This window comes from Microbacterium sp. AK031 (genome assembly GCF_024807145.1).
In the GTDB taxonomy this organism is placed as follows: Bacteria; Actinomycetota; Actinomycetes; order Actinomycetales; family Microbacteriaceae; genus Microbacterium.
The window spans coordinates 1-112,897 of sequence record NZ_JANUCA010000006.1; the positions used below are offsets into that span (position 1 = coordinate 1).

At 65.5% G+C, this 112,897-nt stretch carries 108 protein-coding genes, 2 tRNA genes, 2 pseudogenes and 1 riboswitch (1 of these 113 cut by a window edge); of the genes and pseudogenes, 47 read left to right on the top strand and 65 right to left on the bottom strand.

All coding sequences use genetic code 11. From position 1 onward, the window contains the following. From HDC95_RS11750 to HDC95_RS11775, 7 genes are all read right to left on the bottom strand, one after another. Positions 1-737, bottom strand: a 737-nt coding sequence (locus tag HDC95_RS11750; protein WP_259063701.1) for an IS256 family transposase, incomplete at its 3' end; no start/stop codon positions are given. 325 nt (positions 738-1,062) lie between these two features. Next, a complete protein-coding gene (locus HDC95_RS16905) occupies positions 1,063-1,374 on the bottom strand; it encodes an SMP-30/gluconolactonase/LRE family protein (RefSeq protein WP_396652704.1) in 312 nt (103 codons plus the stop codon). Between the two features lie 202 nt (positions 1,375-1,576). Next, positions 1,577-2,368, bottom strand: a complete 792-nt coding sequence (locus tag HDC95_RS11755) for an SDR family NAD(P)-dependent oxidoreductase (RefSeq protein ID WP_259063702.1) — start codon at positions 2,366-2,368, stop codon at positions 1,577-1,579. Positions 2,369-2,389: 21 nt separating this feature from the next. Further along, a complete protein-coding gene (gene eno / locus HDC95_RS11760; protein WP_259063703.1) occupies positions 2,390-3,676 on the bottom strand; it encodes a phosphopyruvate hydratase in 1,287 nt (428 codons plus the stop codon). Further along, entirely contained in the window at positions 3,673-4,671 is a 999-nt protein-coding gene (locus tag HDC95_RS11765) for a phosphotransferase family protein (protein WP_259063704.1), read from the bottom strand. The genes eno and HDC95_RS11765 overlap by 4 nt, the downstream gene beginning before the upstream one ends. Next, positions 4,668-5,441: an SDR family NAD(P)-dependent oxidoreductase gene (locus tag HDC95_RS11770; RefSeq protein WP_259063705.1), complete on the bottom strand. Its 774-nt coding sequence runs from the start codon at positions 5,439-5,441 to the stop codon at positions 4,668-4,670. The genes HDC95_RS11765 and HDC95_RS11770 overlap by 4 nt, the downstream gene beginning before the upstream one ends. Continuing rightward, entirely contained in the window at positions 5,438-6,301 is an 864-nt protein-coding gene (locus HDC95_RS11775) for a fumarylacetoacetate hydrolase family protein (RefSeq protein WP_259063706.1), read from the bottom strand. Before HDC95_RS11775 ends, HDC95_RS11770 begins: the two co-directional genes overlap by 4 nt. A 145-nt stretch (positions 6,302-6,446) precedes the next feature. Here HDC95_RS11775 and dgoD (HDC95_RS11780) point away from each other — a divergent pair, with 145 nt between their 5' ends. The 3 genes from dgoD (HDC95_RS11780) (at position 6,447) to HDC95_RS11790 (ending at position 11,534) form a co-directional block, all read left to right on the top strand. Then, positions 6,447-7,592: a galactonate dehydratase gene (gene dgoD / locus HDC95_RS11780; RefSeq protein WP_259063707.1), complete on the top strand. Its 1,146-nt coding sequence runs from the start codon at positions 6,447-6,449 to the stop codon at positions 7,590-7,592. Positions 7,593-7,650: 58 nt separating this feature from the next. Then, entirely contained in the window at positions 7,651-8,448 is a 798-nt protein-coding gene (locus tag HDC95_RS11785; protein WP_259063708.1) for a FadR/GntR family transcriptional regulator, read from the top strand. 68 nt (positions 8,449-8,516) lie between these two features. Next, positions 8,517-11,534 (top strand): glycoside hydrolase family 2 TIM barrel-domain containing protein, encoded by a 3,018-nt coding sequence (locus tag HDC95_RS11790; protein ID WP_396652699.1) that lies wholly within the window; start codon positions 8,517-8,519, stop codon positions 11,532-11,534. A 45-nt stretch (positions 11,535-11,579) separates the two neighbouring features. On the opposite strand, the gene HDC95_RS11795 is transcribed toward HDC95_RS11790, so the two are convergent. From HDC95_RS11795 to HDC95_RS11810, 4 genes are all read right to left on the bottom strand, one after another. Then, positions 11,580-12,479 carry an aldo/keto reductase gene (locus HDC95_RS11795; RefSeq protein ID WP_259063709.1) on the bottom strand — a complete coding sequence of 300 codons (900 nt, stop codon included), beginning with the start codon at positions 12,477-12,479 and terminating at the stop codon, positions 11,580-11,582. Positions 12,480-12,562: 83 nt separating this feature from the next. Further along, positions 12,563-13,456 carry an SMP-30/gluconolactonase/LRE family protein gene (locus HDC95_RS11800; RefSeq protein ID WP_259063710.1) on the bottom strand — a complete coding sequence of 298 codons (894 nt, stop codon included), beginning with the start codon at positions 13,454-13,456 and terminating at the stop codon, positions 12,563-12,565. Then, positions 13,428-14,225 (bottom strand): SDR family NAD(P)-dependent oxidoreductase, encoded by a 798-nt coding sequence (locus HDC95_RS11805; protein ID WP_259063712.1) that lies wholly within the window; start codon positions 14,223-14,225, stop codon positions 13,428-13,430. Before HDC95_RS11805 ends, HDC95_RS11800 begins: the two co-directional genes overlap by 29 nt. Beyond that, the gene (locus HDC95_RS11810) at positions 14,222-15,670 is read right to left on the bottom strand and encodes an arylsulfatase (RefSeq protein ID WP_259063713.1); all 1,449 of its coding nucleotides are present in this window, start codon (positions 15,668-15,670) and stop codon (positions 14,222-14,224) included. The genes HDC95_RS11805 and HDC95_RS11810 overlap by 4 nt, the downstream gene beginning before the upstream one ends. 220 nt (positions 15,671-15,890) lie before the next feature. Between HDC95_RS11810 and HDC95_RS11815 the strand changes: the two genes are divergently transcribed. From HDC95_RS11815 to HDC95_RS16830, 6 genes and pseudogenes are all read left to right on the top strand, one after another. Next, complete coding sequence (locus HDC95_RS11815) at positions 15,891-16,877, top strand: zinc-binding dehydrogenase (protein WP_259063714.1); 987 nt, start codon at positions 15,891-15,893, stop codon at positions 16,875-16,877. Continuing rightward, on the top strand, positions 16,874-17,638 hold the full coding sequence (gene kduD / locus HDC95_RS11820) for a 2-dehydro-3-deoxy-D-gluconate 5-dehydrogenase KduD (protein ID WP_259063715.1): 765 nt from the start codon (positions 16,874-16,876) through the stop codon (positions 17,636-17,638). Before HDC95_RS11815 ends, kduD begins: the two co-directional genes overlap by 4 nt. Next, on the top strand, positions 17,635-18,261 hold the full coding sequence (locus tag HDC95_RS11825) for a bifunctional 4-hydroxy-2-oxoglutarate aldolase/2-dehydro-3-deoxy-phosphogluconate aldolase (RefSeq protein ID WP_259063716.1): 627 nt from the start codon (positions 17,635-17,637) through the stop codon (positions 18,259-18,261). The genes kduD and HDC95_RS11825 overlap by 4 nt, the downstream gene beginning before the upstream one ends. Further along, positions 18,254-18,535, top strand: coding sequence for a PfkB family carbohydrate kinase (locus HDC95_RS11830; protein WP_259063717.1), 282 nt, complete (start codon positions 18,254-18,256; stop codon positions 18,533-18,535). Before HDC95_RS11825 ends, HDC95_RS11830 begins: the two co-directional genes overlap by 8 nt. After that, positions 18,535-19,107, top strand: a pseudogene (locus HDC95_RS16910) (PfkB family carbohydrate kinase); the annotation flags it as partial. The gene HDC95_RS11830 and the pseudogene HDC95_RS16910, both read left to right, overlap by 1 nt. Before the next feature lie 106 nt (positions 19,108-19,213). Continuing rightward, positions 19,214-19,564 carry a hypothetical protein gene (locus HDC95_RS16830; protein WP_310503255.1) on the top strand — a complete coding sequence of 117 codons (351 nt, stop codon included), beginning with the start codon at positions 19,214-19,216 and terminating at the stop codon, positions 19,562-19,564. On the opposite strand, the gene HDC95_RS11845 is transcribed toward HDC95_RS16830, so the two are convergent. Next, entirely contained in the window at positions 19,542-19,871 is a 330-nt protein-coding gene (locus HDC95_RS11845) for a helix-turn-helix transcriptional regulator (protein ID WP_259063719.1), read from the bottom strand. The two genes, HDC95_RS16830 and HDC95_RS11845, sit on opposite strands and share 23 nt — an antisense overlap. On the opposite strand from HDC95_RS11845, the gene HDC95_RS11850 reads away from it, so the two are divergent. Then, positions 19,830-20,411 carry a phytanoyl-CoA dioxygenase family protein gene (locus HDC95_RS11850; protein ID WP_259063720.1) on the top strand — a complete coding sequence of 194 codons (582 nt, stop codon included), beginning with the start codon at positions 19,830-19,832 and terminating at the stop codon, positions 20,409-20,411. The genes HDC95_RS11845 and HDC95_RS11850 overlap by 42 nt on opposite strands. Positions 20,412-20,441: 30 nt before the next feature. On the opposite strand, the gene HDC95_RS11855 is transcribed toward HDC95_RS11850, so the two are convergent. The 6 genes from HDC95_RS11855 to HDC95_RS11880 form a co-directional block, all read right to left on the bottom strand. Then, positions 20,442-21,773, bottom strand: coding sequence for a sulfatase-like hydrolase/transferase (locus HDC95_RS11855; RefSeq protein ID WP_259063721.1), 1,332 nt, complete (start codon positions 21,771-21,773; stop codon positions 20,442-20,444). Between the two features lie 2 nt (positions 21,774-21,775). Then, positions 21,776-24,244 (bottom strand): glycoside hydrolase family 2 TIM barrel-domain containing protein, encoded by a 2,469-nt coding sequence (locus HDC95_RS11860; RefSeq protein WP_259063723.1) that lies wholly within the window; start codon positions 24,242-24,244, stop codon positions 21,776-21,778. 94 nt (positions 24,245-24,338) lie between these two features. Beyond that, entirely contained in the window at positions 24,339-25,244 is a 906-nt protein-coding gene (locus tag HDC95_RS11865) for a carbohydrate ABC transporter permease (RefSeq protein WP_259063725.1), read from the bottom strand. Continuing rightward, entirely contained in the window at positions 25,244-26,206 is a 963-nt protein-coding gene (locus HDC95_RS11870; RefSeq protein WP_259063726.1) for a carbohydrate ABC transporter permease, read from the bottom strand. The genes HDC95_RS11865 and HDC95_RS11870 overlap by 1 nt, the downstream gene beginning before the upstream one ends. Before the next feature lie 28 nt (positions 26,207-26,234). After that, positions 26,235-27,542: an ABC transporter substrate-binding protein gene (locus HDC95_RS11875; RefSeq protein ID WP_259063728.1), complete on the bottom strand. Its 1,308-nt coding sequence runs from the start codon at positions 27,540-27,542 to the stop codon at positions 26,235-26,237. A gap of 355 nt (positions 27,543-27,897) precedes the next feature. Next, positions 27,898-30,018: an alpha-L-fucosidase gene (locus HDC95_RS11880; protein ID WP_259063729.1), complete on the bottom strand. Its 2,121-nt coding sequence runs from the start codon at positions 30,016-30,018 to the stop codon at positions 27,898-27,900. 223 nt (positions 30,019-30,241) lie between these two features. On the opposite strand from HDC95_RS11880, the gene HDC95_RS11885 reads away from it, so the two are divergent. Next, positions 30,242-30,574 (top strand): hypothetical protein, encoded by a 333-nt coding sequence (locus HDC95_RS11885; RefSeq protein WP_259063730.1) that lies wholly within the window; start codon positions 30,242-30,244, stop codon positions 30,572-30,574. A 199-nt stretch (positions 30,575-30,773) separates the two neighbouring features. Next, on the top strand, positions 30,774-31,784 hold the full coding sequence (locus tag HDC95_RS11890; protein WP_259063732.1) for a sugar-binding transcriptional regulator: 1,011 nt from the start codon (positions 30,774-30,776) through the stop codon (positions 31,782-31,784). A 136-nt stretch (positions 31,785-31,920) separates the two neighbouring features. Here the strand turns inward: HDC95_RS11890 and HDC95_RS11895 are convergent, their stop codons facing one another. Genes HDC95_RS11895 through HDC95_RS11915 form a run of 5 tightly spaced genes read right to left on the bottom strand, consistent with a single transcriptional unit; the run spans position 31,921 to position 36,650 of the window. Beyond that, on the bottom strand, positions 31,921-33,012 hold the full coding sequence (locus HDC95_RS11895) for a Gfo/Idh/MocA family protein (RefSeq protein ID WP_259063733.1): 1,092 nt from the start codon (positions 33,010-33,012) through the stop codon (positions 31,921-31,923). Then, positions 33,009-33,893 carry an amidohydrolase gene (locus HDC95_RS11900; protein ID WP_259063734.1) on the bottom strand — a complete coding sequence of 295 codons (885 nt, stop codon included), beginning with the start codon at positions 33,891-33,893 and terminating at the stop codon, positions 33,009-33,011. The genes HDC95_RS11895 and HDC95_RS11900 overlap by 4 nt, the downstream gene beginning before the upstream one ends. Beyond that, entirely contained in the window at positions 33,890-34,300 is a 411-nt protein-coding gene (locus HDC95_RS11905) for a MaoC family dehydratase (RefSeq protein WP_396652700.1), read from the bottom strand. The genes HDC95_RS11900 and HDC95_RS11905 overlap by 4 nt, the downstream gene beginning before the upstream one ends. Before the next feature lie 44 nt (positions 34,301-34,344). After that, positions 34,345-35,484: an extracellular solute-binding protein gene (locus tag HDC95_RS11910; RefSeq protein WP_259063736.1), complete on the bottom strand. Its 1,140-nt coding sequence runs from the start codon at positions 35,482-35,484 to the stop codon at positions 34,345-34,347. Continuing rightward, on the bottom strand, positions 35,481-36,650 hold the full coding sequence (locus HDC95_RS11915) for a CaiB/BaiF CoA-transferase family protein (RefSeq protein WP_259063737.1): 1,170 nt from the start codon (positions 36,648-36,650) through the stop codon (positions 35,481-35,483). The genes HDC95_RS11910 and HDC95_RS11915 overlap by 4 nt, the downstream gene beginning before the upstream one ends. A 186-nt stretch (positions 36,651-36,836) precedes the next feature. On the opposite strand from HDC95_RS11915, the pseudogene HDC95_RS16915 reads away from it, so the two are divergent. Next, positions 36,837-36,959 (top strand): annotated as a pseudogene (locus tag HDC95_RS16915) (transposase); the annotation flags it as partial. A gap of 212 nt (positions 36,960-37,171) precedes the next feature. Here HDC95_RS16915 and HDC95_RS11925 read toward each other — a convergent pair. The 5 genes from HDC95_RS11925 to HDC95_RS11945 form a co-directional block, all read right to left on the bottom strand. Continuing rightward, the gene (locus tag HDC95_RS11925) at positions 37,172-37,387 is read right to left on the bottom strand and encodes a PLD nuclease N-terminal domain-containing protein (RefSeq protein WP_259063738.1); all 216 of its coding nucleotides are present in this window, start codon (positions 37,385-37,387) and stop codon (positions 37,172-37,174) included. 183 nt (positions 37,388-37,570) lie between these two features. Continuing rightward, a complete protein-coding gene (locus HDC95_RS11930; RefSeq protein WP_259063739.1) occupies positions 37,571-38,584 on the bottom strand; it encodes a LacI family DNA-binding transcriptional regulator in 1,014 nt (337 codons plus the stop codon). Positions 38,585-38,788: 204 nt separating this feature from the next. After that, positions 38,789-39,592 carry a carbohydrate ABC transporter permease gene (locus tag HDC95_RS11935; RefSeq protein ID WP_259063740.1) on the bottom strand — a complete coding sequence of 268 codons (804 nt, stop codon included), beginning with the start codon at positions 39,590-39,592 and terminating at the stop codon, positions 38,789-38,791. 91 nt (positions 39,593-39,683) lie between these two features. Beyond that, positions 39,684-40,634: a carbohydrate ABC transporter permease gene (locus tag HDC95_RS11940; RefSeq protein WP_259063741.1), complete on the bottom strand. Its 951-nt coding sequence runs from the start codon at positions 40,632-40,634 to the stop codon at positions 39,684-39,686. A 52-nt stretch (positions 40,635-40,686) separates the two neighbouring features. Continuing rightward, positions 40,687-42,021, bottom strand: coding sequence for a sugar ABC transporter substrate-binding protein (locus tag HDC95_RS11945; RefSeq protein ID WP_259063742.1), 1,335 nt, complete (start codon positions 42,019-42,021; stop codon positions 40,687-40,689). A gap of 191 nt (positions 42,022-42,212) precedes the next feature. Between HDC95_RS11945 and HDC95_RS11950 the strand changes: the two genes are divergently transcribed. From HDC95_RS11950 to HDC95_RS11960, 3 genes are all read left to right on the top strand, one after another. Then, positions 42,213-43,649 carry a sulfatase gene (locus HDC95_RS11950; protein WP_259063743.1) on the top strand — a complete coding sequence of 479 codons (1,437 nt, stop codon included), beginning with the start codon at positions 42,213-42,215 and terminating at the stop codon, positions 43,647-43,649. Continuing rightward, positions 43,646-45,181, top strand: a complete 1,536-nt coding sequence (locus HDC95_RS11955; RefSeq protein WP_259063744.1) for an alpha-L-fucosidase — start codon at positions 43,646-43,648, stop codon at positions 45,179-45,181. The genes HDC95_RS11950 and HDC95_RS11955 overlap by 4 nt, the downstream gene beginning before the upstream one ends. Before the next feature lie 87 nt (positions 45,182-45,268). Next, complete coding sequence (locus HDC95_RS11960) at positions 45,269-46,603, top strand: L-fuconate dehydratase (RefSeq protein WP_259063745.1); 1,335 nt, start codon at positions 45,269-45,271, stop codon at positions 46,601-46,603. Here HDC95_RS11960 and HDC95_RS11965 read toward each other — a convergent pair. Further along, on the bottom strand, positions 46,567-47,307 hold the full coding sequence (locus HDC95_RS11965; protein ID WP_259063747.1) for a FadR/GntR family transcriptional regulator: 741 nt from the start codon (positions 47,305-47,307) through the stop codon (positions 46,567-46,569). The two genes, HDC95_RS11960 and HDC95_RS11965, sit on opposite strands and share 37 nt — an antisense overlap. Positions 47,308-47,356: 49 nt before the next feature. Between HDC95_RS11965 and HDC95_RS11970 the strand changes: the two genes are divergently transcribed. The 3 genes from HDC95_RS11970 to HDC95_RS11980 are packed head-to-tail and all read left to right on the top strand — an operon-like array spanning position 47,357 to position 49,541. Next, positions 47,357-48,229, top strand: a complete 873-nt coding sequence (locus HDC95_RS11970; protein ID WP_259063748.1) for an amidohydrolase — start codon at positions 47,357-47,359, stop codon at positions 48,227-48,229. Beyond that, positions 48,229-49,194 carry an aldo/keto reductase gene (locus tag HDC95_RS11975; protein ID WP_259063750.1) on the top strand — a complete coding sequence of 322 codons (966 nt, stop codon included), beginning with the start codon at positions 48,229-48,231 and terminating at the stop codon, positions 49,192-49,194. The genes HDC95_RS11970 and HDC95_RS11975 overlap by 1 nt, the downstream gene beginning before the upstream one ends. A gap of 17 nt (positions 49,195-49,211) precedes the next feature. Next, a complete protein-coding gene (locus HDC95_RS11980) occupies positions 49,212-49,541 on the top strand; it encodes an L-rhamnose mutarotase (RefSeq protein ID WP_259063751.1) in 330 nt (109 codons plus the stop codon). Positions 49,542-50,142: 601 nt separating this feature from the next. Here the strand turns inward: HDC95_RS11980 and HDC95_RS11990 are convergent. The 10 genes from HDC95_RS11990 to HDC95_RS12035 all read right to left on the bottom strand — a co-directional run bounded on the left by HDC95_RS11990 (position 50,143) and on the right by HDC95_RS12035 (position 63,165). Beyond that, the gene (locus tag HDC95_RS11990; RefSeq protein ID WP_259063752.1) at positions 50,143-51,495 is read right to left on the bottom strand and encodes an ABC transporter substrate-binding protein; all 1,353 of its coding nucleotides are present in this window, start codon (positions 51,493-51,495) and stop codon (positions 50,143-50,145) included. A gap of 70 nt (positions 51,496-51,565) precedes the next feature. Beyond that, positions 51,566-52,492: a carbohydrate ABC transporter permease gene (locus tag HDC95_RS11995; RefSeq protein ID WP_396652701.1), complete on the bottom strand. Its 927-nt coding sequence runs from the start codon at positions 52,490-52,492 to the stop codon at positions 51,566-51,568. Beyond that, positions 52,489-53,445 (bottom strand): carbohydrate ABC transporter permease, encoded by a 957-nt coding sequence (locus HDC95_RS12000; protein ID WP_396652702.1) that lies wholly within the window; start codon positions 53,443-53,445, stop codon positions 52,489-52,491. Before HDC95_RS12000 ends, HDC95_RS11995 begins: the two co-directional genes overlap by 4 nt. Before the next feature lie 102 nt (positions 53,446-53,547). Further along, on the bottom strand, positions 53,548-56,322 hold the full coding sequence (locus HDC95_RS12005) for a glycoside hydrolase family 2 TIM barrel-domain containing protein (RefSeq protein WP_259063753.1): 2,775 nt from the start codon (positions 56,320-56,322) through the stop codon (positions 53,548-53,550). A gap of 177 nt (positions 56,323-56,499) precedes the next feature. Then, positions 56,500-57,591, bottom strand: a complete 1,092-nt coding sequence (locus tag HDC95_RS12010; RefSeq protein ID WP_259063754.1) for a mandelate racemase/muconate lactonizing enzyme family protein — start codon at positions 57,589-57,591, stop codon at positions 56,500-56,502. Continuing rightward, entirely contained in the window at positions 57,591-58,709 is a 1,119-nt protein-coding gene (locus tag HDC95_RS12015) for a glycosyl hydrolase (protein ID WP_259063755.1), read from the bottom strand. The genes HDC95_RS12010 and HDC95_RS12015 overlap by 1 nt, the downstream gene beginning before the upstream one ends. 21 nt (positions 58,710-58,730) lie before the next feature. After that, a complete protein-coding gene (locus HDC95_RS12020; RefSeq protein ID WP_259063757.1) occupies positions 58,731-59,615 on the bottom strand; it encodes a carbohydrate ABC transporter permease in 885 nt (294 codons plus the stop codon). 13 nt (positions 59,616-59,628) lie between these two features. Further along, positions 59,629-60,588, bottom strand: a complete 960-nt coding sequence (locus HDC95_RS12025) for a carbohydrate ABC transporter permease (RefSeq protein ID WP_259063758.1) — start codon at positions 60,586-60,588, stop codon at positions 59,629-59,631. Positions 60,589-60,632: 44 nt separating this feature from the next. After that, complete coding sequence (locus HDC95_RS12030) at positions 60,633-61,907, bottom strand: ABC transporter substrate-binding protein (protein ID WP_259063759.1); 1,275 nt, start codon at positions 61,905-61,907, stop codon at positions 60,633-60,635. 178 nt (positions 61,908-62,085) lie between these two features. Next, positions 62,086-63,165 carry a LacI family DNA-binding transcriptional regulator gene (locus HDC95_RS12035; RefSeq protein WP_259063760.1) on the bottom strand — a complete coding sequence of 360 codons (1,080 nt, stop codon included), beginning with the start codon at positions 63,163-63,165 and terminating at the stop codon, positions 62,086-62,088. Positions 63,166-63,335: 170 nt separating this feature from the next. On the opposite strand from HDC95_RS12035, the gene HDC95_RS12040 reads away from it, so the two are divergent. The 4 genes from HDC95_RS12040 to HDC95_RS12055 all read left to right on the top strand — a co-directional run bounded on the left by HDC95_RS12040 (position 63,336) and on the right by HDC95_RS12055 (position 67,476). After that, the gene (locus HDC95_RS12040) at positions 63,336-64,829 is read left to right on the top strand and encodes an aldehyde dehydrogenase family protein (RefSeq protein ID WP_259063761.1); all 1,494 of its coding nucleotides are present in this window, start codon (positions 63,336-63,338) and stop codon (positions 64,827-64,829) included. Between the two features lie 8 nt (positions 64,830-64,837). Further along, positions 64,838-65,881, top strand: coding sequence for a zinc-binding dehydrogenase (locus HDC95_RS12045; RefSeq protein WP_259063762.1), 1,044 nt, complete (start codon positions 64,838-64,840; stop codon positions 65,879-65,881). Continuing rightward, positions 65,878-66,654: an SDR family oxidoreductase gene (locus tag HDC95_RS12050; RefSeq protein ID WP_259063763.1), complete on the top strand. Its 777-nt coding sequence runs from the start codon at positions 65,878-65,880 to the stop codon at positions 66,652-66,654. Before HDC95_RS12045 ends, HDC95_RS12050 begins: the two co-directional genes overlap by 4 nt. 138 nt (positions 66,655-66,792) lie before the next feature. After that, positions 66,793-67,476, top strand: coding sequence for a sugar kinase (locus HDC95_RS12055; protein WP_259063764.1), 684 nt, complete (start codon positions 66,793-66,795; stop codon positions 67,474-67,476). A gap of 157 nt (positions 67,477-67,633) precedes the next feature. Here the strand turns inward: HDC95_RS12055 and dgoD (HDC95_RS12060) are convergent, their stop codons facing one another. The 5 genes from dgoD (HDC95_RS12060) to HDC95_RS12080 are packed head-to-tail and all read right to left on the bottom strand — an operon-like array spanning position 67,634 to position 72,231. Then, complete coding sequence (dgoD, locus tag HDC95_RS12060; protein WP_259063765.1) at positions 67,634-68,767, bottom strand: galactonate dehydratase; 1,134 nt, start codon at positions 68,765-68,767, stop codon at positions 67,634-67,636. A 4-nt stretch (positions 68,768-68,771) separates the two neighbouring features. Then, a complete protein-coding gene (locus HDC95_RS12065; RefSeq protein WP_259063766.1) occupies positions 68,772-69,167 on the bottom strand; it encodes a bifunctional 4-hydroxy-2-oxoglutarate aldolase/2-dehydro-3-deoxy-phosphogluconate aldolase in 396 nt (131 codons plus the stop codon). Next, positions 69,164-69,931 (bottom strand): carbohydrate ABC transporter permease, encoded by a 768-nt coding sequence (locus tag HDC95_RS12070; protein WP_259063767.1) that lies wholly within the window; start codon positions 69,929-69,931, stop codon positions 69,164-69,166. Before HDC95_RS12070 ends, HDC95_RS12065 begins: the two co-directional genes overlap by 4 nt. Positions 69,932-69,986: 55 nt before the next feature. Continuing rightward, positions 69,987-70,937: a carbohydrate ABC transporter permease gene (locus tag HDC95_RS12075; protein WP_259063768.1), complete on the bottom strand. Its 951-nt coding sequence runs from the start codon at positions 70,935-70,937 to the stop codon at positions 69,987-69,989. Then, the gene (locus tag HDC95_RS12080; RefSeq protein ID WP_259063769.1) at positions 70,927-72,231 is read right to left on the bottom strand and encodes an ABC transporter substrate-binding protein; all 1,305 of its coding nucleotides are present in this window, start codon (positions 72,229-72,231) and stop codon (positions 70,927-70,929) included. Before HDC95_RS12080 ends, HDC95_RS12075 begins: the two co-directional genes overlap by 11 nt. Positions 72,232-72,477: 246 nt before the next feature. Here HDC95_RS12080 and HDC95_RS12085 point away from each other — a divergent pair, with 246 nt between their 5' ends. Next, a complete protein-coding gene (locus HDC95_RS12085; RefSeq protein ID WP_259063770.1) occupies positions 72,478-73,230 on the top strand; it encodes an IclR family transcriptional regulator in 753 nt (250 codons plus the stop codon). 1,138 nt (positions 73,231-74,368) lie between these two features. Here the strand turns inward: HDC95_RS12085 and nrdF are convergent. The 4 genes from nrdF to nrdH are packed head-to-tail and all read right to left on the bottom strand — an operon-like array spanning position 74,369 to position 78,251. Next, the gene (nrdF, locus tag HDC95_RS12090) at positions 74,369-75,349 is read right to left on the bottom strand and encodes a class 1b ribonucleoside-diphosphate reductase subunit beta (protein WP_259063771.1); all 981 of its coding nucleotides are present in this window, start codon (positions 75,347-75,349) and stop codon (positions 74,369-74,371) included. Between the two features lie 38 nt (positions 75,350-75,387). Continuing rightward, positions 75,388-77,565, bottom strand: a complete 2,178-nt coding sequence (nrdE, locus tag HDC95_RS12095) for a class 1b ribonucleoside-diphosphate reductase subunit alpha (RefSeq protein WP_396652703.1) — start codon at positions 77,563-77,565, stop codon at positions 75,388-75,390. Next, positions 77,529-77,981, bottom strand: a complete 453-nt coding sequence (nrdI, locus tag HDC95_RS12100) for a class Ib ribonucleoside-diphosphate reductase assembly flavoprotein NrdI (RefSeq protein WP_259063775.1) — start codon at positions 77,979-77,981, stop codon at positions 77,529-77,531. Before nrdI ends, nrdE begins: the two co-directional genes overlap by 37 nt. 36 nt (positions 77,982-78,017) lie before the next feature. Next, positions 78,018-78,251 (bottom strand): glutaredoxin-like protein NrdH, encoded by a 234-nt coding sequence (gene nrdH, locus HDC95_RS12105; protein WP_259063777.1) that lies wholly within the window; start codon positions 78,249-78,251, stop codon positions 78,018-78,020. A 365-nt stretch (positions 78,252-78,616) separates the two neighbouring features. Here nrdH and HDC95_RS12110 point away from each other — a divergent pair, with 365 nt between their 5' ends. Genes HDC95_RS12110 through HDC95_RS12125 form a run of 4 tightly spaced genes read left to right on the top strand, consistent with a single transcriptional unit; the run spans position 78,617 to position 82,684 of the window. Next, on the top strand, positions 78,617-79,828 hold the full coding sequence (locus HDC95_RS12110; protein ID WP_259063778.1) for an MFS transporter: 1,212 nt from the start codon (positions 78,617-78,619) through the stop codon (positions 79,826-79,828). Beyond that, positions 79,825-80,751, top strand: a complete 927-nt coding sequence (locus HDC95_RS12115; RefSeq protein WP_259063779.1) for a sugar kinase — start codon at positions 79,825-79,827, stop codon at positions 80,749-80,751. Before HDC95_RS12110 ends, HDC95_RS12115 begins: the two co-directional genes overlap by 4 nt. Before the next feature lie 20 nt (positions 80,752-80,771). Then, positions 80,772-81,530 carry an alpha/beta fold hydrolase gene (locus HDC95_RS12120; protein WP_259063780.1) on the top strand — a complete coding sequence of 253 codons (759 nt, stop codon included), beginning with the start codon at positions 80,772-80,774 and terminating at the stop codon, positions 81,528-81,530. Continuing rightward, a complete protein-coding gene (locus tag HDC95_RS12125) occupies positions 81,527-82,684 on the top strand; it encodes an acyl-CoA dehydrogenase family protein (RefSeq protein ID WP_259063781.1) in 1,158 nt (385 codons plus the stop codon). The genes HDC95_RS12120 and HDC95_RS12125 overlap by 4 nt, the downstream gene beginning before the upstream one ends. Here HDC95_RS12125 and HDC95_RS12130 read toward each other — a convergent pair whose 3' ends face one another. Then, positions 82,685-82,957: a metal-sensitive transcriptional regulator gene (locus tag HDC95_RS12130; protein ID WP_259063782.1), complete on the bottom strand. Its 273-nt coding sequence runs from the start codon at positions 82,955-82,957 to the stop codon at positions 82,685-82,687. A gap of 57 nt (positions 82,958-83,014) precedes the next feature. On the opposite strand from HDC95_RS12130, the gene HDC95_RS12135 reads away from it, so the two are divergent. The 5 genes from HDC95_RS12135 to HDC95_RS12155 all read left to right on the top strand — a co-directional run bounded on the left by HDC95_RS12135 (position 83,015) and on the right by HDC95_RS12155 (position 86,156). Continuing rightward, positions 83,015-84,292, top strand: coding sequence for a DUF445 domain-containing protein (locus tag HDC95_RS12135; RefSeq protein ID WP_259063783.1), 1,278 nt, complete (start codon positions 83,015-83,017; stop codon positions 84,290-84,292). A 1-nt stretch (position 84,293) separates the two neighbouring features. Next, positions 84,294-85,196: an agmatinase family protein gene (locus tag HDC95_RS12140; protein ID WP_259063784.1), complete on the top strand. Its 903-nt coding sequence runs from the start codon at positions 84,294-84,296 to the stop codon at positions 85,194-85,196. Between the two features lie 89 nt (positions 85,197-85,285). Next, on the top strand, positions 85,286-85,519 hold the full coding sequence (locus HDC95_RS12145) for a hypothetical protein (RefSeq protein ID WP_259063785.1): 234 nt from the start codon (positions 85,286-85,288) through the stop codon (positions 85,517-85,519). Next, complete coding sequence (locus HDC95_RS12150; RefSeq protein WP_259063786.1) at positions 85,516-85,785, top strand: hypothetical protein; 270 nt, start codon at positions 85,516-85,518, stop codon at positions 85,783-85,785. The genes HDC95_RS12145 and HDC95_RS12150 overlap by 4 nt, the downstream gene beginning before the upstream one ends. After that, on the top strand, positions 85,782-86,156 hold the full coding sequence (locus HDC95_RS12155) for a hypothetical protein (RefSeq protein WP_259063787.1): 375 nt from the start codon (positions 85,782-85,784) through the stop codon (positions 86,154-86,156). The genes HDC95_RS12150 and HDC95_RS12155 overlap by 4 nt, the downstream gene beginning before the upstream one ends. A gap of 47 nt (positions 86,157-86,203) precedes the next feature. Here the strand turns inward: HDC95_RS12155 and hutI are convergent, their stop codons facing one another. From hutI to hutH, 3 genes are read right to left on the bottom strand one after another with little or no spacing between them, the layout of a single operon-like run. Then, positions 86,204-87,364 (bottom strand): imidazolonepropionase, encoded by a 1,161-nt coding sequence (gene hutI, locus HDC95_RS12160; RefSeq protein WP_259063789.1) that lies wholly within the window; start codon positions 87,362-87,364, stop codon positions 86,204-86,206. Beyond that, positions 87,361-89,022 carry a urocanate hydratase gene (gene hutU, locus HDC95_RS12165; protein ID WP_259063791.1) on the bottom strand — a complete coding sequence of 554 codons (1,662 nt, stop codon included), beginning with the start codon at positions 89,020-89,022 and terminating at the stop codon, positions 87,361-87,363. Before hutU ends, hutI begins: the two co-directional genes overlap by 4 nt. Further along, positions 89,015-90,550, bottom strand: coding sequence for a histidine ammonia-lyase (gene hutH / locus HDC95_RS12170; RefSeq protein WP_259063793.1), 1,536 nt, complete (start codon positions 90,548-90,550; stop codon positions 89,015-89,017). The genes hutU and hutH overlap by 8 nt, the downstream gene beginning before the upstream one ends. A 52-nt stretch (positions 90,551-90,602) precedes the next feature. Between hutH and HDC95_RS12175 the strand changes: the two genes are divergently transcribed. From HDC95_RS12175 to HDC95_RS12185, 3 genes are all read left to right on the top strand, one after another. Then, complete coding sequence (locus HDC95_RS12175; protein WP_259063794.1) at positions 90,603-91,469, top strand: IclR family transcriptional regulator; 867 nt, start codon at positions 90,603-90,605, stop codon at positions 91,467-91,469. A 323-nt stretch (positions 91,470-91,792) separates the two neighbouring features. Continuing rightward, on the top strand, positions 91,793-92,713 hold the full coding sequence (locus HDC95_RS12180; RefSeq protein WP_259063796.1) for an AEC family transporter: 921 nt from the start codon (positions 91,793-91,795) through the stop codon (positions 92,711-92,713). A gap of 40 nt (positions 92,714-92,753) precedes the next feature. Further along, positions 92,754-93,641, top strand: a complete 888-nt coding sequence (locus tag HDC95_RS12185) for a metallophosphoesterase (RefSeq protein WP_259063798.1) — start codon at positions 92,754-92,756, stop codon at positions 93,639-93,641. 76 nt (positions 93,642-93,717) lie between these two features. Here the strand turns inward: HDC95_RS12185 and HDC95_RS12190 are convergent. The 4 genes from HDC95_RS12190 to galU all read right to left on the bottom strand — a co-directional run bounded on the left by HDC95_RS12190 (position 93,718) and on the right by galU (position 96,330). Beyond that, positions 93,718-93,790, bottom strand: a tRNA-Ala gene (locus HDC95_RS12190). A gap of 70 nt (positions 93,791-93,860) precedes the next feature. After that, positions 93,861-94,718, bottom strand: coding sequence for a hypothetical protein (locus HDC95_RS12195; RefSeq protein ID WP_259063799.1), 858 nt, complete (start codon positions 94,716-94,718; stop codon positions 93,861-93,863). A 74-nt stretch (positions 94,719-94,792) separates the two neighbouring features. After that, the gene (locus tag HDC95_RS12200; protein WP_259063800.1) at positions 94,793-95,422 is read right to left on the bottom strand and encodes a GNAT family N-acetyltransferase; all 630 of its coding nucleotides are present in this window, start codon (positions 95,420-95,422) and stop codon (positions 94,793-94,795) included. 20 nt (positions 95,423-95,442) lie between these two features. Then, positions 95,443-96,330 carry a UTP--glucose-1-phosphate uridylyltransferase GalU gene (gene galU / locus HDC95_RS12205; protein WP_259063801.1) on the bottom strand — a complete coding sequence of 296 codons (888 nt, stop codon included), beginning with the start codon at positions 96,328-96,330 and terminating at the stop codon, positions 95,443-95,445. Positions 96,331-96,380: 50 nt separating this feature from the next. Here galU and HDC95_RS12210 point away from each other — a divergent pair, with 50 nt between their 5' ends. From HDC95_RS12210 to mscL, 3 genes are read left to right on the top strand one after another with little or no spacing between them, the layout of a single operon-like run. Continuing rightward, on the top strand, positions 96,381-96,977 hold the full coding sequence (locus HDC95_RS12210) for a 5-formyltetrahydrofolate cyclo-ligase (protein WP_259063802.1): 597 nt from the start codon (positions 96,381-96,383) through the stop codon (positions 96,975-96,977). Positions 96,978-96,992: 15 nt separating this feature from the next. Further along, positions 96,993-97,265 carry an FmdB family zinc ribbon protein gene (locus HDC95_RS12215; RefSeq protein WP_259063803.1) on the top strand — a complete coding sequence of 91 codons (273 nt, stop codon included), beginning with the start codon at positions 96,993-96,995 and terminating at the stop codon, positions 97,263-97,265. 27 nt (positions 97,266-97,292) lie between these two features. Then, positions 97,293-97,700, top strand: a complete 408-nt coding sequence (mscL, locus tag HDC95_RS12220) for a large conductance mechanosensitive channel protein MscL (protein WP_259063804.1) — start codon at positions 97,293-97,295, stop codon at positions 97,698-97,700. Between the two features lie 64 nt (positions 97,701-97,764). On the opposite strand, the gene HDC95_RS12225 is transcribed toward mscL, so the two are convergent. Together HDC95_RS12225 and HDC95_RS12230 are read right to left on the bottom strand one after the other, a co-directional pair. After that, on the bottom strand, positions 97,765-97,962 hold the full coding sequence (locus tag HDC95_RS12225) for a hypothetical protein (protein ID WP_259063805.1): 198 nt from the start codon (positions 97,960-97,962) through the stop codon (positions 97,765-97,767). Continuing rightward, a complete protein-coding gene (locus tag HDC95_RS12230; protein WP_259063962.1) occupies positions 97,955-101,617 on the bottom strand; it encodes an AAA family ATPase in 3,663 nt (1,220 codons plus the stop codon). The genes HDC95_RS12225 and HDC95_RS12230 overlap by 8 nt, the downstream gene beginning before the upstream one ends. 210 nt (positions 101,618-101,827) lie before the next feature. On the opposite strand from HDC95_RS12230, the gene HDC95_RS12235 reads away from it, so the two are divergent. Then, a complete protein-coding gene (locus HDC95_RS12235) occupies positions 101,828-102,337 on the top strand; it encodes a methylated-DNA--[protein]-cysteine S-methyltransferase (protein WP_259063806.1) in 510 nt (169 codons plus the stop codon). Between the two features lie 66 nt (positions 102,338-102,403). On the opposite strand, the gene HDC95_RS12240 is transcribed toward HDC95_RS12235, so the two are convergent. Both HDC95_RS12240 and HDC95_RS12245 read right to left on the bottom strand, forming a co-directional pair. Then, positions 102,404-104,038, bottom strand: coding sequence for a cation acetate symporter (locus HDC95_RS12240; RefSeq protein ID WP_259063808.1), 1,635 nt, complete (start codon positions 104,036-104,038; stop codon positions 102,404-102,406). Continuing rightward, complete coding sequence (locus tag HDC95_RS12245) at positions 104,035-104,382, bottom strand: DUF485 domain-containing protein (protein WP_259063809.1); 348 nt, start codon at positions 104,380-104,382, stop codon at positions 104,035-104,037. The genes HDC95_RS12240 and HDC95_RS12245 overlap by 4 nt, the downstream gene beginning before the upstream one ends. A 110-nt stretch (positions 104,383-104,492) precedes the next feature. Here HDC95_RS12245 and HDC95_RS12250 point away from each other — a divergent pair, with 110 nt between their 5' ends. The 3 genes from HDC95_RS12250 (at position 104,493) to HDC95_RS12260 (ending at position 106,174) form a co-directional block, all read left to right on the top strand. Continuing rightward, the gene (locus HDC95_RS12250) at positions 104,493-105,350 is read left to right on the top strand and encodes a LuxR C-terminal-related transcriptional regulator (RefSeq protein ID WP_259063810.1); all 858 of its coding nucleotides are present in this window, start codon (positions 104,493-104,495) and stop codon (positions 105,348-105,350) included. A 28-nt stretch (positions 105,351-105,378) separates the two neighbouring features. After that, a riboswitch (guanidine-III (ykkC-III) riboswitch) is annotated at positions 105,379-105,445 on the top strand. An 11-nt stretch (positions 105,446-105,456) separates the two neighbouring features. After that, positions 105,457-105,783 carry a multidrug efflux SMR transporter gene (locus HDC95_RS12255; RefSeq protein WP_259063811.1) on the top strand — a complete coding sequence of 109 codons (327 nt, stop codon included), beginning with the start codon at positions 105,457-105,459 and terminating at the stop codon, positions 105,781-105,783. A gap of 46 nt (positions 105,784-105,829) precedes the next feature. Continuing rightward, entirely contained in the window at positions 105,830-106,174 is a 345-nt protein-coding gene (locus tag HDC95_RS12260) for an Lsr2 family protein (protein ID WP_259063812.1), read from the top strand. 20 nt (positions 106,175-106,194) lie between these two features. On the opposite strand, the gene HDC95_RS12265 is transcribed toward HDC95_RS12260, so the two are convergent. Then, positions 106,195-106,800, bottom strand: a complete 606-nt coding sequence (locus HDC95_RS12265; protein ID WP_259063813.1) for a MarR family winged helix-turn-helix transcriptional regulator — start codon at positions 106,798-106,800, stop codon at positions 106,195-106,197. Positions 106,801-106,875: 75 nt separating this feature from the next. Here HDC95_RS12265 and HDC95_RS12270 point away from each other — a divergent pair, with 75 nt between their 5' ends. Next, a complete protein-coding gene (locus HDC95_RS12270; RefSeq protein WP_259063814.1) occupies positions 106,876-109,047 on the top strand; it encodes an efflux RND transporter permease subunit in 2,172 nt (723 codons plus the stop codon). A 22-nt stretch (positions 109,048-109,069) separates the two neighbouring features. Here HDC95_RS12270 and HDC95_RS12275 read toward each other — a convergent pair whose 3' ends face one another. Further along, positions 109,070-109,450, bottom strand: a complete 381-nt coding sequence (locus HDC95_RS12275; RefSeq protein WP_259063815.1) for a hypothetical protein — start codon at positions 109,448-109,450, stop codon at positions 109,070-109,072. Between the two features lie 114 nt (positions 109,451-109,564). Between HDC95_RS12275 and HDC95_RS12280 the strand changes: the two genes are divergently transcribed. The 3 genes from HDC95_RS12280 to HDC95_RS12290 are packed head-to-tail and all read left to right on the top strand — an operon-like array spanning position 109,565 to position 111,263. Continuing rightward, complete coding sequence (locus HDC95_RS12280; RefSeq protein ID WP_259063816.1) at positions 109,565-109,771, top strand: hypothetical protein; 207 nt, start codon at positions 109,565-109,567, stop codon at positions 109,769-109,771. Further along, a complete protein-coding gene (locus tag HDC95_RS12285) occupies positions 109,768-110,022 on the top strand; it encodes a hypothetical protein (RefSeq protein WP_259063817.1) in 255 nt (84 codons plus the stop codon). Before HDC95_RS12280 ends, HDC95_RS12285 begins: the two co-directional genes overlap by 4 nt. A gap of 47 nt (positions 110,023-110,069) precedes the next feature. Beyond that, the gene (locus tag HDC95_RS12290) at positions 110,070-111,263 is read left to right on the top strand and encodes a serine hydrolase (protein ID WP_259063818.1); all 1,194 of its coding nucleotides are present in this window, start codon (positions 110,070-110,072) and stop codon (positions 111,261-111,263) included. A gap of 23 nt (positions 111,264-111,286) precedes the next feature. Here HDC95_RS12290 and HDC95_RS12295 read toward each other — a convergent pair. The 3 genes from HDC95_RS12295 to HDC95_RS12305 form a co-directional block, all read right to left on the bottom strand. Next, positions 111,287-111,358 (bottom strand) — tRNA-Arg (locus tag HDC95_RS12295). Positions 111,359-111,397: 39 nt separating this feature from the next. Next, entirely contained in the window at positions 111,398-111,895 is a 498-nt protein-coding gene (locus tag HDC95_RS12300) for an HNH endonuclease (protein ID WP_259063819.1), read from the bottom strand. Between the two features lie 325 nt (positions 111,896-112,220). Continuing rightward, a protein-coding gene (locus HDC95_RS12305) for a M23 family metallopeptidase (protein WP_259063820.1) crosses the window boundary here: on the bottom strand, positions 112,221-112,897 show its 3' portion. It continues 73 nt past the right edge of the window; only the last 677 of its 750 coding nucleotides appear in the window; its start codon lies off the right edge, out of view; its stop codon occupies positions 112,221-112,223.

The window sequence follows — 112,897 nt, forward strand, 5'->3', positions numbered from 1 at the left end:
TTCGCGGCGATCGCTTCCACCAAGCCTGCGTGGGCGTCGCTGGTGACGAGGCGGACACCGGTCAGGCCGCGGGCGACGAGGTCGGCGAAGAAGCTTGACCACGCCGCCCCGGTCTCGCTTGTCGCGACGCGGACGCCGAGGACTTCACGGCGCCCGTCCGCGTTCACCCCGGTCGCGACGAGGACGACGGCGTTGATGACGCGGCCGCCCTCACGGACCTTCATCGTGAGCGCGTCTGCGGCGACGAACGTGAACGGGCCCGCGTCGCCGAGAGGCCGGTGGCGGAACTGGTCGACGTTCTCGTCGAGGTCCGTGGCCATCCTGGAGACCTGCGACTTGGACAGGGAGTGGATCCCGAGGGTCTTGACGAGCTTGTCCATCCGGCGGGTGGAGACGCCGGCGAGGTAGCAGTCCGCGATCACGGTGATCATTGCCGTCTCCGCGCGTTTGCGTCGCTCCATCAGCCATTCCGGAAAATAGGTGCCCTGACGCAGCTTCGGGACAGCGATATCAATCGTCCCGACCCGGGTATCCAGATCCCGGTGACGGTAGCCGTTGCGCTGGGTCGTGCGGTCGGGACTGGACATGCCCCACTCCGCGCCGACCACGGCATCGGCGTCCGCGGACAGGAGAGCGTTGATCATGGTCTGCAGCAAGCTGCGCATCAAATCCGGCGACGCGTCCGACAGCGCTTCGCTAAGCACGCCGGCAGGGTCGACAATATGAGGAGCGGTCATCGTGATGATTCCTTTTCGAGTGAGAAGTAGAGAGCTTTCTCGAAGGATCACACGGTGACCGCGTTCACGTCGATACCGACATGCTTGATCACCGTGCGCTACACCACTATGCGGGACTCAACTCTTGCCACGCCACGTACGCGGCAGTGTGTGGGCGTCTCTCACTCCACGAAGGCTTGTCCACTCGACCCCTTGCACCGAGGGTGCGTCGTCCCCAGGATCTCCGGGCATCACGAACGTCCACTCGTCGGACGGCTCGTCACTCTCGCCTCCTCCCAACTCGAATCCAGGCGGCGGGGACTTCATCTGGCGGCGCACAAAGTCCCTATCCCAAGGTAATCCCATTCGAAAGGGAGATGCCTGAGCGAAACAGTCGCAAGCGCCCGTCAGCCTCGAGCCGAAAGAGCTCCTCGACCCCGGTGTCGCCATCACGCGTGAGCGTGCCGACCACGAGGCGACCCTGCGGGTCAATGGTGGCGTCGTTGAAGCGGCGGTTCGCACGAAGAGGGCAGTGTCGTGAATCCACGACGGCGCCCGACGGGTCGAGATGCACGAAACGATCTGCTTCGATGATAAGCGTTCCGCCGTCGTCAGCGGGAAGGGTCGCGCAGACTTCGCGATCGGACGAGTAGACCAGGTTGGGTTCGTCCTCATCGGGATCGTCGCCGAATCTTCACGCCCACGCGGAGCATCCATCGATATCCACCCACAGCGCTCGCTCTCTACGAGAGTCCCAGGTGGGCCCCTCTCGACGAGAGTCCCAGGTGGGCCCCTCCCCCAGCTCGAAGGTTCTACTGCCGAGTTGCGCGAGCTGCCGGCTCTCGTGTGATGAATCCGGCTCAGGCAAAGCGGGCTCCGAGACCCCCGTCGACCTCCCATGTCGCCCCGGTGACGAAGGCCGCGTGATCAGAGGCAATGAACGAGACCGTTGGCGCGATATCGGCAGGCGTGGCGACTCGACGCAGAGCGTGCGTGCTCTCGATGCGCTCGACGGCCTCGGGCCCGATGCGGTCGAAGAGCTCCTGAACGCGCTCGCTGCGCGTCCACCCCGGGCAGACCATGTTGACGCGCACTCCCCTGGGGCCGTAGTCCAGCGCGAGCGAACGCGTGAGCCCGCCCAGGCCTGCTTTGCCGGCGGCGTAGGGGAACGCACCCTCCTCGGTCAGCCGCGCGTGCAGCGAGCCGATGTTGACGATGTTCCCGCCACCCGCCGCGATCATCGACGGCAGCACGGCGCGAGACATGAGCCATGCCGAGGTGAGGTTGAGGCGCATGATCGCGTCCCACCGATCGATGCTCATGCTGACGGCATCCTCACTGGCATCCTCGCACGCGTTGTTGATGAGGATGTCGATCGCGCCCTCCTGAGTCACGATCTCGGCGACGGCCTCGATGACGGCACGCTCATCGGTCACATCGACGTGCCGGTAGCGGCAGGTGTCGCCGAGATGGTCGGCGACAGCCTCACCCTCCTCGTCGGCGATGTCGAAGATCCAAACCCGCGCCCCGTCAGCGACCCCCTGCTCGGCGATGGCCGCGCCGATCCCGAGCGCGCCGCCGGTGACGATCGCGGTCTTGCCCTCCCAGAGCCGCCCGGCCGGGCCCCCTCCGATGGCTTCCACTGTCGACATCCTGGTCTCCTCCTCTCCACTTCACGCAGACCGGCGGTACCCCGCCAGCGCGTCACGTCCGGCGAACGGCAGGTCGCCAATGCTCTCGAGTTCCAGCAGGCGGTTCCACTTGGCGGTGCGCTCGCTACGCATCGTGGATCCGACCTTGATCTGCCGCGCGCCCCATCCGACGGCGAGGTCCGCCAGCCACGAGTCTTCCGTATCTCCGGACCGCGCGCTGACCACCGTTTCAAAGCCTGCGCCGATCGCCTCGAACACGACCCGCTCGGCGCGCGACACCGACCCCGCCTGGTTGACCTTGACCAGCACGGCATTCGCAGATGCCTCCCCGATACCGCGCCGGACCCGCCCGAGGTTCGTCGCGAAGTGATCGTCCCCGAGCATCTGCACGTGAGGCAGGCGCGCGGTCGCCGCACGGGCCCCCGCCCAGTCATCCTCGCCGACGACGTCCTCGATCGACACGATGGGATAGCGCGTGGTCCACCCGGCGACCAGGTCGAGCCACTCGGCGACGGCGAGTCGCTCGCCCTGCCCTGCAAGCACGATCGCGTCGCCCTCGACGAGCTGCGTCGCGGCGATGTCGAGCGCGATCGCCATCTCGTCTCCGGTGAACCCCGCCGCATCGATGCCGTCGGCGAGCAGTGCGAGCACCGCCTCATTGCTCTCAAGTCGAGCAGCGAGACCCCCTTCGTCGGCGACCAGCGCCGACCACCCACCGCGTTCATCCAGCAGACGTGCGCAGGCGGCGCGGACGCGTGCGATCTGCTCGATGCCCTCGGTGAAGGATGCCGCTCCGACAGGCACGGCGAGGAAGTCCTGCACGTCGACGGCGCGACCCGCGTGCGCGCCGCCGGAGAGGATATTCACCATCGGCATCGGGATGCTCGCCGGCCGCGGGCCGGTCAGCGTCGACCAGAGCGGAGCGCGCTCGGATGCCGCGTGAGCAACGGTCGCCGCGAGCGAGATCGCGAGAGCGGCGTTCGACCCGAGCCGTCCCAGGTTGTCGGTGCCGTCGTGCTCTTCGACGGCGGCGTCGAGGCCCTCCCGGTCAGCGACCGAGCGCCCCTCGACGATTCGGGCGTACTCCTCGTTTACGGCGCGGACCGCACCGGCGACGCCCCACCCGCCGTAGCGGTCACCGCCGTCGCGCTGCTCGAGCGCCTCGTGGCGCCCCGTGGAGGCGCCAGAGGGCACCACCGCACGGCCTTCAGCGCCGTTGGCGAGCGTCAGCGTGCACGCGACCGTGGGGCGGCCACGTGAGTCGAGGGCCTCCCAGGCGTGGGTGCGGACAATGCGATCGTCGGTCATTCCGTTTCCTGTTCCATCAGTGTCCATGCAGTCTCGGGCGCGTCCGGCGCCTCGAGGAGCAACGTTCGTCCCAGTTCATGCGCGCGACGCTGCTCGGGTGCGCGCAGGTATTCTGCGGGCGACTTGCCATCGACTCGCGCCAGCAGCAGGCATCCGATCTGTCGCGACAGATGCGCGGCATCCGGAATCGGCGTGTCTCGGGTGTAGGCGTCGAGAAACGCTCGGGATGCCTCGGCGAACGCGTCGCGGCGCTCTGGTGCATGGATCGTCTTGAGAAGCAGATGGGTCTCGAGAAAGGCGACATCGAAGCTGGGATCCCCCAAGTGCGCGACCTCGAAGTCGATGATCCAAGCGCCACCGTCGCCGACGAGAATATTCTTGGGCGAGAAGTCCCCGTGGACCAAACACTGGCGGGTGTCGCGCATGCGCTCCACCACGTCGTCGATCGCCGTCGCGAGGTCAGGGTTTCGGCGGGCCGCCGTGCGGTGGTACGGCTCGATCCGGAGAACGTCGAACGTCTCGACATCCGCAACGAGCTCTGCGCTGAGACCGCTTCCCCCTCGCGTAGCCTGATGCATGCGGGAAAGCGATCCGCCGAGCTGAGCAGCGATAGCGGGGTCGACATCCCCGGCCAGGAGGCGAGTCTTCCAGTCGGTCCAGTCGTCGGGCGCCTGCTCCATCGTCATCGTGAGCGCCTCGGAGTCGAGGTCAACGACCGCCGGTGCCGCATCCGGGTCGATGCCCGACAGAACGCGCAGCCCTTCCGCCTCGCGTAGCACCCGCTCCCGTGGCGCAAACCAGGCCTCCGCGACCGCGAGCTTGGCTCGCGCCTGCTTGAGCACGAGGCGACGGGACCGGTCGGTCACGGCCAAGACGACGTTGCTCACTCCCCCACCGAGCAGCTGCGCCGTCGCGCGCGTACCGTCGACGACCCCCCGGCCGGCGAGATACGGAACGACGCTCTGCTCGTCGAGCAGCTCTTCGGCATCATTCAATATGTCGCCCGCCCGCCGCTAAGGTCAAAGGTGAAGCCAGTGGTGAATCCCGCGGCGGGCGAGATGACGAATGCGATCATCTCCGCCACCTCGTCCAGCTCGCCGGTGCGCCCCATCGGGATCTTCTCGAGCATGTAGTCGATGACCGACTGGGGCTGGCTGTCGAGGAACGGCGTGCGGATGACGGCGGGCGCGAGCGCGTTGACCGTGATCCCGGCGCGGCTGTACTCCTTGCCCTGCGCCTTGACGAGTCCGATGAGCCCTGCCTTGCTCGCGGAATAGCCGATCATGTTCGGGTTGCCCTCTTTGCCGGCGATCGACGCGACGTGTAGGATTCGCCCGTAGCCGTGCTCGAGGAAGTGCGGCACGGCGACCCGCGCAATCGTCAGGCCGGGCGTGAGGTTCACCGCGAGCGTGCGCTCGAACTCGTCGATCTCGACCTCGTGGCTGGGCCGTCCGAGCGGCCCTTGGATGCCGGCGGAGTTGACGACCGCGTGGACTCGCCCGCACCGCGCAACCGCACAGTCGAACGCGGCACGCACGTCGGCCTCGTCGGTCACGTCGCACGCGGCGGATGCCGCGATACCCCCGGCATCCCGGATCGCCGCCGCGACCGCCTCGGCGGCGTCTCCATCACGGTCAGCGACGGTGACATCGACGCCACGTGCACCGAGCAGCAGAGCGGTCGCTTCGCCGATACCAGCGCCACCACCGATCACCACGGCGGCGTAGTCGCGCGGGAACTGCTCGAGAGCGACGTGCGCGCTCATCGCGTACCACCACGCACGAACTCCGCGAACTCGTGGCGCTGCACGCCGAGACCGGTGATCTCGACCTCGACGACATCACCCGCAGAGAGGAACTTGCCGGGCGTGAAGCCCGATCCGACGCCCTGCGGGGTTCCGGTATTGATGACGTCCCCGGGGAGCAGCGTCATGAACTGACTGACGTACCAGACGAGATGATCGACGTCGAAGATCATGTCGGCCGTCGACGAGTTCTGCCGAACCTCGTTGTTCACCCGCAGTCGCAGGTCGAGTGCTTGCGGATCGGGGATCTCGTCGGTGGTCGCGATCCAGGGCCCGAGCGGGTTGAAGGTGTCGCAATTCTTGCCCTTGTCCCACTGCCCACCGCGCTCGAGTTGGAAGTGGCGCTCCGAGACATCGTCCGAGATCGCATACCCGAGGATGTGCTCGCGCGCCTCGGCGGGCGATGAGAGGTACTCGGCGCGCCGCCCGATCACGATGGCAAGCTCGACCTCGTAGTCGGTCTTCTCACTGCTCGGGGGAATGATGACCGTATCGTTCGGCCCTTGCACAGTGTAGGGCGTCTTCATGAAGAGGATCGGCTCCTCAGGGATCGGCATCTGTGCCTCCGCCGCGTGCTGACGGTAGTTCAGTCCGACGCAGACGACCTTGCCGGGCCGAGCAATCGGAGACCCGATACGCACCGTCGTCAGGTCGATATCCGCGGCATCCTCGGCGAGTGCGGCCTTGATGAGGTCCATTCCCTCGATCGTCATCGGGTCTGCACCCTCGGTGATCACGGAGCGCACGTCGAGCCCCAGAACCCCGTCGGTGCTCGCGACCTCGATCTCGTGGCCTGGGTCTCCTACGCGAAGGAACTTCATCGTCGTCCTCTCATTCGTCCGTACTGACGTCTACTGCCAGAAAGATATCAGATACGTCGACGCCGCTCAACGCGGAACTGCGGGGATTTTTCGCGAAAACCGCATGTGCATATCTGATACCTTTGCGGGAACAAGGAGGTTGAACATGAAGATCGCCCGGATCGAGACGTTCCTGGTGCCGCCACGCTGGTTGTTCGTGCGCGTGGAGACCGATGAGGGCCTGGTCGGCTGGGGAGAGCCGGTTGTCGAGGGCCGCGCACGCACGGTGAAGGCTGCTGTCGAAGAGCTCTCTGCCCCGCTCATCGGGCGAGACTCGAGCCGCATCGAGGACCTCTGGCAAGAGCTCACGCGAGCGGGCTTCTACCGAGGTGGCGCAGTGTTCTCCAGCGCCATCGCCGGACTCGACCAGGCTCTGTGGGACATCGCCGGCAAGCGCCTCGGCGTCCCGATCTACCAGCTTCTCGGCGGTGCCGTGCGCGAACGCGCACGCGTCTACGCGTGGATCGCCGGCGACCGCCCCGGCGATATCGCCGCCGAGGCGCAGATCCGCCGCGAACAGGGGTTCGACTGCGTGAAGATGAACGGATCCGCCGAGCTGACTGCGATCCCGTCCTCGGGCGACCTCCGCTCCGTCATCGCGCGCGCCGAGGCGGTGCGCGATGCAATGGGCGACGACGACTTCGCGCTCGACTTCCACGGTCGGTTCTCGCCCGCGATGTCACGTCGAACGCTCCCCCTGCTGGAGTCGTTGAATCCGCTGTTCGTCGAGGAGCCGGTTGTTCCCGAGCTCGCCGGCGCGCATCTGGCTCGGATCGTGGAATCGACGACAGTGCCGATTGCCACCGGCGAGCGCGCGTACTCACGCTGGGACTTCGTTCCCCTGTTGGCCTCTGGAATCGCCGTGGCTCAGCCGGATGTGTCCCACTGCGGCGGGATCTCAGAGATGCGACGCATCGCCGCGCAGGCCGAGACCTCTGGAGTTGCACTGGCCCCGCACTGCCCGCTCGGTCCGATTGCTTTGGCGTCGTGTCTGCAGGTTGACTTCGCAGCGCCGAACTTCCTGATCCAGGAGCAGAGCCGTGGCATCCACTACAACGACGACTGGGACGTGCTCGACTACGTGCTCGATGGCTCGGTCTTCGACGTGGTAGCTGGCTCGATCGAGCGCCCCACGCGTCCCGGGCTCGGAATCGAGATCGACGACGCAGCTGTTCGGGACGCGGCCAAGCGCGGTCACGACTGGCACGCGCCTGTGTGGCGGCATCGTGACGGAAGCCTCGCCGAGTGGTGAGCTCGTGCCTCCAACACTCGTGAACCCTGAGATCACCAGGGAGGATAAGCTCCATGCTATGGTCGCCAGCGCACCCCCGGAACCTCACGCTGATCCCCATGATCTCAGCACTGTCGCGTCAGGTGCCCGCTCGGACGAGACCGCGCTGGCCTACGCCGTGCGGGAACTGGAAGAGTTGATCGTCGGCCAAGCCGAGGCAGGCGATCAGCTGCCGGCAGAGGCGTCACTGGCGGAGTCGCTCGGCGTCAGCCGCCTCACGGTCCGCGAGGCACTCAAGGTCCTGGCCGGCCAGGGCCTCGTCGAGCTCAGCCGCGGCCGGCGCCCCACCGTCCGTCAACCCGACAGCAGCGTTATGTCGCGGTTCTTGAGCGTCGCCATCCGACGCGACTCACGTTCTGTGCTCGAGCTTCTCAACGTCCGTCGCTCACTTGAGGTGCTCTCGGCTTCCGAGGCGGCGAAGCACGCCGGCAGAGCGGCGGTGAGCGCGATGAGTTCGGCACTCGACGAGATGCAGCGCTCCGCGGACGAACTCGACGGATCACCCGCGAGCATTGCTCGATACAACATGGCTGATGTCGACTTTCACGAAGCTCTGGCTCTGGCCAGCGGCAATCGCATGCTCTCTCTGCTTCTCGAGAGCCTCGCTTCCTCGCTGCACCACAGCTTCACGCAGAGCTTCCACGGCTTTATAGCGGCAGGCGGAGATGTCCAGGATGCCGTGGAAGAGCACCGCCACATTTTCGAGCTTGTCTCTGCTGGCGATAGCGCCGGCGCGGAGAAGGCTATGAAACGGCATCTCGAACGCACCGCTCGCGACCTGCAGCTCACGCTGAACGGGTCCGGGCCCGCGAAGTAGCTTCCCACACACCTCAGCCCGCTTGACGCTGAGCCCCCTGTTCTCCGATCAGAAAGAAAACCGGTTGCATGACGAGTTCACCAGACTACCCAGCTCTCCCATCGCACATACTGGGCACGCCCCAACCCTCTTTCGGCAGAGTCGCTCCCGCACGCTCGCATCTGAGCAGCGACGCGGAGCGGGTCGATCTCAACGGAGAGTGGTGGTTCCGCCTCGCTCCACGAGCTTCGGCGCCCCTCGACTTCATCTCTCCCGACGATCCACCTCCCCCGGCAGGCCGGATCACCGTGCCTTCCCATTGGGTACTGCCAGCGGGTCGTGATCGAGGCGCGCCCATCTACACCAACATCCAGTTGCCGATCCCACTGGACCCTCCGTTCGTTCCCGATGAGAATCCGACGGGCGACTATCGTCGTGAGTTCGACATGCCATCAGGGGATTCGTCATCGCGAACGTTGCTGCGTTTCGATGGAGTGGAGTCGGCCTTCGTCGTCTGGTTGAACGGAGTCGAAGTCGGCGGGAGCACCGGGAGCCGGCTGGTACGCGAGTTCGACGTCACGGGATTGCTGCGGCCGGGACGAAACGTGCTCGCGGTGCGCGTGCATCAATGGTCTGCGGGAACCTACCTCGAAGATCAGGATCAGTGGTGGCTTCCCGGAATCTTCCGCGATGTAGCACTGCTGGCTCGCCCGACGGGCTGCCTTGACGATGTGTGGCTGCAGGCGGACTTCGACGAGACACGCGGGCGCGGCTTCCTCACCACGCGCGTCGATGCGACCGACGATGCGTTTCCGCTCACCTTGCGCATCCCCGAGCTCGACGTGGAGACAACGTTCGCGGACCGCGCCTCGCTCGACGCCGCCGCGCCGCTCGATGTCGGAACGGTGGAGCCGTGGTCGGCAGAGGAACCACGTCTGTACGAGGCATCCGTGACTGGTGTCGGCGAGACCGTGCGTCTGCGCCTCGGTTTCCGCACCGTCCGCATCGATGGCGACCGGTTTCTCGTCAATGGCCGCCCCGTGACCTTCCGCGGCGTCAATCGGCACGAGTTCCACCACCAGCTTGGTCGTGTGTTCGACGAGGAGGCAGCGCGTGCCGATCTGCTCACCATGAAGCGGCACAACATCAACGCCATCCGCACGAGCCACTACCCGCCGCATCCGCGAACACTCGACCTCTGCGACGAGTTGGGCTTCTGGGTCATCCTCGAATGCGACCTCGAAACGCACGCGTTCTTCTTCGTCGATTGGGTGGCCAACCCCAGCGACGATCCTCGCTGGCGCGACGCATACCTGGACCGCATGCATCGCACGCTCGAACGAGACAAGAACCATCCGTCGATCGTGATGTGGTCGCTTGGAAACGAGTCGGGAACCGGACAGAACCTCGCGGCAATGTCGTCCTGGGTGCACCGTCGAGATCCGGGACGACCCGTGCACTACGAGGGCGACTACACCGGTGCCTACACGGACGTCTACTCGCGGATGTACCCCACGCCCGCCGAGCTTCAGACGATCGCCTCCGACCAGGGCGACATCTTCGGCTGCACGCCGGCCGAGGCGGCACGCGTGCGCTCGAGGCCGATGGTGATGTGCGAGTACGGTGCCGCCCTGGGAACCGGCCCCGGAGGGCTGGACTGGTACGACGAGACAGTCGAATCGTCTCCCCGCCTGCATGGCGGGTTCATCTGGGAGTGGCGCGACCACGGTCTCGAGCATCGCACCGCCGACGGTACGACCTACTTCGCATACGGCGGGGACTTCGGGGAGCAGGTCCACGACGGCAACTTCGTCATCGACGGCCTCGTCCTCTCGGACGGGACGCCCACCTCGGGCCTCGTGGAGTTCGCTGCGATGTCCGCGCCGGTACGCCTCTCCCTCGCCGCTGACGCGCTCACGGTGCACAACCGGCAGCACTCGCGGGGCACGGAGTGGCTCGACATCATCGTCGAGTCGGTCGATGATGAAGGCCGCTCCCGGGTGATTTCGACCGTCCTGGAAGACGTTCCACCGGGTCGCTCGCGCGTCTTTGCCCTTCCCACGGATGCCACCCCGCCCGCTGGCGGATGGCTCTCGGCCCGCGCCGTGGTCCGCGACGCCACGGCGTGGGCATCGAGCGGCCACGTCGTCGCTCATGCCGACCACTCCGCGGATCCTGCCTCCCCGGTACCGGCTGCGCCGGCTGGAAGAACCCGCCCTACGCGGACCGACGGTTCCTACCCGGCAGCGCGATTCGACCCGCAAAGCGGTGAACTCCTCGCGCTCCTCGGTCACGAGATCACCGGCGGCAGGCTCGAGTTGTGGCGCGCTCCCACCGACAACGACCGCGGCCGCGGTGCGGGGTCGTTCGAGATCGCTGCCCCGGAGTCCACGCCGCGCGGTCTCGGAATGGTCCCGGCCGAACCCAGCGAGGAACGATGGCGAAAGCGCGGACTGGACCGCCTCCGGCACCGCGTCGTCGCGATCGAGACGGGCGCCGACACGTTCGTCGTGGACACCGTGGTGGCGCCGGCGGACAAAGCCCCGACACTACGTGTGCGGTACGAGTGGAGCGCACTGGCGAGCGACGAACCCCAGCTCGTCGTCGATGTCGCTCCGAGCAACGGATGGGACACCTCCTGGCCGCGGATCGGGGTGCACTTCACCGTACCCACGTCATGGCACACCGTGGAGTGGGTCGGTCAGGGTCCCGGCGAGTCGTATCCGGACATGCGCGACGGGGCATTCCTCGGAACGCACCGTGCGACGGTCGCGCAGATGAACACGATGCACGCACGCCCACAGGAGTCGGGACACCGTTCCGGTCTGCGGCGGCTCGATCTCTCCTCTGACGACGGCGTGCTGCGCATCACGCCTGCAGGACGTCGGTTGCCGGGGACGGGCGGATTCACACTGAGTCGGTGGAGCAGCCATGAACTCGACCGTGCGTCGCATCCCTTCGAGCTGCCCGTTCCCGAGCGCCATCATCTATACCTCGACGATGGTGTGCATGGCCTGGGCTCGCGCGCGTGCGGGCCAGATGTCGAGCCGCGCCACGCCCTGTGGCCGAGCGCTCGAAGCTTCTCCTACCGGTTCCGAAGCATGTGACAGTCGGGGCCCTGGCGCACCCGCGTCCGGGGCCCCGGGCGCACGTCAATCGTCGGGCTCGCCGTCGTCGAGGTTCGTCGGCGCGGGTCCGAGAGCATCCAGTTCGTCCCACACCGCATCCGGGATCGGCGTGGCTGCGAGCTCGTCGAGTTGGGCGAGACGCGCTGTCGATGACGCGCTCACCACGGTCGAGTCGATGAGCGGTGCGCGGAGCGAGAAGGCCAGCGCGACGGCCTTGAGGTCGACGCGATAGCTCCTGCACACGTCTTCGGCCCGTGCCACCCAGGCGCGCAGCTGCGCGGTGGTGTCGCTGTATCCGTATCGCGCACCGGAGCCGGAGCCTTTCGCCAGCAGACCCGCGCCGAAAGGAGCCGCGTTAAACACGGTCATCCCCCGGGATCTGGCGTCGGCGAACAAGGCGCGTGCGGACTGGTCGACGATCGTGTACCGGTTGTGCACGAGAACTGCGTCGAACAAGCCGGTTTCGACGAAAGGTCGAACCATGGAAATCGGCCCCGCCGCGATTCCAATCGCGTCGACCGCCCCGGCCTCGCGGAGCTCTATCATCCCCGCGATCGCTCCGTCGCGCCCCGACGCCTGGTCGAAGGTGATGGTGAAGGGATCGTGAAGGTGCAGCAGCGAGACGCGATCGACCCCCAGTCTTGCGAGGCTCTCGTCGTAGGACCTCAGCACCCGATCGCGGTCGAACACCCCGGAGTCCAGGTCACGGTCGACCTTGGTCACCACCGGTGCAGGGCCGGTCACTCCCGAATGGCGCAGTGCGATCCCGATGACTTCTTCCGAGCGGCCACCGTCGTACTCGTTCGCGGTGTCGATGAGCGCATGGGGGCTCTCGATCATGGCGACGGCGAGGTCAATCGCGACGTCGCGCTCCACGGTCCCCGCGAACGCCGCACGTCCTAGACCAGATGCCCCCAACGTCATGAGGGACGGCGAGGGGGTTGGCACCGGTCGGGCGGGGGAGGGCGTCGGCAGACGGCGCGTCGACCGCGCCGCGGGTTCCGGGCTCACAGCGTCACCGGAGCCCACGCGACCACCGGGAGGCCGCGGACGCCTGGGTCGAGGAGGAACACCCCACCGTCTTGCGCTTGCGGTTCCGCAAGGTCGACGGTTGCCGAGGTGACCAGCAGGCGGTCTCGCTCGGGTCCCACGAACGCGACCGACGACACGTGTCTCGCGGGGAGCGTGCGGGTCTCGCGGACGCTCCCGTCGGGACGGTACCGGCGCACGGCAGCGCCGCCCCAGACCGCGACCCAGATGTCGCCCCCGGCGTCGACGGCGATCCCGTCCGGGTAACCGTCTGTCACATCGAACGAGCCGCGCACGGATACACCGTGCCCGTCGTCGTCGAGGATGTCGACGCGGTTGCGCAACGTATCGACGTGGTACATCGTGCTCCCGTCCTCGGAGAAGGCTATTCCGTTGGAGAGGCTGAGACCCACGCGAAGCGTGCAAAGCCTCCCCGCCTCGTCGAGGCGGAAGAGGGACTCGTCCGCGCGGGCACCGTCGCCGCTCAGCGTACCGAGCACGAGGCGCCCACGAGGGTCGCATGTCGCGTCGTTGAAGCGACGCCCTTCCGCCAGAGGCACAACCCGCTCTCCCTGGACGACACCCCCGGCGTCGACATGGACGAGTCGATCAGACTCCACCACCAGCATCCCCCCGTCTTCGGAGGGAAGGATCGCGCACACTTTCCGGTCGGACTCCCACGCGAGCGTCGGGTTCAGGGCGGGCCATGTGGCCGCCCAGACCTGGCGGCCGTCGATATCGACCCAGAGCGCTCGGTCCCGAATCGGCTCCCAGACCGGGCCCTCGGCGAGCACGTGCGCGTGACGCCCTACGCGTCGAACATCGTGGTCATGCGAATCGTGGTCATGCAAAGCGAGCCCCCAATCCGCCATCGACGATCCAGGTTGCACCCGTCACGAACGACGCGCGGTCGCTCGCGATGAACGACACCGCGTCGGCGACCTCGGCAGGGGAGGCCGTTCGTCTCAGCGCGTGCGTCGCGTCGATACGCGCGACCTCGTCCGGTCCGATGCGTTCGAAGTGCTGCTCGACCCGCTCACTGCGCGTCCACCCCGGGATCACGGTGTTGACACGGATGCCGGCCGGACCATAGTCCAGAGCGAGGCTTCGACCCATCGCCTCCACTCCGGCTTTGCTGACGCCGTAGGGGAAAGCTCCCTCGACGGTCATCCGACCGTGCAGCGATCCGATGTTGACGATGGCGCCGTGTCCGGCCGCGGTCATCGTCGGGAGGACCTCCCGTGCAGCCAGCCACACGGACTTCACGTTGAGCCCCATGACCGCGTCCCACGTTTGTGGGGACATCTCGACCGCATCGTGGCCGGCGTCCATGCTGGCACTGGTGACGAGGATGTCCACGCGGCCGCTGTCGCGAACGGCTTCCGCGACGACAGCGGATAGGGCCGACGAATCCGTCACGTCTGCGTTGACGAATCGGATGCGATCCGGTGCGATAGCGGCGAGCGCCCGTCCGGCATCCCCGTCGATGTCCACCGCCCACACGAGGGCACCGTCGGCGACCAGTTGGCGCGCGACCGCGGCGCCGATGCCCTGAGCGGCGCCGGTGACGATCGCGGTCTTGTGCTCGTGCAACGGGGTAGCGCCGATCCGATTCGGTTGTGCCGGTGATGCGACGCTCATGTGGCAACCTCCATGATCCGGGCGAACTCGTCGACGAGGGACCGGAGTGTGTCGGGGTGTGCGGATGCGAGGTCGTGGTCCTGGTGAGGATCCTCTCGCAGGTTGTAGAGCCGGTGGCGGTCAGCGTTTCCCGTCTCTATCCCCTTCGCGGGCAACCGCTCCGGTCCGGCGTGCGGGGGGATCATCGCCCATTCGCCCCGCCGGAACGCAGTCCGATGGATGGCTTCGACCACGAGTGACTCCCGACCGATTTCGGTGTCGCCGAGGAGTGCCGCCAGATGGTTCTCGGAGTCGGCGGTCGGCACATCGGCGCCGACCAGAGCCGCAATCGACGCGAGAAGGTCCATCTGGCAGATCAGCGCATTACTCGTTCCCGGCGCCACGCGAGCCGGCCAGTGCACGATGAAGGGCACCCGTGTACCCGCGTCGAACAGGCTGTACTTGCCTCCGCGCAGGGGGCCGGCTGGACGGTGGTCGCCCACACGCTCGACGGCGTCGTCTTGGTACCCGTCGTCGAGGACCGGCCCATTGTCGCTCGAGAACACGATCAAGGTGCTGTCTAGCACCCCCGCCGTTTCGAGCTCGTCGAGGATCTCGCCGACACACCAATCCGCCTCGGCGATCGCGTCCCCGCGGGGCCCCATGTCGGTGGCACCGACAAATCGCGCACTCGGCGTGCGTGGGACGTGGGGTTGGTGGAGCGCGAGATAGAGGAAGAAGGGCTTCTGCTCCTCGCCCGACTCCCGCGAACGGCGGACGAAATCCCTCGCTCGCTCGATGAGGTGTTCAGCCATGTCCTCATCGGTCCACCGCGCCGCCTGCCCCCCGCGCATGTATCCGATGCGTCCGATCCCGTTTACGATCGCGTTATCGTGCCCGTGAGACGATGCCAGCCGAAGCAGCTCCGGATGCTCGGCGGCGACAGGCTCCCCCGGGAACGGATGCTCGTACGAGACCTCGATGGGATCCTCAGGATCGAGGCCAACGACCGAGCGGTCCTCGATGTACACCGTCGGGACGCGGTCCTGGGTCGCCGCGATGATGTAGCTCTCCTCGAAGCCGACGTCGAGGGGGCAAGGCCGGATCGGACGGTTCCAATCGACGCCGCCGTGACCGAGACCAAGGTGCCACTTGCCGACGATCCCCGTCCGGTAGCCGCGTGCGACCAGCATGCTCGGCAACGTCATCTGATCTTCTTCGATGATCATGGCGGCGTCGCCGGTAAGGATCTCCGCCCCCGACTTGCGCCACGGGTACTCCCCGGTCAGCAACGCGTATCGGCTCGGTGTACAGGTCGCAGATGTCGCGTATCCATCCGTGAAGCGCAGCCCGCCGGACGCGAGTCGGTCTATGTTCGGCGTCTCGACCGCGGAGGCGCCGTATGCCCCGACGTCGCCGTAGCCGAGGTCGTCCATGTAGATGATGACGATGTTGGGTCGAGTCATCGGTCCCCTCCTTGCGCATCCATGAGCAAATTCATCTAACCTATTTATAGCAGTCGACCGCTCGGCCACGCGCCGCAGCCCGACCCTGCACGTGCGCTGTCCTCTCGACAGCGTTGCCAATCTACTATGAAAAACCGGTTCCCTGATGGGTGCATCGGTCGGAAGGATTCGAGGACGAATGCGATCAGTAGCGTATATCGGCGACGGGAAGATGGCCGCGATGACAGTTGAGGCCCAGCCACCGGCCCCCGGCGAGGTTCAGGTCGCCGTTTCGCACGTCGGTTTGTGCGGCACGGACCTGCACATCTTGCACGGGGCGATGGATGCACGGGTGACGTTCCCCGCGATCATCGGCCACGAGATGAGTGGTCGCGTCGCGGCCGTCGGCGACGGCGTGAGCGGGTGGACGATCGGAGCCCCGGTGACCGTCATGCCTCTCGATTGGTGCTCGGAGTGCCCCGCCTGCGATGCCGGCAACCAGCACATCTGTCAGAACCTCGACTTCATCGGCATCGACTCCACTGGGGCCCTACAGGAACTGTGGAACGTGCCCGCGCGCGCACTCGTCGCGCTGCCCGAGAGCCTTCCGCTCCGAGATGCTGCGCTCGTCGAACCCGTCGCGGTGGCGGTGCACGACGTCCGGCGCTCCGAACTGGCCGCGGGAGATCGCGCGGTGGTCGTCGGCGGTGGGCCGATCGGCGTGCTCATCGCCACGGTCGCCCGAGACATCGGCGCCGAGGTCCTCCTGATCGAAGTCGATGCGTCACGACGCGCTGCGGCGGAGGCGCTCGGATTCCGCACCCTGGATCCGCTCGCCGCCGACCAGGTCGCCACCGTGGAGGCGTGGACCTCGGGTGCCGGCGCAGACGTGGTGTTCGAGGTCTCGGGCTCGGCCGCCGCTGTGCTGGGGACCACGGCATTGGCGAAGGTCCGCGGCACGATCGTCGTCGTTGCGATCCACCCGGATCCGCGCCCCATCGACCTCAAGCAGGTCTTCTGGCGCGAACTGCGTCTGCTCGGTGCGCGCGTGTACCAGCGCACCGATTTCGAGCGCGCCGTCGAACTGCTCGATGGCGGGGTCATTCCCGCCGATGCCCTCATCACCGACATCGCCGCGCTCGAGGATATCCAGGACGCGTTCGCGAAGCTGGGCTCGGGGGCGATGAAGGTCCTCGTCGATGTCGCTGCCGAAGGGGCGCCCGCATGAACGATCTGTTCGACCTCACCGGCCGTACGGCCGTCGTCACCGGTGCCAAGCGCGGAATCGGACTGGCTATGGCCGAAGCGCTCGCGGCGGCCGGCGCCGACATCGTCGGCGTCTCCGCGACGCTTTCACCTGCGGAAAGCGAGGTGCGAAGTCGGGTGGAGGCGCACGGTCAGCGGTTCCACGGCTACGCCGTCGACTTCGCCGACCGCGGCGCGGTCCTCTCCTTCGCCGAGACCGTCGTCACCGAACACGGTCCCATCGACATCCTGGTCAACAACGCCGGGACGATACGGCGCGCGCCCGCAGCGGAGCACGCCCTGGCCGACTGGGATCACGTTCTCGACGTGAACCTGTCCAGCCAGTTCGCGCTCACGCAAGCGCTGGGCCGGGGCATGCTCGAACGCGGGCTCGGCAAGGTCATCTTCACCGCGTCGCTGCTCAGCTTCCAGGGCGGCATCACCGTTCCGGGATATGCCGCGTCCAAGTCGGGGATCGCAGGTCTGACCAAAGCCCTCGCGAACGAGTGGACCGCGCGAGGAGTCAACGTAAACGCGATCGCCCCCGGCTATATCGCCACCGACAACACCCAGGCACTGCAGGATGACCCTGACCGCTCACGAAGCATCCTCGAACGGATCCCCGCCGGACGGTGGGGGCGTGCCGACGACCTCGGCGGCGCGACGGTGTTCCTGGCGTCCCGGGCGTCGGACTACGTCTCGGGTGTGACCCTTCCGGTCGACGGCGGGTGGCTCGGCCGATGAACGTCGCCCTCGACGCCTTGATCGCCGCCCGCGTCGTGCCGGTCGTCGTGCTCGACGACGCCGCCGCGGCCGAGCCGTTGGCTGACGCTCTTGTCGCGGGAGGCATCCGCGCGATCGAGATCACCATCCGAACGCCGGCCGGCCTCGATGCGCTGGCGTCGCTCGCTTCCCGGGATGACCTGATCGTCGGTGCCGGGACGGTCACTTCGCGTCGAGAGCTCGCCGATGTGCGCGCGGCGGGTGCCCGGTTCGCCGTCAGTCCGGGGTTCGACGCGGACCTTGTCTACGCCGCACGCGAAACCGACGTGCTGCCGGTGCCGGGGGTCGGAAGCGCGACGGAGGCGCAAGCGGCTCGTCGCGCCGGACTCGACCACGTGAAGGTCTTCCCAGCGGGAGCGCTCGGCGGACTGCCCTTCATTCGCGCACTGCACGGGCCGTTTCCCGAGATGCGGTTCATGCCCAGCGGCGGAGTCGACCAGACCAAGGCCGCCGAGTACCTCGCGGACCCTGCGATCTTCGCAGTCAGCGGTAGCTGGATGGTGCCGGCGGAGGCGATCCGGGACGGGGACTTCGAGATGATCACGACGTTGGCCCGCGCGACGATGGCGGCGCTCGATGCCTGAGGACGCAGAGACACCCGCCATCGTGCCCATCGGCGAGACGATGCTCCTCCTGCACAGCCAACGGGCGGAGGGGCTCGAGATGGCTGCCGCGCTCGATGTGAGCATCGGAGGCGCTGAGAGCAATGTGGCCATCGGCGCCCGACGACTCGGCGTGCCGTCCGCTTGGGTCAGTCGACTCGGCGATGACAGCGCCGGCCTGCGGATCCAGCGCGATCTGCGCGCGGAGGGCGTGACCGTGTACGCCCGTGTCGATCCCGATCTCCCACCGGCATGATGCTGAAAGAGCGACGCAGCAGCAACGCCACGCACGTGTGGTATCACCGGGCGGGTAGCGCAGCCTCCCGTCTGACACCGGCCGACGTGCCGGACGGACTCATCGAGAGCGCCCGTGTCCTGCACCTGACGGGCATCACGCCGGCGCTGTCGACCGACGCACATGCGACGGTGCGTGCTGCCGTCGGCCGCGCCAGGGCGGCCGGTGTGCTTGTGAGTTTCGATGTGAACCACCGAGGCAGGCTGTGGTCCGCGTCGTGTGCGCGGCCCGCATACCGCGATCTCGTCACCGCCTCAGGCCTTGTGTTCGCCGGGCTGGACGAGGCCCGCTTGATCCTCGACGACGATCTCCTCGACGCCGAGGCCGCCTGTGCGGAACTGCACGGGCTCGGGGCGGCCACCGTCGTCATCAAGCTCGGTGGCGATGGAGCACTGCTCTCCGACGCGGATGGAAGGATCCACCGCGCCGCGATCCCCGTCGACGTCGTGGACACCGTGGGAGCCGGCGATGCGTTCGTGTCGGGGTTCCTCGCCGCACTGGTCACCAGGGCCGACCGGGTGCAGGCGCTTGAGGCCGGAATCCGCTCGGGTGCATTGGCGTGCACGGCGGCCGGCGACTGGGAAGGACTCCCCGCCCCGCGGACGTCGAGGCACTCTCTGCCACCGAACCCGTCTCCCGGTGAAAGCTCAGCCCGCGCGTCGACGAGTCGTCCTCGAGGGACGCGGGCTGATCGACTTGGCCAAGGGCAAGCGACCGACGGCGCACAACGCCGGCCGCGCCCGTCGCGCCGCACTCGAGGCCACGGTGTCGGAGACGGAGACGATCGAGGACAGCTTCCGGCGCAGCATGAGCGGATTCCTCGCGCAGGGGCGTGACATCCGCGATGGGGCAGCCTCGCACCGAGCGCTGTACGCCGCCGTCGCCTCGGGCGATGCGCGCGACGCCGAACGGCAGGCAGCCGCGAACCTCGCCTCCTCCGAGCCGGCTCTCCGCGTCGGCGCTCCGATCACCGGGAACCCGTCGGCCTGAGCGCCGAGACGCCGACACCGACGGACTCCCCCCACGCGCCGGCGGCTCCTGCCACGGAGGCCCGCCGCACGGCCCGCGGTGGTGCGCCCAGGTAGCGTCGGCAGGCTTTGTTGAAGGATTGGACGTCGGAGAAGCCCACCGATGCCGCGATCGACGCCACGGGCTGCGTCGTCCGCTCGAGCAGGTGCTTGGCCGTCGCCATCCGTCGGTCGCGGACGAACGCCGCCACGCTCACGCCGCGGTACTCGACGAACAGACGCGCCAAGTGGGAGGCGGAGTATCGCGACCGTGCGGCGAGCGCCCTCACGCTGAGGTCGCTCCACTCTCGAACCCGGTGTACAATGTCCGGCCGAAAGTCCCCCGTGTGGCCGCCGGTGCGGTGCCGTGGCACCAGGACAAGTCGTACTGGCCCGATGCGAACTCCAACCCGGTGGTCACGGTGTGGATCTCGTTCGTCGACGCGACTCTGGAGAACGGCTGCCTCCACGTCCTGCCCCGCACGCAGACCCACAAGGTGCATGCCTTCCACCGCGAGACTTACAGCGGAACAGGCTTCACCGAGGTCGACCTCGAAGCGGCCGGGCTCGTCCGCGATCGCTCCGTGGCCCTCCCGATCCCGGCGGGTACCGCGATCCTGTTCAACGACCGACTGGTGCACTGTTCGACTCGGAACGATTCGGACCACGTGCGGTGGAGTGTCGATCTGCGATACCAGCCGACCGACCAGGACCCGATGACCTCCCACGGGGCGGGATTCCTCGCACGGAGCCGGAAGCATCCGGAGCGAGTCGCCCATCTGAACGACTGGCTGGCCGAGCGCCCCGAGCACTCCACGGTCCGGGCCTGAAGGGGTGGGTGCGGCGCCGCACCCACCCCTTCATGACGGCGCGACCGCGGGGTCGTGCAGGGCGATCTGCGTCCGGCGGAGCTGCTCGCGCATGGATTCGACGAGGTCCGCATTCGCGGGATCGGCGATGAGGTTCTGGCGTTCCCACGGGTCGTCGACGGTGTCGAACAGCTGATCGTGCGCGAGATCCGCGTAGGAGATGAGCTTGAACCGTCCGCGACGGACTGCCCGCTGGTCCATACCGTACGCGGTGAAGACCTCTACGTCGCGGGAGTCGTCGATACCATCGACGATCGGGACGAGCGAGGGGAACTGCAGGTGTTCGGGGGCGGTGACGCCGACGAGATCGCAGATGGTGGCGTAGATGCTCCCCGAGTAGACCGGGGTGGTCCGTTCCTGCGCGGCGGGGACGCCGGGCCCGGCGACCACGAGTGGCACGCGGGTGCTGTGGTCGTACAGACTCTGCTTTCCCATCAGTCCGTGCTCTCCCAGGGCGAGACCGTGATCTCCCGAGAAGACGATCACGGTCTCCCGGCCTGAGCGACGCTCCGCGTCCTCGACCGCGCGCAGCAGCCTCCCGATCTCCCGGTCTACGTGGGTGATCATCGCGAAGTACTCCCGGCGGTGCAGCTGAACCGCCGCCTCCGTGCGGGGGAACGGCGCGAGTTGTTCATCACGCAGACGCAGCGAACCGTTGTCGAACGGATGCTCCGGCAGGAAGTTCGGGGGGATGCGAATCGCATCCCCGGGGTAGCGGTCGAGGAACTCCTGGGGCGCTTGTCGCGGGTCGTGCGGTGCGTGGTAGGCGAGGTGGAGGAAGTACGGACTCGAACCGTGGTCACGCGCGACGAAGTCGACGGCGGCATCGGTCCATCGCTCCGAGGAGTGCTCGATCCGCCCATCGTCTCGCGTCATCCAGTGGCCGCCTCGTGCGGTGTCCGCGGGGTCCCAGGCGTCGGTCCCACTCGGTCGGTGATAGGCCTCGTCGGACGTGTCCGTCGTCCCGAGCATGCCACCACCCCACGGTCCGACCTCGGCGTAGTCCTCCTCGAGGGCCGACTCGCGGTTGTGCCACTTGCCCGTGAAGTACGAGTCGTATCCGGCCCCGGTCAGCGCCCGCCCCAGCCGGGTGACGTCGTCGAATCCGGGCTCGGAATCGAAGACCGTCAATCCGGTCAGAAGCATGCGACGCGCCGGCGTGCAGACAGCCGGGATGGTGGACCCCTGGTTCTCCGCGTGGGTGAACGTGATGCCCCTTGCGCGCAAGGCGTCGAGGTTCGGCGTCGAGACCTGATCGCTGCGGAGGGACCAATGCGTCATGTCGTCCATGAAGATCAGGACGACATTCGGGCGCTCCGCCATGCTCACATCCGCTCCATCGTGGCCTTCCACGCGACCCCGCCGAAGGCGGGAACGCCCGGATCGGCCACGCTCTGCAGGGTGAGGGTCGTGGTTCCGAGGTTCCAGCCGGAAGCCGACACGGTGATCTCGCCTTCCTCGTCGGTCGTGCGAACCAGAACCTCGGCGAGCCCGTGGAACGCCCGACGCTGCGGAGCACGGTCGGACTCGTGCGAGTTCGGATCCCCGTTCCCGGTTCCGAGCACCGCACCGGGGCCTGACACCTCGAAGAACAACGTTTCGTCCGATAAGGGGTGGAGCCGACCTTCGGCATCGACGACGCGCGCGACGACGACGGCAAGATCGTCACCACCGGCACGAAGACGATCGCGATCGACGGCGAGCTGAATCCGCGCAGGCGCGGAAACGGTCGAGCGGGTGTCTCGCGAGACCTCCACACCGTCGGCATCGAAACCGATGGTGACGAGTTCTCCGGGCGCATAGGTGACGCTCGCGTCGACGCGCCCGTTCACCGGCATGGCCTCGTCGGCGACGACTTCACCGTTGACCTGGATCTGCACACGGGCGGCGTTGCTGTAGCACTGCACGTCGATCTGCTGCCCCTCGCGGCCGTACCACGTCCAGTGCGGCATCACGAACGTGTACGCGTCCTCGGGGCGCCACCAGGCACGAAGGTAGTGAGCGATCTCCTTGGGGAACCCGCAGTAGTCGAGAATCCCGAAACGGGAGATCACCGAGGGCCAGTCGTACGGGAAGGTCTCGCCGCGGTAGTCGAATCCCGTCCAGATGAACGTTCCGGACAGGAACGGGCGCGCGACGCAGTCGCGCCAGGTCTCCTCGATCGTGTAACCCCATGGCGTGTGGGTCGTGCCGTAGGCGCTCGCGGTCTCGGGGAATCGTTCATCGGGGAAGTTGTTGTGGTCGTCCCAGCGATCCCCGATGGTCATCGGAAGGCTGGACCCCCGGTCGGGGTTGTAGAGCCCGCGGGTGGCGGCGCCGCCGAACGTCTCGGTGGCGACCTTCGGCCAGTCCGGGTACTTCGCGTGGACATCGTCGTAGTTCTCGCTGCGCTGACCCGACCGGTAGTTCGAGCCGAACACGTCGACGAAATGCCCATCCTCCGCGTGGAAGTCGACCAGCTCCGCCCAAGTCTGATTCATGGCATAGGTCGTCGGCCGATCGTCCAGGCGGCTGACGGCGTGGCGCATGCGCTTGAGAATGGCCTTCCCGACTCGCCGGCCATGGAGCTGCATCTCCTCATTGCCGATGCTCCACATGATCACCGAGGGGTGGTTGCGGTCGCGTCGCACGAGGTCTTCGGCCTGCCCGAGAAGCTCGTCGCCGATCCCGGGGATGCGTACCTCGTCCATCACCATGATGCCCACGCGGTCACATGCGTCGAGCAACGCCGGATCCGGCGGGTTATGACTCACGCGGATGGCGTTGCACCCCATCTCCTTCAGCTGGCGCATCCTCCATTCCTGCAGCGCTGGCGGCACCGCGATGCCGACTCCGGCGTGGTCCTGGTGGATGCACACGCCCTTCAGCTTCATGCCGACCCCGTTGAGGAAGAAGCCCCCCGACGGGTCGAACCGGATGTCCCGGAATCCCGTGACGGTGGTGACGCTGTCGACCACCTCGTCGTCAACGAGGATTTCGCTGCGCACGACATACAGCGCGGGGTCCTCGGGCCTCCACAGGCGCGGGTCGGCAACGGTCATCGACACCGTCCTCGAGGAGGTGGCGACATCGTCCACGCGTACGGCCGTGGCCGCGGACTCCGCAACGAGAGCGCCCGATCCGTCGGACACCGTGCACCGCACGACCGCGTCCACCGGGTCGAAGCTCATGTTCGCCACGGGCAGGTCGACGGCGACGGATCCATCCACCTTCGCACGCACATGCAGAGTCCGGGCGTCGATGTACACGTCGGCGGTGCGCACGAGCCGAACCTCGCGGTACACGCCGGCCCCTTCATAGCTCCAGAGCTCGTTGTCGGTCGGGTCGACGTGCACGACGACCGTGTTCGCACCGGTCTCGCACAGTTCGGTGATGTCATAGGCGAACGAGGTGTATCCGCTGAGGTGACGACCGACGAAGTGGCCGTTGACGAAGACGCGGGAGTCGCGGAACACCCCGTCGAACTCGATGTGGACCCGCTCGTGCTCGCCCACCGGGTCGAGCTCGAAGACGCGGGCGTAAACGGCCGGCTCGCGCCGCAGACCTCCAACCTTCGCATCCACCTCGACGGTGAACTCGCCATCCAGCGCATAGTCGTGGGGCACGCGCACCTCTCGCCACTCTTCGAGCGCGGGGTTCCCTGTGCGCGAGAGCCCGTGGTTGCCAGCCTTCTGCCACAGGCTGGTCTCATTGGCGATGATCTGCACGTTCCCATGGATGCGCGCTTCCGCCGGTATGTCGGCGTCGAGAGCAAAGCGCCAGTCTCCGTTGAGCGAGGTCGTGCGGCGGGTCATGTGGGTCCTTTCGAGGAACGATGGTGGAGGGGGAAGCCGGCCTCGTCGGAGGGTGGCGCCGATCGACCGCGGCTCGGGCGACCGGCGCCAGGCCTCACGACTTCACACTTCCTGCGGTCAGTCCGGCGCGCCAGAACCGCTGCAGTGCGAGGAAGGCGATCACGAGGGGGATGACCGAGAGGAAGGCGCCGGTGATGACGAGGCTGTAGACGGGTTCGTTCTGGCGTGAGAACCACTGGTACAGCCCAAGTGTCACGGGGAAGAGGTCTGTGCTCGAGAGCATCACGAGCGGGAGGAAGAAGTTGTTCCACACCGCGACGAACGTGAAGAGGAAGACCGTGACCAGCGCCGGGGACATGATCCGCAGCGCGATCGAGAAGAAGATCCGCAGCTCGCTCGCACCGTCGATGCGCGCCGCTTCGATGAGTTCATCTGACACGCTGGCTGCCGCATACACGCGGCAGAGGTACACCGCGAACGGACTGACGAATGCCGGGAGGAGGACCGCCAGATAGGTGTTGACGATTCCCATCCAGGAGAACATCAAGTACAGCGGGATGGTCAACAGCGCGGAGGGAAGGAGGACGCCGGCGATGACGAACGCGAACAGCGCTCCTCGACCCCAGAAGTCGTACTTGGCCAGTGCGTAGCCGCACGCGGCCCCGAGGAGGGTCGCGACCGCCCCACCGACGCCCGCGTAGATGACGGAGTTGAGCATCCACAGCGGGAACGCGCCGGTCTCGTAGGTGAAGACGTCGGCGATGTTCTGAAAGAGATTGAACTCGCCGAACCACAGTCCGTTCGTGGCGAAGAGGTCTCCGTCGTCTTTCGTGGCGGAAACGATCAACCACCAAACCGGGACGAGAAAGTACAACGCGCTGAGGAGAAGAACCCCGAAGGTCAGGACCGTCGACGTCTTCGAGACGTGCAGCGCGTCGGGAGAGGGAACCGGCGCCGCCGTCTTCCGTCGGTTCGCGGTAACGAGAGTCGCGGTAGCCATCACTGCGCCTTTCGCGTGGTGAGTCGGTAGTACAGCATGGAGAGCACTCCTGCGATGATCGCCACCACGACCGAGGCCGCGGCGGCATAGTTGAAGTCGTCAGACTGGAACGCTGCCTGCATCACGAACATGGTCGGAACGAACGTCGAGTTGACGTTGTCGGAGATCGTCTCGAGAACCTTCGCCTCGTTGAAGATCTGGATCGCGCCGATGATGGACAGCGTCCCCGTCAGCACGAGAGCAGGCCCTACCTGCGGGAGCTTGATCCTCAGGGCTAGCTGCCACTCGGACGCACCGTCGAGACGGGCCGCCTCGTACATCTCCCGGGGAATCGACTGCAACGCCGACAGGATGATGAGCATGTTGTACCCCATCCATCCCCACGTGATCATGTTCCCGATCGACAGGAGCACGGTTCCCTGAGCGAGGAAGTCCAGATCAACCCCGACGTTGGCCGCGGCGTCGACGATCGGGCTGAGCGTAGGCGAGTACAGATACGACCATAGGATCGCCCCGACCAGTCCCGGGATCGCGTAGGGGAGGAAGTAGATCAAGCGGAACGCTCGAACCCCCCTCGCGGCGGCGGAGTCGAGCAGGAGTGCCAACACCAGCGCCCCGCCCAGCATCACCGGCACCTGCACGATGGCGATGCCGAACATATGACCGAATGAACCCCAGAAGTCCGGGTCGGTCACCACGCGTGCATAGTTGTCCACCCCGACGAACACCGTCTCCGGAGCTGTCAGCCCCAGTCCGCTGGACTTGCGTGCGAAGAAGCTCTGCCCGATCGCGAAGAGAAGCGGTGCCACGTTCGTCAACACGAACAGCGCGAGGAAGGGGATGGTGAACAGAGCAATGGCGCGGCGGCGGTGTCCTGCCGTGGTGAGGGCGCGACGGGTGGAGTTCACGCCGCGCCCTGCACGAGAGACACCGCTGGCCGACCGCTCGGTGGCAAGCGTCATGTCTTAGTCCTTCAGTAGTCGTAGGCGGTCAGTCGGTGACGACGGAGAGCCCACGCTCTTCCATGGCATCGACGGTCGCCGTCTGTGCGTCGTCTACGATCTGCGGCAGCGTGGAACGGCCCTGCGAGACATCGGCCAGCCCGTCACGGAAGGCGGTCAGCGTCTCGTTCGCGCTGGGACCCCATGCCCAGTAGCCCTCCACGCTGCTCGCCGACTCGGCGAAGGCGTCGCCGAGAACCTGACCGCCGAAGAACTCGTTGGGCTCGTCGAAGACCGGGTACTCGAGAGCGTCGATGGCCGCGGGGTAAAGGCTACCTCCCTCATCAGGGTTCGCCATGAAGTTCCAGGACTCCTCCGACGTGTTCAGCCATGTGGCGAACTCGACGGCCTCTTCGATGTGATCGCAACCCTTCAAGACGCCGACGGCACTACCACCGTTGTTCGCAGTCACCCCGTCACCCCACGTGGGCATCTGGGCAACGGCCCAGTTGCCGGCCTGGTCGGCGACGTTCGAGGAGATCAGCCCGGCGTTCCATGCCGCACCCACATAGTTCACGAGTGTGGAATCGGTCAGCAGCTTGAAGAAGCTGGGATCGTAGCGGGGCCCGGCCGTTGCGACACCGTCATCCAAGAGGCCCTGCCAGTACTCGGCAACCTCCACTGTCTCGGGCGAGTCGACAGCGACCCGCCATGATTCACCGTCGACAGAAGTCCACTCCGTGCCCTTCTGCGCTGCAAAACTCGCGAATCCACTCGGATCGTTGGTTCCGATGAACGCGCCATACATCTCCGGATTTGCCTCGTGGATGGTGGCGGCCTGTTCGGCATACTCATCCCATGTGGCGGGCGGGGTGAGCCCGAGGTCTTCGTAGACATCGGTGCGGTAGTACATCACCATGGGGCCGGTGTCTTGGGGGATGCCGTATGACGCATCCCCGAAGGAGTAGGCGGCCCATGTCCACGGCAGGAACTGGCTTTCGATGTCCGCGGTGTACTCGCTGAGGTCCTCGAGGTAGCCGTTGGCGACGAAGCCCGCGGTGAGCGTGCCGGCAAGCTGAGCAAGGCAGGGCGCATTCCCTGCTGCGACAGACGAGCTGATCTTCACGCTCGTCTCTTCACCGTTGGGCATCCGGGTGAAGTTGACCTGGATGTCGGGATTCTGCTCGTTCCAAAGCTCGATCGGCTTCTCGATACCCGGTACCCACGCCATGAATTCCAGTTCGACCGGTTCGCCGTTGCCGGCGTCTCCGCCGCTCTGTGCAGAGCACCCCGCGACGGCGAGAGTCAACGCGGCTCCCGCGGCGACCGCGGCCCCAATGCGTCGTTGTTTCATCATTGCTGCTACTCCTTTGTATGCATGATCCAGCAGGCAGGATTGATCATATCATTTTCGCGTTGTAACGCAAGATAGGCAGTTATTCGGCATTATGGCGCGCAAATCAGCCTTCATCATATGATGACTATCCCGTCCGAGGCACCGCGTAGATAGTTTCGCATCTGCGGGCCGTCGTTAATTTGACCGCAGACCACGCCCCGCACAAGCAACCATCGCCGACCTGCGCAGCCGATTGAATCAGCTGTCAGACTCTGAGCGATCAGCCGGGGTTCGACGGGCAGGATGGGCCGGAGCCCCGCCTGGTCGTGAGGTCGTTCGATCGCAACGCAAGTGCGCGATCCACACCGGGGACCCCTTAGGCTCGGGTCGAGAATTCGACGGAGATGACCTCGTCGATGTGAACCTTGGGCACCGTGATCCGTATCGCGTCGTCAACGCGTTCCCACTCGGCCTCGATGGCAGAGCGCCGTAGTTGGACCCGAATCGGGTCGACGGCGCTTCGCACATCGACATCGACGTCCACGCGAGGCACCACGGTGTCGTAGTACTCGAGATGTTCGGGTGAGCGCCGACTGCCGCCCGCAAAGTTGACAACGTGCACATTCAAGCGTGCTGTGTCATTGTCGGCACCTCGCTGGACTGTGGCCGAGAGTTCCAGCGCGGGGCCTGCGCCTGTCCGTAGCAGGCGCGAGGGCAGCACTCGATCGAGCATCGTGTCGAACAGCCGTCGATACACGTGATAGCCGTGCCGGAAATAGCTCGAAGCCACGGGAAAGGCGACCGCTCCGACGCCCCCGTCGTGAACCGCCACCGGAAGCCCGGTTCGAACAGCCGCCGGGGACTGGGCGTGGCTGGTGAAGTGGGCCGGTGAACGCTGGAACGCGGGCTCGGCGAGGGTGGCGACAATCTCGCCCGCCCACTCACCCTGCCATCGCGCCGCCCCGTCGTACAGCGCGTATTCGAAGCTGGGATCACCCGCAGGCCGCGCGTCGTCGAACACGACGTATGCCGGCTCGAACGGGCTCGGCTCACTGCTCGTGAGCCCCAGCGCCCGCAGCCACGGATACCTTGGCGCGTCGTCGTCGGCCTGGAGCGCGTGCAGGATGCGACCGCCGCCCGCGAGGTACTCGCTGACCTCCCCGATGGTCTTGTCCGAGAGAACCGCACCTTCGGCGATGACCAGCACGGGGTATCGATCGAGCGGTGCCGTACCAGCTTCGATGACGTCGAACTGCACGTGCGCCTCCGTGAGCAGCTTCGCTGCGGCAAGCGCGGAGATCGGCAATTGTTCTCCACCGTGGCTCTCAGGCCGAGCGAGGTCGGACAGCATCAGGCCTTCCACGAGGATCGCCGCCTCGGCAACGCCGACCGACCCAACCAGGGCATCATCAATCTGCTTGAGTGCGCCGAAAGCCGCGCCTACAACGTCGTACACCTCACCGTCCAGGCGCCCCGATGGCCCGGGCTGATCACCGATCGCGACGTCGGCACCGAGTGCGGCGATCGCGGCCGTCTCGAGTCGGAGTTGCGAAGCGGACTTCAGCCCACCGAAGTCCGCCCACGCTCGATGAAACCTGCCGGTCTGGCCACAGAACGGAATTCCGGCTCCGCGCACGAGTCGAGCCGAGAGCGGGAAATAGCCGTACCCCCATCCGCCGGTGGGCAGCGCCTCGATCTCGACGTTGTACAGCCACGGAGCACGATCGGCCAGGCCCAGCCGGGTCTGGTTGTTCTGATCGACCAGACAGCCAGGCTGGATCACCTCGATGTGACGCTTGGAGGCCTCAAGCCATCCCTGCAAGAGCATCTGGGCTCGTGCGCGCTGCACGTCTATGTCGAGCGGGTCGTTGCCACTGTCTCGGATCGCGTCGAGGCAGTTCACACAGAAGCACTCGCCGTCGGGATTGGTCATCGGCATGTCGTACCAGATCCCATCGGGCTGGTAGCGCTCCAGGATCTCCGTGGTGTGGTCGAGCATGAGTTGAACGAAGTCGCCATTGCTCAGGCACAGCGCGGTCCAGGCCGGAGTCTCGTCGAATCGGGGCAGGTAGCTACGCCGCTCTCGCGTGAAGCACAGCCACTCGGGGTGCCGCTCTGCGAGGTAGTTGTCCCACGTCGTGCAGTAGTAAACGTACACAGCGATGCCCGCCGCCCGGCAGGCGGCGATCTGCTCGCCGAGCAGATCGCGACCGCTCAATCCCGGGTGCACGGGTCCGTATTGTGACGGATAGTAGAAGTAGCCGTGCATGTCCTTCGCGAACAGAACGATCGAGTCGACCTGAGCCGCCGTGAGCTGATGCGCGAAGGTCTCGGCATCGAACTCATGCGCCACTGCGCCTACATGAGGCGTGTTATGGAAGTCAAGGTGGATCTTGCGCCGCGAACGGGGGGGCGCGGCGGCCAGTGCGGGATGCGCCCAGACTCCGAGGTCGGCAGCGAGCCGGAGCGGCGTGAGATCGGCGTTGGTCAATGTCACAATCCCGACCATAACCTGGATCTCGTCTTAGGTCAATCGTTTGCTCAAGGTGCATTTCTCAATGGTGCACCGCCACGGAGGCCGGTCGGAGTTCGGACGAGTCGGTCACTGCCATGGCCTTCGGGCTCGGGGCGGCAGGTATCGCTGTCGCCTTGGCCAGCGCCCCGCTCATTGGGAAGAAACCGAAGAAGATCCAGTGCGCCCGATCAGACGACCCGGCCCGATGACGCGCGCGGCCTCGGGCACGACCATGTGCATCCTCGGCGTCGGATGGCTGCTGCTCGGCGCATGGAGCTTGTCCACCCGAAACAGCCTCGTCGGAGTCGGATTCTGCACCCTCGGATCACATGATTCGGCGTCGGCTTCACACCTCGGCGACGTCACGACGAGCGCTGACGATCCGCCGACACAGAACGCCGAGACACTCGGGCCACAAGACCCGGCCGACACCACGCGTCTGCTTCGGAACGACCCGAGAACGTCGGTCGCGATAGCGAGGGCGCCGTCGCCCCGAGCAGCAGTCGATGCCGTCATAACGACCACACCCGTTCGTTGAGCGCGCGGAGCGAGACAAAACGTCCCCCTGCGCACACACGGTCCTTGAGCGAGCGAAGCGAGACGAAACGCCCCGACTCAGAACGGCGCGACGGCCTCGCCGGGCCCCAGTCGAAAGTCAGGCGGGGATGAGGCGCTCGACTCGTGCGAGGTCAGCATCGTGCTCGTCGTGCTCGGTCTCGATGTCATAGTCGTTCTGAATGTTGAGCCAGAAGCGCTCCGAGAGTCCGAACGTCGCCAATTCGGAGCAATGGTCTGACGAGGACTTCCGGCTCGCTGTCGATGTCGCGAACCAGTACTACGTCGACAACAAGTCGAAAGTCGACATCGCCGATGCGGTCGGACTGACGCGCTTCCAGGTCGGGCGGATCCCGCAGGAGGCGGTGCGCAGCGGTGTGGTACGCATCGAGATCGGCCTCCCCGGAAAGGCGGACGACACCCTGAGTACTCAGCTGCAACAGGCACTGGGGATCGAACGGGCCGTCGTGGTCAACGCCTCGGTGGACTCCTATGCGATGGCGGTCGAGCAGGTCGGGGCAGCCCTTGCAGAAGTGTTGAGCGAGGAGGTCGTCGAGGGAAGCACCCTCGGGCTGGCATGGAGCCGAACCCTCGACAGCATGTCTCGAAAGCTCACTCAGCTTCGGCCATGCACCGTCGTTCAACTGGCCGGCCACCTCCACGTGCCGGGGGCGGACTCGGGATCGGTGGAGATCGTCCGTCAAACGGCAGCCGTCTCCGGTGGTCACGCACACCCGATCTATGCACCGATGATCGTGCACGACGCCGCCACCGCACGATCGCTGCGAACGCTCCCCGAGGTCGCCAATACACTCGCCCACGCCGCCCGCGTCGACCTCGCAGTCGCCTCGATCGGAGCCTGGCAGCCGGGCACGTCTCAGTTGTTCGACGCGGTCCCGCGGGAATCGGCGGACCAGGCTCGGGCGAGGGGCGCCGTCGGAGAGGTGGCGGGCAGGCTGTTCGACGCCGCAGGCCGACCGGTCAACTGCGACGTCGACGACCGGGTGATCGCGGTCACCCTCGACAATCTGCGAGATGCCTCCCCTGTCATCCTGTCGGGCTTCGGCGACTACCGCGCCCAGGCGACACGGGGAGCACTGCGCGCGACGGGTGCGCAGGTACTTGTTGCCGACACGACGCTGGCACGGGCATTGATCGAGGAGGCCTCCGCATCAACGCAAGCGCCTGGCTGAAGCCGGGCGACTGCGTCATCCACACCGTGCTCTTCTCAATGATCGGCTTCGCCGGCGCGGCCGGACGGAGCATCGATGAGGCCACTGCCGGCCACCACGGTCGCCCACGTTTCCGCCTGGCATCCGCGCAGACTGGTCACGTCGCGGCGGGAACCACTCCGCCGCGATCGTGTGCGTCGTGCGCGGCATCGACGACCGCCATGGTACGGATCACATCGTCGACGGCCGTGGGGAGCGATGACGCGGAACCTTCAAGATAGCGCTGTAGCGCGCCCATCGAACCGACGAACGCATCAGGAAACCACGATCCCTCGAAAGGCACATCCCGCCAGCCACGCCCGGAGTCCTCGCGCAGAGCGATCTGAAGCGCATCAGTTCCCCCGCGAGGGTAGTCCAGCAGCAGACCCATCTGTGCTCGGATCGACCCCCGCGTACCCTCCCACTTCACGAAGCTCTCCTCGTACGCGCTCCCATAGGAGTGATCGTGGTTCGTGCTGACTGTCACGCGGATCGGCCGGTCGTAGTGGAGCACAATCAGCGACCGAGTGTTCGCGATCTCGGGCCTACCCGGATTGCGCACCGTTACCGCGCTGACCGACGCGGGGTCACCCAGGAACGAACGGATGAGATCGATGTAGTGCACCGAATGCGAGTTGATCTCCAGCCGCTCCAGGCCCAGCACATTCGGGAACAGGTGCCAAGGGGTGTCCACCGACACGCGCACCTCGAAGTCGTGCAATTCGCCGATCGCTCCCGCGGCGATGAGTCGGCGCGCCTCCGCAATGTACGGGGCGAATCGGAGCTGGGTGTTGACTGCAGCAACCAGGCCCTTACGATGGCACAGCTCGCGAAGTGCGAGGCCGTCGCGCAGATTCTGGCCCAGTGGCTTCTGAATGAGCACTGCGGCGCCATCCGGAAGCTGTGCGAGCGCTTCCTCGTACTGCTCCGGCATGAGCGCGAGATCGTATACAGCATCGGCGGGGGCGGCGCGGACGGCATCGGCGACCGCGCCGAACACGCGTGGGATTCCGTACTCGTCCGCCAACGCCTGCGCCCGGGCCACCGTGCGATTCACGATGCCCCACACCGGGAAGCCCGCCTTGCGGTACGCAGGCAGGTGGGCATCACGAACGATGCCGCCCGCACCGAGGATGACGATCGGTCGAGGGACACGCGGAGGCGCGAGGTCATACGCGTCGGCGGGCGACGTTTCGGGGTAGCCGCTCACGCTTCGGCCTCTGAGTCGAGGCCGAGCCGCTCGTGCGATAGCCCATAGAATGTCGCAGCCGTGCGGCCCAGGATCCATTCCCGATCGAGTTCCGAGAGCTGAGCGAACAGTGGCCACAGCCCTCCCCACACCCTGGTGTAGCCGCCTTCGGGAATGGAGATCGGCCAGTCCCCGCCGTACATGAGCCGTTCTGCGCCGAACAGGTCGAGCGCGCGTTCAAAATACGGCTCGATCTGCGCGGTACTCCATGCGCCGGGTGTGCGCGTCGCCGAGTACAAGCCGCTCACTTTGCCATAGACATTGGTGTGGTCCGCGGCCGCGGCGATCCGCGTCCACCATGGCTCGCGGTCGGCGAGACCCACAGGGGGCTTGGAAAGGTGGTCGATCACGAAGGACAGGTTTGGGTGCCGCGCCGCGAGTATCGGCACGTGCTCGAGGTGGCGGGGCGTCACTGACACGATGTCGAATGTCAGGCCCGCCTGCGCGAGCAGGGAGAGACCTTCACCCACATCGGGACGCAGGAGCCAGTCGGGGTCGGGCTGATTGTGGATGAGGGTACGCACCCCCACCATCAGCGGATTGCCGCGCCACTGATCGATCGTCGATGCGCACGCATCCGGGCGGTCGACCGGCGCGTAGCCGACGATGCCTGCGACCTCGGGGTGCATCTCGGCCGACTCGATCATGAGTGCGGTGTCTTCCGGCACATCGCCGGATTGGACCTGCACGGTGAAATCGACGCCGACGTTGCGGAGTTCGTGGCGCAGCTCGTCGAAGTAGATCGGTCGATCGAGCTCGGCCGCCTCGTTGGGCAGCCAAGCGTAGTGCGCGCGCCGTGGGTCCCAGACATGCTGATGGGCATCGATCACCGGGAACGTCACGCTACCTCCACCACTCGTCGGTTGACCAGATACAGGTGGGTGAGCACCATCACCGTTTCCCCCCGTTGGTTGGTGACGGTGACCAGTTCGTGAAGATACCCGAACTGCTCGGGCTTGCGTGGATACTCCGTCATCTCTGTGATCTCCGCGGAGACGCTGATGGTGTCGCCGATGAAGACCGGATTGATGAAGCGGATGCGGTCATACCCGTAGCTCATCGATTGCGGATTAATGTCACCGGCAGTCATCCCGACGGCGATCGACAGCGTGAGCGTCCCGTGGGCGATGCGCTGGCCCGCCGGCTGCGTGGCCATCCACGCCGCGTCCATGTGGTGCGGAAAGAAGTCCCCCGTCTGCCCGGCGTGCAGCACGATGTCGGCCTCGGTGATCGTCCGACCGACGGTCACGCGACGCTCACCCACTCGGTGGTCTTCCCACCAACGGTCCGCCGTCAGCACGTCACACCGTCCAGCACGCGCGCGGTGAGGAGGTTGCACCGGTCAATGGTGTCGTCGATATCCCGCGTGCCTGCAACGGTCTCGGTGATCATCGCGCCGAGCTCGTTTTGAAGCTCGGGGTAGTTGCGGTGACGGGGTCGGACGTAGGCCGACTCCAAAGTCGCGCGAGTAGCGCGGAAGAAGTCCCAGGCGATCTCATTCGTGCGACCGGAGTCCCACGCGATAGCGTTCCCCGGCTGACCGCCGCCGTCGAAGTAGACGCCTTCCTGGACTGGCGCCGACGCGAGCCAGAACGCGTGGTCGATAGCGGCCTGGGCGTTCATCGTCCGCGCTGAGACCGCGACTCCGGCTCCCCCGAGCAGCGAGCCGCGCATGCCGTGTGACCCCGCGGGAATGCCGGAGTACGCGAGCCGATGCTGCCGGAAACCTCTTCTGGAGTAGTTCGTGTATCCGAACAGCAACGGGCTGTAGGCGAATCGCTCGCCGTCCGTGAGCAGGTCTGCCACCTGAATCGGGTTGAGTGAGAGGTTGTCCGGCGGCACCGCGGCGGCCAGGCGTCGCAGCAGCTCGAGGGCCGCCCGCCCGTCCTCGCGTGTCAGGAAGACGTCGGGCTCGGAGAACGCCGGCGCCCCGTGGCTGGCTGCCACCGTCAGCAGACTCGAATACGCGTCGACCGGCTTGCCCGGCCACAGCACCCGGCCTTCATCGGCCAGGGCGAACACATCATCCCAGGTGCAGGGTGGTGCGTCGATGAGGTCCGGCCGCCAGGCCGCGACCTGGGCGGCGGCGTCGCTTGCAAGACCCCACTGGCGACCGAGGTGCTGATACGAGCGGTGCGATGGGCCCACCGACAGCTCGTTCAGCACATCGAGCTCATCGTCATGTCCAGCACCGTCAAGGGGGAGGAGGAACCCGTCCTCCGCCGCGAAGGGGATGTGGGGGTGATCGATGACGAGCAGATCCACACCGTCGACCAATTGATCGAGGCCTTTGTCGCCGAAGTCCAGCAGCGACCGATACTGCCATATGACCTCCACGTCGGGGCGTACTCGTCGGTAGGCCTCCGCCGCAGCCACGACACTGCCATAGCCGCGTTCGTGTTCCCACGTGGTCCCGTGGAGCACCGTCGTCATGCGCCGACCTCCTCACGCGCGAACTCGTCGCGCACGGCGTCGTTGTCCTCACCCAACCGCGGCGCTGCCTTGCGATTGGAGAGCGGCTGGCCATTCAACCGGATCGGCGAGCGCGTCGTGAGGATCTGAGCAGAGTTGCGCTCGACCTGTTGCGTCATCTGGATCGCTGCGAAGCCCTCCGACGCGAGCAATTCCTCGAGCGTAAGCACGGGTCCGCACCACACGTCGGCGGCGTCGAGAGTCTCCAACCAGTGGTCGGTCGTATTGGTGGCGAACAGGTCTGCCAGCATCTGCTCGATCTCGGCCTGGCGCGTCCACGCCTCTTCTGGACTGTGGATGGCCCCGAGTTCGGACAGACCGAGGAGCGCCCCGATCTTCGGTAACGGATTCATCGCGAGCGCGATGTACCCGTCCTTCGTCGGGTACGTTCCGTACGGGGCGGAAAGGAAGGCGTTGGCGGAGTGTCGCCCTCCGCGACGAACCTCGACGGTCGCGTCGTTCAAGCGGGTACTCAGTAGCTCGAACTGGAGGTCGAGCATCGACTCGAGCAGGCTGGATTCGACCAGCCCTCCCTCGCCGGTGCGGAAGCGGTGGACGAGCATCGCAGTCACACCCTGTGCGATGTGACAGCTGAGCAGATGGTCGGCCACCGACAGGCCGACGGGAACCGGTCCATCTTCTCGCGAACCATTGAGCCACGGGAGCCCCGACAACGATTGCGCCAGCAGATCCTGCCCAGGGCGGTCCCTCCAGGGACCCGTCGTGCCGTAACCGGTCGCGCTGGCGTAGATTATGCGGGGGTTGATCGCTTTGACCGCTGCGTAGTCGAGTCCGATTCGCTCCATCACGCCGGGCCGGAAGTTCTGAATGAGTACGTCCGCGCGCCGCACGAGCATCTTCACGTACTCGAGGTCGACCGGGTCTTTCAAGTCAGCTGTAATCGACTGCTTGTTCCGATTCATCGCATGGAACGAGACGGTGTCTCCGTCGATCTCGCGCCCCGCGAACGCGAGCGTGCGGCCAATATCGCCAGATACCGGCCGTTCCACCTTGATCACCCGTGCGCCAAGGTCAGCCAGGCGCAAGGCAGCTACCGGGCCGGCGAGAAACTGGCTGAAGTCGAGCACGAGTAGACCGGCGAGCGGCAACTCCTTGGATTCGGTCATGGATATCCCTTACTCTCTCCTGCCAACGCCACCAATGGCGTTGAGCGGCAGCCAACGCGCACATCGCGTACATCGCGTACATCGTTGCTCAATCGTTTGCTCTAGCGTAATGCGCCATTGCTTCGACATCAAGCAACCGACCATCATCGCTGATGTCGGCGGGCATCATTTGTGGAGGTCGGCTAGCTGGCCGGACTGGTAATGCGGCGCATCGCAGACCTGCACCCGGGCGAGGCCAAGACCGACGCACGCGACGCGGCAATCATCCCGGAAACCGCCCGCCCCATGTCTGCTGCAGCGCGGGCCATCATCGGCCGAACTGCGCGTCGCGGGCGAGAAGCGGATCGCTACGCGAATGCTGAAGCGCACTCCCCGCAAGAGTCGAGAGTGGCCTGCCAGGACCGCAAGATCAGCCAAGGCAAACGTCGCAACCAGCGTTACTGGCTCTTGCCCGTCGCAGATCTGATGTCGTCCACGCCATGCTCCGCGACGGAACCCGCTACCAGCCCACCGATCACCTGTCAGTCGTCGTCGAGGCGGCCTGAAGAGCGAACTCGCTGAGGGGAAACAGACTCGTCTCTGATCATCAGTGAAGCGGTCCTACGTCCTACTGCCATCCACGCAATCGAACCGAAGACCGGCACGAACAGAACGAAAAGAACCCAAATCAACGCCTGCAGTGACGTGAGCCCCCGAGCGGAAAGGGCGAGCGAGATCACCCCGACGACGATGAGCACAACAGCGGCAACAGTGACTACCGACCACGCGACGTCATACCCCGCCGGAATCAGAGGATTCTGCTCGTCCAGGCCTTGAGCCTACAGACGCCGCGTCCAGCCGCCACCCCACGTGCTTTCTCGACTTGACGAAAAACATAGGGGCACCCCCGGATCACTGGGTGGTGCAAGACCGTGGCAAGATCATCCCGCTGCTGACGCCGTGGACTCGCGGAGGACGAGCGTCGGCGCATGGTCCGCTACGACGATGTCGTCGCCCACTCCCGAGACAATCCTTCTGTCGATCATCGATATCGCGGCCGCCCCGAGGTCTCGCAGCGGCATCCGAATAGTCGTGAGCGGCGGCCACGCTGTCTCGGCCGTCCAGCTGTCGTGGAGAGCCACGATCGAAATGTCCTCTGGCACCTTGATTCGTCGACGGCGTGCGGAGAGCAGCGCCCCCAAGGCGGCATTGACATTGGCGACCACAACGCCGGTCGGCGGATCGTTGCACTCCATGACCGCGTCCAGCGCCGAGGCACCGTCCTCTGGCCGGTAGCCGAGGCCGGTCATAATCGCCGGGTCGATCGCTAGCCCCAGAGCCTCCATGGCTGAAACAAACCCCCGCCGCCGGCGCTGGGCGGACTGCGAGCGCGGTTCGCCCCCCAGATATGCGATGCGCCGATGTCCCAGCTCGACAAGATGGCGCGTTGCAACCTCGATTCCGTGACCGTCGTCCAAGAGAACCGACCCGCGGTGACCAACGACTTGCGAGTTCACCAGCACCACCGGCAAGTCGGAGTCCGCAACGGATTCGAGCTCCGATGAGCTCGCTGCATCCCGCGGCTGAATGACGATGCCGTCGACACGACCCTCACGGAGGAGATTCGGGATCGCGTCGCGCTCCCCGGCAAGTCGCTCCGCGCTCGCCAGAAGAACCATGTAGCCGAGCCGAGCGGCTTGGTCCTCCACGCCGGCCATCAGTTCCGCGAACAACGCGTTGGTAAGATCCGGGACGATGACAGCAACCACGTTCGTGCGTGCCAGTTTGAGCGCCCGCGCAGCGAAGTTGGGCCTGTAGCCAAGCTGCCGCGCCGCGTCGACGATGCGTTGACGAGTTGCTGCGCTTACTCGCGTCTCGGGCGCGCCCGACAGGACGCGCGACACCGCGGAGGTGGAGACGCCAGCCGCCGCAGCAACGTCGCTCAATGTGGCCATGCGACCAATGCTATTGTCGCGAACCGAAGTAGCCCCAACAACGTGCATCCGCGCCGGTGAAGTGTGGGAATGAAATCGCTGCGTCGGACGCCTCACGGTCGTGGTCGCGAAGATCAAATCGGCGACAACTGTGACGGGCCGCTCGTTCATTCTTCACGTCCCCCGTGTCACGAGGTCCGGATGCGTGGTGATCGCGCGTCTGCTTTATCGACCGCCGAGTCCTGTCATGCTGATTCCCTTTACGAGGAAGCGTTGGAGCACGATGGCGAGAAGCGCGGTGGGGATCATGGAGATTGCGGATGCCGCCATGATGAGTTGCCATTGCGCGCCGCCTTGGCCGAGGAAGTAGTTGAGTCCGAGAGGAACGGTGGCGTATTCGGGACCGTTGACGATGATCAGCGGCCACAGGAAGTTGTTCCAGTAGTTGATGAAGGTGAAAACGGTAAGCACGGCCAGGGTGGGGGCGACCATCGGTGTCATGATCTGCCAGAGGATGCGGATGTGATTCGCTCCGTCCATGCGTGCGGCGTCTTCGAGCTCGGAGGGGATGGCAAGGAGTGCCTGACGGAGTAGGAACGTTCCGAAGGCGCTGAAGGCGAACGGGATGATGAGCGCTTGATAGGTGTTCACCCAGCCGAGCTGCTGCATGAACAAGTACATCGGCACGACCACGACCTCCCCGGGCACCATCAAGGTCGCGAGGAAAATGAAGAACATGCCGTCGCGGCCCCGGAATCGGAGTCGGGCAAACGCGTACGCCGACAGCAGGGAGACGGTGAGTACCAGCACCGTGCCGAGGATGGAGACGAAGAAACCGTTGAAGAGGTACTGGCCGAACGGGATGTACGTCCATACCTCGGCATAGTTGGACCAACGTACCTCCGATCCGACGAGCGTAGGCGGGGAAGCGAAGACATCGGCGGGTGGCTTCAAGGATGTGGCGATCATCCACACGAAGGGCACCATGAACACGACGGCGACTGCCCAAAGACCGATTCGCGACAGCACCCGCAGATGCGGCTTCTGGCTGCTCCCTACTGGCCGGGGGCGCGGTCGCTTTGTTGCGGGCGCGACCAGAGTCCTCGTCTCGACAGTCGTTTCATTCATAGTGGACCAGCTTTCTTTGCGACGCGAAAAGGAGTGCGCTCACAAGCAGGATCAAACCGAACAGGACGACACCGATCGCCGACGCGTACCCGAGGTCGAGGAAAGAGAAGGCCTCGTCATACATGCGCATGGCGAGGGTTGTCGTGGCGTTGTTCGGACCACCGCCGGTCAGGACGTACGGTTGCGCAAAGACCTGGAACGATGAGATCAGCGTCATCGTCGTCGCGAAAAAGATCGCCGGGGAGATCTGCGGGATGCGGATGCTGAAGAACGTTCGCACCGGGCCCGCCCCATCGATAGACGCTGCTTCGAGGAGGTTGTCCGGCACACCGTTCAAGGCGGCCGTGAAGATCATCAGGTTGTATCCGAAGCCCTGCCACAACGACATCCCGATGACCGATGCCATCGCGAACTGCGGGTCACCGAGGAAGTTCGGTGCAGCCGTGCCGAACCATTCGCGCCAGGTCGCGTCGATTAGCCCGTTGGGGATGAGCATCAGTTGCCACACAGCCGCATTGGCGACCATCGGGGTCACCACGGGGATGAAGAACAGAACCCTGAGGCCGTTTCCATATCTCACCCGCGGAGATATCCAGGTCGCCATCAACAGCGAGAGCACCAGATTCAGCGGGGTCAGGAATACCACAAACACGAGCGTGTTCCCGAGCGACTGAATAAACGCGCTGTCCTGTGTGAAAAGGCGCACGAAATTGTCGATACCGACAAACTCCGGGTCGCCCAGCAGCGGCCAGGCCATGAAAGCCAGCGCCAACCCGGCCAAGATCGGCAAAAGGGTGAAGAACCCGAAGCCGCCCAACATCGGCGCGAGGAAGCCTGCTGCGGCAAGCCCGTCGCCGCGACGCTTGCGCCGCGACGCGGAGGGTTTCGTCTGCGTGGGAGGGACCCGTGTGGGGTCGGCTTGTCGTACGTCTTGAAGAGTCATCTCATCTCCGTTTCGAAACCCGGGGGCCCACAGTCTGCGGGCCCCCGGTGGCTCAACTGCCGGCGCTGTCCTGGAAGTCGGTCAGGAACTGCTCGGCGTCAGAGTCGCCGTTGAGCACTCCAACGATTCCCTGCTGCCAGAGGACGGCGTCTTCAACCCATGTGGGCGTTGCCCGGTAGCCGATACCCGACTCGAGCGCAGCCGGGAGGGTTTCCTCAGCATCCGGCACCGCATTGCCATACCACGACGGCTGCTGCGCCGTTCGCGCAGGGAACGCACGTCCCGTCTCGCCCAGATACTCCTCAGCTTCCGCGCCGGTGATCGACGCGAGAGCCTTCAAAGCCTCGTCCGGGTTCGCGCAGGTCTTCGTGATGGCGAAGCCCGACCCCCCGACGACAGTGCCGCCGCCGCCAGGCCCGACCGGCATCGTCACCGTGCCGAGCTCGAACGGTGCATTCTCCTTCAGGTTCACCATCGCCCACGGGCCATCAACGTACATCGCCGCATTGCCGGAGAGGAAAGCCTGCTGCTCAAGGTCCTGCGTCGATGAGCTAACCGGCGAAGCGATCTGCTCATCTCCCACCAGCCCCGCATACCACTCGAGAGCCTCCACGACATCGGCGTTGTCCGCATCGAGCTCGTAGTCCTCGTTGACAAGCAGCTCACCCGTCAACGTCGGAAGCCACGCATTGAACCGCTCCGCGTTCTGCGACACCGAGAAGCCGTACACGCCGTCTCCCGTGACCGCTTTCCCCGCCTCGACAAAGTCCTCCACCGTCCAGCCGGCCTCCGGCACCGGGGCACCCGCAGACTCGAAGAGATCCTTGTTGTAGTACATGATGTACGGGCCAAGGTCATACGGAATCGCGTACAGCTCACCATCGACCTTCATCGCGTCGATGATGCTCGAATCAAACTCACTCGTATCGATGCCCGCCGTCTCCAGAGCTGCATCATCCAACGGCATCAAGCTCGGAGCGAACGGAGCCAACCGAGCCATCTGGAAATACGCGACACACGGCGCACCATTCCCCCGAATTACCGTCGGCAACTTCGTCCAATAGTCCGGCCACGCCGCCGTCGACAACGAGACCGTCAGCCCCTCATTCTCCTCCGACGCGATAGAGGCGACTTCCTCCCAGACCGCCTTCTCAGCCTCAGAGCCCGCCGTCGTGAACCAATCAACCTCGACCTCACCACCGTCACCCGGACCGTCGCCGCCTCCGCTGCAGCCAGCAAGCGCCATCGCAGTAGCAGTCGCAAAAGCAAGTGCAGCCCCACGCACGATTCGTGCCATCACGTCTCTCTTCCTCGAGAAAAGGCAAGCGACCATCGCCGCCTTTCGGTACAAATTCCGCGATCGAGCAATACCCGTGGGCTCGACCACATCGTGATGCGCCGCCCAGCTCTCCCGGCGGCCATCAGATGGATCGGCGCGACATATACTCCACCACATCAGTTGATGAAGATCATATCATTCCTGACCCAGCACGCAATGCGAGCCCCATTTTTTGTCTCTTTGCCCAGAAAGTGCGAGGTGACATATGATGAATGGGGCCTACTGAAAGAGGAGCGAAGATGACCTCGCGTCGACCGAACATCGTGCTGATCCTGACCGACGACCATGCCGCGCACGCCGTGAGCGCCTACGGATCCGTCGTGAACCGCACGCCGCATATCGACGCCATCGCCGAGCGCGGGTGGCGTTTCGACTCTTGCTTCGCCACCAACGCGCTGTGCTCCCCGTCGCGGGCGTCCATCCTCACCGGAACGCACTCGCACGTGAACGGTGTTCGCACGCTCTACACACCGATCGATGCGTCGCAGCCGACCTTCATCTCGCGACTGCGGGAGGCCGGCTACCGCACCGCCATGATCGGGAAGTGGCACATGGGAGACGGCGAAGGCCACAACCCCGAAGGATTCGACTACTGGGACGTCCTCATCGGGCAGGGCGAGTATCACAACCCTCGTTTCCTCTCACCGACCGGGGTGCGAACCGTCGAGGGGTATGCCACCGACATCATCACCGACCTCGCGATCGAGTGGGCCGACGCACAAGACGGCGACGCACCCTGGTGCATGCTCGTGTGGCACAAGGCGCCGCACCGCTCATGGGAACCGGATGAGGCCCACGCGGCGATGTACTCCGACCCGATTCCGGTGCCGGACACGTACCACGATGACTACGACACGCGCACAAGCTCGGTTCGCCGCACCGCCATGCGCGTCGCCGATCACCTCGACCGCAATGACCTGAAGGTCGACCCTCCCGAAGGCCTGACCTATGAGGAGGAGTCGCTGTGGAAGTACCAGCGCTACATGGAGGACTACCTTCGGTGCGTGGCATCGGTCGACGATAACGTCGGCCGGCTCACGTCGTGGCTTCGAGATCGCGGCGACCTGGACGACACCCTCCTGATGTACTCCTCCGACCAAGGCTTCTTCCTCGGGGATCATGGCTGGTTCGACAAGCGCCTCATGTTCGACCCCTCCATCCGAATGCCGCTGCTGGTCAGCTATCCTCGCGAGATTCCGTCCGGGCGAGTGCACGACGGCATCGTTACGAACGTCGACTTCGCACGCAGCATCCTCGAGGCCGCCGACGTCCCACCCCACCGACGCATGCAGGGACGGAGCTTCTGGCCCGACCTCGCACCGACCTCCCGCACCCGTGAACCGGATGCGCCGGCGGAGGGCATGTACTACCGCTATTGGGAGCACGGCGACGTGAGCCACAACACCCCCGGCCACTACGGCTGGCGCGATGCGCAGTACAAGCTCATCTACTACTACAACGACGGATACGACCTGCCCGGCACCACCAACTTTGTCTACAGCGGGGAGTGGGAGCTGTACGACCTCGAGCGGGACCCCGACGAACTGCGAAACGTCTACCACGATCCCGCCTATCTCGAGACGCGAGACCGACTCACTCGCGACCTGTGGAAGGCACAGGCCCGCGTGGGCGATCAGCCAGACTCCCGCCAGCCGATCCCGGCGGGTCTGTCATGACGTCGCCGCGCTTGGGCGACTTCGATACTCCCGCTCACCGCGACTACCTCGAGACCATCGCCCAGGTCATCGCAGCCGGGCCGTACGACGACACGTGGGAGAGCCTGCAGGATGTGCCCGTCCCCCGCTGGTATCGCGAGGGAAAGTTCGGAATCTTCATCCACTGGGGTGTTTTCGCCGTGCCCGCTCACTGCGATGCCAGCTTCGGAGAGATGGGCGGAGGCGACTGGTACGGCCGAAAGATGTACCTGTCGTGGACCGAGACACACCGTCACCACGTGGAGCGATATGGCCCCGTCGATGAGCACGGCTACGAGAAGTTCATCCCCGAGCTGACGGGAGAGTCCTTCGACCCCGATGAGTGGATGCGGTTGTTCCGACGAGCGGGTGCGCGATTCGTCGTGCCCGTCGCCGAGCACCACGACGGCTTCGCGATGTACGACTGCTCGTTCACGCCGTGGCGTGCTTCGACAATGGGCCCGAAGCGGGATGTGCTCGGCGAGCTGGCGACAGCGGCCGCACGGCAGTCGTTGAGCTTCGGCGCCTCGTCCCATCGTGCGGAGAACTGGTGGTTCTTCCAGGGCGGTGCCGGAATCGACAGCGACGTCCTGACCCCCGGCCCGACGCGATCGCTCTACGGCCCCGCGGCCCCGGACGCCCTCCAGCCCGACGAGGCATTTCTCGAGGATTGGCTCATCCGCACGGCGGAGATCATCGATCGATACCGCCCCCTGCTGCTCTGGTTCGACTGGTGGATCGAGCAGCCCGCTTTCGAACCGTATCTGCGCCGACTCGCCGCGTTCTACTACAACCGGGCTCATGAGTGGGGCCGGCAGGTGGCGATCAATTACAAGTTCGACGCCTTCGCCCCCGGCGCTGCCGTCCTCGACGTCGAGCGCGGACAGACAGAGGGCATTTCCGATCGCTTCTGGCAGAACGACACCGCCGTGTCGAAAAACTCGTGGGGGTTCGTCGACGGTCACGACTACAAGCGCCCGCGCGACCTGATCGCCGATCTGGCGGACGTGGTCAGCAAGAACGGGGCCCTCTTGCTCAATGTCGGGCCCGATGCCACCGGCCGCATCCCCGACGACGAGCAGCGCATCCTGACGGAAGTAGGAGATTGGCTCCACGCGAACGGCGAAGCCATCTACGGCACCACCCCGTGGCATGTTGCGGGAGAAGGGCCGACGCGGATCGTTCCGGGGACGTTCAACGATGTCTCCCGTGACCCGTACGTGCGTGAGGACATCCGTTTCACCACTGCGCGCGGCGACCTCTACGCCATTTTCCTCGGTGCGGCGGGTGGCGAGACGGTGACGATCACATCGCTGGCACTGGGCGCTCCCCACTCGTTGCCGGTGGAACGCATTCGGTCGATGGCATCCGCGCAGGACGTCGAGTGGCGACAGGACCACGAGGGAGTCCACGTAACGTTGCCCGACGATGCGGCCGCGGTTCCGGTGGTCCGCCTTCGTTTCCCCAGAGATCCGGATGCCGGCCGAATCCCACCCGTCATCGAAGGTCAGTAAAGATCTGATCTATGTATCATAGATCAGAGGCATTATGTGTTTACGCATGAAAATGCGCGCTGAAAGCCAGAATACAGGAGTAGAGATATGACGATTATTACCGGGGTACGCGTCAGCGACGTTCGATTCCCTACATCCGACGAGCTACACGGCTCCGACGCGATGAACAAAGATGGGGACTACTCCGCTGCGTATGTCGTGCTCGAGACGGACGACCCGACACTGGCCGGCTACGGCTTCACTTTTACGATCGGACGAGGCAACGATGTGTGCGTCCTCGCCGCAGAGCGCCGTGCGGCGCCGCTGATCGGGCGGTCGGTGGCCGAGGTCATCGGCGATCTCGGCGGTGTGTACCGCGAGTTCAAGACCGACTCGCAGCTTCGCTGGCTCGGGCCCGAGAAGGGCGTGATCCACCTCGCCACGGCGGCTGTGATGAATGCCGTGTGGGACCTGGCCGCACGGGCGGCCGGGAAGCCGCTGTGGCGACTGCTGGCCGATATGTCGCCCGCCGAGCTCGTCTCGATCACCGACTTCCAGTACATCACCGACGCTCTCACTCCCGACGAGGCGTTGCGCATGCTCGAGGACATGGCTCCGACGCGCGCTGCCCGCGTCGCCGAGCTGGAGCGCACCGGGTACCCGTGCTACACGACGAGCGCGGGATGGCTGGGATTCGAAGACGACCGCCTCCGGACGCTGCTGAAAGAAGCCGTCGACGACGGGTATCGGCACGTGAAGCTGAAGGTAGGAGCGGACATCGACGACGACATCCGGCGCTGCTCGATCGCGCGGGAGGTCATCGGGTGGGATGCCACGCTCATGATCGACGCGAACCAGGTGTGGGATGTGCCGGAGGCCATCGAGTGGGTGCAGCGGTTGGCGGAGTTCAAACCGCTGTGGATCGAAGAGCCCACCAGCCCCGATGACGTGCTCGGCCACGCCGCCGTACGCCGCGCCGTCGCCCCCATCGGTGTCGCCACCGGTGAGCACGGCATGAACCGAGTGCTGTTCAAGCAGATGTTCCAGGCCGAAGCGATCGATTTCTGCCAGCTCGACTCGGCCCGGCTGGCGAGCATCAACGAAATCCTCGCGGTGTACCTCATGGCCAAGAAGTTCGACGTGCCGGTCTGCCCTCACGCAGGCGGCGTCGGTCTGTGCGAACTCGTCCAGCACCTGTCAGTGTTCGACTACGTCGCCGTCTCCGGAACCCTCGAGAACCGCGTCACCGAGTTCGTCGACCACCTCCACGAACACTTCGTCGACCCCTGCATCGTGGAGAACGGTGCCTACCGGCTCCCCTCGCAGCCCGGCTACAGCGCCCAGATGCACGCCGCCTCTGTCGCGGAGTACACCTACCCCGACGGACCGCGGTGGAGCGCCAGGCTTCAGGAGAGCCGGGAGATGGCGTCGCTCTCGTCGTGATCGATCAGGAAATCCTCGACGCCGAGCAAGTGGGCCGACATCCGTATTCGTGCGGCATCCGGGTCCCGCCGCCGCATCGCGGCGAAGATCGACATGTGATCGGCGTGCGTGCGAGCTTCCGCGCCCTCTTCGCTGATCGCACGCCAGAGTCGAGCTCGGATAGTGCGCCCGGCGAGCGCGTCAATCATTCCCTCGAGTGCGGGGTTGCCGGAGGCTCTCGCGATGAGGCGGTGGAAGGCGATGTCGGCCTCCATGAACGCTTCATGGTCGGCGGCCGGCTCGTCGAGCAGAGCACCGGCATCGCGCAGAAGCTTCGACGCCTCGGCCAGCGCGCCGTCGTCGATGTGCAGCGTCGCCTGGAAGACGGCTTCGGCCTCGAGCACCCGGCGGACCGCCTGCAGGTGGCGCACCCCGTCGGGGCTCTGCAGGTCGACGAGGAAGCTCATGGGGGCCAAAAGCAACCCGGGATCGAGAGAGGTGACGTACGTCCCGTCACCCTGCCTGGTTGCCAGGACGCCCATGATGCACAGGGCACGCACCCCCTCCCGCAGGGGCCCGCGCGAGACATCGAGCCGCTCCGCCAGATCCCGTTCGATCGGAAGGCGATCCCCTGGCCGAAGGTCGCCGGCCAGGATCATGCCCTTGATGCCGTCCACGACGACATCCGTCTGCGAGCGACTCGCGCGCACCGTTTCCTCAGTCATCTGACCATTGTACGGTCGAGTCGGATCTCGACCGAGATTGGAGAACGTCATGGTCATCGACGCCCATCAGCACATCTGGGACCCCGCACAGGCGTCGTACCCGTGGCTCACCCCTGACCTCCACCTCATCGACCGCGCCTTCGCACTCGATGAGGCACTTCCCCTGCATCGCGAGGTCGGGGTAAAAGGATGCGTCCTCGTCGAGGCGTCGGACGACCCCGATGACGCCCGGCTGATGGAGCGCGCGGCGGACGCCCACCCCGAGGTGCTCGGGATCGTGACGTACTCCCCCGTGTCGGACCCGGTCCAGCTCGCCCACGACCTGGATCCCACCACGCGCCACAACCGAGTGGTCGGTGTGCGCAATCTGATCCACCACCATCCGGACCCGGACTGGATGCTGACGGAAGCCTTCGACGAGGGCCTCGGAATCCTGGAAGCCCTCGGGCTGCCGTTCGACGTCGTCGCGACCTCCTCGCGTCACCTGCGCAACCTCACGACCGTGTCCGAAAGGCATCCGGGACTCCGACTCGTCGTCGATCATCTCGGTAAGCCCCCCGTGGGAGGAGACCTCGGCGAGTGGCGCAAGGCGATTCGAACCGTCGCCGCGAACCCCCTCACCGCTGCGAAGCTGTCGGGCCTGTACAACGAATCACGCCCCGCTGCGTGGACGCCTGACGACCTGCAACCCATCGTCGACCACGCGCTGGAGGTGTTCGGCCCCGAGCGCCTGATGTACGGCGGTGACTGGCCGATCTCGGTCCGCGCAGGCGGCTACCGCCGGGTATGGAATGGCATCTCGCAGTGCCTCCTCCACCTCCGGGACGACGAGCGAGAGGCGGTGCTCTTTCAGACGGCGGCGGATGTGTACGGGCTGGCACCCCGAGCCCCACGGAATGCCGTCGGAATGGACATCGGCTGATGGGCGGCACGAACGAGACCGTCCAGCGGATCACGCGGCTCGGCCTGGGCCTGTCCCAACTCGGGAACATGGGACGCGTAACCACCGACGCCGAGGCGGAGGGGGCGGTGCGCACCTCATGGGATGCCGGCGTGCGCTACTACGACACAGCGCCCCACTACGGCCTCGGGCTTTCTGAAGCGCGCGCCGGCCGCATCCTCAGTGAGTTCCCGCGCGAGGAGTATCTTCTCTCGACGAAGGTCGGTCGGCTTCTCGAACCTTCCCCCGAGACGGCGCACCGCAGAGACGACGAAGGGTTCGCCGTCCCGGCCGGCCTTCGCCGTGTGCGGGACTACTCCCGTGACGGTATCCGTCGGAGCCTCGAGTCGAGCCTCATGCGGCTCGGCACCGATCGCGTCGACATCCTCTACCTCCACGATCCGGAGGGCCACGAGCGTGACGCCCTTGACAACGCGATCCCTGCTATGGCCGCGCTCCGCGACGAGGGCACCGTGGGAGCCATCGGCCTCGGCACCAAGGACGCGCGCACGGCGGCGGAACTGACACGTTCGGGAGCCCTCGACCTGGTGATGATCGCCGGGCGGTTCACGCTTCTGGACGACAGCGCGCGCGACCGGCTGTTCCCCGCTGCTGCCGAGACCGCGACGTCGATCGTCGCGGCCGGCGTGTACAACTCCGGTCTGCTCAGTCGAGCCCGCCCCGCCGCCGATGGGCAGTTCGAATATGGTCCGGCGCCCACGTCGATGATCGAACGAGCGAACCGGATCGCCGATGTCTGCGAGCATTTCGACGTGGACCTCCCTACCGCGGCCGTGGCGTACTGTCTGCGGGACCCGCAGGTGATCTCTGTTGTCCTGGGCGCGCGCAACGGTTCACAAGCGCAGAGCAATGTGCAGCGGTGCGCCCGGGACGTACCCGAGGCACTGTGGGACGAGCTGCGCGCCCGGCACCTCATCGACATATGACCAATGGGAGGGGACCGATGAACACCCGCCGCATCGCCGCCGTGATCCAGCTCGACCCGGACCGCATCGACGAGTACGAGCGCTACCACCGTGAGGTCTGGCCGGGTGTGCTCCGTCGACTGACCGAGAGTCACATGTCGAACTACTCGATCTTCCGCCACGGGACGACTCTCTTCAGCTACCTCGAGTACATAGGCGACGACTACGACGCCGACATGGCGGCGATTGCCGCCGACCCGGAAACGCAGCGGTGGTGGGAGATCATGAACCCCATGCAGCAGCCGTTCATCGAGCGCGCTGAGGGTGAGTGGTGGATGGCCCTCCCCGAGGTGTTCCACCTCGATTGAGCCATATCCCATGCCGAGCGGGTAGAAGCGCTCTGGAGGGAGAATCCTCCACCAACCGGTTCAGCAGCATGGCCGGAGCACCACCAGCGAGACAGCTCTCACGGATTCGCACGGTGGTCGACGGTGTTGAATCTGCGGCGATATGAGCGTCGATGCGACGTTACCGCGAGGTGAGCTCGGTCGGAGTTGCAGGCACCGGGTCGGTAGGGCCTGGCGCTCCGGCACGAGCGCGTCACCGCGATCTCGAGTCAAGTGGTGCGATATGACCGGCCCCTTCGGATCCTCCGTCGATTCGGACAGACTTCGCTGATCGTCCACGACTGGGAAAGACGCTGACAGACTGGACGGCACCGCGTTCTTCTGCATCATCGCCGCCGGGAGCGCGGGACGCAATCTGCCTGCAACCGCCCGTCGCAGATCGGAAGACGGACGAGTCGTGGACGAATCCTCCTCAAGCAGCGCTGCACGGACGATGCGTCGAGGGTCATACTGTCGTGGATCGCGAGAGCGCCAGTCGACGTCGTCGAAGTCCGATTCCAGGTTCTCTGAACAGGGCTGGCCCTGGGCACAGCGACGGGCGCCCAGGGCCAGACAGATGCGGTTACTCGTTGACGCTGAACCCCTGGTCTATGCCGTAGGCGACGTTCTCCTCCTGCCAGGCGATCAGACCATCGTTGATCTCGTCCCCGTCGAGGAAGACCTGGCCGACGGTGTCTGCGTAGATCGAGTTGGCGTACGCCTGCCACGGCAGGTACTGCCACCCGGCAGGCACGCTCTCCGCTGCCGCGGCGAGGACTTCATTCACCTTCTGGCCGCCGAAGTACTCCGATTCGGTCTCAAGGAAGGCGGGGTCCTCGAGCTGAGCCCGCGTCGTCGGGAAGCCGCCCGATTTCATCACAATCCCCACGGAGGTGTCGCTTGTGTTCAACCAGCGGAGGAAGGCCGCCGCGAGCGCCTTGTTCTCGCTCACCTCGAGGACGGCCTGCCCGCTCCCCCCTTGTTCGGCACTCACGGGGTCACCACCGTCGTATGTCGGCATGGGTGCGACTCGCCAGTCTCCCGCGCCCTCAGGCGCGGCGCCCGACAGCAGGCCGGCAAACCACCCACCGGCGACGACCGTCGCGATCGTCCCGTCACTCAGTGCTTTGCCCCACTCCTCCGTACCGCCCGGGATCATCGCAAGCTCGTCAGCCTGCAGCAGCTGTGTCCACATGTCCGCCCAGCGCTGCGAGCCCTCGTCCTGAAGGTCGATGCTCACGCTCTCGCCCTCGGCGGCGAACGGCTGCCCCCCGGCCTGCCAGATCATGCCGAGACCCAGCCCGGAATAGCCGCCATCATCATTGGTGATAAAGGAGCCGTCCTCCTTGAGCGCCGCAGCCGCCGCCAGATAGTCATCCCACGTGGCAGGCACATCCAGGCCCGCCTCGTCGAATACTCGGGCGTTGTAGAACATCGCCATCGGACCCGAATCTTGCGGCAACCCTCGCAGAACGCCGTCAGCAGAGACCTGGCTCCACGTCGATGCGGTGAAATCATCCTCGAGTTCGCCCATCCCCAGTGCGGAGAGATCTGCGAGCTGACCCGGCAGCACGAACTGCGGGAAGGACTGGTACTCGAGTTGCACCGCGTCGGGTGCGCCGTTACCCGCCGTGATCGCGTTCTGCAACTTCACATTGTGGTCCCCGGCAGAGGTGGTGTTGACGAAGTCGACCGTGACATTCGGGTATTCCGCTTCGAACGCATCGACCTGCTCCTGAGTCCACGGGGCCCACCCCCAGTAGGTGATCTTGCCGCCCTCTTCGAGCGCGGCATCGAGCTGTGACATGTCCGCCGCCTCGTCGGACGAGGATCCATTCCCACCTGCGGCGCCGTCTTCGGCCGCGCAGGCTGCGACTCCGCCCATCACCAGTGCCGCCGCCGCTACCGCGCCGAGCGTCCGCGCTGTTCGCTTCATCCTGACATACATATCGCTGTGTGTCCTTTCACTCTGAGGGGAGGGGGCTGATCGAGCAGTGTCCCCTTCGTCACTGCTTGACCCCGCCGGCGCCGAGATCGGACTGCCAGTAGCGCTGGAGGAACAGAAATGCTGCGATGATCGGTGCAATCGTCAAGAGAGAGCCAGTGATGACGAGGTTGAAGATCGGATCCGCGCCTGACCCGACACCCTGCGCATTCCACTGCTGCAACCCGATTGTCAGTGGAAACAATGCCGGATCGCTGAGCATGATCAGCGGGAGGAAGTAGTTGTTCCACGTCGCGACGACCGCGAACAGTGCGGCTGTCACGATCCCGGGGACCAGCATGCGCACCGAGATCGTGAAGAAGGTGCGCACTTCTCCCGCGCCATCCACTCGAGCCGCCTCGAGAATCTCGTTCGGGATCGCATCGGCGGCGTATACCCAGATGAGGTACAGCCCGAACGGCGCTACCAAAGAGGGGATGATGACTGCCCAGATCGTGTTGGTCAGGCCCACCGCGCTGAACATGAGGAATGTGGGGACGGCAAGCGCTGTCCCTGGGACGGCGATCGCGCCGAGAATGACGGCGAAAACCAGCTTCTTGCCCGGGAACCGGAACTTCGCGAGCCCGTAGCCTCCGAGCGTTGCCAGGATGGTGGCACCCCCTGCGCCCAGGACGACGTAGAGGACGGTGTTCCCGAACCACCTCAGGAAGATGCCGTCGTCGTAGACAAGCGTCGCCGCGATGTTGTCGAAGAAAGCGAACGGTCCGGAGAACCACAATCCGAAGGACGTGATCAGCTCGGTCTGCGTCTTCGTCGAGCTGATCAGCAACCACGCCAGCGGGAGCAAGGAGTACAGAATCGTAAGGCCCATCGCCACGCTGAGCACGAGCGAGGAGCGTCGGCGCGGCCGGTCACTCTGACGCAGTCGCGCGCGCGCTCCCCTCGTGGTGATCGCGCGCGTGGACTCGTCGATCGCTGAAGACGTCATGACCGCAGCGCCTCCTTCGCGCCGCGCAGTTGCACGACGTAGGCGATCACGGCTGTGATGATCCCCATGATGATGGCGACCGTGGCCGCGTAATTGAACTGCTGACCGACAAAGCTCAAGTTGTACGCGTACATGTTCGGCGTGAAGAAACTCGAGATCAGCGTGGGAACGAGTGTCTGGAGGATGTTCGGCTCGTTGAACAGCTGGAAGCTGCCGATGATCGAGAAGATCGTCGCGATCACCAACGCCCCCCTGAGGGCGGGGAGCTTGATGCTCCAGGCGACCCGCACCGGTCCTGCGCCGTCGATCGCGGCCGCCTCGTACAAATCGCTGGGGATCGTGCGCAGCGCGGAGTAGAAGATGAGCATGTTGTATCCCATGAACTCCCACGTCAGGATGTTCCCGATGGCCGGGAGGATCCAGGCTTGAGACAACGGATCCAGCAGCGGTGCGCCGAGCACCTCGTTGACGTTGCCGGTGAGTCCATACCGCTCGCTGTAGATGAAGCCCCACATGAGCACGGCGACCACCCCGGGAACGGCGTAGGGAAGAAAGATCCCGATGCGGTAGAAGCGCGCACCCGCCAGACGTCCACTGTCGATCGCCAGCGCCGCGAACACCGCAACCGCGAGCATGATCGGCACCTGCACCAGGAGGACGAGAAGCACCCGTCCCAATCCTCTCCAAAGCTTCTCGTCTGCGAAAGCGCGAGCGTAGTTGTCGAGCCCCACAAACGCAGTCCCGCCGATGAGCTGCGTCTTGAACAGGCTCAGGTAGACCGCGTACAGCAATGGCGCGATGAACACCAGGGCGAACACGATGAGAAACGGTGCGAGAAACCCGAGTCCGGCTCGAGCCTGGGAGCGTTCGATTCGCCCGCGTCCACGTCGCGAAGGCGGCTCACGGCGAGTCGTTGATGGCTCGCGCGGGGGCGATTGGTGAATCGTCGGCATTGACCGTCCCATCGTTAAACCGGTTTCCCTAACATATCAGATACCCTTGGAGGACGTCGCTCCACTTGAACGAGCGGCGGGGCGACGACTTCTTCGACGGTGTCAGCGCGTGATCGTGTAGGCGAGTGTGTACGTCCCCGAGCCGATCTCGTACTCCTCGTGAGGCTCGGGACCGCATGCGCCGTTGCCCAGGCCGCGGTGTGCGGCATCTAGGCTCAAGATCAGGTGAGGGTGCTCGGTGAGCTCCGCTTCGTGCGGGGAGTCATACAACTCTTCGGCGGTGTGCCGAACCGCTGAGAAAGAAAACGGCTCCCCTGAAGTCTCGATCCGCAGCCGGTCTCCGTCCGTTGGGTCGATCAGTTCGACCCAACGAACGTCTGTACGCAACCCGTACTCCTGAGGAACAAGGTACGGCTGCGCGTCGATGCCGGCCTCCCAAAGTCCGATCATGCTCCCGCGCTTGCGATCCGGGTAGTTTTCGCCCGGCCCGCGACCGAACCAGCGCATCCTGGTGAATCGAGGGTCGATCTCGTAGCGGACTCCCACGCGAGGCACTCCCGCCAGGTCGTTCGGGATCGTGAAGGTATGCGATTCATGGCCGAGCTCGACCGCACGGTCGTACTCGATCAGGCCCGTCGGGTCGACGCTGTCGATCCCCTGTTGCAGCCACTTGTGCAGCCGCTGGCTACCCTTGGATTCGGCGGCTGCCCACTCGAGCATGAGCTTGAACCCGTCGTTGTCCACGGCCGCCCGCCACAGTTGCGGCACTGGGCCCGCAACGATAACTCCTTGTGCGACGGGTGCGGCCGGCGACCGTCCGGCGATCGGGCCGTCGACGATGTGCTGGTCCCAAGCGACCAAGTGATCCGCCTCAGCGAACCAGCTCGTGCCGCGCAGGTACCAGCGGACGGTCAGCACGCCCCCGAGATCTTGCGGAAGAACGAGAGGGAGAGGGACGCTACGATGCTCACCGGGTGGGACATCGACGCACTCCAGGTCCCCCGAGATCTCAGTGTCGCCGTCGGTGAAAACCCAGCGTGCGTACAGGTCTCCCAGGGATGCGAACGACCGACGATTCTCCACGACGAGCTGGCCAGCCTCGACCGACGTCGCCACGGGGCGATAGACCCAGGAAACTTCTGCCATGGCTGGATGAGGCGTCAGGTCAGAGGACACCAGTCCATCCGCGATGAAGTTTCCGTCGTGCGGTTTTTCGCCGAACATGCCTCCGTAGTGCAGCCGACGATCGGCGGCGTCAGGATGACGAAGCCCATGGTCCTTCCACTCCCAGATGAAGCCTCCCTGCAGGCCAGGATAAGAGTGGATCACGTCCCAGTAATCGGCGAGTGAACCATTCGCGTTGCCCATCGCGTGGCTGTACTCGCACATGATGAACGGCCTGTCCGCGCGGCCGTCAGCCACAGCGCGGCCGTAGTCGGCCACTTCGGGGACAGTGGGATACATCGGGCACACCACGTCCGTCGCGTGGCGACCGCCGTCGATCCAGCCCTGAGTACGAACCGCATCCTCGTAGTGGAGCGGTCGTGTCGGATCTGACCGGCGCACCCATGCGGCCGCAGCGTCGTGATTGGCTCCATAGCCGGACTCGTTCCCGAGGCTCCACATGATGACGCTGGGGTGATTCCTGTCGCGCTGCACCATGCGCGCAACGCGTTCCACCCATGCTTCTCGATACTCCGGACGGTCACACACGTGCCAGTTATAGGCGTGAGACTCGATGTCCGCCTCGTCGACGACGTAGAAGCCCAGTTCATCGCACAGGTCCAAGAACTCCGGCCGGTTCGGATAGTGCGCGGTCCGGATCGCGGTGATGTTGTGGCGACGCATCTGCACGAGGTCCGCGCGCATGTCATCCACCGTAACCGCGGTTCCGCGATCGGGGTGGTGGTCGTGTCGGTTCACGCCGTGGATCCACACCCGCTGGCCGTTGACGAGCAGATCAGGGCCGTCAACGGTGACTCTCCGAAAGCCCACACGCTGAGTGACAGTGTCGACGACGCCGCCCTCGGGGTTGAGCAGATCGATCTCGCAGGTGTAAAGCTTAGGGCTCTCGGCACTCCAGGGCTCGACCGCGAGCGCGTCGAGACTGACGGTGCCGCCGACGTCGGTAAACTGATAGTTGGTCGTGTGATCGACATCGACGGGCGCTGTCGCGGGGTGCGCAACAGCGGCTGAGGTGGCCGCGTCGAGGATCGCCGTGCGCAGCGACCATCCCGCCTCCAGCCTCTCCAGGGCCGCGACGGCACGTACGTGGAGCGAGCCGGTGCCCGCCGCAGGATCCCAATCGGCTTCCACTTGCACGTCTTCGAGGCGATCAGCGGGCCTGATCATCAAGTGCACCGGGCGGTGGAGCCCGGCCATCCACCATGCATCCTGATCTTCGATGTAGCTGTGCGCACTGAAGCGGACCACAACGATAGCGACCTCGTTCTCACCGTCGCGAACCTGGTCGGTGACCTCATACACGCTGTCGAGGCGAGCATCCGTTCCGTACCCGATGAACTGGCCGTTGAGGTAGACGACATGCACGCTGTCGGCCCCACCCACACAGATCCGAATGCGCGAACCGGCCGACTGCCGTGGCACCTCAAACGAGCGCCGATAGACGCCCGCGGGATTGCGGGCCGGCAGGCTCGGCGGCGGCCCATCGAAGGGCATGACGATGTTCGTGTAGTGAGGGAGGTCGCCTACGCCCTGCAGAGTCCAGTTCCCCGGCACCGCGACCTCGTGCCACTCGACGGCATCAGTGTCGCCCGCCACCGCATCGGCCGGGACGTCGTCCGGTGTATCGAACAAGCGGAAGGACCACGTGCCATCCAGAGTGACGTCGCCTGCCTCAATGCGCCGGGTCGTCATGGGGAGCCGCCCGATGGCCGTCTGCGTCGGGTCTGTCCAGGGTCGGAAAGGGCCGACGACAGGAAGCATGCTTGTCCTCAATGTTGGGTGCGCCGACAAAGCCGACGCGTACGAGACGTCGGCCCTGGCAGAGCGGGTCAGGGGTCAGGGTCAGGAGTCGAAGGGTGACGCAACCGCTCAGGCGGCGTCGAGCGCAGTAAGTCCGGTGAAGTCGAGCTCGACGCCGTGACCTGGTCGGTCGGGCGCTGTCGCATACCCATCGGTGATCTGCATGGGCTGAGCGATGAACTCGTCCAACCCGAAGCCGTGGGCTTCCATGAACGTGCGATGCGGAGCAGCGGCGAGCGAGTGGATCGTCAAGTCGTGCACACCGTGCGACGTGAGGCTGAGATTATGCGCTTCGGCCAGCGCCGCGACCTTACGGAACCCGGTGTATCCGCCGATGTTACTGACGTCGGGCTCCGGCAGCGTAAGCGCGGAGCGTTCGATCGCCTGAGCGAAATCGTAGATCGTGTGCAGGTTCTCCCCCGCGGCGATCGCGTGCTGCCCGTGCGCGACGATGCGTGCATTGCCGACAACATCGTCGGGAATCGTGGGCTCCTCGATCCACGTCAGATCGAAAGGCAGGAATGCCCGCGACGCGCGGAGAGCCTCGTCGACGTTCCACTTCATGTTGGCATCCACCATGAGCGGGAATCCCTCGCCCAGGTGCTCGCGCATCGCGGCAACGCGCGCCACGTCTTCGCGCAGGTCGGCACGACCGACCTTCATCTTGATCGCTCGGAACCCCTGAGCTAGGAACTCGTCTGCTTGCTCGAGTAGCCGCGCAAGCGGGAATTCGAGATCGATACCACCGGCATACACCGGCACCCGTGGGTCGTACCCTCCGAACAGCTTCCACAGCGGCATCCGGGTCTTCACACCGATGAGATCCCACAAGGCGATGTCGACAGCCGAGATCGCAGACGTCTGGTGACCGCCGCGACCGGCGTAGTGCAAGCACCACCACATGTCCTGCCAGAGGCGCTCGATCTGATCGGCGTCCTTCCCGATGAGACAGGTAGACAGGTCCTTCTCGATCATCGTGGCGACGGCAGCACCGCCGTGATTCACGGTGTACGTGTATCCGACTCCGGTGGCGCCATCGCTGTCTTCGATCCGGACGGTGATGAGCTCGAAGTCCATCATCACGCCGTGGGTGCTGTCGGTGAGGTGGTTCGCCAGCGGCACGCGGTAGAGGTCGGTGCGCACGCGTTCGATGACCGCCATCAGCGTGCTCCGTCCGCGAGTTCGGCCAGCTTCGCCTGGAACGCCTCATTGCCCTTTTCGGGACTCACTCCGAGTTCGTACTTCAACTTCTGGGTCTCGTCCGCGCGGAACGCCTTGAGGTAGCCCCACTCCCCCGTGACGTCGTGGCAGAGGCCCCAGCGCAGCCCATCCAACGGCTCCTGGGTGGGGGCGTCGACCCGCAACGGGCCCGCAGCGATCGGGGGATTCGGTACGTATGACTGAATCTCGAAGTTCACGCCGTCAGGGGCGAACTGGATCGTGTTTCGTTCTGGCCCGTCGGTGGTGAGCATTGCAGCCACACCGCCCCCGTGCAACCACAAGCACGTCTCGTGGCCGCTGTTCGTGACCGGGTTCAGCTCGGATCGCGTGTACGGACCCTCGATGCGATCAGCGATCGCGACGCCCCACTTCGTTGAGCGTCCGCCCGAGGTGAAGCGCTCCCCCATCTGCTCACCCTTGTAGTAGAGGAAGAATTTTCCGTTCAGTGGGAGCAACAGCGGGTCGTGAACCTTGTGGCTGTCGAAGTCGCCTTGCGAGAGCACCGCGAGGCGGTCATCCTCTTCTCCCGCCCACTCTCCGTTGGGCGCCGGCTCGAGCAGCGGCGCCGAGGCCTTGGTCCACGGACCCTCTGGCCGATCGGCTGATGCCATGGCGATGGATTCGAGGCTTCGGAGCCGGTAGGGGGATTGCACGACCTGGTACACCAGGTAGTAGCGTCCTTCGTGCTCGAGCACCTCTGGAGTGAACACCGAACGGTCGTCGTACTGCCCCGGTGCGCCGACTCCGAGGGCCCTGCCTTCTTCTTTCCACTCCACGCCGTCCACGCTGGTGGCGTGCCAGATCTCGGACCAATCCCACGGGAAGACCTTGGCGAGGGGATCGCCCGTGCCGAAGCCGACCGCATCCCCGGTCGACTTGGTGTACCAGACGTGGTAGGTGCCGTCCTTCAATAGAACACTGGAGGGGTCACGGCGGTGGACGCCTGGCTCGGGAACGAGACCGGTGATGTCTTCCTCGGTGAAGTCGCAGAACCACTGCGGGTCTGATGAATACGCGGCGGCTCGCTGGCTCGCGGCGCTGAGGATGGGTTTGGGCATAGCTCGGATGGCCTTTCGGTCTTACTTGATTGCGCCGCCGACGCCGCCGATGGAGAAGTATCGGTTGAGCGCGGCGAAGATGATGACAGGTGGGAGCAGCATGACGACGGACATGGCCATGACCGGGCCCCAGTCGGTGGAGTTCTGCTGAAAGAAGTACTGCAGGCCGATCGGGAGCGTGAAGTTGTCTTCGCTGCGGAGGAATACGACAGCCACCAGATAGTCATTCCACGCAACCAGGAAGCTGAAGATGGCGGCCGACAGAATACCGGGGTACGAGTTGCGCACCACGATTCGAACGAAGGCGCCGAAGACGCTGGCGCCGTCCACCCAGGCGGCCTCTTCGAGTTCGAACGGAATGCTGTCGTAGTACGACGCCATCATCCAGCACGTGACGGCCATGCTCCCCGCGATGAAGATGATCGCGACCCCAGCCAAGCTATCGGCAAGCCCCAACGCGGCGAAGACGACGAACAGGGGGATGACGATGACGATCACCGGCAAACCCTGCACGACGAACAGAGTGAGGGAGTACCCGCGCGCGAATCGGTTCATCAGACGGGACAGGGGATACCCGGCCATCGCACCGATGATGACGCCGAACACCGTGGTCCCCAATGTCACCATAAGACTGTTCGTCAGATAGGTGAAGACCGGAGTTTCGGTGAAGATCTCGGTGAAGTTGTCGAACGTCCAGATCGTTGCGCCTGAGAGCGTCTGTCCACCTTGAAATGACAGCACGATGATATTGAGGATCGGGGTGAGGATGATGACCGTGACGATCGCCATGACGGCAGAGGTGATCCACCCGCGGATGCGACGCTTACGTTCGAATCGCGACATCGGTCGGGCAGGCACACTCTGGGAGCCGCCCCGGGCGACGACCAGGTTCTGAGTTTCGCTCATGATTGCGCTCCGATCAGTTCGCGAGAGGGGCACGATTAATGCGCCGGAAGAAGTACACCGATACCGCAACGATCACAATCGTGATCAAGAAGGCAACAGCCACGCCGTACCCGGTGCGGAAGTCCTGGAACACCAGCCGGTAGGCGAAAACCACCAGCGTGTTCGTCGCCCCGACCGGGCCTCCACCGGTGAGGAGATAGATCGTGGGGAAGTCGTTCACTGTGAAGATCGCGGCGAGAACCCAGCTGATGTAGATTGGCTTCGCGATGATCGGCAGGATGATGTACCGCAACTTCTGCCAGGCAGTGGCCCCGTCGATGCGGGCGGCTTCCTCGACACTGTGGTCGACCGATTGAAGAGCCGCGTTCATCATCAGCATCATGAACGGGAAGCTGCCCCAGATCTTGAAGACGATCACCGTGATCATCGCCCACGTCGGGTCAGAGAGGAACTGCACGTCACCGAACCCCAGCGCGCGGAAGAGAGCGGGGACAGGGCTGCTCTGCGTGGCGACAAGGAAGTTCCAACTGGTTGTGGACACGACCACCGGCACGACCCACGGCAAGAGGAGGAGGAGGCGGAATCCGGATCGCCCCGGGAAAGGGTTGCGCAGCACGAGCGCGAACGTCATCCCGATGATCCAGCTGATACCGACGGAGGCGACGGTGAATATCAAGGTGAACCAGGCCGCGTTCCAGAAAGCCGGGTCCAGCAGCGCGGTCGCGTAGTTCTCCAGCCCGACGAAGTCGCCGGCACCGGTGATGCCGCCGTCATGAAGCGACTGCCCGATGGCGAACACGAGGGGGTAGGCGTTGATCGCGACCAGGAGCAGGATGGAGGGCGCCAGCAGCGCCGCCATGGTGGTGTTCCGCCCGGGCGAGAGCGATCCACGCGTGCCCGAGGGTCCCTTCCCGCCCGGCACCAAGCTCTTGCGGCTCGGTCGCTTGGTCACCAATAGTTCCGTCGTCGTCATTTCTCCGCCAACTTGTCTGATCTCGTGTTCGCCATGGCAGGCGCCTACATGACCTTTTCGATCTCGTTCTGCAGTGTCTGCATGATCTCTTCAGCGCTCTTCTCCGCCTGGATCACTTCTTGGGCCCAGGTCGTGATCGCCTGGCCACCATCGATCGCGTTGATCTCGGGGAATGCCTGGTCTGCGTTCGAGAACAGCGGGCGACCGACGGGCAGCCACTCTTCGATCGCCTTGACGAGGTTGCGATTCTCCTGAACCTCGGGCAGGTCGACGGTGCTCTGCAGGACCGGGATCTTGTTCAGGACGCCCAGCTTCCAGTACTCCTCCATCGCGCTCAGGTAGTACACGACGAAGTCTTCGACAGCCTCGACGTCCCAATCGCCTCGGCCGGTGTACATCATCAGGTCACTGGTGTATGCCTGTGTGCCGAAGGTCCCGTTGGGGCTCGCAAGCGGGCTGCCGATGAGCGTGTCTGCCGCGAGGGCGGGATCCTCGAGCGACTGATCAAGATCGGGCGGCATGATCGTCATTGCCGCCTTGCCTGCGATGAACTGCTCATTGACGTTCGCCGTCGAGTAGCTGACGCTTCCGGGGTCGAAGATGCCGTCGATCGACAGCATCCGCGCGAACTCGACAGCCTCGAGGTTGCGGTCCGTCATCGTGTCCGGCTCGCCGGCCGCATTGAACAGTCCACCCTCGTTGTTGAACACGAGCGAGAGAAGCGTCTGGTAGGCATTTCCGCCGCCACCACCCGAGGCGATGAAGCCATATACCCCGTTCTTCTTCAGGGCGAGCCCCGCGGAGTGAAGCTCGTCCCAGCTGGTCGGAACGTCGACCCCCGCCGCTTCGAGCAACGACTTGCGGTACCAGAACATACGGGCGTCGACGTTCCACGGCAGCGCGGTGTAGACACCGTCGTACTTGAACTGGTCGATAGTGCCCGGCAGGAAATCGGCAATCTTTCCGCTGGCCTCCAGCTTCTTCAGCACACCGTCCGCGGGGTGGATGGCGTCCTGCACGTAGTACTGCAGCGATTGGAAAGCGCCGCCGGTACTGATCGCCGGACCCGTTCCCGCCGCCACTGCGGAGCTGAACGTCTGGAGCCAGTTGTTCCATGGGATCGACTGATAGGTGGCGCCGGGGAGATCTCCGCTCGGCGAGTAGCTCTTGGTGATCGATTTGCCAGCGTCAATGTACGCCTGCCCCGGCGACCCCCACGGCATGTCCCAGAACGGCAGCCGGGAGGAACTTCCGTTGCTGTTCGAACCTCCTCCGCCCGGGGAGCAGGCTGCGAGAAGGGCGAGGCTGGCCGCACTCATCCCACCAACCAGAAAACCTCGACGGGAGATCCCCCGAGGATCGAAAGATGACTTCGTCATTGCAATCCCTTTCAATGCGTCATTGCGAATGCAGGTGTGGCGCTACCGATCAGAGAACCGGTTTTTCAGAGTGTAAGCGGAAGAGTGCGCAGCGCGCAACCCCGGGCGTGAATTGGCGTCAGTTCGCGATGCGACGCGTCGCGACCGACTTGCGCTCCACCACTCGGTATCCATCCGGCAATCGGTATTCCGCGGGCTTCTGAGTGGTGAGCTGCTCAACGAGTGCGTCGACCGCAGCGACGCCGAGAGCGTCCAGGGGCATTGCAACAGTCGTCAAAGGCGGGTCAAGGTACTCGGCCACTGACAAATCGTCATACGCGATTACCGAAAGGTCCTCGGGCACCCGCAGCCCACGCTCCCTCGCAGCCTTCAGCGCACCGACTGCCTGTCCGAACGTCGACGCATAGAGGGCTGTCAAGTTCGGGTACGCAGCCAGGAGTTCGCCGGCCGCCTCGAAGCCGCCGCGCTCGCTGAACTCTCCGTGCGCGATGCGCGCGGGGTCGAGACCGAGCGATGTCATCCGGTCGACGAAGCCTTCTCGTCTCGACCGTGCCGGATGCAGGTCCGGCGGGCCGGCGGTGAGGCCGATTTCGCGATGGCCGTGCGAGTGCAGATAGTTCACGGCCAGGGCGCTGGCCCCGTGCATGTCGAGCCCGATGTTGCGGCCGGAGCCCTCGACTTCGCGGTTCACGAACACATGTGCCACTGACGTCGGATCCTGCATGAGCCGGTCCACCAGTGGGTTGCCCGGGCGCGCAGAAGCAACGAGCAGACCATCGACGCGTCCTGAGACGACGAGCTCGGCGTAGTCGTCCGGACCGGCCGGCGCATCAGGCGTGTCCTCGGCGATCAGCAGCACATAGCCATGCTCCTTCGCCCGCCGGAAGGCCCCGCGCATGATCGCGGCGTACACGGTGTTGGTCAGGTCCGGAATGAGAAGGGCGAACGCACCCGTGCGCGACACCGAGAGCGCACGGGCGCCGGCGTGCGGGCGATAGCCCAGCTCTTCGGCGACAGCCTTGACCCGCTCGCGAGTCTCGGGTCGAATCCGCAGGCTGCGGTCGTCGTTCATGATGCGCGAGACGATCGACTTCGTCACCCCGCTCCGCTCAGCGACATCCACGAGGCGCGCACGTCCCCGCAGCGTCGAAGCGGCAGCATCCGGCGATTCGCCCTTGTCCATCTGCGATTCGCTCATTCGGCCCCCTGCTTCATCGCCATTCCCAGCCGATCCGTCGGGCGGGGTTACGAATAGCATAGGGACGTTGCCCTCTGCCCACGGATCCGCTAGGGTGAAAAACCGGTTCCCTTATGAATCCGATCACGAAGACATTGGCGTCGACCTGCGGCGCCGAGGAAGGACCTCGCGTGGACGTGCGATCGATCTTCACAGTTGACAGCCTGCTCGGCGCCGAGCCTGGCCACGTCATCGGCGGTGTGCGGCGGACGGAAGGCAGTGGCGATCCGCTCCCCGTGGTCAACCCCGCCACCGGCGAGCACGTCGCGGATGTCCCGTCGGCTTCCGCCGAACTCGTCGCGGAGGCTGTCTCACTCGCCGTGCAGGCTCAGCGCGAGTGGGGGCGGCGCAGCCATACCCAGCGCGCGCGGGTGCTGCGGAGCATCCACACGCTTCTCGGCGAGCACGCGGAAGAGATCGGCCGGATCGTCGCCGTCGAACAGGGCAAGCCCTTTCGAGACGCCGTCGGCGAGATCGGTGGAGCGCAGAACTTCTTCGAGTTCGCCATCAGCCAGCAGTACCGAGAGATCGGCGAAGTGCTCGCCACCGAGTCCGGCGAACAGTTGACGGTGCGCGAGGTTCCCATCGGTGTGGTCGGTGCCATCCTTCCCTGGAACTTCCCCGCCGCGATCTTCGCACGAAAGGTAGCACCGGCGTTGATGGCCGGCAACGCCATAGTGATCAAACCGAGCGAGTTCACGCCCCTGTCGGCGATGGCCCTGGCCGAACTATGCCGACGCGCCGGCGTCCCGGACGGTCTGGTGAGCGTTGTGTGTGGCCCCGGACGGCAGACCGGAGCCGCGCTCGTGGATCACCCCGATGTCGGAATGATCACGATGACGGGCTCGACCCGCGGCGGACGCGAGATCATGCGCCAGGCTGCCGAGAAGCTCATTCCGGTGTCGCTGGAGCTCGGTGGCAAAGCTCCATTCATCGTGTTCCCGGATGCGGATCTCGATGGTGCAGCGAAGGATGCCGTGGATGCGCGTCTCTGGAACGCCGGTCAGGTGTGCACCTGCAATGAGATCACCTATGTGCACGAAGACGTGCGCGACGAGTTCCTCGAACGCGTGCGCGCTCACCTGCGTGCCGTCGAGCCCAAGGACCCCTTCGATCCGTCCTCGGCACTCGGACCTCTCGTCGCCGACCGCGAGTGGAACAAGGTCAAGTCCATGGTCGACAGGGCCGTTGAGCAGGGCGCAACCCTGGAGATGGGCGGCGGGCGTCCCGAAGGCGAAGAATTCGCCACCGGGAACTGGTTCGCGCCCACCCTGCTGACTGGTGTGACGGCCGAGATGGACATCGCACGCAGCGAGGTCTTCGGTCCGGTGCTCTCGCTGACCACATTCGCCAGCTACGACGAGGTGGTGGCACGCGCCAACGCCACACCGTACGGCCTGTCGGCGTACGTCTACAGCCGCAATCTCCACACCGTGATGCGGGCCTTGGACGACCTCGAGTTCGGTGAGATCTACGTCAACAAGGCCGGCCCCGAACGTCCCCAGGGATTCCACACGGGCTGGAAGGATTCTGGACTCGGCGGCGACGACGGCGTGCACGGCTACGAGCGCTATGTACGGCGGAAGACGGCCTACGTCGGCTACGGCCCCGAGTACGGAGAGTGAGCGCCGCAATGAACGGAACAACTGTGCCCGCGGCCGCCTATGCGGGAAACGGGCAGATGACGATCGTGGATGCCCCCACCTCGCCGCCCGCTGCGGGGGAAGTACAGGTGGAAGTGGCCTACGTCGGCCTGTGCGGCACCGACCTTCATATCCTTCACGGCAACATGGATGCGCGCGTGACGATGCCGGCCGTCATCGGACACGAGATGAGCGGCTCGATCGCTGAGGTAGGGTCCGACGTCACGGACTGGAAAGTGGGCGACCGCATCACCGTAATGCCCCTCGCCTGGGATGGCACGTGCCCCGCGTGCCGAGCAGGCAATCAGCATATCTGCCAGAACCTCGACTTCATCGGGATCGACTCCCCCGGCGCCCTTCAGAGCCGGTGGAATGTTCCGGCGGCGGCTCTCGTGCGACTGCCCGACGACCTCGACCTGCAGATTGCGGCACTTGCCGAACCTGTCGCGGTCGCCGTCCATGATGTGCGGCGCGGCGAGGTGGCGGCCGGAGACAAAGTGGTCGTCATCGGAGGAGGCCCCATCGGCCTCCTCATCGCCTCGGTCGCGCGCGTCGAAGGAGCGGACGTCCGCATCATCGAGTTGGATGCCACGCGGTCACAGGTTGCGCGGGAGCTGGGCTTCAATGTCATCGATCCTCGCGCCGAGGACCAGCAGGCGACGGTGGAGGCCTGGACCGGCGGCGCGGGTGCCGACGTCGTGTTCGAGGTATCCGGCGCGTCGGCCGCCGTGCTCGGGGCAACGTCTCTCGCGAAGGTGCGCGGAACCATCGTCGTGGTTGCCATCCATCCCGACCCGCGACCGCTGGACCTTCAGCGCGTGTTTTGGCGCGAGCTGAGAATCCTCGGCGCGCGCGTCTACCAGCGCCGGGACTTCGAGCGCGCCGTTGATCTGCTCACGGAGGGATCCATCCCTCACGAGACCATGATCACGGACGTTCTTCCTCTCGACCAGACCCAGGCGGCCTTCGAACAGCTGCAGTCGGGCGGAGCCATGAAGATTCTCGTCGATGTCCAAGCGGGAGGCGCGGCATGACGGTGTGCGACCACCTGGGCGCGTTCGACCTGACAGGCAAGCGAGCCATCGTCACGGGCGCCGCTCGTGGCATCGGGCTGGCGATCGCTCGGGGTCTGGCCGAAGCGGGAGCTGACGTCGTCGGCGTATCGGCGACCTTGGCGCCCGGCGACAGTCCCGCGCGTCGCGCGGTCGAAGCGACCGGTCGCACCTTCAGCGCGCACGCCGTCGACTTCTCCGACAGGGGTGCCGTGATCGACTTCGCTCGCCACGCGACTGCAGCGGGGCCGGTCGACATCCTTGTCAACAACGCGGGCACGATCAGACGGGCACCCGCCGCCGACCACTCTCTCGAAGACTGGGACCACGTCCTGCAGGTGAATCTCTCCAGCCAGTTCGTGCTCACGCAGGAAATCGGACGACACATGCTCGAGCGAGGGCAGGGCAAGGTGATCTTCACCGCGAGCCTTCTCAGCTTCCAGGGAGGGATCACCGTTCCCGGTTACACGGCATCCAAGTCCGCCATCGCGGGCCTCACCCGTGCCCTGGCCAATGAATGGACGGCAAGAGGCGTCACCGTCAATGCGATCGCTCCCGGGTACATCGCCACCGACAACACGCAGGCGCTCCAAGAAGACCCGAGCCGCTCGCGCAGCATCCTGGAGCGAATCCCGGCCGGTCGTTGGGGCCGTCCGGAAGACCTCAAGGGTGCCGTCGTGTTCCTCGCCTCTTCGGCAGCCGACTACGTGTCAGGGATCACCCTCCCCGTCGACGGGGGATGGCTCGGCCGATGACCATCTCCACGCACGCTCTCTTGCCCTCGTCGCCGATCGTTCCAGTCGTCACCTCAAGGACGCCACCCACGCCGCGGCACTCGCTGATACGGCAATCGGACTGGCCCGTCTCGGGGTGGCTGCAGCGCGCCCGGGCTCATGGTGAAAGAGCGCCGCTCGTCGACGCAGACGTCCGTCTCGTACTACCGCGCCGGTAGCGCCGGCAGTCGGCTCACGCCCGGGGACATCCCTGCGGGGATCATCGAGAATGCCCGCGTTCTGCACGTGACCGGCATCACGCCGGCGCTGTCAGGCGACACCATGGAGACGATCTTCGCCGCAATCCGACGTACGCGAGCAGCGGGAGTGCTCGTCTCCTTCGACGTGAATCATCGTTCTCGTCTCTGGGATGCCGGTCTCACCCGACCTGTTTACCGCGAGCTGATCGCGTCGAGCGACATCGTCTTCGCCGGTGTCGAAGAGGCTGCCCTGGCGCTCGACACTTCAGAAACGAGCGCTCTCCTTCCCACACATGACCTCGCCGCGCTCGGTCCGTCGGAGGTCATCATCAAGCGTGGCGCGGAGGGAGCTGACGCTCACATCGACGGGAGCGCGTTCCACGTCGACGCGGTGCCGGTGGACGTCATCAACACCGTGGGCGCGGGTGACGCATTCGTCGCGGGCTACCTCGCGGAGCGGGTGCGTGCGGCGAGCCCGGAGTCGTGTCTGCAGATGGGTGCATCCGCAGGAGCGTTCGCCTGCACCGCGGCCGGCGACTGGGAGTCTCTCCCGACACGCGAGGACGTGGCATCTCTTACCCGAACGAATCCCGTCGCTCGCTGATCTCCGCAAATACGGTCTCGTCGTCGACAAATGGAGATAAACGGTCAGACGAAGGACTTGTCCGACTACGCCTGGTCAGACGGTCACGCTGAACTAGCGCACCAAGAGGAGGAGGGCGTTCCGTGCTCGGGACGCCCTCCTCCTCTTTGAGCGCGAGCTACCAGTCGCCGTGCGATCCGTCGTCGTGGACGAAGACCGGGGTCCGCCAGTCGCCGGCGTATGCGCGCTCTGCAAACAGATCCTCGTCGGGTTGGACTCCCAGCCCCGGAGCCGCCGGGAGTTCAATGGAGCCGTTGATGATCTCGAAGGGCTCGACGAGCAGGCCGTGGCCGAGATCGCTGCCATCGTCCATCGACGGATGCTCTTGGATCACGAAGTTCGGAGTGCACGCGTCAAGCTGCAAGCAGGCGGCGAGCGAGATCGGTCCCAAAGGGTTGTGGGGCGCGACGCTGATGTACTGCGCCTCCGCCATCGCAGCGATCTTCCGCGACTCGAAAATGCCGCCCGCGTGACAGAGGTCGGGCTGGACAACCGAGACCGCGCGACGGTCGATGAGCTCGCGGAACTCCCATTTGGTGAATCGTCGCTCGCCGGAGGCGATTGGAACGCTCGTCGCCGCCGCGATCTCGCGGAGGGCATCGACGTTCTCCGGAAGGCACGGCTCCTCAACCCAGAGCGGGTGGAGTGGCTCGAATCCTGAAATGAGCTGCTTCGCTGTGGCGGGCGAGATGCGGCCATGCATGTCGATAGCAATGTCGAAGTCCGGGCCCACCGCCGAACGGATCGCCGCCAGCCGGCGAACCTGGCGTTCGACGTAGTCTTGGGACTCGAGCGCGCGGGCTGGGCCGTCGATCCCGATTTTGATGGCTGTGAGCCCCTGCGCCTGCGCGCGGAGGGCCGCCTGTACGAAGTCCGCATCCGTTTCTCCGCGGCCGTGACCGTACATCCTGATCCGGTCACGAACGCGCCCTCCAAGGAGTTCATACACGGGGGCGTTGTAGAACTTCCCTTTGATGTCCCACAGAGCATGCTCGAGACCACTGATCGCACTCACGCCGATGGCGCCGCCGCGATAGAACCCGCCCCGGTACATGACCTGCCAATGGTGTTCGATCATTCGCGGGTCCTTGCCGATGAGGTAATCAGCAAAATGACGGACAGCTTCGGCCACGACAAGCGACTGCCCCTCGACCACGGGCTCGCCGTAGCCCGTAATCCCGCAATCGGTATCGACGGCGACGAAAGTCCAGCGCGGTCGAACGTGGAAGATTCGAACTCCCGTGATTCTCATTGTCCTACTTTCGAGTTCGAGGCTGCCCGGAAAGAGCCCGCACATGATCTGCGGATATGGTTCGTGTAGCGCCGCTCAGCGACACCGCCGACGCTCCCGCTTCAAGAAATGCGCTCGCGTTTTCAGCATCGACCCCGCCCGTTGCCACGAAGCAAGCGTGCGGGAAGGGACCGAGCATCGCCCGAACCATCGATGGGCCGAGCACGCTCGCGGGGAAGAGTTTGAGCCAACGATGCCCCGCAGCACGGGCGGCGATGATATCTGACGGCGTCATGACGCCGGGAAGGTGCGGCATTCCCGCGCTGAGGCTTGCTGCCGCGGCCTGTGGGTCCCAGCCGGGCGCCACAATGCAAGCGGCGCCGGCTTCTCGTGCGAGGTCGACGGCATGTGCATCGGTCATTTCACTGCTCCCGCCGTCATGCCACTCACGATTCGCTTCTGCAAGAAGATGAAGATCAATGTGAGGGGCACGAGCGCATAAAGGGATGCTGCCATCAGATCATTCCACTCGATCCGGTACTGGCCGATCAGCTGGCCGATCCCCACCGGCACGGTCTTCTTGTCTTCGCTGGACGTGAGGACCAGCGCGAACAGGTACTCGTTCCAGCCGCTGATGAACGCGTAAATGGCCGTCGCTGCCAGACCGGGCATCGTCAGCGGAAGGATGATCTGAAAGAAGGTTCGGACCCTCCCGGCTCCGTCCATCTCAGCTGCGCTGTCGAGCTCAGTCGGTATGGATCGGAAGTACCCCACCATCATCCAGGTGCACAACGGAAGTTGGAACGAGACGTAGACGATGACCAGGGCGGTGCGCGTATCGATGAGCCCGAAGTTCTGGAACAGCTTGAAGTACGGGATCAGCAGCATGATCGAGGGGAACATCTGCGTCAACAGCAGGAACGTCATCAGCGAACCTCTGCCGCGGAACTCGAAGCGTGAGACACCATATCCGGCGAACGTCGCGAAAGCGATGGCGATCACTGTCGACAATGTGACCACCACGATCGAGTTCGCGAAGTAGGTGGCGAAGGGATAGTCAGTGAAGACCCGGGCGAACGCGTCGAACGTAGGACGGACCGGGAGCCATCGCACAACCTGCGAGAACAGTTCCTCTGACGGCTTCAGCGCGGTCGACAGCATCCATGCGACCGGCACCAACACCACTAGCGAAGCGAACGCAAGCAACCCATATGCGACGGCATTGCTTGTACGGACTGCGTTATTCGTCGTCACGATGAAGGACTTTCTGGTAGATCCCGCTCAAGACGAGACAGATGAGGAGAACGATCACGGCCGTGGCGGCGGCATCTCCCCACTGGAAGCTCTTGAAGGCGCGCTGATAGATGTCAATGCTCACGACGTTCGTCGCGCCAGCAGGACCACCGTTCGTCAGCAGCCACACGATGGTGAAGTGTTTGAACCACCACGCCGTCTCCAAGACGATCACGGCCAGGAGGACAGGACGGATCGAGGGGAGCGTCACATGCCAGAACTGCCGAGCGGCGCTGGCGCGATCGAGCGAGGCTGCTTCGTAAAGCTCGCGCGGAACGGTCTGCAACCCCGCGAGCACGAGGATCATGACCAGCGGATAGCCCTTCCAGATCGCGGCCACAGCGACGGCGAAGAGCGCGAGGTTCGGGTCGTCGAGCCACGCAACAGGCTGGTCGATGATCCCCAGCGCTTCAAGATTCGCATTGAAAAGCCCGTAAATCGGGTTGTACATCCACTTCCAGATCAGCGCTACGACGACCTCGGGGAACAACCACGGCAGGATCAGCACCACGCGGAAGAACGTGGTGAACCGCAGCCCGCGGTTCAAGAGCAACGCAAGGCCGGTGCCCACCACCAGGTTTCCCGCCACGACGAGAAATGCGAACGCGAACGTGATCCCGATGGACTCGTAGAAGCTCTGGTCCTGCGCGAGCCGGGCATAGTTCTCCAACCCGACGAAATCCCACCGGTTGACGAGGTTCGTGTCGAAAAAGCTCAGCGCCATGCCATAGACGATCGGGTACGCCACCAGCGCGAGCGTGGCCAGCAGAACGGGCAGCGTAAAGAGCCGCCCGGCAAGGGCATCCCGTGCAGAACGACCCCCCGCCCGCCCGCGCTTGTTGTACGCGGGCGGGCCGGTATGCGCCGAAGCCGGAGCGATAGTCGGGCTAGCGGGCATTGTCGATCTCTTCCCTTGTGACGCGTGCCGCTTCCGCTCCCGACTCTCCAGCCGTCGACTGCTCCAAGATCACACTCTGGTACGCCTCGGTTCCGGCGAGCAGAACTGCGGGGTAGAAGGTCGCCTGCGGAGGCGCATAGCCGTACGGGATCGCGTCGACGAATCCCGCGAGGCTGCCGCCTGCATCCGTGATCTGTTCCAGAGCGCCGGTCCGCATCGGCAGCCGGCCGGTGGCATCCGACCACTTCACCTGGTTCTCGTCGTTGAGGAGGAACTTGAGATAGTCGGCCGCCACCTCTTTGTTCTGACTGGTCTCGCTGATACTGTAGCCGCCCAAGCCCAGATTCGCCGCCGGCTTGTGGCCCGGAGCGTGCGGCAGCGGGACAGCGGCAAGCTTGCCGTCGAGATCGGGATTCTGCGCCATGATCGCACCGATGGCGTTCGATCCGCTCACCATCATCGCTGTCGTGTCGCTACTCATGAGGTTGACGGCCTCTGGGTACGAAGTGCTCAGAGTCCCCACGGGTGTGACCTCGTACTTGTTGACCAGGTCACCATAGAGCTGGAATGCCGCTTCTGCCTCGGGCGAGTCGTAGGCGGTCTCCCATCCATCGTCCGCGACTTCGAGCTCGGTAGCGCCGAACGATCTCAGGATGGGAACGAAGCGTCCGGCGCCCGAGAGATCGGCAGAACCGAGGAGAGCGACCCCCCAGCGGTCAGTCTCGCCATCGCCATCGGTGTCCCCTGTCAGGTCCTGCGCCACCTCGGTGAACTCATCCCAAGTGGCGGGCGGTGTCAACCCTGCCTCATCGAACCAGTCGGCGCGGTAGATCAAGCCGGTGGGAATCGAATACCACGGGGCGAACACCATCGCATCGTCGATCGTCGCCTGCTCGATGCCACTTTCGGCGAAACCGGAGACGAACTCCGCGCCGAGGACCTCATTGAGGTCAGCGGGTGCACCCAAATCCACTGACTTCGGAGCGAAATCTGGACTGTTGAAGAAAATGTCGGGCAGGGTCCCACTCGACGCCATCGCGATGAGTTTGGGCTGAAGCTCGTTCGAGGGCACCCCGATGAACTCGATGGTCACATTCGGATTCTCGGCCATGTACGCGTCGGCGATGGCCTGCTCGACCTCTCCATCCGGTTGTTCCACGATGGTGCCGCTCAAGATCGTCACCGTCACCTCACCATCGCCGTCGGCGCCGCCCGCGCTTGCAGTGCACCCAGCCGTGCTACCGACGACCAAGACCGCGGCCGCAAGACCGACGAGTCGTTTCGTGTTCTTCATTTCTCTCCTCTGCGGAGCGCGCCTTGTGCGCTCACTTCGTTGTGGTTGCAGATAGTGCAACAAGTAGTGCAGTGGACGCACCCCCGCGCGCACCTACTCTTGCATAGCTCTTTACTGTGCGCAACCGGTATTCCAGCGAACCTACGAGGGAGAGAGGTTGGACTGGGCCTACACCGCGTGTAACCGCGGTGTCGTGTGCACTGAGCGCACACGCTTCGCAGTTGGCGCCTAATCATCGGAGGACTCATGGCGAGCTCGGTGGACGGCGCACTCGACGTGATCGCACGGCTTTCGGCGAGCCCTCAATCCCCGAGCGCGCTGGCACGCGAGTTGGGCGTTCACCACTCCACTGCCCTTCGGTTGGTTCAGACTCTAGAGCTGCGCGGATTCGCCCGTCGTGGGGCCTCAGGACGATGGGTTGCCGGGTTCGAGCTCATCTCGATCATGCAAAAGTCATTGGGCGCAATCAGCGTGCGTGAAGTCGCCCGACCACAACTGCAGCTCCTGAGCAACCATCGGTCACACCTCCACCTCGCGGAGCGAGTAGAGACTGACGTCATCTACATCGGCAAGTTCGACGGTGGCGGGCATGTGGAAATGCGCTCGCGTATCGGCGCCAGGGCGCAGCTGCACACAGCCGCCGTCGCCAAAGCCCTCGTGGCCTTTGCCCCAGCTGGCGCACGCGCGCTCGCGATGAGGAAGATCGATTACGCGCGTTACACTCCCACGACGATCACAAGCGAAGAACAGCTATCGAGGGAGTATGAGCTGATCAGCCGCCGGGGCTGGGCAGTCGACGATGGCGAGTTCGAAGATTGGCTCACCTGCATCGCGGTGCCCGTGTTCGATAGGAATGGCGACGCCGTCGCAGGGATATCGCTCACGTCTCTACGGGCCATCGCTTCGGTCGATCAATTGCAGCGAATGCTGCCTCTCATCCTAGGTACACGCGACTCGATCTCCCGCGAACTCGGTTGGAGCGGCACAGTCACCCGTTGACAGCCACGTCTCCCACACATGCCAACGTCGAGCGTCTGCCCGACGCGGTCATTCAAAGAGCTCATGCGAGCCAGTCGCCGACGCAGCGAATCCAGTGTCGAAGACGTCGCCGAACACCCCTCCTCAGCTCCGAGAGGGTGACGTCGGCGGCATCGGGTTCCAGGACGGCGTCAGCCTGCACGTTCGCTCATGGCAGGAAGGTGCGCGGTGCACGCCCATCGACCTCGACCGTGCTCAGACCCAAGCGGATCCGAGCACGGCTGAAGTGGCGAGACCTGACTCAAGATCAGCGCATCGTCGGAATCTCGACGACCAGGTGCTCGCTGAGTTCGTCGAGGTCGACGCGGATGAGCCGACCAACGCGATACCCGCGCACGGTTCCTTCTGAGATTCAGCGGCGAAGCGTCTTGATCGAGATGCCGAGCCTCTCGAGAGCGACCGCAAGAGACACCGGGGATCGCGCTGTGCGATCGCCCGAATCGTAGGTGGCCATCTCGATTGCCCCTCTCGCATCCGCTCTCATCTCATAGGTGAGCACGCACGTCCCGCGGCGCGGCCGAGCCGGCACCGCTCGCAAGCGCGGGCCGCGACTCGATCGCTAATGCGGTCAGCGAGCTCGCGACCCCGTTCCAGCGTGGCGTGCTGATAGAGCAGCACGACGCGGATGTCAGCGTGACCTTCGACCGGCGGCGCTCTTTAGCTCGTTCGAGTAGTCATCCTCGGTGCGCGCGATGTAGGTCTGCCCGCCGGGGCGTGACATCGCGCCTGCCAGCGACCGATGGAAGCTTGCACTGGCTTCCCCCACGCCTCTCGCCGGATCGACGCCGCCTCTGTCGCTCGCGCGGAACGCATCACGCCCTTTCCTGGTCAGGAGCGGACTTACGTGGACAGGCGTGCCACTCCGCAGCACTCCGCGCGACGGGAGTCGACGGACACCTTCTGATCAGGAATTTATCCCGCAGCTCAATACACGATGTGGCACGCTGTGGCACGCGCCCGACGGCACGGCGTAGCCGAGTTCGGGCTGCTGAGCCACCCCGCTCTTGCCATCAGGTTTCACAGTTGGATCAAGTCCCGGTGACAGGATCATCTTGGATAGGGCGATAGATCCCTTCACCTGACATCCGAAATCTATCGCTTAGAAGTCCCAGTCCTCGTCTTCGGTGGCCTCGGCCTTGCCGATGACGTACGACGAACCGGAACCCGAGAAGAAGTCGTGGTTCTCGTCCGCATTCGGCGAGAGCGCGGACAGGATCGCCGGGTTCACGTTCGTCACGGTGGACGGGAACATCGGCTCGTAACCGAGGTTCATCAGCGCCTTGTTGGCGTTGTAGTGCAGGAACTTCTTGACGTCTTCGGTGAGACCGACCCCGTCGTAGAGGTCCTGCGTGTACTGCACCTCATTGTCGTAGAGCTCGAAGAGCAGGTTGAAGGTGTAGTCCTTCAACTCGTCGCGGCGCTCCTGGGTCTCCTTCTCGAGGCCCTTCTGGAACTTGTAACCGATGTAGTAGCCGTGCACGGCCTCGTCACGGATGATGAGGCGGATGAGGTCGGCCGTGTTCGTGAGCTTCGCCTTGGACGACCAGTGGATCGGCAGGTAGAAGCCCGAGTAGAACAGGAACGACTCGAGCAGGGTCGAGGCGACCTTGCGCTTGAGCGGGTCATCACCCTGGTAGTAGTCCATGATGATCTGCGCCTTCTTCTGAAGGTTCGCGTTCTCCGTGGACCACCGGAACGCCTCATCGATCTCCTTCGTCGACGCGAGCGTCGAGAAGATCGAGGAGTAGCTCTTCGCGTGCACAGACTCCATGAAGGCGATGTTGGTGTACACCGCCTCCTCGTGCGGAGTGATCGCGTCAGGGATCAGCGAGACAGCGCCGACCGTGCCCTGGATCGTGTCGAGCAGGGTGAGGCCGGTGAAGACGCGCATAGTGAGCAGCTGCTCTTCCGGCGTCAGCGTGTTCCACGACTGCACGTCGTTCGACAGCGGCACCTTCTCAGGCAGCCAGAAGTTGTTCACCAGGCGGTTCCAGACTTCGAGGTCCTTGTCGTCCTGGATGCGGTTCCAGTTGATCGCCTGCACGTGGTCGACCAACTTGAGCTTCTCTGGGGGGGTCATCGCATTTCTCTCTGTTCCAAAAATCCCTGATCAGCGAATCAGAGCATGCAGCTGACGCACTCGGACATGTCCGTGCCCTCGAGCGCCATCTGACGGAGGCGGATGTAGTAGATCGTCTTGATGCCCTTGCGCCATGCGTAGATCTGCGCCTTGTTGATGTCGCGCGTGGAGGCTGTGTCCTTGAAGAACAGCGTCAGCGACAAGCCCTGGTCGACGTGCTGGGTGGCAGCGGCGTACGTGTCGATGACCTTCTCGTAGCCGATCTCGTATGCGTCCTGGTAGTACTCCAGGTTGTCGTTCGTCATGAACGGCGCCGGGTAGTAGACGCGGCCGAGCTTGCCTTCCTTGCGGATCTCGATCTTCGACGCGATCGGGTGGATCGAGCTCGTCGAGTTGTTGATGTAGGAGATCGAGCCGGTCGGCGGCACAGCCTGCAGGTTCTGGTTGTAGATGCCGTGCTTCTGGATGGATGCCTTCAGCTCAGCCCAGTCCTCCTGCGTGGGGATGTGCTTGCCCGCGAAGAGCTCCTTGACCTTCTCGGTCTCAGGCACCCACGCGCGGTCGATGTACTTGTCGAAGAACTCCCCCGACGCGTACGTCGAGTCCTCGAAGCCGTCGAAGGCGACGCCACGCTCGATGGACAGCAGATTCGATGCCCGCAGCGCGTGGAACAGCACCGTGTAGAAGTAGATGTTCGTGAAGTCGATGCCCTCTTCGGAGCCGTAGTGCACGTGCTCGCGAGCGAGGTAGCCGTGCAGGTTCATCTGGCCGAGGCCGATGGCGTGCGAGCGGTCGTTGCCGTCTTCGATGGAGCGCACCGAGGAGATGTGGCTCTGGTTGCTCACCGCGGTCAGGCCGCGGATCGCCGTCTCCACGGTGATGCCCAGGTCATCGGCATCCATCGCCAGAGCGATGTTCATCGAGCCGAGGTTGCACGAGATGTCCTTGCCGATCTGGTCGTACGACAGATCGTCGTTGTACGTGGTCGGTGTGTTCACCTGCAGGATCTCGCTGCAGAGGTTGGACATGTTGATACGGCCCTTGATCGGGTTCGCCTTGTTCACCGTGTCCTCGAACATGATGTACGGGTAGCCCGACTCGAACTGGATCTCGGCGATGGTCTGGAAGAACTCGCGCGCGTTGATCTTGGTTTTCTTGATGCGCGGGTTGTCGACCATCTCGCGGTACTTCTCAGTGACCGAGATGTCGCCGAACGGGACGCCGTAGACCTTCTCGACGTCGTACGGCGAGAACAGGTACATGTCCTCGCCGTTCTTGGCGAGCTCGAACGTGATGTCGGGAACGACGACACCCAGCGACAGCGTCTTGATGCGGATCTTCTCGTCGGCGTTCTCCCGCTTCGTGTCGAGGAAGCGCATGATGTCGGGGTGGTGCGCGTTGAGGTAGACCGCACCGGCGCCCTGACGTGCACCGAGCTGGTTGGCGTAGCTGAAGCTGTCTTCAAGAAGCTTCATGACCGGGATGATGCCGCTGGACTGGTTCTCGATCTGCTTGATCGGCGCGCCGGCCTCGCGGATGTTCGACAGCAGAAGAGCCACGCCGCCGCCGCGCTTGGAGAGCTGCAGCGATGAGTTGATGCCGCGCGAGATCGACTCCATGTTGTCTTCGATGCGCAGCAGGAAGCAGCTGACGAGTTCGCCGCGCTGCGCCTTGCCTGCGTTGAGGAAGGTCGGGGTCGCCGGCTGGAAGCGCCCGGAGATAATCTCCTCGACGAGGTTGATCGCGACCTGCTCGTCGCCATCGGCGAGCCCGAGTGCCGTCATCACGACGCGGTCCTCGAAGCGCTCCAGGTAGCGCTTGCCGTCGAACGTCTTCAGCGTGTAGCTGGTGTAGTACTTGAACGCGCCGAGGAACGTCTCGAAGCGGAACTTCTTGCTGTAGGCGAGGTCGTTGAGCTTCTGGACGAACTCGTCGGAGTACTTCTCCAGCAGAGCGCCGTCGTAGTACTCCTTCTCGACCAGGTAGTCCAGGCGCTCCTTGAGGGAGTGGAAGAACACCGTGTTCTGGTTCACGTGCTGCAGGAAGTACTCCCGCGCTGCGCGCTTGTCGGCGTCGAACTGGATCTTGCCGTCCGCGTCGTAGAGGTTCAGCATCGCGTTGAGGGCGTGATAATCGAGGCCCTCGTATGCAGCGTTCGCCTTGAATGCGGCCTGCTCGGTCACTGCGTCATGCTCTTCAACTGCAATACCCACCATCGTTCCAATCCGTCGCTCACGCGATCTACGTCGTCCTGCGTGCCGAATACTTCGAACCGGTACAAGTGCGGCACATGACACTTGCGGCTGATGATGTCACCGGCGACGCCGAAGGAGTCGCCGAAGTTGGTGTTGCCTGCGGATATCACTCCGCGGATGTTGCGCCGGTTGCCCTCGTCGTTGAGGAACCGGATGACCTGCTTGGGTACAGCCCCCTTCTCCTCACCCCTGCCCTGGCCTCCGCCGTAGGTGGGAGTGACGAGCACGTAGGGTTCGTCGATCGTGAGGTCGCCGTCACCCCGGTGCAGTGGGATTCGTTGCCCCGGCAGGCCGAGCTTCTCGATGAACCTGGCCGTATTGCCCGAGGTGCTGGAGAAATAGACCAGGAGCGGCGTGGCCGTCGCGACTGTTGTCATGACTCACCCCTTTCGCTCCTGCGATCGTCTAAGGTCCTACGCCAGACGAGAGGCGAGAGCGTCGATCTTGTCGGGACGGAAGCCCGACCAGTGGTCCTCGTCGGTGACGACGACGGGTGCTTGCAGGTACCCGAGCGACTTGACGTGTTCGAGTGCCGTGGCGTCTTCAGAGACGTCGTGAATCTCGTATTCGATGCCCTTCGCATCCAGCGCGCGATACGTCGCGTTGCACTGAACGCACGAAGGCTTGGTGTAGACCGTGATCGACATTTCTTTCCCCTCAGATCTTAGTTTTCCGGCAGACCCCCCGCCGGGACTTCAATACTACATATAGGTACGGACATTGAGAGTGACCACAAGGGATAGTAGTTACATCCGTGTAGTTTTCCACCGCTCTCCACTGATACAACACAGGTTGTCCACCGTTTCATCCACAGATCGCGACCTCTTTTCGAGGGTCGCGAAGCGCATGATCTCGCGGTTCTCAGGTGGTCATCGCAAATCCATCCACAGGTGGCACGCTACGCGCGGGTTCGGACATCCGATTACCTGTGGAGAGAGTTGGTCGGCGTGTCGCGGCGTGTCGTGTGCGCGGACCTGCGCAGCACCTCCGGCGACCCGAGTACCGTTGTCTCGTGGCGGGATATCGGGACCTTCTTCGCACCCCAGGGGTGGGGCGCATGATCGCCGCTCAGCTGACCGCACGCTTCCCCAGCGGCATGGCGTCGCTGGCGATCCTGCTGCATGTCGAACAGCAGACCGGCTCCTATGGCGCCGCCGGCCTCGTCCTCGCCTCGACGTCTGTGGGTCAGGCCGTCTCCGGCCCCGTCACGAGCCGCTGGATGGGTGCGTGGGGAATGCGCAGGGTCCTCGCCCTGACTGCCACCATCTGCACCCTCGCAGTACTGGCCCTCGGGCTGCTCCCTCTGAATCTGGCAGGTTACATGGCGTTCGGGTTCATCGCCGGCCTGTCGACCCCGCCTATTCAGTCAGCCGTGCGCACCATCTACCCGAAACTGGTCAACTCCTCTCAGCTGACGCCGCTCTTCTCGCTCGATGCCTCGCTGCAGGAGATCATCTGGATCCTGGCGCCGGTCGTCATCACACTGGTCTCCACGCAGGTCGGCACGACCGAGGGTCTCGTGCTCGTCGCGATCGTCCTCGTGCTCGGCTGCGGATGGTTCATCCTCAGCCCTGAAGTGGGTCGGGTACGCATCCCCCGCAGCCGCAGGGCTCTGGGGCGCGTACTTCTCAAGCCCCCGGTCGCCCTGGCCACCGCCATCGGCTTCCTCCTGATCGGTGCGTGTTCGGCAGTGGAGGTCGGCGTCGTCGCCACCTTCGAGCACGGCAGTCTCGAGGCCGGAGTCGTGCTCGCCATCTTCGCCGGTGGCAGCCTGGTGGGCGGGCTGTCGTTCGGCCACATCCCCGTCGGTCCGTGGGCGATGGCGCGGCGCCTGCTCATCGTCACCGTGGGCCTCACCCTCACCATGGTCATGCTCAACGCCTACTGGCTGGGCGGGGCGCTCTTCCTCGCCGGACTCGGTGTCGCCCCTGCCCTCGCCGTGCTCTTCGCCATCACGACCGCGAGCGTGAAGTTCAGCGAGACCGCGGAGGCATTCGGGTGGGCCGGGACCGGCCAGCTGATCGGCGCGGCCGCCGGCTCCGCCATCGCAGGATTCCTCGTCGACGGCACTGGCGGAGCACAGGGCGCGTATCTGGCGGCCGTGCTGTTCGCTATCGTCGGTGTGATGGTCTCCGTGATCTTCGTCCGGGCTCTGCCCGATCTGCGCGATCGCGACCCCAGTCCCTTTCCTGACACCGAACCAGTGGCGGTCCACCCTTCATGAGCACCTCTTCTCTTCAAGTCACACGCACGCCAAGCACTCCCCCAGAGGTCGTGTGCGTCGGCGAGACCATGGCGCTGGTCACGCCGACGGATGGCGCGCTGTCCCAGGCGCACGCGGCCTCACTGGGGCTCGCCGGGGCCGAGTCGAACGTCACCGCGGGGCTCGCCGCCGCAGGCCACAGTGCGGCCTGGGCATCGCGTCTCGGCGATGACCCGCTCGGCGCGCGTATCTCCGCCGAGCTCGCCCGGCGCGGCGTCGAGCTGTGGGTCGAGCTCGATCAAGACGCCCCCACCGGCGTCATGTTCAAGGACCCGGCAGCCGAGGGGTCGTCCGTCTACTACTACCGCCGCGGCTCGGCCGCCTCTCGCATGGCGCCGGGGCATCTGTCCGTCGATCAGCTCACGGGTGTGCGGATCGTGCACACCACCGGCATCACCCCCGCGCTCTCCCCCTCCACCAGTGACATGGTCGACCGCCTGTTCGAGGACGCGCGCACCGCCGGCGCGCTGGTGTCGTTCGACGTGAACGATCGTCGCGCGCTGTGGTCGATGGAGGATGCCGCGGCCACTCTCGCCCGGCTGGCGAACGCCGCCGACATCGCACTGGTCGGGCGCGACGAGGCCGAACGCATCTGGGGCACGTCGACGGCCGAGGAGATCAGGGCCTTCCTGCCGGACTGTGCTCTGCTCGTCGTGAAAGACGGTGATGTGGGCGCCACGGCATTCGAGGGCGATGCCGAGCCCGTCTTCGTCCCCGCCCCCGTGGTCGAGGTCGTCGAGCCGGTCGGAGCCGGTGATGCGTTCGCCAGCGGCTTCCTCGCCGCGACTTTGGAGGGCAGGCCTCTCGCCGAGCGTCTGTCCGCGGGGCACGTCGCGGCAGAGCGCGTGCTCACGATCGCCGCTGACATGCCGCCCATCTCCTGAACCCCTCGTAGGCTGAGGGCATGCCTGCTCCGGTACAGCTCCCTCAGCTCTCCTGGGGCGATCCCGACGCCCGGAACACCGCTCTGCTCGTGCACGGGCTCGGCTCCTCCGCCGCTCTCATGTGGCGTCTGGGCGATGCGCTCGCGAATGCCGGGTGGCACGCCGTCGCAGTCGACCTCCGCGGCCACGGCGATGCGCCCCGCGCACTCGATTACACGATCGGCGCCTACGGCGCGGATCTCGCAGCCCTCTCCCCCGCTCGCGGCGGTGCGTGGGACGCGGTCATCGGGCACTCGCTCGGCGGCGCGGCCAGCACCGTGGCCGCGGCATCCGATGCCCACTGGACGAACAGACTCGTCCTCATCGACCCGGCCATCCTCGTCGAGGGGAAAGACGCGTCGATCGTGCGTCGCAGTCAGGAACGCGCCTTCGCCGACAATCGCGTCGAGGTCGTACGGCAGGAGCATCCGCACTGGCATCCCCAGGATCTCGAGCTGAAGGTCGATGCCGTGGTGCGGGCGAGCGGGTGGGCGGTCGAGCAGACCAGCGCGCAGAACCAGCCGTGGAACGTGCGAGCGGATGCTGCGCGCCTGGCCGTGCCGACGCATGTCATCGCCGCCGATCCAGAGGTGTACAGCCTGTTCACGGGTAAGACCGCAGACGCGGTGATCGCATCCAACGAGCGCATCTCGATGTCGATCGTCGCGGGAGCCGGTCACTCCCCGCACCGCGACAAGCCCGATGAGACCGTCCGCCAATTGCTGGAGGCAATCGCATGAGCTTCGACCCCGCCCAGTTCCTGCCTGACGACCTGCTGGACCGCATCCGTGAGCGCGCGCCTATCCATGATCGTGAGAACACCTTCCCCGATCGGGATCTGGCGGAGCTGCGGGATGCGGGGTACCTGAAGATCCTCGTCCCGACCGCTCGTGGCGGCGCGGGCCTCGGTCTCGAGCAGGCCGCGATCCTGCAGCAGCGATTGGCCACAGCCGCACCCGCCACCGCCCTGGCGATCAACATGCACCTGGTGTGGACCGGCGTCGCGAAGGTCTTCAGCGACCGCGGCGTGCCCGGCCTGGAGTTCGTGCAGGACGGCGCCGCCCGAGGAGAGGTATTCGCGTTCGGCATCAGCGAGGGCGGCAACGACCTGGTGCTCTTCGGAAGCGACACCGCGGCTGTGCCGCAGGGCGACGGCAGGTACACATTCACCGGCACGAAGATCTTCACGTCTCTCGCGCCGGTGTGGACGAAGCTCGGACTGCACGGCCTCGACACCACGAGCCCTGACGCACCCAAGCTCGTGTTCGCATTCATAGATCGCACGGATGCGGTCACCACGAGCGATGACTGGGACACTCTCGGGATGCGCGCGACGCAGAGCCGCACCACACGGCTGAACGGCGCAGCTGCCGCGCCCGAGCACGTGGTGCGCCGTATCGATCCGGGTCCGGGGCCCGATCCGATCATCTTCGGCATCTTCAGCGTCTTCGAGCTGCTGCTCGCGTCGGTGTACACCGGTATCGCCCGCCGCGCCCTGGATCTCGCCGTCCTGACCGTGCAGCAGCGGACGTCGAAGAAGACCGGGCTGGCGTACAGTCAGGATCCCGACATCCGCTGGCGCATCGCAGGGATGAGCCTCGCATACGATGCCCTTCCCCCGCAGATCGCGGCGCTCGCACGCGACGTCGACGAGCAGGCCGACAACGGCACCCGCTGGTTCACGCTGCTGTCCGGCGTCAAGCACCGTGCGGTGGTGATGGCGAAGGACGTAGTCGATCAGGCGATCCTCACCGCCGGCGGTGGATCGTACTTCTCCTCGAACGAACTCTCGCGGCTGTACCGCGACGTGCTGGCGGGCATGTTCCACCCGTCCGATCCTGAGTCGGCGCACGCGACGGCAGCGAGCGCACTGCTCGGTCCGCTCGAGGGCTGATCACCTCCGGTCGAAGTCGAACGCCTTCAGCAGTTCCCCGACGGCCTGCTCCCGCTGTTCGCCGCCCTCTTCGAACATGTGCGTCACGTGCGTGCGCAGATGATTCTCGAGAAGAAGACGGTTGAGGGATTCCAGTGACTTCTGGATGGCGCGGGACTGCGTGATGATGTCCATGCAGTACTCCTCGTTCTCGATCATCCTGGCGACCCCGCGCAGCTGACCTTCGAGGATGCTGGTTCGGTGCAGAGCACGCTTTTTGATGTCTTCGATCACGATTCGAGGCTACCCCGGTCCACCGACGCACGGCATGTGCATGCGAGGATGACACACATGCCGCGCACCCCGATGGCCCTGCTCTCCCCCGCCGATCAGGAGCGTCTGCGCGCCCTGCGCCGCATGAAGGCGATCGCGATCGGCGCACTGGTCTTCATGGCGGTCGTCTTCGTCATCGCGTTCGCGTTCCAGGAGCGCCTGGGCTGGCTCGGTTACGTCCGCGCGGCTGCCGAGGGCGGCATGGTCGGAGCGCTCGCGGACTGGTTCGCCGTCACCGCGCTGTTCCGTCGTCCGCTCGGCCTGCCCATCCCGCACACTGCGATCATCCCCAACCGCAAGGACGAGATCGGCCGCACGCTCGGCGAGTTCGTCGAGACGAACTTCCTCGCCGCAGACGTCGTACGCACGAAGCTCGCCACAACCGCGATCGCCCGGCGCGCCGGCGATTGGCTGCAGCAGCGGCCGCACGCCGAACGGGTCGCGGCCGAGGGGGCGACGATCGCGACAGCCGTGCTGAACGCGCTCAGCGACGATGACGTGCGCGATCTCATCACCGATCTCGCCCGCGAGCATCTGGTGCAGCCGGAGTGGGGTCCTCCCGCAGGCGTGTGGCTGGAGAAGATCGTCCACGCCGATGCCCACCACGGCGCGGTCGATCTCGCCGCAGACAGCATCGCGACGTGGCTGGACTCCAACGCGGAGTCCTTCACGGGACTCGTCTCCCGCCGGCTCCCCGCGTGGGTGCCGCGGCTCGCGCACCGCTTCGTCGACGAGACCGTCTATCACGAGGCCGTCAAGTTCGTCCATGCTGTGCAGGCCGACCCGCAGCATCCGGCGCGTCTCGCGATCGACGGGTATCTGGCACGCCTCGCCGACAATCTGCAGCACGACCCCGCGACGCGCGCGAAGCTCGAGAACGCGAAGGCCTCGCTGTTCGACAGCCCCCGGGTCGGAGCGCTGGCGGCCGAGGCATGGAACACCGCGAAAGCAGGTCTGCTGACGGCCCTCGCCGACCCCGCGAGCGGGTTGCGCGTGCGCGCCGCGCGGGCCCTGCAGGAAGTCGGCGAGCGGCTGACGACGGATGCTGCGCTGCAGACCCGCGTCGACACCTGGGTGTCAGAGGCCGCAGTGTTCCTCGTCGATCGCTACCGGCACGACATCGCGTCGATCATCACCGACACGGTCGAGCGGTGGGATCCGGCCGAGACGACCGAGAAGATCGAGCTGATGGTCGGGCGCGATCTGCAGTACATCCGCCTGAACGGCACCGTGGTCGGCGCCCTCGCCGGCCTGGCTATCTTCTCGATCGCACATGCACTGATCCCTGGAGTCTGACATGGCACTCTCACACGATCCCCTGTGGCCACGCGCCGGGGTCTGGCCGGCGTTCGAGCAGTCGGCGGATGCCGTCATCCTCGGCGTTCCCACCTGGCGGACATCCCTCTCTCCGACTGGCGCGCACCGGACGCCGTCCGCCATCCGCGAGGCATTGCTTCGGTACAGTCCTTCTCTCATCGGCCCGCCCGCGATCGATCTGAACGGTGCATTGCGGATCGCCGATGCCGGAGACATCCATGAGCCCGACGGCGACGAGGGCATCGCATCCGTCATCGCGCGCATGCGCGAGCTGGCGCCGGCATTCGTCATCGCGCTCGGCGGCGACAACTCGCTCACCTACCCGGTCGCGCTCGGTGCCGATACCACCGGCCTCATCACCTTCGACGCGCACTTCGATCTGCGCGACGGCATCTCCAACGGGTCGCCAGTGCGTCGCCTGATCGAGGACGCACCTGAGGGGTCACGGATCGATCCGGCGCGTATCGTGCAGATCGGAATCGCCGACTTCGCGAACTCCTCGCATTATGCGCAGCGCGCCGCGGACTGGGGCATCCGGGTGATCGCTCTCGACGAGGTCCGGCGGCGCGGGATCGACGATGTGGTGGGCGAGGCGCTGGAGGTCGCGGGCTCCGGCGACGGCCGCATCCACCTCGACATCGATGTGGACGTGTGCGACCGAAGCGTTGCTCCTGGCTGCCCTGCGAGCGTTCCCGGTGGGCTTGCCGCGTGGGAGCTTCGTGCACTCTCGCGTGCCATCGCCTCGGATTCCCGGGTGGTCAGCGCCGACATCGCGGAGGTGGATGCGACGGCCGATGCCGAAGACGGCCGAACGGTGCGCCTTGCCGCGCTGTGCGTGCTGGAACTGCTTGCGGGTCGGGCGAACAGAACCCGCACACGATGACGATACGCCTGCGGCCGCGCGGACGCCACCCCCTTTCTGAGCAGAGGAGGCGCGATCGATCCTGAGGACATCTACCGAGGGAGAGGTTCATGAGCGCAACGCCCGCGTCCGCTTTGAAGGACAAGAATTACAACCTCGTCTGCGTGCTGGAGGCGTCTCTGCGCAACGCGTGGTCGATGCAGACCTACATCGAAGACGCCGAACGCGAGGGTGATTCGGAACTCGCAGAGTGGTTCCGCAAGATCCAGCACAACAGCCTCAAGGCAGGTGACCAGGGCAAGCAGCTGCTGCGTGCACGTCTCCACGAGGACGGGTCGTCGTGACCACGACACAACCGGACGCCGTCGGCACGTTCACGGCGACCTGCGACGTCTGTGGGAACGTCTATGACCGTTCGTTCACGGTCAACACGGGCAGCAAGGTCGGCACGTTCGACAGCTTCGAGTGCGCGATCCACGCGATGGCTCCGGAGTGCGAGCGTTGCGGATGCAAGGTGCTGGGGCACGGAGTCGAAGCCGACGGGCAGATCTTCTGCTGCGCGCACTGCGCACGCATGTCCGGCGAGGATCAGATCGTCGATCGGGTGTGATCAAGGTGGACGTGCGATGGCGCCGGCGGGAAGAGCGCAATGACCCCACGCTCATGGCGAATCAGCCGGCACTGCGGTCGTCGGACGGCACGATCTGGATCGTGGTCGCCGGTCTGTTCGCGCTGATCTGCCTCGTGCCGCTGAGCCTTCTCACTGTCGTGGCTCCACGGCAGTCTGCGCCGGTCGCCTGGATCACCGCGATCCTCGTGATCGCCCTGTATGCCGCGCTCCTGGTGAGCCGGTGGACGGTGGAAGATCGCGAGCGCCGGCTGCGGATCATGGCCGTGCTGATGCTCGCCATGGCCGCTGTCGCACTGTTCGGCATGCTGACGTGTACAGCGATCGAATGGTCGGCGGTGCCCGTCGCCTGACTGGCCTCAGATGCTGGCGGCCGCGGCGCCACAGCATGGCATCGCCTTCACCCGCCGAACCTGACGATCCCGTCCTTCCAGACGCGGGAGACCAGGGGTACGCCCGGCCGATAGGCGAGGTGCACGTGGGTCGGCGCGTCGAGCAGCACGAGGTCGGCTCGCGATCCTGCCGCGATGATGCCGATGTCGTCTCGGCGCAGGGCACGCGCTCCCCCCGCTGTCGCCGCCCAGAGAGCTTCGGTCGGCGTCATGCCCATGTCTCGCACGGCGATCGCGATGCAGAACGGCATGGACGAGGTGAAGCTCGAGCCGGGGTTGGTGTCGCAGGCGAGCGCGACCGTCACGCCGTCGTCGATGAGGCGACGCGCATCCGGGTAGGGCTGCCGCGTGGAGAACTCTACGCCGGGCAGCAGCGTCAGCACAGTGTCCGACGCCGCGAGGGCCGCGACATCGTAGTCGGTCAGGTACGTGCCGTGGTCGATGGATGCCGCTCCGAGTTCGACGGCGAGCTTCACACCGCCTCCTGGGCCGAGCTGGCTCGCGTGCACCCGCGGTGAGAGCCCACGCGCGATTCCCGCTTCCAGCACTCTCCTGGACTGCTCCACGCTGAACGCACCCGTCTCGCAGAACACGTCGATCCATCGTGCATGCGGAGCGCACGCATCCAGCATGGGACCGGTGACCAGGCCCACATACTCGTCAGAGCGATCGGCGTACTCCGACGGGACGACATGCGCGCCCAGGAATGTGACCTCCGAGGTGACCTCGGCCGCGAGGCGCACCAGACGCTCCTCGTCGTCGACAGTGAGGCCGTAGCCGCTCTTGATCTCCACCGTGGTGGTGCCCTGGGCAAGCAGTTCGTCCACGAATCCGCGAAGCCGTGCACGCAGCTCATCCTCGCTCGCCGCGCGCGTGGCGGCGACCGTGGAGCGAATGCCGCCGGCGGCATACTTCTGCCCGGCCATGCGCGCCTCGAACTCGGCGGCCCGGTCTCCGGCGAACACGAGATGACTGTGGCTGTCGACGAAGCCCGGAATGAGGGCTCGGCCTCCCGCATCGACGAACTCAGCGGCGCGTGAGCGGGGAGCATCCACCGCCCCCCCTACCCATGCGATCCGCCCGTCTTCGACCAGTACCGCGGCATCGTGCAGCACGCCGGCCTCGGTGCTCGTCGTCAGTTCCCCGATGTTCGTGATGAGAGTGCTCATAGCATCGGCACCTTCAGTCCCCGCTCACGTGCGATGTCGCGTGCGTGCTCATAGCCGGCGTCGACATGGCGCATGACACCGGTGCCCGGGTCGTTGATGAGCACGCGCTCGAGCTTCTCCGCTGCGAGCGCGGTGCCGTCTGCGACGCATACCTGGCCGGCATGGATGCTGCGACCGATGCCGACCCCTCCGCCGTGGTGCAGCGACACCCACGACGCACCGGATGCCGTGTTGAGGAGGGCGTTCAGCAACGGCCAGTCGGCGATGGCATCCGAGCCGTCCTTCATGGCCTCGGTCTCGCGGTACGGAGAGGCGACGGAGCCCGAATCGAGGTGGTCGCGGCCGATAACGATCGGCGCCTTCAGTTCTCCCGAGGCCACCATCTCGTTGAACTTGAGACCGGCGAGGTGGCGTTCCTTGTATCCGAGCCAGCAGATGCGCGCAGGAAGCCCCTCGAAGTGCACCTTCTCGCCCGCCTTCTCGAGCCAGCGGTGCAGAGCCGCATCTTCGGGGAAGAGCTCGGCAATGGCTCGATCGGTCTTGTAGATGTCCTCCGGGTCGCCGGAGAGCGCCGCCCAGCGGAACGGCCCTCGTCCTTCCTCGAACTGCGGCCGGATGTACGCGGGAACGAAGCCGGGGAATTCGAAGGCACGCGCGAATCCGCCGAGCTGCGCCTCCCGACGGATGGAGTTCCCATAGTCGAAGACCGCGGCACCGGCATCCTGGAATCCCACCATCGCGGCCACGTGCGCAGCCATCGATTCCCGCGAACGGCGAGTGAACTCCTCCGGATCCCGCTCAGCCTCGCCCTTCCATGCCTCGACGGAGATGCCGACCGGCAGGTAGGCCAGCGGGTCGTGCGCGCTGGTCTGGTCGGTCACGATGTCGATCGGGATGCCGCGGCCGTGCAACTCGGGGAAGATCTCAGCGGCGTTGCCGACGACCCCGACCGAAAGCGCCTCACCGGCATCTTTGGCTGCGAGGACGCGCGCCACCGCGGTGTCGAGATCGGCGGTGTATTCGTCGAGGTAGCCGTGCTCGACGCGGCGCGCGAGGCGTGTCTCGTCGACGTCGGCGATGAGCACGACCCCATCGTTCATCGTGACCGCCAGCGGCTGGGCACCGCCCATGCCGCCGGCGCCACCGGTGAGGGTGAGCGTTCCGGCGAGCGATTCCCGTCCCAGCGAACGCGCAACCGCGACGAACGTCTCGTACGTGCCTTGCAGAATGCCCTGCGTGCCGATGTAGATCCACGAGCCGGCCGTCATCTGCCCGTACATCGTCAGCCCCAGCGCCTCGAGTCGGCGGAACTCCGGCCACGTGGCCCAGTCGCCGACGAGGTTCGAGTTCGCGATCAGCACGCGCGGCGCCCATTCGTTGGTGCGGAACACGCCCACCGGCTTCCCCGACTGCACGAGCAGCGTCTCGTCCGGCTCGAGCTCGTCGAGCGTGCGGACGATCGCGTCGTACGCCTCCCACGAACGTGCGGCGCGGCCGGTGCCGCCGTATACGACGAGCTCTTCCGGGTGCTCGGCGACCTCGGGGTCGAGGTTGTTCATCAGCATCCGCTTGGCGGCCTCAGCTCCCCAGCTCTTCGCGGTTAGCTCGGGGCCGCGCCCAGCCCTGACGACGCGTGATCCTGTGGTGGTGTCAGACATGTGCGTTCTCCTTCGCTGTCCGGGCCACAGCGCCCGACCGGACGAGTTCGGTGACGGCTTCCATCTCCGGCGAGAGGAAGCGATCGGGCCCAGGGCCGTCGGCGACGGTGCGCACCTGGTCGCGGACGGCTCCGGTGGCGGGCCCGGCTTTCAGGGGCGCACGCAGATCGAGCGCACGCGCCGCGGTGAGCACTTCGATCGCGAGCACGCGGGTCAGGCCGTCGATCGCGCGGCGGAGCTTGCGTGCCGCGGCCCACCCCATCGACACGTGGTCCTCCTGCATTGCGGATGAGGGGATGGAGTCCACGGATGCCGGAACGGCGAGGCGCTTCAGTTCGGAGACGATCCCCGCGGCGGCATACTGCGCGATCATGAGGCCGGAATCGACGCCAACCTCATGGGCGAGGAACGGTGGCAGACCGCGACTGCGCGCCGGATCGAGCGCGCGGTCGGTACGGCGCTCGGAGATGCTGGCGACATCGGCGACACTGATCGCGAGGAAGTCGAGCACTGCCGCGACGGGCGCCCCATGGAAGTTGCCGTTCGACTCGATGCGCCCGTCGAACGTGATGACCGGGTTGTCGATGACGCTGGCGAGCTCGCGGGTGGCGATGTTCGTTGCGTGCTCCATGGTGTCGCGGGCCGTGCCATGCACCTGCGGCGAGCAGCGCAGCGAGTAGGCGTCCTGCACGCGGCCGTCCTCAGGGCCGGCGTGACTGGCGACCATCGGAGAATCGGCGAGGAACGCTCGCAGATTCGCCGCGGACAGCGCCTGTCCTGTCTGCGGACGCAGTGCCATGAGGTCGGCCGCGAACACGGCATCCGTGCCGAACTGGCTCTCGATCGACATCGCCGCGGCGACGTCTGCGGTCGTGAGCAGCATCTCGAGGTCGTGCAGCGCGAGCAGCAGCATCCCCAGCATCCCATCGGTGCCGTTGATGAGGGCGAGGCCCTCCTTCTCGACCAGCACGAGCGGCTCGATACCGGCGTCGGTGAGAGCGTCGGATGCCGGGACGAGAGCGCCGGACGCATCACGCACATCTCCTTCACCGATCGCGGCGAGCGCGATGTGCGCGAGCGGAGCGAGGTCGCCGGAGCAGCCGAGTGAGCCGTACTCCCGCACGACAGGGGTGATGCCGACGTTCAGCATCGCCGCGTACGTCTCGGCGACCACGGGCCTCGCGCCCGTGCGGCCAGAGGCGAGAGTCTGCAGTCGCAGCAGCTGCAGGGCGCGAACCACCTCGGTCTCCACCTCGGCGCCGGTACCGGCCGCGTGCGAGCGGATGAGGCTGGCCTGCAGCTGATGGCGCCGCTCCGGCGCGATGAACGTGGTGGCGAGTGCACCGAATCCGGTGGATACGCCGTAATGCGGATTCGGATCCGCGGCGAGCGCGTCGATCACGCCACGGGTCTCGGCGACGCGACCGAGTGCACCCCCATCGAGGGCGACGGGAACGCCGTGCCTGGCTACGGCGACGACATCTCCGGGTGACAGCGGCGCGGCGCCGATGACGACAGAATCACTCATGCTCTGATTCCACACCGCGACGGTGGCGCCGCACAGAGCTCCATGACATCCTGTGTCTGTGATCCCAGACAGTGCGCCATCCCAGGTGCCGGCCGCAGAGCACACGCTGCGCATTCTGCGCCACCTCGCCGCGCGGAGCGCACCCGTCGCGGCCTCCGCGATCGCCCGTGACCTGGGTCTGCCCCGGTCCACGGTCTATCACCTGCTCACGACGCTCGCGGCGCACGGATTCGTGCTGCATCTGCGCGAGGAGCAGCGCTGGGGCCTGGGTGCCTCCGCCTTCGAGCTGGCCGGCGGGTACACGCGTCAGCAGCCGCTTGCGCGTCTGGGCCGACCGCTCATCGCCTCGCTTGCGGATCGGGTTGCGGAGAGTGCGCACCTCGCCGTGATGAGTGGGAGCGACGTGCTCTACATCGTCGAGGAGCGCGCTCCGCGGCGCCCTGCGCTGGTGACGGACGTGGGCGTGCGGCTTCCGGCGCACCTCACGGCGACGGGTCGCGCGATGCTCGCTGCCCTCCCCCGCGAGCAGGTGCGAGCGCTGTATCCCGACGCCTCGGCATTCCCCTCGCGCACCGGACTCGGCCCCACCCGGCCGAGTGAGCTGCGCGAGCTGCTGCGCAGCATCCGCGCCACCGGTTTCGCCACGGAAGACGGCCAGGTCAGCACCGGCCTCTCATCCGTCGGCGTCGCGGTGGTCGACCGCTCGGGCTGGCCGGTCGCCGCCGTGGCAGTGACCTGGCCGGAGGATCCGGCCGCGCACCGCGACGTGGCAGCCCTCGCGACTGCGGTCGACGAGACGGCGCAGGAGCTCGCCCGGCGGCTTCAGGGCCGAGCGGGTGGTTGGCCCCCACACAGAAGCATGTCCTGCGATGCTCCGGGCACACCCGCAAAAGGGGCCGGCCCCGCGGATGCCGATTGATGTCGACAACCGCGGGGCCGGCCCGGAGGGAACCCTCATCGCGTTGCTCAGCCGTTCGCGCCCTTGCGAGGTTTGATGAACGATTGGGGTTCCTGCTTCGCACGCTTGGCAGCGCGCTTCTCCTTCAGAGAGGTCTGAGCGACCTTCTTGCCTCCACGTGCTTGCGGTGCCTTGCCTGACATCTGACTCGCTTCCCCTTCGACCAGCTGGCGTGTGTAACCTCCGACCATAGCCGGTATCCGTTGGAAGTCGAATTACCCGGTGAGCGGCAAAAAATTACCTCATGATCCACCGCGCGATCCCGCGCCCACTACGCTCTAAGGGTGCTCGATACTCTCACCGGATTCGTCGTCGTGGGACTCGCCATCGCCGTCGGGTACATCGTCGGTCGCATCGATCTGCTCGGCGAACATGCCCGCCATGTGCTCGGACGCCTGACCTTCTTCGTGCTCTCCCCATTCCTGCTGTTCACGGTGCTCGCGCAGGCGGACGCGAGGGTGCTGTTCTCCGCTCTCCTGCCGGTCTCAGCGATCGCCGCGGTCGCCGTCATCGGCTTGTACGTGCTGGTCGCGAAACTGATCTGGAAGCGCGACATCGGCGAGACCGTGATCGGCGCCCTCTCTGCCGGACAGGTCAACTCCAACAACATCGGCATCCCGCTGTCGCTGTATCTGCTCGGCAGCGCCGCGTATCCGGCGCCGGTCATCCTGCTGCAACTGCTCGTGTTCACACCCGTCTCATTGACGATCCTCGACGCCGTCACCAGCGGGAAGACGTCGGCGTGGCGCACGTTCGTGCGCACGGCGACGAATCCGATCATCCTCGGGTCCGCCCTGGGGACCTTGGTGTCGGTGCTCGGAATCGATCTGCCCGCGATCGTGATGGAGCCGGCCGTCCTGCTGGCGAACGCGTGCGTGCCGGTGCTGCTGATCAGCTACGGCATCTCGCTGCACGGACAGCGCGTGCTCGGCTCGTCGGGACACCGTCGCGACGTACTGCTCGCCAGTGTGCTGAAGCTGCTCATCATGCCACTGATCGCCTGGATCGTCGCGCAGTTCGTGTTCGGGCTGTCGGCGCACGAAGTGCTGATCGTCGTAGTGCTCGCGGCCCTGCCGACCGCGCAGAACGTGTTCAACTACTCGCAGCGCTATGACATCGGAGAGTCGATCTCGCGCGACACCGTGTTCATCACGACGATCGGATGCGTGCCTGTTCTGCTGATCGCGACGCTTCTTCTGGGCTAGCGCTCTTGGGCTGAGCGCGCTCGACTGAAAGAGTGTCATCATGAGCGCACTCCGCATCCTGCATCTCAGCGACACCCACTTCTCCGGCGACGGCGGTCGCCACTACGGCGTGGTCGACACCGCTGAGCACCTGCGCCGCGCTCTTTCCCACGTGGCGCACCTCACATTCGATCTCGTCGTCGTCTCCGGCGACGTCAGCCAGGACGGATCGGAGGCGTCGTATCGGCAGATTCGGGATGCTGTGACGACCTGGACGCGCGCGCGAGGAGCCCGCCCTGTCTTCGCGATGGGCAACCACGATCAGCGCGCGGCCTTCCGTGCGGTGCTGGGCGACGGACAGCCGGATGCCGATGAACTGCAACTGCCCGGAATCGGCCTCGACCGACCTGTGGCATCGGTCGTCGAGCAGGACGGCTGGCGGGTCGTTGTGCTCGACAGCTCGGTGCCCGGAGCCGGCTACGGCCGCCTGGAATCCGAGCAGCTGGCCTTCCTTCGCGAGACGCTCGCCGACACGGTCGCGCACGGCACTGTCGTGGTCGTCCATCATCCGCCGCTGCATGCGCAGACCGATCTGCTGCAGGCTCTGGCGCTCGATGAGCACGACGGACGGGAATTCCTCGACATCGTCCGAGACACGGATGTGCGTATCGTCCTCAGCGGTCACTATCACATGCCGATCACCGAGATCGTGGCGGGCGTTCCAGTCACCGTGGCGCCTGGCGTGACGAACCTCTCGCGTGCGTTCGCCGATCCGGCGGAGGAATCCGCGATCGACGGCTTCGGAGGTTCGGTCGTGACCGTCGACGTCGACCGGGTGCGCGTCGTGCCGTACCTCGAGCGTCTGACACCCGACGACATGGTCTTCCACTATGACGCCGACGTGGTGGCGCAGATCATTCAGGATGCCGGACGGGCTGAGCTGAGCTGAGCTGCCTGCGCTAAGGCGTGAACGCAGAACAGGCTCCGCCGAAGCGGAGCCTGTTCTTCACTGTCTCAACACAGTGTGGACCTAAGGGGATTCGAACCCCTGACCTCCTCGATGCGAACGAGGCGCGCTACCAACTGCGCCATAGGCCCGTGAACCTCAGTTAGATTATCACGCTCGAACGGTGCCCCGCGCCCAACTGCGCGCCGCGCCGGGCGGCGTTCAGCCGGCGGCGCGCCGCTGGAGAAGCTGCCGCACGTGCTGTTCGATCTCTTCGTCATCCACGAAACCCATCCGGGCATACGGCGACGCCGTCTCCTTGGCGGTGGGCAGCGATACGGGTGCCGGCGCCGCCATCTGCTCCGCGCGTTCGCGAAGGGCAGCCACTCGAGCGGCGCGGCGCAGCTCCTGCTGCGCCTCGATCTCCGCCCTGGCGATCTGCGCTGCCGAACCTGCGACGGCGACCATCGGCTCCGGCAGCCGCCTCGGCGTCCACGACGCCCGACCCTGATCGTGCAGCGGAGGCGAGACCCGTGCAGGTGCGTCCTCGACGACGACGGGTGCAGGTCGGCGCGCGGCACGACGCGCCACGGATGCCATCTTCTGCAGCGTCACAGCCGCAACCAGGGCGAGAGCGCCGCCGACCCAGATCAGCAGCTGCCCGCCGCCCGTCAGCAACTGCCACACACCGATCCCGGCCGCGCCGAGACCGATCGCCAAAATCGCAGAGGACGTCACGCGCACTCGACGACGGGCACGCGCCTGGCGCACCACAGGGGCGGCACGAGTAGCGGCGAGCTCCTCCCGGAGCATGACCAGTTCGACGGCTTCCTTCTCCGACTGCAGGCGCTTGGCGAGCTTCTGCTGCGCGTGAGCGGTGCGCGCGTTGAGTTCGAGATACACCTCCGCCGGCGTCTCGCTCGTCTCTGCGAGCACACGCAGCGCCTGATTCAGCCGCACCGCGTTCCGCTCGGAGGCGTTGTACTGATAGCGTCCGCGCCACGAGGGCAGCAGGTACAGCATCCAGAGCAGCACGGCGACGAGGACGATAACGCCCCCACTCAGCACCGGCCCATTCATAGGGTCAACGGTATGCGACCGAGAGCCGCCTGCCCCTCACGCCGGGCGCGTGTCGCCACGGAGCGCGACGAATCTCAGATCGAGAGCCGGTCGGAAGGCGGAACCGTCGCAGCGTCCTGCGGGACGCGCCCGTCCAGCCAACGCGCGAGTACACCCTCCAGGGCGTCCTCACGTGTGAGAGCGAACGCGTAGTGATCGCGCCAGTCGCCGTCGATGTGGATGTAACGGCGCCGCAGACCCTCGTACCGGAAGCCGAGCTTCTGGACGACGCGCAGGCTGGCCTCGTTCTCAGGTCGGATGCAGATCTCCATCCGATGCAGTCCGTATTCTCTGAACGACGCGTCGGTCGCGAGGGCCACAGCCGTCGGAGTGATGCCCTTGCCTGCGAATCGCTCGCTGACCCAATAGCCGATCGTGGCTGAGCAGAGCGACCCGCGCGAGACGCCCCAGATGTTCAGCTGTCCGGCGATCTCACCGTCATGTTCCATCACGAACGGGTATCCACCGCCGTCGCGGTACTGCTGCAGCAGTCGACGGATGCTGAGACGCATGTCGAACGACGCCGTGCCGTTCGGGATCGTCGCCTCCCAGCGCTGCAGCCATGCGCGGTTGTTCAGCAGTTCGCGCTGCAGCACACGCGCATCACGAGTTCGGATGAGCCGAAGCTCGACCTGACCGTGACGGTGCCCCTGCAGCAAGTCCATACGCACCTCGCCCTGGGCGCCTAGAGGCGCTCGCTGAATTCCTTCAGCCACGGCCGCAGTTCGGCTCCGAGGTCGTCGCGGTCTGTCGCGAGCTGCACGATCGCCTTGATGTAGTCGACGCGGTCGCCGGTGTCGTAGCGCCGTCCCCGGAAGATCACGCCGATCACGCCGGGGCCCTCCGCATCGGCGGCGAGTTCCTGCAGAGCGTCGGTGAGCTGGATCTCCCCGCCCTTGCCCGGCTCCGTGCGCTCCAGGATCGGGAAAACCTCGGCCGGCAGGATATAGCGGCCGATGATCGCCAGGTTGGAGGGGGCGTCCTCCGGAGCGGGCTTCTCGACGAGGCCGGTGACGCGCACGATGTCGTCGTCGTCGGTCGCCTCGACCGCCGCGGCACCGTAGAGGTGGATGCTCGAGGGGTCGACCTCCATCAAGGCGACCACGGTCGCGCCGGTGCGCTCATTGACGTCGATCATGGTGGTCAGCAGCTCGTCGCGCTCGTCGATGAGGTCGTCACCGAGAAGCACCGCGAACGAGTTGTTGCCGACATGCGCCTTGGCCCGCAGAACCGCGTGCCCGAGCCCCTTGGGCTCACCCTGTCGAAGGTAATGGATGTCGGCCAGGTCGCTGGACTTCATGACGCGCTCGAGGCGTGCCATGTCGCCCTTCTCTGTGAGCTTCACCTCGAGCTCCGGCACGGAGTCGAAGTGGTTGGAGATCATGTTCTTGTTGCGACCGATGATCACGAGAATGTCATCGATCCCGGCGGACGCGGCCTCCTCGACCACGTACTGGATCGCCGGCTTGTCCACCACCGGAAGCATCTCCTTCGGCATCGCCTTGGTCGCGGGCAGGAAACGCGTGCCGAGGCCAGCTGCCGGAATGACTGCCTTCATTTTCTGGTGTCCCATCAGCCCAGCTTAGCGGGGGCCGCCATCGCCACGGCACGTAGACTCGAGGCATGTCCACCGACATCGAGCAGGAGAAACGTGCGTTGCGTGCGGAGCTGCGCGAGCGCCGCCAACTGCTCTCAGACGGTCAGCGCGAAGCCGCAGCATCCGGCATCCGCGAACAGCTCGATGCTCTCGTCGCTGCGTACTCGGCCGAATCGATCTCCTGCTTCCTGTCCGCTACGACAGAGCCGGGAACCAGAGATTTCGTCACGGCGGCCGTGCAGCGCGGCATTCGCGTCCTGCTGCCCATCACACGCGCCGACGGGTTGCTGGACTGGGCCGTCGCTGACGACGAAGGCGACATCGCCGAGGGATTGTTCGGGCTTCCGGAGCCGACCGGCGAGGTGCTCGGCCCGATCGCCGTGAACGATGTCGACCTCATGATCATCCCCGCGGCGGCCGTCGACGGCACCGGCATGCGGCTCGGCTGGGGTCGCGGCTACTTCGACAAGACCATCGGGTCCATGGAGAGATGCCCTCCTGTGTACGCCGTGACCTATGATTCCGAGATACTCGATTCCCTCCCGCGAGAGATGCACGACCAGCCGGTCACCGGCGTCGTGACCCCCACTCGCACCCTCACCCTGTCGCCAACGCGGCACTGATCCATCCGAGACGATATGCCCACCTATGCCTATGCCTGCACCTCGTGCGGTCACCAGTTCGACGCCGTCCAGAGCTTCTCCGAAGACGCCCTCGCCATCTGCCCCGAGTGCGGTGGAGCACTTCGGAAGCAGTATGGATCGATCGGTGTGACCTTCAACGGATCCGGTTTCTATCGGACCGATTCCCGGAGTGGCAATGGCGGAAAGACGGATTCTTCGTCATCATCGACATCGGAGACGTCGACGAGTTCCGCCCCGGCACCCGCGGCGACTCCAGCCTCGACCTGAGGTCTGCATCGAAAGATAGGGGTTCCCGTGTTCCAGGGATTCAAGGAATTCATCACCAAGGGCAATGTCATCGATCTTGCCGTCGCGGTCGTCATCGGCGGCGCGTTCACGGCCATCGTCAGCGCAGTGGTCTCAGCGATCATCACTCCGCTCGTCTCACTGTTCTTCGACGCAGGTGCGACGGGCGAGATCGGCATCCAGATGACCGGCATCTACGGTCAGGAGGTCACTTTTCCGATCGGTGATCTGATCTCGGCGATCATCAGCTTCCTGGCCGTCGCACTCGTCGTGTACTTCGTCTTCGTCGTGCCCATGAACAAGTACAAGGAGCGACAGGCGGCACGCAACCCCGCTGTCGAGGAGGAAACGCTGCCGACCGAGCAAGAACTGCTCATCGAGATCCGCGACCTGCTCCGCAGAGATGCTCTGAGCTGACGCGATCCATCCGTCGAGGCCCTCATCTCTTTCCGGAGTCGGGGGCCTCTTCAGAGGGATGGGTTCAGTAATGCGGAGGCACGTCGTCGCGCAAGCGGTCATCGTTCGGACCCCCGTCGCGTCCGGACTTCTTCGCACGCACAGGATTCGTCACGACATCCGGTGAAGGATCGGTACCGGGGGCCGCTGTGAGCTGGGCGCGCCTGCTGCCAGGCACCCGCACCACCCGCTGCCGCTGTGAGTCAGGTGACTCGTCAGACATCGCCGGGAAGGTCGATCGGCTGGGTGTCGGTGTCGGACTTCACCGCATCCGCAGCGATGCCGAGCACGGCCGCGATACGCGATGCCGTCGTCGCGGGGTCGCTGTAAAGATCGAACGCGTGCACGCGCACGTAGTGCCATCCCAGGCGCCGCAGCACGTGAGGGCGCAGGCGCAGCGTCTCACGCAGCGATTCCCCGCGCGACTCCGGATCGGACTCGATGACGACGGCCTTGCCGCCGTGCTGCGCGACCAGCGGCAGCAGACCTCGGTAGTCGACATCGACCGACGCGCCGAGCCTGCGCAGTTCGCGCGCAAGAGCGAGGGTGAGCGGATCGGCGAGATCCTCGAGGCGCGAATCGCGGCTGCGCGTGGCTAGTCCGCCGAGGATCGACATGAGAGTGGATGCGCCGTGCTCCAGGCGTCCGTCGTCGAACGACGATGGACGAATCGATGAGACCAGCACCATCGAACGCCGGGCCCGCGTCATGCCGACGGTCAGCAGCCGCTCGCCATCGGGCGTCGAGAGGTGGCCGAAATCGCTGAGCACACGACCGTGCTTGGTCAGCCCGTAGCCGAGCGAGAAGATGACACGGTCACGACTCTCGGCCACAGATTCCTCGAGCGTGAGCACGGCGAACGGCTCCGCCGTGTCTCGGCCGACGAAGTCAGCCACGTCCGACCTGCCCGCGAACGCGCTGGTCACAGCCGCGCGCACGCGCTCGGAATGACGCGCACTCGCGGTGATGACCATGAGCGACTCCGAGGGGCGATGCACGGCGTGCTCGACCACGAGCGTCACGACCCGCGCGACCTCGGCGTCCGGGCTCTCGACGGCGCCCGAGATCGGATCCGGAGCGCCGACGCCACCTTCGACGTAGTCGACCGTGAGACTGCCGCGACCGAGGTAGGAACCAGCCCATGGCAGCGAGATGATCTCGCCGCCGTAGAACGCGTCGTTGATGAGCTCCGCCAGGTCTTCTCCCCCGGCGCGGTAGCTGCGCGTAAGCGTCATGACGGGCAGCAGTTCGGCCAGACGCTCGAAGACCGAGACATCGTCGAACGGCACCTCCGCCTCCCACTCGCGATCTGCATCCACAGCGACCTCGAATGGAGTCGGGCGCTGCGTCACCGGGTCTCCGAAAGCGACCACCTGACGGGCCCGGCGGATCGCCGGCGCGGCCTCGGCGAGGTTGATGGCGGCGGCGTCCACCAGCAGCACGGTGTCGAACTCGACCGAGTCGGGGATCTCCGGCACCTGATACGGCGAGGATATCCATGCAGGGGCGAGCACATTCATGAGCGTCGGAGCGGCGCTGATGATCTCGGCTGTCGACGGCACCCCCTGGGTCAGCGCACGACGCAGGTTCTGCGACTCGGTGGGCTCATCGACGATCGCGATGCGCCACTGGTTCGCCAGCTGCCAGGCCAGCAGCGGCCCCGCCATCGACGCATGCGCCTCGTCCACGAGACGGAAGTCGCGCTCGAGGCGGTCGACGACCGCGGTGTTCGCGCCGAGCAGGGCACGGTCATCCTGCAGTGCGCGTTCGAGCAGCGATTGCCACCAGGCGAACTCCAGCTCGTCCGCGACCTGGTCCTCGGCGACGTGTCGCACCGAGAGCTCCGCGAGAAGCGGTTCGAGGCCCAGGGTCGCGAGAGTGTCACGGATCGTCGCTCGCTCGACGAGGTTGTCGAACACATCAGACCGCGCCGCAAGACCCGCGAGGGTGCGGACCAGTCGCTCGACAGGCAGCGACGCCAACGGCTCGCGCCGCCCGAGAGCGGCATCCAGCTCGGCCAGTTCGGCGCTCACCCGCTGCCAGGAACCGTACACATCGGAGAGGCCGAGCGGGATCTCGGGGGCCACGCCCGCGTCGACGAACCGCTGCCACTGCGTGCGCTGCTGCTGGATGCGCAGCAGCGCCTCGTGCATCTCAGTGATGTGCACTCCGGGGCGCACGTACTCCTTGGCCAAGCGGCGCAGCCTGCGACGGTTCGCACCAGACATGCCGGGAGCATCACGACGTGACCCATGCGCCTGGATGAGCTCGCCCAGCGGGCGCTCGAAGACCGTCGGGCTGAACCTGTCGAGCGAGTCCCGGATGCCCTCGATGAGCCGCAGGTACTCTCCCAGTTCGTCGATCGTGGCGAACGGGCGCATGTGCGTCTGGGAGATGAGCTCGTAGCCGCGCTCGAGCAGGGCGGGAACGCTCGAGGCGTGAAGTCTGCCGGCGAGCTCGTGCGCGGAGCGCGCGGCCTCGGTGCTGCTGAAGCTCACCCCGTACCAGGGCGAATCGTTCGGACCGAAGCGGAACTCTCCGAGTCGTGCGGCCTGGATCAGCGCTGCGGCTGCGGCGGTGCGATCGTCGGCAAGACGGCGCAGCGTCTCGGTGCTCAGCCGCGCCGTGGTCGAGGGCGGCGTGGGGAGCGAGGCGAGCCTGGCGAGGTGGCGCGTGGCATCCAGCACAGAGACGTCGAGGCCTGCCACCGGAGAAGTCAGTGCCTTGCGATAATCGCGCAGCACGGTGCGCAGGCGCACCAGGGCGTCGTCGACGTCGCTGACTTTGGGTGCCGTGGCCTTCTCATTGCGCCCGATCGCACGGACGAGGTCGCGGCGGATGCCGGCGGGCGAGACGGCCAGGCTGTCCAGCGCGATGCCGGCCAGCCTGTGACGCACGCCGTCGAGCGTCGAGCGTCGAGCCGAGACGACGAGCACCCGCTTGCCTGCGCGCACCAGCTCGCCGAGCGCGTTGATGACCGTCTGCGTTCCGCCCGTACCCGGAAGCGTGGCGACCACGAGCGAGTGCCCTGCCGAGATCCGAGCGAGTACCGATTCCTGCTCGCCGTCGGCGTCGAGCAGGAGCGTATCGGAGGCAGGCGCTCGCTCGTCCGCACTCGTGATGCGCGGCTCGGGGCGAGGGGCCGTGACCTGCTCGCGGTCGTCGACGTGGCCCGCGAGCGCGTTGAGAAGGGTGTGGTCGAGCGTTCTGCTGTCGCGAGTCATCGCGGCACCGACATCGGCGAAAGTCGATACGACCAGCCGAGGCAGTACCGTGAACGTGTCGATGGACTGGGTCGCCGCACGAAGGCTGTCGATGACCGGCTGCGGTTTGAAGATTCCGCCGTCGTAGGCGAGGGAGGCGAGCGCCTCCGCATCGATCGTGATGCCGAAGTGCTCGCGGGTGACACGCACCAGTTCGGGGTTCACGATGAAGGCGCCCTGCAGCTTCAGCTCGAAGTCGGTGTGATGCCGGCGGATGGCGAGCGGACGCAGCAGAACCGGAGCGGCGAAGTCGGCACCGCCGATGCGCCAGCCGGCGAGCCCGACGGCGAGGTGCACGGCTTCGATGCCTCGCACGGTACGCAGTTCGGTGTGCTTGGCGGTGATGCGCTCCGCGGCGAGACGAGCTGTGCGCAACCCGACTTCGTCACGGAACAGATTGGAGAGCAGGGTGGATCTGCCTGTGATGAACTGCGGCAGGCTCCCGGGGTGCGCACGGGAGATGTCGATGCCGCCCCCGACCGTGTCGCGGTAATTGACCAGCGGCGATGGGCCGCCGAGGTCGGCCGCTTCGGCGCGTAGCCGGGTGCGTTCGGAGTCGGCGATGTGTGCGACCGCGATGGCTGTCTGGTCGCCCTGTTGGTCGCCGAGAGTCATCGCGGCTTCCGCTGCCGCGGCATCCGCAGCTTTCTCTTCACGTCGCCACACATGGACAGACTAGGCTCCGAGGACGCGCAGACCCTGCATCCGGGGCGGGTTTCACCGGATTGGCCCACTTTTCCTGCACATTCGAGCCAGGATCGAGGCTTCTCCCCCACCTGTGGTGACGAGTGCACGCGCGTCGACGGCGCACGTCAGGATGGGGTCATGACGTTCCGCTACGACTTCGCTCCGACTCCTTTCGGTGATGCGCTCGTGGTCTTCTCTGACGAGGGGATCGTGCGCTTCGATCTTTCCGAATCCGCCGACCCCACGGTCCCCTGGCTTCTCGAGGACATCTCCGCCCGCCTCCATGACGTGCCGGTGCCCGATCCCGGTGCCGCGGATGAGCTCGCGCACCTGCTCGACGACTATTTCGCCGGCGACCGAGTGCGCTTCGACGAGCATGTGCGACTGGACTGGCGCCTTATCGACGGATTCCACCGCACCGCTCTGCAGGCGATCACCGCCATCGAGTGGGGTCAGACGATGAGCTATGGGGAGGTCGCCATCGTCGCCGGCAGTCCTGGTGCTGCACGGGCAGTCGGCACGGCGTGCCGACTGACGCCGTTCTCGATCATCGTGCCCGTGCACCGCGTGGTGCGCTCAGACGGCAGTCCCGGCCAGTACGGCGCCCATCCGGAGCACAAGCGCTATCTGCTCGACCTCGAGCGATAGACGACAGGAACCCCCGCGGTGTGGGCCCGCGGGGGTTCCTGCTGGTTCGGTCTCGATCCGTGAAGGCTAGTGCTCCGTCGCCTTCTCCGCGCCGAAGCCGGTGAGCGAGCGCACGTCCATCTCCGCGGCGAGCTGCGGAGACTCGAGCGTACGGCTCGTGCTCGTGCCGAGCCAGCCCAGGATGAATCCGAGCGGTATCGAGACGATTCCCGGGTTGTTGAGCGGCCACAGCACGATGTCGATGCTGGGGATCATCGCCGTCTCCGACCCGGAGAACACCGGCGAGAAGGCGATCAGCAGGATCGCCGAGCCGAGTCCGCCGTACATGCTCCACACCGCGCCGCGTGTGTTGAAGCGCCGCCAGAACAGCGAGTACAGAATCGTCGGGAGGTTCGCGGATGCCGCCACGGCGAAGGCCAGCGCGACCAGGAAGGCGATGTTCTGCCCCTGTGCGCCGATGCCTCCGAGGATCGCGAGGATGCCGATCACGACAACCGTGCGGCGGGCGACCTTCACCTCGCCGTTCGGGTCAGGATCTGCGGCTGTTCCGTCGGAGTTCTTGCGGTTCTTCTGGATGATGTTCGCGTAGATGTCGTGCGCGAACGACGCGGCCGCCGTGATGGTGAGTCCTGCCACGACCGCCAAGATGGTCGCGAAAGCGACTGCCGAGATGAAGCCCAGCAGAAGCGGTCCGCCGAGGTACTGCGCGAGCAGCGGCGCTGCCGAGTTCACACCGCCAGGGGCTGCCATGATGACATCCGCACCGACAAGAGCTCCGGCACCGTAGCCGAGCACGAGCGTCAGCAGGTAGAACCCGCCGATGAGCCAGATCGCCCAGACCACCGAACGGCGTGCCTCCTTCGCCGTCGGCACGGTGTAGAACCGCATCAGCACGTGCGGCAGCCCCGCGGTACCGAGAACGAGCGCCATTCCGAGCGAGAGGAAGTCCCAGGGGTTCGCACCGTACTGCAGTCCGGGAGCGAGGATCGCCTCGCCCGCAGGCGACTTCTCGACGGCCGCCTCCAACAGTGTGTTCAGGCTGAACCCGTTCAGCGCGAGCACCCAGACCGTCATCACGATGGCACCCGCGATGAGCAGGACGGCCTTGACGATCTGCACCCATGTGGTGCCCTTCATGCCGCCGATGAGCACGTAGACGATCATCAGCACGCCGACGACGCCGATCACTATCGACTGCCCTATCCGCCCCTCGATGCCGAGCAGCAGCGAGACCAGTCCGCCGGCTCCCGCCATCTGGGCGAGCAGGTAGAAGAAGCAGACGGCGAGGGTCGTGATGGCTGCAGCCATCCGCACCGGGCGCTGCTTCAGACGGAACGACAGCACATCCGCCATCGTGAACTTGCCGGTGTTGCGCATGAGTTCGGCGACCAGCAGCAATGCGACCAGCCAAGCCACGAGGAACCCGATCGAATACAGGAATCCGTCGTAGCCGTTCACTGCGATCGCACCGCAGATGCCGAGGAAGGATGCCGCCGAGAGATAGTCACCTGCGATGGCGAAGCCATTCTGCGGCCCGGTGAACGAACGACCGGCCGCGTAGTAGTCGGCCGCGGTCTTGTTGTTGCGGCTGGCGCGTATGACGATGAACAGGGTGACAGCGACGAAAGCCGCGAAGATCGCGATGTTGAGGATGGGATTGTTGTCAGCCGTCGCCGTGACGGACATGGGAATGAGATTCATACGTCGGCCTGCACCTTCTCGAGTTCTTGACGGATCTCCTGGGCTTTCGGATCGAGCTTCCTATTCGCGAACGAGACGTATCCCATCGTGATGGCGAAAGTGGTGACGAACTGACCGAGTCCCAGCAGCAGACCGATCGTGATATCGCCCCACACACGCTGTCCCATGAAATCCGTCGCGAATGCTGCGAGCAGCACATAGGCGAAATACCAGATGAGGAAGAATGCGGCCATGGGGAAGATGAATGAACGCTGCGTCTTCTTCAATTGCCGGAAACCGGGTGATTCCTCGACGGCGATGTAGTCGATTCCACCTGCGGGTTCAGAGTCGATTCGGTCGGTCATGAGGCCTCCTTGCCACATGTCGGGGAGCCCGCACGGTGGTGCCGCGCGGGTGGTAGGGTCGACGCTACGAAACGGGGAACGGCATCGTCACCCCCGAAAGTAGGTACTTGGTGAGCACCACGATCACATTGGACAACGAAGCAGATCTCGTCGCTCATGCGGTGCGCGAACTCTATCGCCGCACCCGGTTCCCCGTCGCATTCGGCGGACTCATCGAAGACGGTGTCGTCTCGGTGACCAGCATCGTCGGCAACCGCACACACAGCCTTGAGGGTCTCCGCGTGCGCCCGGAACGCGGACTGGGCGGGCGGGCGATGACCGAGTTGCGCCCGCGGATGACCAGCGACTACGGCGCATCCCAACAGATCACGCACGATTACGACGGGTTCGTGCTCGGTGAGGGCCTGCGCACGCTCCTGGCCATCCCGATCATTGTGGAAGGCCGCCCTCGCGGAGTCCTCTATGCCGGCGCATGGGAAGAGACCCCTGTCGGCGGCGTGAGCACGGCACCGGCGATGACAGTCGCAGAATCCGTGGCATCCGAGTTGCGCATCCGCGACGAGGTGACCAGGCGCATGCGCTCGTTCACTCCACGACCGCAGAGCTTCTCCCCCTCTCGGCTCGAGAAACTGCGCGAGAGTTTCGCCGAGCTGCGCAGCATCTCCGCCGACGTCTCAGACACCGGGCTACGAGAACGGCTCGCCCGTTTGGAGGAGCGGCTGCTCACGGTCGCCGTGGACGAGCCGCCCGTCACGACCTCGCCCGTTCCGACTGTGCACCTCTCCCCCCGCGAGACCGACGTGCTCGCCTGCGCAGCGCTCGGAGCGACGAACGCAGAGATCGCATCGCAGCTCGGCCTGCGCGAAGGCACGGTGAAGGCGTATCTCGGTACTGCGATGTCGAAGCTGGACGCCTCGACCAGGCACGCCGCCGTCGCGCGAGCGCGGAGGGCGGGACTGCTGCCCTGACGTTGCCCAGGGCGGCCGGGTATTCTTGAGCACGTCGCCTCCTGCGACACCGGACGAGGTGAACCAGTACCCGGAATGCGAAAAGACTGGCTCCTGAGGAGCAGACATGTCGTGGATCATTCTCATCGTCTCCGGAGTTCTCGAAGCGGTCTGGGCGACCGCGCTGGGAAAGTCGGATGGCCTTTCGAAGCTCTGGCCGAGCGTCGTGTTCTTCGTCGGACTCGGGCTGTCGATGTTCGGCCTCGCATGGGCGATGAAAGACATCTCCACCGGCACTGCCTATGCGGTATGGGTCGGTATCGGCGCGTCTCTGACGGTCATCTACGCGATGATCACGGGAGACACCGATATCTCCTGGATCAGAATCCTTCTTCTGCTCGGACTCGTCGGATGCATCGTCGGTCTGAAACTCATCGACCCCAGTCATGAATAGAACGCGAATTGTTGTCGATGCATTCTTTCGCGCGTAAGCTGACGAAATGGCCCGACGAATTGTGCATCAGCTGGTAGACGACATCGACGGAACCGTTCTGGGAATCGGAGAGGGCGAAACCGTCCATTTCTCACTCAACAGCACGGCATATGAGATCGATCTGACCTCGAAGAATGCCGACGCATTCCGTGAAGCATTGGAGCCGTACATCTCCGCTGCCCGTCGTGCATCGTCGGCGCCCTCCGCACGCGGAGGCTCGTCGCGCAAGCGGTCGGCCGGATCTCCGGAGACCGCTGCGATCCGCGAGTGGGCGAACGCCAACGGCTACACCGTCTCCGAGCGCGGTCGCATCCCCGGCACCATCGTCGACGCATACCGCGCGGCGCACTGATCCGTCGCGTTCGGCGTTGATCACTCTTCTTCGGAGGTCCGCTCTTCCACGGAGTTCGCCCACGGTTCATCACCGAGGGCGATCTCCGTCGTCATATCGACGAGAAATCGTCGAACCACCTCGCGCTCGTCCGAAGACAGTCGGGCCGCTGCGATGAACCTTCGGGCGTGCTGTCTGCCCACCGTCTCGATGGCCGACCGGCGAGTGATGGGTGTGATCGCGATCGCCAGCGCGCGCCGATCAGAAGGGTGCGGCGAGCGCGTGATGTGCCCACCGCGCTCGAGCCGGTCGAGCAGTTTCGTCGTGGATGCCGTCGAGATCCCGAGATGTGCGGATATCGCGCCAGGAGTGGCGATGATCCCGCGGTTCTCGCACGCGATCAGGAAGTGCAGGGCGCGCATATCGGTCTGATTGAGCTTCATATAGAGAAGTGATGCCTCGGACAGCTTCTGCTCGGCATCGCGGAGTCCGCCGAGCGCCTGCATGAGATCGCTGATGTCGCGGACGTCTTCTTCGGACATCCCTGCACGGTCGACGAGTTCACCCTCGGGATCGCTTACGTCGACGTCGTAGATCGCCGAGCCGGAAGCGAACGGTACCGGCTCGGCTTCGTCTGGTGCGGGCATGGGGTCGATGCTATCCGCCCCACTCTTTACATGCTAAGGTTTCTTCTCGCCTAGCTAGACAAACTTGGAGATGAGATGGTTCACGACGGCACATCGAGCGCACGCGTACGCGTGCGCCGCCACTCGTGGGCCCGCGTGCTCATCCCCGTGCTGCTCATCCTCGCCTGGCTCGTGGGCGCGGGGCTCGGCGGCCCGCTGTTCGGCAAGGTCGACGAAGTCTCCTCCAACGATCAGACCAGCTACCTTCCGTCTTCTGCGGATGCCACGAAGGTGCAAGCGCTGCTGGGCGAGTTCAACGACGGCGACTCGATCCCCGCGATCGCCGTATTCGTGGGATCGGACGAACTCTCCGACGCCGAGCTCGAGACGATAACGGATGCCGTGGCCGATGCGCCCGCGCTCGACGGCATCAGCGACGAGGTCTCGCCCGCGATCGCATCGGATGACGGCATAGCCGCTCAGGCGTTCATCCCGATCCAGAGCGACGCCGAACTCGCCGACACCGCCCGGGCGCTCAGCGCAAAGCTGCAGACGGACGCGCCGGACGGCGTCACGGTCTATATCACGGGACCGGCCGGCTTCAGCGCCGATCTGGTGGCCGGGTTCTCCGGCATCGATGGCCTGCTGCTCGGGGTCGCCCTTCTCGCCGTCTTCGTGATCCTGATCCTCGTCTACCGATCGATGCTGCTGCCCATCGTGGTGCTGTCGACGAGCCTGTTCGCCCTGTGCGTCGCGCTGCTCACTGTGTGGTGGCTGGCGAAGGCCGAGGTGCTCCTGCTCAGCGGGCAGACGCAGGGCATCCTGTTCATCCTGGTGATCGGGGCCGCCACCGACTACGCGCTGCTGTTCGTCGCGCGCTTCCGCGAGGAGCTGCGGGACACGCGCGACAAGGGCGCAGCGGTTCTAGCGGCGTGGAAGGGTTCATTCGAGCCGATCCTCGCCTCCGGCGGAACGGTGATCGCGGGACTGCTCTGCCTGCTGCTGAGCGATCTGAAGTCCAACAGCACGCTCGGCCCCGTCGCCGCGATCGGCATCTTCTTCGCGATGCTCTCCGCGCTCACCCTGCTTCCATCGATGCTCCTCCTGTTCGGCAGGGCGGTGTTCTGGCCACGTCGACCCGCGTTCGAGCCGGCCGTCGTGGCGGCCGAGAACGGCATGCCGACGAAGGGCCTCTGGGCCAAGCTCGCCGGCCTGATCAAGCGACGCCCTCGTCTCATCTGGATCGCCACGACACTGGTCCTCCTGGCGGGAGCTGCGGGTGTCACCCAACTCAACGCCGTCGGCGTGCCGCAGTCCGACCTCGTGATCGGCGAGTCCGAGGCGCGCGACGGGCAGGTGGCACTCGGCGAGCATTTCCCTGGCGGCTCCGGAAGCCCGGCGTACGTGGTCGTCGACGAGGCTTCCCTGCAGGATGTCGCCGACGTGCTGCTCACGCACGACGGTGTGGATGCCGTCGCCGTCACCGCGTCCGACTCTCCCAGCGGCACGGCGGAGGTCACCGCTGACGGTATCTCCGCCGTGGGCCCGCCAGGCACGCCGGCGCCTGACCCGACCGTCGTCGACGGCGACGTCATGCTGCAGGCGACTCTGACGGATGCCGCAGACTCCGACGCCGCGGCATCCACTGTTCGCGACCTACGCGCCCAGCTGACCGACGACGTGCTCATCGGCGGCGTCACGGCGACATCGGTCGACACGAACGATGCCTCCATCCACGACCGCAATCTGATCATCCCGGTGATCCTGGTCGTGATCATGCTGATCCTGATGCTGCTGCTGCGATCGATCCTCGCGCCCGTCCTGCTGATCCTCACCACTGTGCTCTCGTTCGGCACAGCGATGGGCGTCTCCGCGCTCGTGTTCAACGGGATCTTCCACTTCCCCGGCGCGGATCCTGCAGTGCCTCTCTACGGCTTCGTGTTCCTGGTCGCGCTCGGCATCGACTACAACATCTTCCTGATGACGCGAGTGCGCGAGGAGTCGATCGCGCACGGCACAAGGCAGGGTGTGCTTCGCGGGCTCGCCATCACCGGCGGAGTGATCACCTCTGCAGGTCTCGTGCTCGCGGCGACGTTCGCCGCGCTGTCGGTGATCCCGATCCTCTTCCTCGTGCAGTTGGCGTTCATCGTCGCCTTCGGAGTGCTGCTGGACACGTTCGTCGTGCGCTCCCTGCTCGTTCCTGCGCTGAGCTACGACATCGGCCGCAGGATCTGGTGGCCGTCGAAACTGGGGCGCGGCGAGGATTGATCCTCCGCGGTGACCAATGGCTTCAGACGAAGGCAGGTACGAATGACACGACGAAGCCGACGATGCCTGCGATCGTGAAGATGATGCCGAGGGTGAGGAGCAGTCGTCTGCCCATCGGCGGATGGATCCGTGCGTTCTCGGGATTCTTGGCGCTGACGTAGCCGCTGTGCCACTCCTCTGCGGTCAGCTCTGATCCCCGCAACGGCCGCTCGTGGAAGTCCCCTCGAGCGAACCAACGGGCGATGGCAGCGCCGTCCCGTTCCACGACCGCGATATCGACGCGTTCCCAGTGCCCTTCAGCGAGCGCGACCATACCGGCGACGATCAGCAGCGGGATGCCGATACCGAGCCCGATCCACGACATCGCCTCGCCCACGACGGCGAGGGTGTCGATGATCTGCACCTGCTCATCGTATTGCGTATAACGCGCAGCATCCCTCCGGTCAACCGGGTCGTGTGATGCGGGGGCGGGGATCTAACGTGACGAGATCAGATCGATCGAGAGGATGGACAGCTCATGAGCGGAATCGAAGATCAAGGCCTTCGCCCGGAGAACGTCGAACCGGCGCCTGCCGACGAGTCAGTGGACGAAGCACAGAGCGCTCACACCTCGCAGGCCGAAGGCGAGGATCCTGCCAGCGCCGAGACACATCAGGATCCCGCTCGACCCGGCCACCCGTCGCAGGCCGAGGGCGAAGACCGAGAGGACATGGACGCGCGATGAGTACGCCAGCAGACCCGACACCGTCGGCAGAGAACGAAGAACCGACGACCGCAGACGAGCCTGGAGAACCGGCCCCTCCGGACGACACGGAAGAGCCGTCGACCCAAGACCTGCAGGAACCGAGCACAGAGAAGGAGCCCGGTGAAGAGCCGAAGGCTCCGGACAGGGCCGAACCGGAGCCGAGCCACGAAGCGGTCGGCATCGGCATCATCGGGCGCCCCCAGACGGAGGAGGCCGACGGTTCCTCGTAGTTCGAATCGGCCCCCGCACGCAGGCGAATGAGCGCTACAGTTCCCCCATGAGACTTCGGGGGACCCTCGTCATCGTCGCACTGCTGCTGGTCGGCTGCACGGCAGAGCCCACGCCATCACCGCCGACCACTTCACCCCCGACCCCGACAGCGGCAGAGTGCCCCGCAGGAACGACGATGCGCGAGGAGCTCTGCCTCACCGACGATCTGATCGCCGATGAGCTCAGCGACATCCTGCACTCACAGTTCACCGACGCCCAACTGAACGCGGTCATCGCGGGCGTCTGGCACAACGGTGAGCCGGTGCTCGTGGGCGCGCTCGGTGAGTCGATGACGGGCGTGCCGGCGACTGCAGACATGCACCACGTGCTCGGAAACCTCACGACTCCGATGTTCATGACTGTGGTTCTGCAGCAGATCGAGGCCGGCGCGTTGTCGCTCGATGATCCACTCTCCACCTGGTTGCCTGAACTGCCGGCGGCAGACCAGGTCACGATCGACATGCTGCTGCACCATACAAGCGGCTATCGGCACTACACCGAGATACAGTCCTTCCTCGATGAGCTGTGGGCGGATCCGTTCCAGCAATGGGCGATCATGGACATCATCGACATCGGCGTAGCCGGCGGCCCGGTGTTCACCCCAGGCACCGACTGGCTGTTCTCCGACACGAACAACCTCATCCTCCAGCAGGTCATCGAGCAGGTGACCGGACGGCCAGCCGGCGAGCTGCTGCAGGAGGACATCTTCGACCCACTCGGCATGGACGACTCGACTGCCGCGTTCGATGCGAACTGGCCGTCACCCGTACTCCACGGTTACAGCGACGAGCGCGGAGTGTGGGAGGACGTCACCAACTGGAGCCCGACGTGGGCGAGCGCGGCAGGCGCCGTCGGCTCCAACCAAGAAGACGTGCGCGTGTTCCTGGACGCCCTCGGCGACGGGTCGCTACTGAGCCCCGAGTTCCATGACCTGCAGTTCGCACCGAACACTGCCGGGCTGGGGCCGTGGACGGATGAGCAGTACTGGGCGATGGGCTTTCTGCAGCTCGACGGCTGGGTGTTCCTCAACCCTGGCCTCTCCGGCTACTACGGGGCCGGCGGCACCATCCCCGAAGAGGGCTGGACGATGGTCGTCTACACGACCGCGAGCCAGGCCGGCGACCAGTCAGTGCCTGTGGCGACCGACATCTTCCGGCAGTTCACCGGCGTCGTCACTCCCGAGAACTCACTCGCCGAGTAGCAGAACGAACGAAGATCAAGCGGTGCCCCTGGAGGGACTCGAACCCCCAACCGTTTGCTTAGGACGCAACTGCTCTTCCATTGAGCTACAGAGGCTGGCCAGACAAGTCTATCCACCCCGACGGGCGGTCGCTGTCATGCGGCCAGCGCGAGATACGGCTCCCAGCACGGGTCACTGCGCTCTGTGCCTCGAACGGTCCAGGCCGTGCCATGCGGCGGCCGCGGGGCGAAGCGCAGCTCCCAGCGCATCTCCTGCGGCGTGCGGTCGCTCTTCACGTTGTTGCAGCGCAGACAGCACGCGACGAGGTTCTCCCAGGAGTCCGCTCCCCCGCGCGAACGCGGCAGCACATGATCGATCGTGGATGCCGCCTTGCCGCAGTACCCGCAGCGATGATTGTCACGCCGCAGCACTCCCCGCCGGGTGACCGGCACTCGTCTGCTCATGGGCAGCCGCACGTATCTGCGGAGGATGATGACGGCAGGGCGATCGTACGGCCCTCGAGCCCCCCAGACGGGATCGTCTTCCACGCGTTCGATCACGGTGGCCTTCTGATTCATCACGAGCACCAGGGCTCGTTTGAAGGACACCACTGCGAGTGGCTCATACCCGGCGTTCAGAACAAGTGTGCGCATCGTCATCCTCTCGATCCGCCGGGACGGCTTCCCGGCACTCTCGAATCACACGACGTCACTCGGACGGCAGAACGTACGCAGGGACGAAAAAGGCGCCGTCTCAGAGACAGCGCCTTTTGCACACGACAACATCGGTGCATCCCTGCGGGCGATGCCGAAGGACGTAACGACCGAGCGCATCCATGGTGCGGATGTTCGGTATTCGTTCCATCGGCTTCTCCCGTCCGTGCGACGACGGGATCAGATTAGCCCATCGCACCCACGGATGACGAAACGCCGGGTGAACACTCAGACCCGTGTCGCACCGAGAACAAGTCCGGAGAAGTCAGCCGGCGTTCGCAGCGAGCCAGGAGTACGGCTCGAGGATGCTGTTGTTGACGTGCACCTCGAAGTGAAGGTGATTCGCCGTCGACCTGCCTGTGCTGCCGACTCCGCCGATCATCTGACCGGCCGCCACCGTCTGTCCAGCCTGCACCTGACGAGTTCCGTTGGTCATGTGGGCGTACGTCGTAGAAACGGCTTGTCCGCCGATGACGTGGTCGATCACGACGGCGACGCCGTATCCGTAGTAACTCTCTGACGACACGCGAACGACGCCGGCTGCTGCCGCGTAGATCGGCGTGCCTGCAGGGGCGAGCATGTCGGCACCGTCGTGTCCACCGCTGTCGGGGCCGACAGTCGTGCGGCCCTCGGTGTACGAGCCGCGGGGCAGCGGGTAGCGGACCTCACCGGAACCGGGAGATACGAGCGCGTAGCTTCCGACGTCGATGCGGCCGCCCGATGCGCCTGAGGACGCGGCTGCTGCCGCGCGTGACGCAGCCTCGGCCGCTGCCGCCGCTGCGGCCTCTTCGGCCTTCTTCTTGTCGATCTCCTCCTGCGTCGTCGCGCTGTACGTCGACCGGTCGAGTGGAGATGCAGTGGCTTCGGATGCCACGACGAGAGACTGGGAGTCGCCTGCTGCGACCTGCTGCAGGGTGGCCGTCGCGTCGACGGGCGTCGAGG

Coding starts and splice junctions, on each gene's coding strand:
- HDC95_RS12120 (WP_259063780.1), top strand. CDS start 80,772: ATGCCTGCTCCGGTACAGCTCCCTCAGCTCTCCTGGGGCGATCCCGAC.
- HDC95_RS11870 (WP_259063726.1), bottom strand. CDS start 26,206: ATGACGCTTGCCACCGAGCGGTCGGCCAGCGGTGTCTCTCGTGCAGGG.
- HDC95_RS11775 (WP_259063706.1), bottom strand. CDS start 6,301: ATGAAGTTCCTTCGCGTAGGAGACCCAGGCCACGAGATCGAGGTCGCG.
- HDC95_RS12125 (WP_259063781.1), top strand. CDS start 81,527: ATGAGCTTCGACCCCGCCCAGTTCCTGCCTGACGACCTGCTGGACCGC.
- HDC95_RS11825 (WP_259063716.1), top strand. CDS start 17,635: ATGAACGTCGCCCTCGACGCCTTGATCGCCGCCCGCGTCGTGCCGGTC.
- nrdH (WP_259063777.1), bottom strand. CDS start 78,251: ATGTCGATCACGGTCTACACCAAGCCTTCGTGCGTTCAGTGCAACGCG.
- hutU (WP_259063791.1), bottom strand. CDS start 89,022: ATGTCTGACACCACCACAGGATCACGCGTCGTCAGGGCTGGGCGCGGC.
- HDC95_RS11960 (WP_259063745.1), top strand. CDS start 45,269: ATGACGATTATTACCGGGGTACGCGTCAGCGACGTTCGATTCCCTACA.
- HDC95_RS12255 (WP_259063811.1), top strand. CDS start 105,457: ATGTCGTGGATCATTCTCATCGTCTCCGGAGTTCTCGAAGCGGTCTGG.
- HDC95_RS11830 (WP_259063717.1), top strand. CDS start 18,254: ATGCCTGAGGACGCAGAGACACCCGCCATCGTGCCCATCGGCGAGACG.
- HDC95_RS11890 (WP_259063732.1), top strand. CDS start 30,774: ATGTTGAGCCAGAAGCGCTCCGAGAGTCCGAACGTCGCCAATTCGGAG.
- hutH (WP_259063793.1), bottom strand. CDS start 90,550: ATGAGTGATTCTGTCGTCATCGGCGCCGCGCCGCTGTCACCCGGAGAT.
- HDC95_RS12045 (WP_259063762.1), top strand. CDS start 64,838: ATGAACGGAACAACTGTGCCCGCGGCCGCCTATGCGGGAAACGGGCAG.
- HDC95_RS12085 (WP_259063770.1), top strand. CDS start 72,478: ATGGCGAGCTCGGTGGACGGCGCACTCGACGTGATCGCACGGCTTTCG.
- HDC95_RS11785 (WP_259063708.1), top strand. CDS start 7,651: ATGGTCGCCAGCGCACCCCCGGAACCTCACGCTGATCCCCATGATCTC.
- nrdE (WP_396652703.1), bottom strand. CDS start 77,565: ATGGTGGGTATTGCAGTTGAAGAGCATGACGCAGTGACCGAGCAGGCC.
- HDC95_RS12280 (WP_259063816.1), top strand. CDS start 109,565: ATGAGCGGAATCGAAGATCAAGGCCTTCGCCCGGAGAACGTCGAACCG.
- HDC95_RS11965 (WP_259063747.1), bottom strand. CDS start 47,307: ATGACTGAGGAAACGGTGCGCGCGAGTCGCTCGCAGACGGATGTCGTC.
- HDC95_RS12115 (WP_259063779.1), top strand. CDS start 79,825: ATGAGCACCTCTTCTCTTCAAGTCACACGCACGCCAAGCACTCCCCCA.
- HDC95_RS11930 (WP_259063739.1), bottom strand. CDS start 38,584: ATGGCCACATTGAGCGACGTTGCTGCGGCGGCTGGCGTCTCCACCTCC.
- HDC95_RS11975 (WP_259063750.1), top strand. CDS start 48,229: ATGGGCGGCACGAACGAGACCGTCCAGCGGATCACGCGGCTCGGCCTG.
- HDC95_RS12225 (WP_259063805.1), bottom strand. CDS start 97,962: ATGTCTGACGAGTCACCTGACTCACAGCGGCAGCGGGTGGTGCGGGTG.
- HDC95_RS11855 (WP_259063721.1), bottom strand. CDS start 21,773: ATGGCGGAGCGCCCGAATGTCGTCCTGATCTTCATGGACGACATGACG.
- HDC95_RS12010 (WP_259063754.1), bottom strand. CDS start 57,591: ATGGCGGTCATCGAACGCGTGCGCACCGACCTCTACCGCGTGCCGCTG.
- HDC95_RS11940 (WP_259063741.1), bottom strand. CDS start 40,634: ATGACTCTTCAAGACGTACGACAAGCCGACCCCACACGGGTCCCTCCC.
- HDC95_RS11865 (WP_259063725.1), bottom strand. CDS start 25,244: ATGGCTACCGCGACTCTCGTTACCGCGAACCGACGGAAGACGGCGGCG.
- kduD (WP_259063715.1), top strand. CDS start 16,874: ATGAACGATCTGTTCGACCTCACCGGCCGTACGGCCGTCGTCACCGGT.
- HDC95_RS12290 (WP_259063818.1), top strand. CDS start 110,070: ATGAGACTTCGGGGGACCCTCGTCATCGTCGCACTGCTGCTGGTCGGC.
- HDC95_RS12145 (WP_259063785.1), top strand. CDS start 85,286: ATGAGCGCAACGCCCGCGTCCGCTTTGAAGGACAAGAATTACAACCTC.
- HDC95_RS12065 (WP_259063766.1), bottom strand. CDS start 69,167: ATGACCGATGCACATGCCGTCGACCTCGCACGAGAAGCCGGCGCCGCT.
- HDC95_RS12215 (WP_259063803.1), top strand. CDS start 96,993: ATGCCCACCTATGCCTATGCCTGCACCTCGTGCGGTCACCAGTTCGAC.
- HDC95_RS11910 (WP_259063736.1), bottom strand. CDS start 35,484: ATGACGACGGTGCTCCACGGGACCACGTGGGAACACGAACGCGGCTAT.
- HDC95_RS12270 (WP_259063814.1), top strand. CDS start 106,876: ATGGTTCACGACGGCACATCGAGCGCACGCGTACGCGTGCGCCGCCAC.
- HDC95_RS12195 (WP_259063799.1), bottom strand. CDS start 94,718: ATGAATGGGCCGGTGCTGAGTGGGGGCGTTATCGTCCTCGTCGCCGTG.
- HDC95_RS11800 (WP_259063710.1), bottom strand. CDS start 13,456: ATGGCGGATTGGGGGCTCGCTTTGCATGACCACGATTCGCATGACCAC.
- HDC95_RS12035 (WP_259063760.1), bottom strand. CDS start 63,165: ATGAGCGAATCGCAGATGGACAAGGGCGAATCGCCGGATGCTGCCGCT.
- HDC95_RS12030 (WP_259063759.1), bottom strand. CDS start 61,907: ATGAGTGCGGCCAGCCTCGCCCTTCTCGCAGCCTGCTCCCCGGGCGGA.
- HDC95_RS12140 (WP_259063784.1), top strand. CDS start 84,294: ATGGCACTCTCACACGATCCCCTGTGGCCACGCGCCGGGGTCTGGCCG.
- HDC95_RS11790 (WP_396652699.1), top strand. CDS start 8,517: ATGACGAGTTCACCAGACTACCCAGCTCTCCCATCGCACATACTGGGC.
- HDC95_RS12005 (WP_259063753.1), bottom strand. CDS start 56,322: ATGACGACCCGGCGCATTGAGGCAGGCGACGTCACTCTGGATGGCACG.
- HDC95_RS12020 (WP_259063757.1), bottom strand. CDS start 59,615: ATGAGCGAAACTCAGAACCTGGTCGTCGCCCGGGGCGGCTCCCAGAGT.
- HDC95_RS12055 (WP_259063764.1), top strand. CDS start 66,793: ATGGTGAAAGAGCGCCGCTCGTCGACGCAGACGTCCGTCTCGTACTAC.
- eno (WP_259063703.1), bottom strand. CDS start 3,676: ATGACCGACGATCGCATTGTCCGCACCCACGCCTGGGAGGCCCTCGAC.
- HDC95_RS11875 (WP_259063728.1), bottom strand. CDS start 27,542: ATGATGAAACAACGACGCATTGGGGCCGCGGTCGCCGCGGGAGCCGCG.
- HDC95_RS11815 (WP_259063714.1), top strand. CDS start 15,891: ATGACAGTTGAGGCCCAGCCACCGGCCCCCGGCGAGGTTCAGGTCGCC.
- HDC95_RS11990 (WP_259063752.1), bottom strand. CDS start 51,495: ATGAAGCGAACAGCGCGGACGCTCGGCGCGGTAGCGGCGGCGGCACTG.
- HDC95_RS11755 (WP_259063702.1), bottom strand. CDS start 2,368: ATGTCGACAGTGGAAGCCATCGGAGGGGGCCCGGCCGGGCGGCTCTGG.
- HDC95_RS12015 (WP_259063755.1), bottom strand. CDS start 58,709: ATGCCCAAACCCATCCTCAGCGCCGCGAGCCAGCGAGCCGCCGCGTAT.
- HDC95_RS12235 (WP_259063806.1), top strand. CDS start 101,828: ATGACGTTCCGCTACGACTTCGCTCCGACTCCTTTCGGTGATGCGCTC.
- HDC95_RS11810 (WP_259063713.1), bottom strand. CDS start 15,670: ATGACTCGACCCAACATCGTCATCATCTACATGGACGACCTCGGCTAC.
- hutI (WP_259063789.1), bottom strand. CDS start 87,364: ATGAGCACTCTCATCACGAACATCGGGGAACTGACGACGAGCACCGAG.
- dgoD (WP_259063765.1), bottom strand. CDS start 68,767: ATGAGAATCACGGGAGTTCGAATCTTCCACGTTCGACCGCGCTGGACT.
- HDC95_RS12050 (WP_259063763.1), top strand. CDS start 65,878: ATGACGGTGTGCGACCACCTGGGCGCGTTCGACCTGACAGGCAAGCGA.
- HDC95_RS11995 (WP_396652701.1), bottom strand. CDS start 52,492: ATGACGTCTTCAGCGATCGACGAGTCCACGCGCGCGATCACCACGAGG.
- nrdI (WP_259063775.1), bottom strand. CDS start 77,981: ATGACAACAGTCGCGACGGCCACGCCGCTCCTGGTCTATTTCTCCAGC.
- HDC95_RS12210 (WP_259063802.1), top strand. CDS start 96,381: ATGTCCACCGACATCGAGCAGGAGAAACGTGCGTTGCGTGCGGAGCTG.
- HDC95_RS11915 (WP_259063737.1), bottom strand. CDS start 36,650: ATGACCGAATCCAAGGAGTTGCCGCTCGCCGGTCTACTCGTGCTCGAC.
- HDC95_RS12260 (WP_259063812.1), top strand. CDS start 105,830: ATGGCCCGACGAATTGTGCATCAGCTGGTAGACGACATCGACGGAACC.
- HDC95_RS12285 (WP_259063817.1), top strand. CDS start 109,768: ATGAGTACGCCAGCAGACCCGACACCGTCGGCAGAGAACGAAGAACCG.
- HDC95_RS12230 (WP_259063962.1), bottom strand. CDS start 101,617: ATGACTCTCGGCGACCAACAGGGCGACCAGACAGCCATCGCGGTCGCA.
- galU (WP_259063801.1), bottom strand. CDS start 96,330: ATGGGACACCAGAAAATGAAGGCAGTCATTCCGGCAGCTGGCCTCGGC.
- HDC95_RS12200 (WP_259063800.1), bottom strand. CDS start 95,422: ATGGACTTGCTGCAGGGGCACCGTCACGGTCAGGTCGAGCTTCGGCTC.
- HDC95_RS12080 (WP_259063769.1), bottom strand. CDS start 72,231: ATGAAGAACACGAAACGACTCGTCGGTCTTGCGGCCGCGGTCTTGGTC.
- HDC95_RS12240 (WP_259063808.1), bottom strand. CDS start 104,038: ATGAATCTCATTCCCATGTCCGTCACGGCGACGGCTGACAACAATCCC.
- HDC95_RS11795 (WP_259063709.1), bottom strand. CDS start 12,479: ATGACGTTGGGGGCATCTGGTCTAGGACGTGCGGCGTTCGCGGGGACC.
- HDC95_RS11955 (WP_259063744.1), top strand. CDS start 43,646: ATGACGTCGCCGCGCTTGGGCGACTTCGATACTCCCGCTCACCGCGAC.
- HDC95_RS11805 (WP_259063712.1), bottom strand. CDS start 14,225: ATGAGCGTCGCATCACCGGCACAACCGAATCGGATCGGCGCTACCCCG.
- HDC95_RS11885 (WP_259063730.1), top strand. CDS start 30,242: ATGACGCGCGCGGCCTCGGGCACGACCATGTGCATCCTCGGCGTCGGA.
- HDC95_RS12265 (WP_259063813.1), bottom strand. CDS start 106,800: ATGCCCGCACCAGACGAAGCCGAGCCGGTACCGTTCGCTTCCGGCTCG.
- HDC95_RS12245 (WP_259063809.1), bottom strand. CDS start 104,382: ATGACCGACCGAATCGACTCTGAACCCGCAGGTGGAATCGACTACATC.
- HDC95_RS12000 (WP_396652702.1), bottom strand. CDS start 53,445: ATGCCGACGATTCACCAATCGCCCCCGCGCGAGCCATCAACGACTCGC.
- HDC95_RS11980 (WP_259063751.1), top strand. CDS start 49,212: ATGAACACCCGCCGCATCGCCGCCGTGATCCAGCTCGACCCGGACCGC.
- nrdF (WP_259063771.1), bottom strand. CDS start 75,349: ATGACCCCCCCAGAGAAGCTCAAGTTGGTCGACCACGTGCAGGCGATC.
- HDC95_RS11950 (WP_259063743.1), top strand. CDS start 42,213: ATGACCTCGCGTCGACCGAACATCGTGCTGATCCTGACCGACGACCAT.
- HDC95_RS12135 (WP_259063783.1), top strand. CDS start 83,015: ATGCCGCGCACCCCGATGGCCCTGCTCTCCCCCGCCGATCAGGAGCGT.
- HDC95_RS12075 (WP_259063768.1), bottom strand. CDS start 70,937: ATGCCCGCTAGCCCGACTATCGCTCCGGCTTCGGCGCATACCGGCCCG.
- HDC95_RS12025 (WP_259063758.1), bottom strand. CDS start 60,588: ATGACGACGACGGAACTATTGGTGACCAAGCGACCGAGCCGCAAGAGC.
- dgoD (WP_259063707.1), top strand. CDS start 6,447: ATGAAGATCGCCCGGATCGAGACGTTCCTGGTGCCGCCACGCTGGTTG.
- HDC95_RS12185 (WP_259063798.1), top strand. CDS start 92,754: ATGAGCGCACTCCGCATCCTGCATCTCAGCGACACCCACTTCTCCGGC.
- HDC95_RS11860 (WP_259063723.1), bottom strand. CDS start 24,244: ATGACCCGCCGCACGACCTCGCTCAACGGAGACTGGCGCTTTGCTCTC.
- HDC95_RS11770 (WP_259063705.1), bottom strand. CDS start 5,441: ATGAGCGCGCACGTCGCTCTCGAGCAGTTCCCGCGCGACTACGCCGCC.
- HDC95_RS12300 (WP_259063819.1), bottom strand. CDS start 111,895: ATGCGCACACTTGTTCTGAACGCCGGGTATGAGCCACTCGCAGTGGTG.
- HDC95_RS11970 (WP_259063748.1), top strand. CDS start 47,357: ATGGTCATCGACGCCCATCAGCACATCTGGGACCCCGCACAGGCGTCG.